Origin of the sequence: Rhodococcus daqingensis (assembly GCF_042665615.1) — a bacterium.
Lineage (GTDB): Bacteria > Actinomycetota > Actinomycetes > Mycobacteriales > Mycobacteriaceae > Rhodococcus_G > Rhodococcus_G daqingensis.
Genome location: NZ_JBHTCS010000016.1, coordinates 1 through 115,343 on the forward strand (window position 1 = coordinate 1; position 115,343 = coordinate 115,343).

98 protein-coding genes, 1 tRNA gene and 1 pseudogene (1 of these 100 running past the window's edge) are annotated in these 115,343 nt (G+C 68.8%); 68 read left to right on the forward strand and 32 right to left on the reverse strand.

Annotation, left to right across the window (positions count from 1 at the left end; genetic code table 11):
- From ACFQS9_RS13355 to glgX, 5 genes are all read right to left on the reverse strand, one after another.
- On the reverse strand, nt 1-222 hold a 222-nt coding region (locus ACFQS9_RS13355), incomplete at its 3' end, for a hypothetical protein (RefSeq protein ID WP_378405384.1).
- A 156-nt stretch (nt 223-378) separates the two neighbouring features.
- On the reverse strand, nt 379-525 hold the full coding sequence (locus ACFQS9_RS13360; RefSeq protein WP_378405386.1) for a mycothiol transferase: 147 nt from the start codon (nt 523-525) through the stop codon (nt 379-381).
- A 286-nt stretch (nt 526-811) separates the two neighbouring features.
- Nucleotides 812-1,621, reverse strand: coding sequence for a mycofactocin-coupled SDR family oxidoreductase (locus ACFQS9_RS13365; protein ID WP_378405387.1), 810 nt, complete (start codon nt 1,619-1,621; stop codon nt 812-814).
- A 102-nt stretch (nt 1,622-1,723) separates the two neighbouring features.
- Nucleotides 1,724-4,033 carry a malto-oligosyltrehalose synthase gene (treY, locus tag ACFQS9_RS13370; RefSeq protein ID WP_378405389.1) on the reverse strand — a complete coding sequence of 770 codons (2,310 nt, stop codon included), beginning with the start codon at nt 4,031-4,033 and terminating at the stop codon, nt 1,724-1,726.
- A gap of 2 nt (nt 4,034-4,035) precedes the next feature.
- Entirely contained in the window at nt 4,036-6,141 is a 2,106-nt protein-coding gene (gene glgX, locus ACFQS9_RS13375) for a glycogen debranching protein GlgX (protein WP_378405391.1), read from the reverse strand.
- Nucleotides 6,142-6,308: 167 nt separating this feature from the next.
- Here glgX and ACFQS9_RS13380 point away from each other — a divergent pair, with 167 nt between their 5' ends.
- From ACFQS9_RS13380 to bioD, 5 genes are all read left to right on the forward strand, one after another.
- Nucleotides 6,309-7,547 carry a PucR family transcriptional regulator gene (locus ACFQS9_RS13380; protein WP_378405393.1) on the forward strand — a complete coding sequence of 413 codons (1,239 nt, stop codon included), beginning with the start codon at nt 6,309-6,311 and terminating at the stop codon, nt 7,545-7,547.
- A gap of 123 nt (nt 7,548-7,670) precedes the next feature.
- A complete protein-coding gene (locus tag ACFQS9_RS13385; RefSeq protein ID WP_378405395.1) occupies nt 7,671-8,921 on the forward strand; it encodes a cytochrome P450 in 1,251 nt (416 codons plus the stop codon).
- 27 nt (nt 8,922-8,948) lie between these two features.
- Nucleotides 8,949-10,256 carry an adenosylmethionine--8-amino-7-oxononanoate transaminase gene (locus ACFQS9_RS13390; RefSeq protein WP_378405397.1) on the forward strand — a complete coding sequence of 436 codons (1,308 nt, stop codon included), beginning with the start codon at nt 8,949-8,951 and terminating at the stop codon, nt 10,254-10,256.
- 71 nt (nt 10,257-10,327) lie between these two features.
- On the forward strand, nt 10,328-11,482 hold the full coding sequence (locus tag ACFQS9_RS13395) for an 8-amino-7-oxononanoate synthase (protein ID WP_378405399.1): 1,155 nt from the start codon (nt 10,328-10,330) through the stop codon (nt 11,480-11,482).
- Nucleotides 11,479-12,180, forward strand: a complete 702-nt coding sequence (gene bioD, locus ACFQS9_RS13400) for a dethiobiotin synthase (protein ID WP_378405401.1) — start codon at nt 11,479-11,481, stop codon at nt 12,178-12,180. Before ACFQS9_RS13395 ends, bioD begins: the two co-directional genes overlap by 4 nt.
- Here the strand turns inward: bioD and ACFQS9_RS13405 are convergent.
- Nucleotides 12,150-13,439, reverse strand: a complete 1,290-nt coding sequence (locus tag ACFQS9_RS13405) for a cytochrome P450 (protein ID WP_378405404.1) — start codon at nt 13,437-13,439, stop codon at nt 12,150-12,152. The two genes, bioD and ACFQS9_RS13405, sit on opposite strands and share 31 nt — an antisense overlap.
- A gap of 140 nt (nt 13,440-13,579) precedes the next feature.
- Here ACFQS9_RS13405 and ACFQS9_RS13410 point away from each other — a divergent pair, with 140 nt between their 5' ends.
- Genes ACFQS9_RS13410 through ACFQS9_RS13425 form a run of 4 tightly spaced genes read left to right on the forward strand, consistent with a single transcriptional unit; the run spans nt 13,580 to nt 17,435 of the window.
- Nucleotides 13,580-13,864, forward strand: coding sequence for a hypothetical protein (locus ACFQS9_RS13410; RefSeq protein WP_378405405.1), 285 nt, complete (start codon nt 13,580-13,582; stop codon nt 13,862-13,864).
- Entirely contained in the window at nt 13,861-14,679 is an 819-nt protein-coding gene (locus ACFQS9_RS13415; protein WP_378405406.1) for a hypothetical protein, read from the forward strand. The genes ACFQS9_RS13410 and ACFQS9_RS13415 overlap by 4 nt, the downstream gene beginning before the upstream one ends.
- A gap of 50 nt (nt 14,680-14,729) precedes the next feature.
- On the forward strand, nt 14,730-16,658 hold the full coding sequence (locus ACFQS9_RS13420) for a fumarate reductase/succinate dehydrogenase flavoprotein subunit (RefSeq protein WP_378405408.1): 1,929 nt from the start codon (nt 14,730-14,732) through the stop codon (nt 16,656-16,658).
- Nucleotides 16,659-16,679: 21 nt separating this feature from the next.
- On the forward strand, nt 16,680-17,435 hold the full coding sequence (locus tag ACFQS9_RS13425) for a succinate dehydrogenase/fumarate reductase iron-sulfur subunit (RefSeq protein ID WP_378405410.1): 756 nt from the start codon (nt 16,680-16,682) through the stop codon (nt 17,433-17,435).
- A gap of 2 nt (nt 17,436-17,437) precedes the next feature.
- Here ACFQS9_RS13425 and ACFQS9_RS13430 read toward each other — a convergent pair whose 3' ends face one another.
- Together ACFQS9_RS13430 and ACFQS9_RS13435 are read right to left on the reverse strand one after the other, a co-directional pair.
- On the reverse strand, nt 17,438-18,568 hold the full coding sequence (locus ACFQS9_RS13430) for a lipase family protein (protein WP_378405411.1): 1,131 nt from the start codon (nt 18,566-18,568) through the stop codon (nt 17,438-17,440).
- A gap of 35 nt (nt 18,569-18,603) precedes the next feature.
- Entirely contained in the window at nt 18,604-19,206 is a 603-nt protein-coding gene (locus tag ACFQS9_RS13435; RefSeq protein WP_378405413.1) for a TetR/AcrR family transcriptional regulator C-terminal domain-containing protein, read from the reverse strand.
- A gap of 156 nt (nt 19,207-19,362) precedes the next feature.
- On the opposite strand from ACFQS9_RS13435, the gene bioB reads away from it, so the two are divergent.
- From bioB to ACFQS9_RS13450, 3 genes are read left to right on the forward strand one after another with little or no spacing between them, the layout of a single operon-like run.
- The gene (gene bioB, locus ACFQS9_RS13440) at nt 19,363-20,376 is read left to right on the forward strand and encodes a biotin synthase BioB (protein WP_378405415.1); all 1,014 of its coding nucleotides are present in this window, start codon (nt 19,363-19,365) and stop codon (nt 20,374-20,376) included.
- An 11-nt stretch (nt 20,377-20,387) separates the two neighbouring features.
- Nucleotides 20,388-20,642, forward strand: a complete 255-nt coding sequence (gene bsaP, locus ACFQS9_RS13445; protein ID WP_378405417.1) for a biotin synthase auxiliary protein BsaP — start codon at nt 20,388-20,390, stop codon at nt 20,640-20,642.
- Nucleotides 20,643-20,644: 2 nt separating this feature from the next.
- Entirely contained in the window at nt 20,645-21,244 is a 600-nt protein-coding gene (locus ACFQS9_RS13450; RefSeq protein WP_378405419.1) for a DUF2567 domain-containing protein, read from the forward strand.
- Here the strand turns inward: ACFQS9_RS13450 and ACFQS9_RS13455 are convergent.
- A complete protein-coding gene (locus ACFQS9_RS13455; protein ID WP_378405421.1) occupies nt 21,241-21,930 on the reverse strand; it encodes an NUDIX hydrolase in 690 nt (229 codons plus the stop codon). The genes ACFQS9_RS13450 and ACFQS9_RS13455 overlap by 4 nt on opposite strands.
- 106 nt (nt 21,931-22,036) lie before the next feature.
- On the opposite strand from ACFQS9_RS13455, the gene nadA reads away from it, so the two are divergent.
- The 4 genes from nadA to ACFQS9_RS13475 are packed head-to-tail and all read left to right on the forward strand — an operon-like array spanning nt 22,037 to nt 26,006.
- Nucleotides 22,037-23,068, forward strand: coding sequence for a quinolinate synthase NadA (nadA, locus tag ACFQS9_RS13460; RefSeq protein ID WP_378405422.1), 1,032 nt, complete (start codon nt 22,037-22,039; stop codon nt 23,066-23,068).
- Complete coding sequence (locus ACFQS9_RS13465) at nt 23,068-24,633, forward strand: L-aspartate oxidase (protein WP_378405424.1); 1,566 nt, start codon at nt 23,068-23,070, stop codon at nt 24,631-24,633. The genes nadA and ACFQS9_RS13465 overlap by 1 nt, the downstream gene beginning before the upstream one ends.
- A gap of 37 nt (nt 24,634-24,670) precedes the next feature.
- Nucleotides 24,671-25,534, forward strand: a complete 864-nt coding sequence (gene nadC, locus ACFQS9_RS13470; RefSeq protein ID WP_378405426.1) for a carboxylating nicotinate-nucleotide diphosphorylase — start codon at nt 24,671-24,673, stop codon at nt 25,532-25,534.
- A gap of 58 nt (nt 25,535-25,592) precedes the next feature.
- The gene (locus ACFQS9_RS13475; protein ID WP_378405428.1) at nt 25,593-26,006 is read left to right on the forward strand and encodes a VOC family protein; all 414 of its coding nucleotides are present in this window, start codon (nt 25,593-25,595) and stop codon (nt 26,004-26,006) included.
- A 184-nt stretch (nt 26,007-26,190) separates the two neighbouring features.
- On the opposite strand, the gene rhtB is transcribed toward ACFQS9_RS13475, so the two are convergent.
- Complete coding sequence (rhtB, locus tag ACFQS9_RS13480) at nt 26,191-26,823, reverse strand: homoserine/homoserine lactone efflux protein (RefSeq protein WP_378405430.1); 633 nt, start codon at nt 26,821-26,823, stop codon at nt 26,191-26,193.
- A gap of 98 nt (nt 26,824-26,921) precedes the next feature.
- Here rhtB and ACFQS9_RS13485 point away from each other — a divergent pair, with 98 nt between their 5' ends.
- Complete coding sequence (locus ACFQS9_RS13485) at nt 26,922-27,401, forward strand: SRPBCC family protein (protein ID WP_378405432.1); 480 nt, start codon at nt 26,922-26,924, stop codon at nt 27,399-27,401.
- 10 nt (nt 27,402-27,411) lie between these two features.
- Here the strand turns inward: ACFQS9_RS13485 and ACFQS9_RS13490 are convergent, their stop codons facing one another.
- The 3 genes from ACFQS9_RS13490 to ACFQS9_RS13500 form a co-directional block, all read right to left on the reverse strand.
- Nucleotides 27,412-28,686 (reverse strand): glycoside hydrolase family 1 protein, encoded by a 1,275-nt coding sequence (locus ACFQS9_RS13490; RefSeq protein WP_378405659.1) that lies wholly within the window; start codon nt 28,684-28,686, stop codon nt 27,412-27,414.
- Nucleotides 28,687-28,790: 104 nt separating this feature from the next.
- Nucleotides 28,791-29,660 (reverse strand): slipin family protein, encoded by an 870-nt coding sequence (locus ACFQS9_RS13495; RefSeq protein WP_378405434.1) that lies wholly within the window; start codon nt 29,658-29,660, stop codon nt 28,791-28,793.
- Nucleotides 29,657-30,130, reverse strand: coding sequence for an NfeD family protein (locus ACFQS9_RS13500; protein WP_378405436.1), 474 nt, complete (start codon nt 30,128-30,130; stop codon nt 29,657-29,659). The genes ACFQS9_RS13495 and ACFQS9_RS13500 overlap by 4 nt, the downstream gene beginning before the upstream one ends.
- 251 nt (nt 30,131-30,381) lie before the next feature.
- Between ACFQS9_RS13500 and ACFQS9_RS13505 the strand changes: the two genes are divergently transcribed.
- Together ACFQS9_RS13505 and lnt are read left to right on the forward strand one after the other, a co-directional pair.
- On the forward strand, nt 30,382-31,416 hold the full coding sequence (locus tag ACFQS9_RS13505) for an alpha/beta hydrolase (protein ID WP_378405438.1): 1,035 nt from the start codon (nt 30,382-30,384) through the stop codon (nt 31,414-31,416).
- A gap of 3 nt (nt 31,417-31,419) precedes the next feature.
- A complete protein-coding gene (gene lnt / locus ACFQS9_RS13510) occupies nt 31,420-32,934 on the forward strand; it encodes an apolipoprotein N-acyltransferase (protein WP_378405440.1) in 1,515 nt (504 codons plus the stop codon).
- Here lnt and ACFQS9_RS13515 read toward each other — a convergent pair.
- Entirely contained in the window at nt 32,907-33,602 is a 696-nt protein-coding gene (locus tag ACFQS9_RS13515) for a hypothetical protein (protein WP_378405442.1), read from the reverse strand. The genes lnt and ACFQS9_RS13515 overlap by 28 nt on opposite strands.
- Nucleotides 33,603-33,852: 250 nt before the next feature.
- Here ACFQS9_RS13515 and hisD point away from each other — a divergent pair, with 250 nt between their 5' ends.
- The 12 genes from hisD to ACFQS9_RS13575 all read left to right on the forward strand — a co-directional run bounded on the left by hisD (nt 33,853) and on the right by ACFQS9_RS13575 (nt 44,961).
- Nucleotides 33,853-35,217, forward strand: coding sequence for a histidinol dehydrogenase (gene hisD, locus ACFQS9_RS13520; protein ID WP_378405444.1), 1,365 nt, complete (start codon nt 33,853-33,855; stop codon nt 35,215-35,217).
- The gene (locus ACFQS9_RS13525) at nt 35,214-36,365 is read left to right on the forward strand and encodes a histidinol-phosphate transaminase (RefSeq protein WP_378405446.1); all 1,152 of its coding nucleotides are present in this window, start codon (nt 35,214-35,216) and stop codon (nt 36,363-36,365) included. Before hisD ends, ACFQS9_RS13525 begins: the two co-directional genes overlap by 4 nt.
- A complete protein-coding gene (gene hisB / locus ACFQS9_RS13530; protein WP_072751568.1) occupies nt 36,362-36,976 on the forward strand; it encodes an imidazoleglycerol-phosphate dehydratase HisB in 615 nt (204 codons plus the stop codon). Before ACFQS9_RS13525 ends, hisB begins: the two co-directional genes overlap by 4 nt.
- Nucleotides 36,977-37,129 carry a hypothetical protein gene (locus ACFQS9_RS13535; RefSeq protein WP_027503044.1) on the forward strand — a complete coding sequence of 51 codons (153 nt, stop codon included), beginning with the start codon at nt 36,977-36,979 and terminating at the stop codon, nt 37,127-37,129.
- Entirely contained in the window at nt 37,129-38,301 is a 1,173-nt protein-coding gene (locus ACFQS9_RS13540) for an MFS transporter (RefSeq protein WP_378405449.1), read from the forward strand. The genes ACFQS9_RS13535 and ACFQS9_RS13540 overlap by 1 nt, the downstream gene beginning before the upstream one ends.
- A complete protein-coding gene (gene hisH / locus ACFQS9_RS13545; protein WP_378405451.1) occupies nt 38,298-38,927 on the forward strand; it encodes an imidazole glycerol phosphate synthase subunit HisH in 630 nt (209 codons plus the stop codon). The genes ACFQS9_RS13540 and hisH overlap by 4 nt, the downstream gene beginning before the upstream one ends.
- A complete protein-coding gene (locus ACFQS9_RS13550; protein ID WP_378405453.1) occupies nt 38,924-39,202 on the forward strand; it encodes a hypothetical protein in 279 nt (92 codons plus the stop codon). The genes hisH and ACFQS9_RS13550 overlap by 4 nt, the downstream gene beginning before the upstream one ends.
- Before the next feature lie 19 nt (nt 39,203-39,221).
- On the forward strand, nt 39,222-39,956 hold the full coding sequence (gene priA, locus ACFQS9_RS13555) for a bifunctional 1-(5-phosphoribosyl)-5-((5-phosphoribosylamino)methylideneamino)imidazole-4-carboxamide isomerase/phosphoribosylanthranilate isomerase PriA (protein WP_378405455.1): 735 nt from the start codon (nt 39,222-39,224) through the stop codon (nt 39,954-39,956).
- A gap of 8 nt (nt 39,957-39,964) precedes the next feature.
- Entirely contained in the window at nt 39,965-40,819 is an 855-nt protein-coding gene (locus ACFQS9_RS13560) for an inositol monophosphatase family protein (RefSeq protein ID WP_378405457.1), read from the forward strand.
- Nucleotides 40,816-41,589, forward strand: a complete 774-nt coding sequence (hisF, locus tag ACFQS9_RS13565; RefSeq protein WP_378405459.1) for an imidazole glycerol phosphate synthase subunit HisF — start codon at nt 40,816-40,818, stop codon at nt 41,587-41,589. Before ACFQS9_RS13560 ends, hisF begins: the two co-directional genes overlap by 4 nt.
- Nucleotides 41,586-41,930 carry a phosphoribosyl-AMP cyclohydrolase gene (gene hisI, locus ACFQS9_RS13570; protein WP_378405461.1) on the forward strand — a complete coding sequence of 115 codons (345 nt, stop codon included), beginning with the start codon at nt 41,586-41,588 and terminating at the stop codon, nt 41,928-41,930. Before hisF ends, hisI begins: the two co-directional genes overlap by 4 nt.
- Before the next feature lie 106 nt (nt 41,931-42,036).
- Nucleotides 42,037-44,961: a UPF0182 family protein gene (locus tag ACFQS9_RS13575; RefSeq protein WP_378405463.1), complete on the forward strand. Its 2,925-nt coding sequence runs from the start codon at nt 42,037-42,039 to the stop codon at nt 44,959-44,961.
- 22 nt (nt 44,962-44,983) lie between these two features.
- Here ACFQS9_RS13575 and ACFQS9_RS13580 read toward each other — a convergent pair whose 3' ends face one another.
- The 6 genes from ACFQS9_RS13580 to ACFQS9_RS13605 all read right to left on the reverse strand — a co-directional run bounded on the left by ACFQS9_RS13580 (nt 44,984) and on the right by ACFQS9_RS13605 (nt 49,366).
- A complete protein-coding gene (locus ACFQS9_RS13580; RefSeq protein WP_378405465.1) occupies nt 44,984-45,403 on the reverse strand; it encodes an arsenate reductase ArsC in 420 nt (139 codons plus the stop codon).
- The gene (gene arsB / locus ACFQS9_RS13585; RefSeq protein WP_378405467.1) at nt 45,400-46,476 is read right to left on the reverse strand and encodes an ACR3 family arsenite efflux transporter; all 1,077 of its coding nucleotides are present in this window, start codon (nt 46,474-46,476) and stop codon (nt 45,400-45,402) included. The genes ACFQS9_RS13580 and arsB overlap by 4 nt, the downstream gene beginning before the upstream one ends.
- Nucleotides 46,473-46,859, reverse strand: coding sequence for an ArsR/SmtB family transcription factor (locus ACFQS9_RS13590; protein WP_378405469.1), 387 nt, complete (start codon nt 46,857-46,859; stop codon nt 46,473-46,475). The genes arsB and ACFQS9_RS13590 overlap by 4 nt, the downstream gene beginning before the upstream one ends.
- Before the next feature lie 69 nt (nt 46,860-46,928).
- Nucleotides 46,929-47,459, reverse strand: coding sequence for a DinB family protein (locus ACFQS9_RS13595; protein ID WP_378405471.1), 531 nt, complete (start codon nt 47,457-47,459; stop codon nt 46,929-46,931).
- 32 nt (nt 47,460-47,491) lie between these two features.
- Nucleotides 47,492-48,319, reverse strand: a complete 828-nt coding sequence (locus ACFQS9_RS13600; protein WP_378405473.1) for a sulfite exporter TauE/SafE family protein — start codon at nt 48,317-48,319, stop codon at nt 47,492-47,494.
- A gap of 174 nt (nt 48,320-48,493) precedes the next feature.
- On the reverse strand, nt 48,494-49,366 hold the full coding sequence (locus tag ACFQS9_RS13605; protein ID WP_378405475.1) for a helix-turn-helix domain-containing GNAT family N-acetyltransferase: 873 nt from the start codon (nt 49,364-49,366) through the stop codon (nt 48,494-48,496).
- A gap of 102 nt (nt 49,367-49,468) precedes the next feature.
- On the opposite strand from ACFQS9_RS13605, the gene ACFQS9_RS13610 reads away from it, so the two are divergent.
- From ACFQS9_RS13610 to ACFQS9_RS13635, 6 genes are all read left to right on the forward strand, one after another.
- Entirely contained in the window at nt 49,469-50,809 is a 1,341-nt protein-coding gene (locus ACFQS9_RS13610; RefSeq protein ID WP_378405477.1) for an NAD(P)-binding domain-containing protein, read from the forward strand.
- Nucleotides 50,810-50,815: 6 nt separating this feature from the next.
- Nucleotides 50,816-52,030 (forward strand): MFS transporter, encoded by a 1,215-nt coding sequence (locus ACFQS9_RS13615; RefSeq protein WP_378405479.1) that lies wholly within the window; start codon nt 50,816-50,818, stop codon nt 52,028-52,030.
- Nucleotides 52,031-52,181: 151 nt separating this feature from the next.
- Nucleotides 52,182-53,108 carry an ATP-binding cassette domain-containing protein gene (locus ACFQS9_RS13620; protein WP_378405481.1) on the forward strand — a complete coding sequence of 309 codons (927 nt, stop codon included), beginning with the start codon at nt 52,182-52,184 and terminating at the stop codon, nt 53,106-53,108.
- The gene (locus tag ACFQS9_RS13625; protein ID WP_378405483.1) at nt 53,105-53,914 is read left to right on the forward strand and encodes an ABC transporter permease; all 810 of its coding nucleotides are present in this window, start codon (nt 53,105-53,107) and stop codon (nt 53,912-53,914) included. Before ACFQS9_RS13620 ends, ACFQS9_RS13625 begins: the two co-directional genes overlap by 4 nt.
- 476 nt (nt 53,915-54,390) lie before the next feature.
- Complete coding sequence (locus ACFQS9_RS13630; protein ID WP_378405485.1) at nt 54,391-55,017, forward strand: sigma-70 family RNA polymerase sigma factor; 627 nt, start codon at nt 54,391-54,393, stop codon at nt 55,015-55,017.
- A gap of 475 nt (nt 55,018-55,492) precedes the next feature.
- Nucleotides 55,493-55,672, forward strand: coding sequence for a tautomerase family protein (locus tag ACFQS9_RS13635; protein WP_378405487.1), 180 nt, complete (start codon nt 55,493-55,495; stop codon nt 55,670-55,672).
- 30 nt (nt 55,673-55,702) lie between these two features.
- Here the strand turns inward: ACFQS9_RS13635 and ACFQS9_RS13640 are convergent, their stop codons facing one another.
- Nucleotides 55,703-56,176 (reverse strand): MarR family winged helix-turn-helix transcriptional regulator, encoded by a 474-nt coding sequence (locus ACFQS9_RS13640; RefSeq protein ID WP_378405489.1) that lies wholly within the window; start codon nt 56,174-56,176, stop codon nt 55,703-55,705.
- A gap of 79 nt (nt 56,177-56,255) precedes the next feature.
- Between ACFQS9_RS13640 and ACFQS9_RS13645 the strand changes: the two genes are divergently transcribed.
- Nucleotides 56,256-57,038: a dioxygenase family protein gene (locus tag ACFQS9_RS13645; RefSeq protein ID WP_378405491.1), complete on the forward strand. Its 783-nt coding sequence runs from the start codon at nt 56,256-56,258 to the stop codon at nt 57,036-57,038.
- A 5-nt stretch (nt 57,039-57,043) separates the two neighbouring features.
- On the opposite strand, the gene ACFQS9_RS13650 is transcribed toward ACFQS9_RS13645, so the two are convergent.
- Nucleotides 57,044-57,517 (reverse strand): peroxiredoxin, encoded by a 474-nt coding sequence (locus ACFQS9_RS13650; protein WP_378405493.1) that lies wholly within the window; start codon nt 57,515-57,517, stop codon nt 57,044-57,046.
- A 123-nt stretch (nt 57,518-57,640) separates the two neighbouring features.
- On the opposite strand from ACFQS9_RS13650, the gene ACFQS9_RS13655 reads away from it, so the two are divergent.
- The 7 genes from ACFQS9_RS13655 (at nt 57,641) to ACFQS9_RS13685 (ending at nt 64,563) form a co-directional block, all read left to right on the forward strand.
- On the forward strand, nt 57,641-59,215 hold the full coding sequence (locus ACFQS9_RS13655; RefSeq protein WP_378405495.1) for an anthranilate synthase component I: 1,575 nt from the start codon (nt 57,641-57,643) through the stop codon (nt 59,213-59,215).
- A complete protein-coding gene (locus ACFQS9_RS13660; RefSeq protein ID WP_378405497.1) occupies nt 59,208-59,918 on the forward strand; it encodes a TIGR02234 family membrane protein in 711 nt (236 codons plus the stop codon). The genes ACFQS9_RS13655 and ACFQS9_RS13660 overlap by 8 nt, the downstream gene beginning before the upstream one ends.
- A gap of 83 nt (nt 59,919-60,001) precedes the next feature.
- A complete protein-coding gene (trpC, locus tag ACFQS9_RS13665; protein ID WP_378405499.1) occupies nt 60,002-60,811 on the forward strand; it encodes an indole-3-glycerol phosphate synthase TrpC in 810 nt (269 codons plus the stop codon).
- A 114-nt stretch (nt 60,812-60,925) separates the two neighbouring features.
- Complete coding sequence (trpB, locus tag ACFQS9_RS13670; protein WP_378405661.1) at nt 60,926-62,185, forward strand: tryptophan synthase subunit beta; 1,260 nt, start codon at nt 60,926-60,928, stop codon at nt 62,183-62,185.
- Nucleotides 62,182-63,003 carry a tryptophan synthase subunit alpha gene (gene trpA, locus ACFQS9_RS13675; RefSeq protein ID WP_378405501.1) on the forward strand — a complete coding sequence of 274 codons (822 nt, stop codon included), beginning with the start codon at nt 62,182-62,184 and terminating at the stop codon, nt 63,001-63,003. Before trpB ends, trpA begins: the two co-directional genes overlap by 4 nt.
- On the forward strand, nt 63,000-63,995 hold the full coding sequence (gene lgt / locus ACFQS9_RS13680) for a prolipoprotein diacylglyceryl transferase (protein ID WP_378405503.1): 996 nt from the start codon (nt 63,000-63,002) through the stop codon (nt 63,993-63,995). Before trpA ends, lgt begins: the two co-directional genes overlap by 4 nt.
- Before the next feature lie 31 nt (nt 63,996-64,026).
- Nucleotides 64,027-64,563 carry a TM2 domain-containing protein gene (locus tag ACFQS9_RS13685; protein ID WP_378405505.1) on the forward strand — a complete coding sequence of 179 codons (537 nt, stop codon included), beginning with the start codon at nt 64,027-64,029 and terminating at the stop codon, nt 64,561-64,563.
- A gap of 2 nt (nt 64,564-64,565) precedes the next feature.
- Here the strand turns inward: ACFQS9_RS13685 and ACFQS9_RS13690 are convergent, their stop codons facing one another.
- Nucleotides 64,566-66,236: an HNH endonuclease signature motif containing protein gene (locus ACFQS9_RS13690; protein WP_378405507.1), complete on the reverse strand. Its 1,671-nt coding sequence runs from the start codon at nt 66,234-66,236 to the stop codon at nt 64,566-64,568.
- A 155-nt stretch (nt 66,237-66,391) separates the two neighbouring features.
- On the opposite strand from ACFQS9_RS13690, the gene ACFQS9_RS13695 reads away from it, so the two are divergent.
- The 6 genes from ACFQS9_RS13695 (at nt 66,392) to ACFQS9_RS13720 (ending at nt 78,030) form a co-directional block, all read left to right on the forward strand.
- The gene (locus ACFQS9_RS13695; protein ID WP_378405509.1) at nt 66,392-67,216 is read left to right on the forward strand and encodes an acyl-CoA thioesterase domain-containing protein; all 825 of its coding nucleotides are present in this window, start codon (nt 66,392-66,394) and stop codon (nt 67,214-67,216) included.
- Nucleotides 67,217-67,507: 291 nt separating this feature from the next.
- Nucleotides 67,508-72,091: a glutamate synthase large subunit gene (gene gltB, locus ACFQS9_RS13700; protein WP_378405511.1), complete on the forward strand. Its 4,584-nt coding sequence runs from the start codon at nt 67,508-67,510 to the stop codon at nt 72,089-72,091.
- Nucleotides 72,084-73,589 (forward strand): glutamate synthase subunit beta, encoded by a 1,506-nt coding sequence (locus ACFQS9_RS13705; RefSeq protein ID WP_378405513.1) that lies wholly within the window; start codon nt 72,084-72,086, stop codon nt 73,587-73,589. The genes gltB and ACFQS9_RS13705 overlap by 8 nt, the downstream gene beginning before the upstream one ends.
- Nucleotides 73,590-73,682: 93 nt before the next feature.
- Nucleotides 73,683-75,101, forward strand: coding sequence for a pyruvate kinase (pyk, locus tag ACFQS9_RS13710; RefSeq protein ID WP_378405515.1), 1,419 nt, complete (start codon nt 73,683-73,685; stop codon nt 75,099-75,101).
- A complete protein-coding gene (locus ACFQS9_RS13715; protein ID WP_378405517.1) occupies nt 75,102-76,004 on the forward strand; it encodes an acyl-CoA thioesterase in 903 nt (300 codons plus the stop codon).
- 166 nt (nt 76,005-76,170) lie between these two features.
- Nucleotides 76,171-78,030 (forward strand): ABC transporter ATP-binding protein/permease, encoded by a 1,860-nt coding sequence (locus tag ACFQS9_RS13720; protein ID WP_378405519.1) that lies wholly within the window; start codon nt 76,171-76,173, stop codon nt 78,028-78,030.
- Nucleotides 78,031-78,039: 9 nt separating this feature from the next.
- On the opposite strand, the gene ACFQS9_RS13725 is transcribed toward ACFQS9_RS13720, so the two are convergent.
- Nucleotides 78,040-78,231 (reverse strand): hypothetical protein, encoded by a 192-nt coding sequence (locus ACFQS9_RS13725; protein WP_378405521.1) that lies wholly within the window; start codon nt 78,229-78,231, stop codon nt 78,040-78,042.
- Nucleotides 78,232-78,532: 301 nt separating this feature from the next.
- Here ACFQS9_RS13725 and ACFQS9_RS13730 point away from each other — a divergent pair, with 301 nt between their 5' ends.
- A complete protein-coding gene (locus ACFQS9_RS13730) occupies nt 78,533-79,516 on the forward strand; it encodes an alpha/beta hydrolase (RefSeq protein WP_378405523.1) in 984 nt (327 codons plus the stop codon).
- Nucleotides 79,517-79,531: 15 nt separating this feature from the next.
- Here ACFQS9_RS13730 and ACFQS9_RS13735 read toward each other — a convergent pair whose 3' ends face one another.
- Nucleotides 79,532-79,993, reverse strand: a complete 462-nt coding sequence (locus ACFQS9_RS13735) for an SRPBCC family protein (RefSeq protein ID WP_378405525.1) — start codon at nt 79,991-79,993, stop codon at nt 79,532-79,534.
- Between the two features lie 118 nt (nt 79,994-80,111).
- On the opposite strand from ACFQS9_RS13735, the gene ACFQS9_RS13740 reads away from it, so the two are divergent.
- Nucleotides 80,112-81,173, forward strand: coding sequence for a phosphatidylinositol-specific phospholipase C domain-containing protein (locus ACFQS9_RS13740; protein ID WP_378405527.1), 1,062 nt, complete (start codon nt 80,112-80,114; stop codon nt 81,171-81,173).
- A 25-nt stretch (nt 81,174-81,198) separates the two neighbouring features.
- On the opposite strand, the gene ACFQS9_RS13745 is transcribed toward ACFQS9_RS13740, so the two are convergent.
- From ACFQS9_RS13745 to ACFQS9_RS13760, 4 genes are all read right to left on the reverse strand, one after another.
- A complete protein-coding gene (locus ACFQS9_RS13745) occupies nt 81,199-81,438 on the reverse strand; it encodes a hypothetical protein (protein WP_378405529.1) in 240 nt (79 codons plus the stop codon).
- Nucleotides 81,439-81,487: 49 nt separating this feature from the next.
- Entirely contained in the window at nt 81,488-81,697 is a 210-nt protein-coding gene (locus ACFQS9_RS13750) for a hypothetical protein (RefSeq protein ID WP_378405531.1), read from the reverse strand.
- Between the two features lie 197 nt (nt 81,698-81,894).
- Entirely contained in the window at nt 81,895-82,182 is a 288-nt protein-coding gene (locus ACFQS9_RS13755; protein ID WP_378405533.1) for a hypothetical protein, read from the reverse strand.
- A 303-nt stretch (nt 82,183-82,485) separates the two neighbouring features.
- A complete protein-coding gene (locus tag ACFQS9_RS13760; protein WP_378405535.1) occupies nt 82,486-82,995 on the reverse strand; it encodes a hypothetical protein in 510 nt (169 codons plus the stop codon).
- Between the two features lie 620 nt (nt 82,996-83,615).
- Between ACFQS9_RS13760 and ACFQS9_RS13765 the strand changes: the two genes are divergently transcribed.
- The 4 genes and pseudogenes from ACFQS9_RS13765 to ACFQS9_RS13780 all read left to right on the forward strand — a co-directional run.
- Nucleotides 83,616-91,073, forward strand: a complete 7,458-nt coding sequence (locus tag ACFQS9_RS13765; protein ID WP_378405539.1) for a SpvB/TcaC N-terminal domain-containing protein — start codon at nt 83,616-83,618, stop codon at nt 91,071-91,073.
- 319 nt (nt 91,074-91,392) lie between these two features.
- Complete coding sequence (locus ACFQS9_RS13770; protein ID WP_378405541.1) at nt 91,393-97,683, forward strand: neuraminidase-like domain-containing protein; 6,291 nt, start codon at nt 91,393-91,395, stop codon at nt 97,681-97,683.
- 6 nt (nt 97,684-97,689) lie between these two features.
- Entirely contained in the window at nt 97,690-100,959 is a 3,270-nt protein-coding gene (locus ACFQS9_RS13775) for a Tc toxin subunit A-related protein (RefSeq protein WP_378405543.1), read from the forward strand.
- 373 nt (nt 100,960-101,332) lie between these two features.
- Nucleotides 101,333-101,809 (forward strand): annotated as a pseudogene (locus tag ACFQS9_RS13780) (tyrosine-type recombinase/integrase); the annotation flags it as partial.
- On the opposite strand, the gene ACFQS9_RS13785 reads toward ACFQS9_RS13780, so the two are convergent.
- Nucleotides 101,795-101,871: transfer RNA gene (locus ACFQS9_RS13785), tRNA-Leu, on the reverse strand. The pseudogene ACFQS9_RS13780 and the gene ACFQS9_RS13785 overlap by 15 nt on opposite strands.
- Before the next feature lie 106 nt (nt 101,872-101,977).
- Here ACFQS9_RS13785 and ACFQS9_RS13790 point away from each other — a divergent pair.
- From ACFQS9_RS13790 to ACFQS9_RS13830, 9 genes are all read left to right on the forward strand, one after another.
- Nucleotides 101,978-102,589 (forward strand): ANTAR domain-containing response regulator, encoded by a 612-nt coding sequence (locus tag ACFQS9_RS13790; protein WP_378405545.1) that lies wholly within the window; start codon nt 101,978-101,980, stop codon nt 102,587-102,589.
- Nucleotides 102,590-102,880: 291 nt separating this feature from the next.
- Nucleotides 102,881-104,107 (forward strand): branched-chain amino acid ABC transporter substrate-binding protein, encoded by a 1,227-nt coding sequence (locus ACFQS9_RS13795; protein ID WP_378405547.1) that lies wholly within the window; start codon nt 102,881-102,883, stop codon nt 104,105-104,107.
- 94 nt (nt 104,108-104,201) lie between these two features.
- Nucleotides 104,202-105,239, forward strand: coding sequence for a branched-chain amino acid ABC transporter permease (locus tag ACFQS9_RS13800; protein ID WP_378405548.1), 1,038 nt, complete (start codon nt 104,202-104,204; stop codon nt 105,237-105,239).
- A complete protein-coding gene (locus ACFQS9_RS13805) occupies nt 105,236-106,474 on the forward strand; it encodes a branched-chain amino acid ABC transporter permease (RefSeq protein WP_378405550.1) in 1,239 nt (412 codons plus the stop codon). Before ACFQS9_RS13800 ends, ACFQS9_RS13805 begins: the two co-directional genes overlap by 4 nt.
- Nucleotides 106,471-107,433, forward strand: coding sequence for an ABC transporter ATP-binding protein (locus ACFQS9_RS13810; protein WP_378405552.1), 963 nt, complete (start codon nt 106,471-106,473; stop codon nt 107,431-107,433). The genes ACFQS9_RS13805 and ACFQS9_RS13810 overlap by 4 nt, the downstream gene beginning before the upstream one ends.
- Entirely contained in the window at nt 107,420-108,199 is a 780-nt protein-coding gene (locus tag ACFQS9_RS13815; protein WP_378405554.1) for an ABC transporter ATP-binding protein, read from the forward strand. The genes ACFQS9_RS13810 and ACFQS9_RS13815 overlap by 14 nt, the downstream gene beginning before the upstream one ends.
- Nucleotides 108,200-108,251: 52 nt before the next feature.
- A complete protein-coding gene (gene polA, locus ACFQS9_RS13820; protein WP_378405556.1) occupies nt 108,252-110,987 on the forward strand; it encodes a DNA polymerase I in 2,736 nt (911 codons plus the stop codon).
- A 19-nt stretch (nt 110,988-111,006) separates the two neighbouring features.
- Nucleotides 111,007-111,807: a hypothetical protein gene (locus ACFQS9_RS13825; protein WP_378405558.1), complete on the forward strand. Its 801-nt coding sequence runs from the start codon at nt 111,007-111,009 to the stop codon at nt 111,805-111,807.
- A gap of 91 nt (nt 111,808-111,898) precedes the next feature.
- Entirely contained in the window at nt 111,899-112,672 is a 774-nt protein-coding gene (locus ACFQS9_RS13830) for a PIG-L family deacetylase (protein ID WP_378405560.1), read from the forward strand.
- Between the two features lie 13 nt (nt 112,673-112,685).
- Here ACFQS9_RS13830 and trxA read toward each other — a convergent pair whose 3' ends face one another.
- Both trxA and ACFQS9_RS13840 read right to left on the reverse strand, forming a co-directional pair.
- Nucleotides 112,686-113,048 carry a thioredoxin gene (trxA, locus tag ACFQS9_RS13835; RefSeq protein WP_378405562.1) on the reverse strand — a complete coding sequence of 121 codons (363 nt, stop codon included), beginning with the start codon at nt 113,046-113,048 and terminating at the stop codon, nt 112,686-112,688.
- Nucleotides 113,049-113,134: 86 nt separating this feature from the next.
- A complete protein-coding gene (locus ACFQS9_RS13840) occupies nt 113,135-113,647 on the reverse strand; it encodes a 2'-5' RNA ligase family protein (protein WP_378405564.1) in 513 nt (170 codons plus the stop codon).
- On the opposite strand from ACFQS9_RS13840, the gene ACFQS9_RS13845 reads away from it, so the two are divergent.
- Together ACFQS9_RS13845 and ACFQS9_RS13850 are read left to right on the forward strand one after the other, a co-directional pair.
- A complete protein-coding gene (locus ACFQS9_RS13845; protein WP_378405566.1) occupies nt 113,646-114,764 on the forward strand; it encodes an isocitrate/isopropylmalate dehydrogenase family protein in 1,119 nt (372 codons plus the stop codon). The two genes, ACFQS9_RS13840 and ACFQS9_RS13845, sit on opposite strands and share 2 nt — an antisense overlap.
- A 182-nt stretch (nt 114,765-114,946) precedes the next feature.
- Nucleotides 114,947-115,343, forward strand: partial view of an ABC transporter substrate-binding protein gene (locus tag ACFQS9_RS13850; RefSeq protein WP_378405662.1) — the start only. Its footprint extends 407 nt past the window's final position; only the first 397 of its 804 coding nucleotides appear in the window; its start codon is at nt 114,947-114,949; the stop codon falls past the right edge of the window.

Below are 115,343 nucleotides of genomic sequence, written 5' to 3' on the forward strand. Positions count from 1 at the left end.
GCAGTCGACGATGTCGCCCGACCCCAACCGGATATCGCGTTCGATCCACGATTCCCAGAACCGACCCGCCGCCAACACCTTCCGCGCCGCACACCGATTCTCGATGCGCCACGACCGACCGACCTCGTCGAGGGCGGCGACATCGGCCAGCAACGCCGAGGCCACCGCCTCGGCGCCGGCCCTCACCTCGCCGACCTGAACCCCACCACCGGACTCGAACATACATTCGATACTACGCCCGGGGTTTGGCGCAAACAATGGGCAGGAATGGGCGAGGATTCGCTGTGGCCTGGACTCGTTCGACATGCGCGCGATGGCGTTCCCGGTCTGTGTAGTGCAGGTTTTCGTTGTGTTTTGACATACCTGCGACGCCGTCAATCATTTCCCGGATGTGTCGGCGTGACCGGCGTGGCGGGCCGTTTCGATGATCATGAGCACGAGGATCTGGTGCAAGGTGGCGTGCTGTTCGGGCCATCCGGGCACGGAGCCCGGTGAGTCTAGATCGAGGGAATGTCTGCCCGGCATGCTCCCAGGATCGCCGATAGATACCGTTCACGATGAGGTCCGTAGATTCGTCGGGCGTCGCACACAGAAGGTTCGTGCCGTCGGTGTCAGGGGGCGTCGAATGTCATACTCCGAGAGCCCGTAGAGCTTCCACAGGATCGATTCGCGGAGCACCCGAAGTCGATTGATCAGGTCGGACTCGTATGCGTCTGGGTGGAGTCATCACGGCAGCCGAGTGCCGGACTCCGTCGCAGACGACGAACCGCCGACCGGGTGATCCCGGCCGGCGGCTCGTTGTGTAGCAGGATCAGCGCGCGGCGTTGCCCAGGTCGATCGGCATGTTGATGCCGGTGATGTGATGCGCCTCGTCCGAGCAGAGGAAGGCCACGACGTTCGCGACGTCCTCGGGCTGGCTGATCCCGTCCGGCAGCGACGGGATGAAGGCGGGGGCGAGCGTCTCGGCGAAGCGCTCCATGAGCGGAACGACGTCCGTCATGATCATGCCGGAGGCGACACCGTACGGGTGCACGCTGTTGACGCGGATCCGATGCATGCCGAGCTCGTTGGCCATGGTCCGCGTCAGGCCGGCGATGCCCGCCTTGCTGGCGACGTAGTGGCCGAAGAACGGCGCGCCCTTGAGGCTCGAGACGGAGCTGGTGACGACGATGGAACCGCCCTCGCCCTGCTCGATCAGCTTCGGGATGGCGGCCTTGCAGGTGAAGAAGACGCCGGTCAGGTTGACGTCGATGGTCTCCTGCCACTGCTCCGGGGTGATCTCCCAGGACAGTGCGGCCGAGCAGATGCCGGCATTGGCGACCACGTAGTCGAGCCGGCCGAAGGCCTCGACCCCGGCGTCGAGCGCGGCGGTGACGGCGGCGAAGTCGCGCACGTCGGCCTTGGTGGCGACGATCTTGCGGCCCTGCTCCTCGACCAGGCGGACGGTCTCGGCGAGATCCTCCTCGGTGGCGCCCTCATAGGGGGTGGAGTCGAACTTCTTGCACGCATCGAGGGCGATGATGTCCGCACCCTCCGAGGCGAACTTGACCGCCTCGGCCCGGCCCTGCCCGCGCGCCGCGCCGGTGATGAATGCGACCTTGCCCTCGAACCGATTCCCCATAGCTGTGAGCCTCCCGCGTGCAGTGTGAACGTGTTGCAGGTCACAGTAGGTTATGTTTCGTCATCGTGTGCCGAATTGTCCCGCCTAGTGGAATGGCGCAGGTCAGGGCCGTGCGAGGAGTGCTACCGGCAACCGGTCGAGCAGATCCGCCGCACGGACTTCGCCGGTGAACACGTTGCCGGTGAGCCGGTCGGTCCAGGTGCCGGGCGGCAGGGTCACCGACGTTCCACGCCACCCGCGTTCGGCCAATCCGAGGCTGTGCCGGGTGGCCACCGCGATCACGTCCTCGCCGCGCAGGAACCCCACCAGGTGGGACGCCGCATCGCCGTGCGCGGAGACCGGCGCGTACGAACCGCCGACGAAACTCGAGGGCCGCTCGCGTCGCAATCGTAGTGCGCTGCGGGTCACCAGCAACTTGGCCACCGCGTCCACGGCCGACACCGGGCGAGGGTCCGCCGCCAGCCGTCGCCGCACGCCGAAGTCCACCAGGCGCCGGTTGTCCGGGTCCACCAGCGAGTCCTCCCACAGTTCGGTGCCCTGATACACATCCGGGATGCCCGGCCCCGCCAGCTGCAGCAGCTTCTGCCCGAGCGAGTCGATCCGACCGTGCGGGGCGAGCCGTCCGACGAGATCGGACATCGATGCCGCGACCGGACCGTCGATCACCTCGTCGATCCACGCGCAGACGCGCGACTCGAAGCCGGCGTCCACGCGCTCCCAGGACGTCCGGACGCCGGATTCGCGCACGGCCTTCTCGGCGTATGCGTGCAGCCGGTCCCGAACCGTGGCGTCCGGGCCGCCGACGACGGGCCACACTCCGAACATCGTCTGCCACAGGAACAGACCGGTCGCGGGGTCCGGACTGGGGGACAGAGCCTCCCACTCCCCGACACGGCGCGCCCACAGCCCAGCGGCCTGCGACAGCACGCCGATCCGGGCCCGCACGTCCTCGCCGCGCTTGGTGTCGTGGGTGGAGAGGGTGGTCATCGCGGCCGGCCAGTCGCGCGCCCGCCGGGCCTGCGCGAGGTGGAACTGCGCCACCGACACCCCGAACCGGCCCGGGTCGCCGCCCACCTCCTGCAACGAGATCAACCGTGCGGTCCGGTAGAACAGGCGGTCCTCGACGGCCTTGGCCATCGCGGCGCCGCACACCTGCTGCAGACGCGCGGCCGCCTCGCCGTTCGAGCGCACCGCCGCGGACAGCGCCGACAGCGCCCCGGCGAGCTCCGGGTGCTCCTCGGACACAACGCCGATCGCCTCGCGGAGCGCACCGGAGGTCGGGCCGTAGTCGGTGCGGTAGTGGGGGATCAGCGCGAGGGTCTCCACGACGGCCGAGGTCAATGCATCCGGGTCGACGTCGGTGGTGGATTCGCGCCGGACCACACCGACCAGGCGGCGGACCTCCGGCGCCAGGCCGCCGCGCAGCACCTCACGCTTGAGTTCGCGTTCGGACCGTCGCAGCGATTCGGTGTCGCCCCGGTCTCCGGTGCGCCGCCGATGCAGCTCCGTCAACTCCTGCGCACCGGCGGGGTCGAGGAACACCCCGGTCAGCTCGCCCAGTGCGTCGTACCCCGTCGTGCCGTCCACGGGCAGCGCGGGGTCGAGCGGCTCACCGGGCGCCAGGATCTTCTCGATCACCAGCCACCGGTCGGGCCCGAGGAGCCGGCGTAGTCGGCGCAGGTAGCCGGCCGGGTCCGCGAGCCCATCGGGGTGATCGATCCGCACCCCGTCGACGAGGCCGTCCGACATCCACGACCGGACCTCCCGGTGGCTCGCCTCGAACACCGCCGGGTCTTCCTGCCGCAGCGCGGCGAGCTCGTTGACAGTGAAGAACCGCCGATAGCCCACGCGGCCGCTGCGCCAGTCGACCAACTTGTACGCCTGCCGCGAGTGCACCGCCGTCGCGTCGCCGCCGTCGGTTCCCGGGGCGATCGGGTAGCGGTGTTCGTGGTAGGCGAGCGCTGGTTCCGGGCCGGTGCGGTCGACGGTGAGCCCGGCGTCGTCGCCGAGAACCGGTATCGCGATTCGCCCCTGGTCCCAGTCGATGTCGAAGTACGACGCGTACTCGGACGTGCGGCCGTGCCGGAGCACGTCCCACCACCAGGGGTTCTGTCGCGGATCGGCCACCCCGACGTGGTTGGGGACGAGGTCGACGATCAGCCCCATCCCGCGTTCGCGTAGCTCGGACGCCAACGCCGCCAAGGACTCCCGGCCACCGAGCTGTAGCGACACCGTCGTCGGGTCGGTGACGTCATAGCCGTGGGTGGATCCGGTGGCCGCGGACAACACGGGGGACAGGTACAGATGCGAGACGCCGAGATCGTCCAGGTAGTCCGCGAGCTCCCTGGCGTCGTCGAGGGTGAACGCGTCGCCGCGCAGTTGCAGCCGGTAGGTCCCGGTGATCGCGGCCATGGTCAGGGAACCGAACGCAGCACGACGACCGAGCGCGGCGCCACCTTCATCGTCCCGCCCCCGCCGACCACCGCGTCCACCAGACCGGTTTCGGTGGCGGTGTCGAGCGCGACCGCCCAGTGTGCGCCGGCGCCGTCATCGGGGACGGTGAACTCGAGCGCCTCGTCATGGGCGTTGAAACACAACAGGAACGAGTCGTCCACCACGCGCCTGCCGCGATGGTCGGGCTCCTGGATCCCGGCGCCGTCGAGGTACACCGCGAGCGACCGGCCGAACCCGCTGCCCCAGTCCTGTGCGGTCATCTCCTCACCCGCCGGGGTCAACCACGCGATGTCGCGGGCCTGTTCGCCGGATCGGATCGGACCGCCCGCGAGGAACCGCCTGCGGCGGAACACCGGATGTGCTGCCCGTAGCGCGATCACGTTGCGGGTGAACTCGACCAGGTCCGCGTTCGTCTCGGCCAGCGACCAATCCATCCAGGCGATTGGTGAATCCTGGCAGTACACATTGTTGTTGCCGTGCTGGGTCCGGCCCATCTCGTCGCCGTGCGCGAGCATCGGCGTGCCCTGGCTGAGCATCAGGGTGGCCAGCAGGTTGCGCCGCTGACGGGCCCGCAGCGAGAGGATCTCGGGGTCGTCGGTCGGACCCTCCACCCCGCAGTTCCAGGATCGGTTGTGACTCTCGCCGTCCCTGTTGTCCTCGCCGTTGGCCTGGTTGTGCTTGTCGTTGTAGGACACCAGGTCCGCGAGGGTGAAGCCGTCGTGTGCGGTGACGAAGTTGATGCTCGCGCTCGGTCTGCGCCCGGTCGCCTCGTACAGGTCCGACGAGCCGGTCAGGCGGGAGGCGAACTCGCCGAGGGTCGACGGTTCGCCCCGCCAGTAGTCGCGGACGGTGTCGCGGTACTTGCCGTTCCACTCCGTCCACAGTCCCGGGAAGTTGCCCACCTGGTAGCCGCCCTCGCCGACGTCCCAGGGCTCGGCGATCAGCTTGACCTGGCTGACGATCGGGTCCTGCTGCACCAGGTCGAAGAACGCGGACAGCCGGTCCACGTCGTGCAGTTCGCGGGCGAGGGTGGATGCCAGGTCGAAGCGGAATCCGTCCACGTGCATCTCGGTCACCCAGTACCGCAACGAATCCATGATCAGCTGCAGGGTGTGCGGATGCCGGGCGTTGAGGCTGTTCCCGGTGCCGGTGTAGTCCATGTAGTGCGCGAGATCGCCCTCGACCAGCCGGTAGTAGGCGGCATTGTCGATGCCGCGGAAGTTGATCGTCGGCCCCAGGTGATTGCCCTCGGCGGTGTGGTTGTAGACGACATCGAGGATCACCTCGATGTCCGCCTCGTGGAACGCTCGGACCATCGCCTTGAACTCGGTGACCGCGCCGCCCGCCTTAGAGGTCGCGGCATAGTCGGCGTGCGGGGCGAGGAAACCGAATGTGTTGTAACCCCAGTAGTTGCGCAGTCCGAGATCGAGCAGGGTTTGGTCGTGCATGAACTGGTGAACGGGCATCAACTCGATCGCGGTGACCCCGAGGCCGCGCAGGTGGTCGATGATCGCGGGATGCGCGAGACCGGCGTAGGTGCCGCGGAGCTCCTCGGGCACCGCGGGGTGGGTCGCCGTCATCCCCTTGACGTGCGCCTCGTAGATCACGGTGTCGTGGTACGGATGTCGGGGCGCGCGATCGGATGCCCAGTCGAAGAACGGGTTGATCACCACGGTGGTCATGGTGTGTCCCAGCGAGTCGGAGCCGAACGTGTGGACCGCGGGATCGGTATCGAATGCGCCGTCGAACGCCTTGCCGTAGGGGTCGAGCAGCAACTTGCTCGGGTCGCAGCGGTGACCCGACTTCGGGTCGTGCGGACCGTGCACGCGAAAGCCGTAGCGCTGACCGGGCGCGACCGCGGGCAGGTAGGCGTGCCAGACGAAGCCGTCGACCTCCTCGAGCGGCACCCGGGTCTCGGTGCCGTCCCTCGCGATCAGGCAGAGCTCCACCGCGTCGGCCACCTCGGAGAACAGCGAGAAGTTGGTGCCCGCACCGTCGTACGTCGCGCCGAGCGGATAGGCGCTGCCCGGCCACACCGCGATGGCCGGGCTCTCCGTGTGTGCCATGTCTCGACCCTAGTCCGCGCTCGGCGAGCCCTCCTGTCGACGTCAGGAGCGGTAGCAGGAGGGTCCTGACCGATCGATGTGTGCGATTCGCACAACTCCTCTGCGTGCGTTTGGGTATTCCTGCCATACGACATCGCGAGATTGTGCAATTCGCACACAATGTCCTGATGGGGTCGATGAACAGTCCGGGGTCCGCGGCTCGGTGGATGCGGGAGCACGTGAGCTCGACGTTCAGCCGCGCCGATTTCGAGGGGTTCATCGACCGGCTCGACTCGTCGATCTGCGCGGACGTCCCCGAGCTGGCGACGGACGCCGAGCTCCAGCGCGATCTCAAGGCCGCGATCCGGAGCCAGTTCCGGGTGTTCCTCGGCACCGAGATCCCGGTCGACGGCGCCCGCGCGACGGTGGCGGTCTCCGGCGAGTGCCACGCGCTCGCTCGGACCATCGCCCGCCGCGGCCTCGACCTCCGGGTGCTGTCCCAGTTCGACCATGCCTGTCATCGCGCCGTGCTCGGGTTCGCCACCGAGTTCGTCGCCCAGCAGGACCTCCCGAACGATTTCACGTTGGCGTTGATGACGATGATGTGGGAGCAGACCAGTGAGTTGATGAACACGCTGCTCGAGGAACTCAACGCGACCTACACCCGTGAGCGGGAGAGTCTGTTGCGCGGGGCGTTCTCGCAGCGCATCGGCACGGTGCGGGAGATCCTGGACGGCGCAGCGGTGGACGTCGCCCAGGCCTCGGCCCGGATGGCGTACCCGCTGCACCGGACGCACACCGCGCTCTCCGTGTGGGCGGAAGGCGCCGCGCCGGGGTTCGATCCGATCGCCGACCTCGAGGCGGTTGTTCTGCGCATGGCGAGGGAAGCCTCCGCCGCGGACCTGCTGTGTGTACCGTCCGGCGCCAGCGGCCTGTGGGCCTGGATGGTCGACGGGGACCCGCTGGGACCCGACCCGCAGCACGCCGCGCTGGTCCCCGCAGGGGTCCGATTCGCCATCGGTGACCCGGGCGCTGGGATCGACGGGTTCCGGCGCAGTCACCGCGAGGCCCGGGCCGCCCGTTCGATCGCCGAGAACGGAAGGCAACGACGGACATTCACTCGGTACCGCGACGTCGAGGTCGCCGCCCTGGCCTCACACGATCCCGCCGCCCGGTCGGCATTGGTCGAACGCGAGCTGGCGGGAATGCTGGGCGACGACGCGGCCTCCGAACGCCTGCGCGACACCGTCCGCGCGGTCCTGGTCAGCGGGGGAAACCAGGAGGCGGCGGCGCGACGGTTGGGTGTGCACAAGAACACCGTCCGATACCGGATCCAGCGGGCGGAGGAGGTCCTCGGCCGGGACCTGGCGACGAATCGCCTGCCGCTGGAGCTGGCGTTGGAGTGCTTCGACACCTTCGGACGGTGACCGGGATCCCGGTGTGCGGGTCCCACAATGATCGCCCTCGAGGTTGGCGAAATCTGCCAAGCGCGAAGCCTTTTCGCCGTGTGACGCTTGTCAGGACACTCACCCGAGGACGAGGAGATCGCAGTGCCCACACCGAATATTCCGGACGGTTTCGACCTCACCGATCCCGCCGTGTACGAAGACCGGTTCCCCGCAGAGGAGTTCGCGGACCTGCGCCGGACCGCGCCGGTCTGGTGGAACCCCCAGTCGCCGGACAAGGGCGGCTTCGGCGACGGCGGGTACTGGGCCGTCACCAAGCACGCTGATGTCAAGGAGGTCTCGCGCAACGGCGCCGTCTACTCCACCTGGCAGAACACGGCGATCCCCAGGTTCGCCGATGACACGCCGCGCGAGACGATCGACCTGCTTCGGACCCTGCTGCTCAACATGGATGCGCCTGAGCACACCAAGCTCAGGAAGCTGATCTCCCGTGCGTTCACCCCGCGGTCGATCGCGGACCTGCGCCCGGCGTTGAAGGCACGCGCCGAATCGATCGTGAAGCAGGCGGCGGCGGGCGGCACCGGCGACTTCGTGTCGCAGGTGGCCGCCGAACTCCCACTGCAGGCGATCGCCGAGCTGATCGGCGTCCCCCAGGATGATCGCGGCAAGATCTTCGACTGGTCGAATCAGATGATGGGCTACGACGACCCGGAGTTCGCCGCGGCGTCGGTCACCGCCTCGACGGAGCTGTTGGGCTACTCGTATCTGATGGCGGAGCAGCGCAAGCAGTGTCCGGCCGGCGACCTGCTGACCACCCTCGTCGAGGCGAATGTCGACGGCGAGGCGCTCACCTCCGAGGAATTCGGCTTCTTCGTGCTGATCCTCGCAGTCGCGGGCAACGAGACGACGCGCAACGCGATCACGCACGGGATCATGGCGTTCCTCGAGCACCCAGATCAGTGGGAGCTGTACAAGCGGGAGCGGCCGGCGACCGCCGTCGACGAGATCATCCGTTGGGCGACACCGGTGATCGGCTTCCAGCGAACCGCACTCAGCGACACCGTGCTCGGCGGCCAGGAGATCGCGGCGGGGGACCGGGTGGTGATGTTCTACGCGTCGGCGAACTTCGACGAGGACGTCTTCGACAACCCGATGGACTTCGACATCACCCGGGCGGACAACCCGCACCTGAGCTTCGGCGGCACCGGCGCCCACTACTGCGTCGGCGCGAACCTTGCTCGCATGGAGGTGGGGATCATGTTCGACGCGATCGCGGACCACATGCCGGACCTGAGCATGATCGGCGATCCGCGCCGGTTGCGGTCCGGGTGGATCAACGGGATCAAGGAACTCCAGGTCGATTACCGGGGCGGCTGCCCGGTCCGGCACGGGTAGCGCGGGGCGGCTCGCTAGGGTCCTGGTGTGTCTCATGCCGGACTGACCCCAGATCAGATCTCCCGTATCGATGCCGAGCACCTCTGGCATCCGTACAGCGCGTTTCCCGCCTCCACCAGCGCTTTGGTGGTCGACAGTGCGAGCGGTGTCCGGCTGACCCTCGCCGACGGCCGGGAGCTGGTCGACGGAATGAGCTCCTGGTGGGCGGCCGTGCACGGGTACCGTCACCCGGTGCTCGACGCGGCCGCGACCGCCCAGCTCGGCCGGATGAGCCACGTCATGTTCGGTGGGCTGACCCACGAGCCCGCCGCCCGGCTGGCCGAGCTGCTGATCGAGATCACCCCGGCCGGCCTGGACAAGGTGTTCTTCGCGGACTCGGGCTCGGTGTCCGTCGAGGTCGCCGTCAAGATGTGCATCCAGTACTGGCGCAGCCTCGGCAGGCCGGACAAGAAGCACCTGCTCACCTGGCGCGGCGGCTACCACGGCGACACCTTCGCCCCGATGAGCGTCTGCGACCCGGAGGGCGGAATGCACACGCTGTGGTCCGACGTGCTGGCGCGGCAGGTGTTCGCGCCGATCCCGCCCGTCGAGTTCGACCCGGCATATGTTGCCGAGTTCGAGCGGATCCTGCTCGAGCACCGCGATGAGCTGGCGGCGATCATCGTCGAGCCGGTGCTGCAGGGCGCGGGCGGCATGCGCTTCCACGATCCGCGCTACCTGGCCGAGCTGCGGCGCCTCGCGGACGAACACGAGCTGCTGTTGGTGTTCGACGAGATCGCCACCGGGTTCGGCCGCACCGGCGAGCTGTTCGCGGCCGACCACGCCGGCGTCGCCCCCGACATCATGTGCATCGGAAAGGCGCTGACCGGGGGGTACATGACCCTCGCCGCGACCATGTGCAGCACCGCCGTCGCCGAGGCGATCAGCGCGGGGGAGGCGGGCGCGCTGATGCACGGTCCGACGTTCATGGCGAACCCGCTCGCCTGCGCGGTCGCTGTCGCAGCGGTCGAACTGTTGCTCTCGCGCGACTGGCGCGCCGAGGTGGCGGCGCTGGGCTCGGGGCTGGCGGCCGGGCTGGCGCCGGCCCGGGACCTGCCCGGCGTGGCCGACGTGCGGGTGCGCGGCGGGGTCGGGGTGATCGAGATGGAGCGGCCGGTCGACATGCGGCTCGCCACGGACGCGGCGGTGGACGCGGGCGTGTGGCTGCGGCCGTTCGGGAAGCTGATCTACGCGATGCCGCCGTACATCTGCACCGGTGCCGAGGTCGCGGCGATCGCGGCGGGGATGGTGGCGGCGGCGCGGGCGACGGCCCCGGCGGCCGCACTGGGGAAGTGAACACCACGGCGGTGCCGTGAATTGAACACCACGGCGGTGCCGTGAATTGAACACCGTTCAAGTCCTCGCGTATGGTGCTTCCCGTGGGAAACGATCGCACCCCTCTGAGCTGGCTGGACGACGTCGCGGAGCAGCGCCGCGCCGCCGGTCTGCGCCGTGAGCTCCGGCCGCGCACGCCGGCCCCGGCGGCGATCGACCTGGCCTCCAACGACTACCTCGGCCTGGTCCGGCACCCCGAGGTGATCGACGGCGCGACGGCGGCCCTTCGCCGCTGGGGCGCGGGCGCGACCGGATCACGCCTGGTCACCGGGACCACCACGGAACACGAACTGCTCGAGCGCGAACTCGCCGAGTTCGTCGGTGCCGAGTCCGGCCTGGTGTTCTCCTCCGGGTACACCGCGAACCTCGGCGTGGTCACCGCGCTGTCCGGCAAGGGCTCGGTGGTCATCTCCGACGCGGGCAGCCACGCGTCCCTGGTCGACGCCTGCCGGCTGTCGCGGGCCAGGGTCGAGGTGGCACCGCACGGCGACCGCGACCGGCTGCGTGAGGCCCTCGCGACCCGGACCGAGGAGCGCGCGCTGGTGCTCACCGATTCGGTGTTCAGTGCCGACGGTGACCTGGCCCCGCTGCGCGAGATGCATCGGCTGTGCCGCGAGCACGGCGCAGTCCTGATCGTGGACGAGGCGCACGGCATCGGGGTGCGCGGGGACGGCGGCCGCGGCCTGGTGCACGAGCTCGGCCTGGCGGGGGAGCCGGACCTGGTGGTGACCGCGACGCTGTCGAAGTCGCTGGCCAGCCAGGGCGGGGTGGTGCTCGGCGCCGAGAAGGTGCGCGCCCATCTCATCGACGCGGCCAGGACCTTCATCTTCGACACCGGGCTCGCGCCCGCCGCGGTCGGTGCCGCGCGGGCCGCGCTCGGGGTGCTGCGCCGGGAGCCCGAACGGGCGACCGCGGTGCTCGAGCGGGCCCGCGACCTGGCCCGGATGACGGGCGTCGACGCGCCCGAGTCCGCGGTGGTCTCGGTCGTGCTCGGCGACGCCCAGCGGGCCTTCGATGCCGCCCAGGCCTGCCGCGAACGTGGCCTGCACGTCGGCTGCTTCCGTCCGCCGTCGGTGCCGGAGGGCACCTCGCGGCTGCGGCTGACCGCGCGTGCGACGATCACGCCCGACGAGCTCGCGACCATCGAGGCCATCCTCGCCGAGATCCTCGCGGGGGCACCCGCGTGAGCGTGCTGCTCATCAGCGGGACCTCGACCGACGTCGGCAAGACGGTGGTCACTGCCGCGCTCGCGTCGGTGGCGTTGTCCGCCGGTCGTACGGTGGCCGTGTGCAAGCCCGCGCAGACCGGGGTCGGCGCCGGCGAACCGGGGGATCTGGCCGAGGTGCAACGACTTTCGGGTGTGGGCGAGGTGGTCGAGCTGGCCCGGTACCCGGAGCCGCTCGCTCCCGACACTGCCGCTCGCCGCGCCGGACTGCCCGCGTTGGAGCTCGACGACGTGCTCGTCGCGGTCCGGGCGCTCGACAGCTCGCACGACCTGACCCTCGTCGAGGGTGCGGGCGGGGTGCTGGTCCGGCTCGGGGCGCGGGGGTTCACAATCGTCGACGTCGCGCGGACGCTCGGCGCCCCGGTCCTGGTGGTGGCCGCCGCCGGGCTCGGCACCCTGAACCACAGCGCGCTGACGGTGCGTGCGCTCGAATCCGCGGGGGTGCCGTGCGCGGGTCTGGTCATCGGCTCCTGGCCGTCGGAGCCCGACCTCGCGTCGCGCTGCAACCTCGAGGAGCTGGCCGAGGTGACGGGTGTGCCGCTGCTGGGATCCGTGCCGGCCGGCTCGGCCGCGTGCGAGCGCGCGACGTTCGCGGCCGCGGCGCCGGGGTGGTTCGATCCGGCGCTGGCTCAGTGCTTGACGGGGCAGCCGCTTCCGTAGTCGACGTCGAATCGCTTGATCCCGTTGAGCCAGCCGGAGCGCAGGTGTTGTGGGTCGCCGAGGCGGGAGATGTCCGGTATCCGGTCGGCCAGTGCGTTGAAGATCAGGTCGATCTCGAGCAGGGCGAGGTTTGCGCCGAGGCAGAAGTGCGCACCCGAGCCGCCGAAGCCCAGGTGTGGGTTGGGATCCCGGGTGATGTCGAACCTCGTCGGATCCTCGAACACGTCCTCGTCGAAGTTCGCGGAGGCGTAGAACATAGCGACCCGGTCGCCCTTTCGGATCTGCTGCCCGCCGAGCACTGTGTCGGCGGTCGCGGTCCGCTGGAACGCCGTCACCGGTGTCGCCCACCGGACGATCTCGTCGGCGGTCGTCGCCGGTCGCTCGCGCTTGAACAACTCCCACTGGTCCGGGTTCTCGAGGAACGCGATCATCCCGTGGGTGATGGCGTTGCGGGTGGTCTCGTTTCCCGCGACCGCGAGCAAGATCACGAAGAACCCGAACTCCTCAGGGGTGAGTTCGTCGCCGTCGATGTCCGCCTGGATCAGGGTCGTCACGATGTCCTCGGCCGGGCACGTGCGGCGGGTGTCGGCCAATTGGTAGGCGTACCCCAGGATCTCCGCAGACGCGGTCAGTGGATCGGTGTCGTAGTCCGGGTCGTCGCCGCCGGTCATCTCGTTGGACCAGTCGAAGAGTTTGCGGCGGTCTTCCTGCGGCACTCCGATCAGTTCAGCGATGGCCTGAAGCGGCAGCTCGCAGGCGACCTGCGAGACGAAGTCGCCGCTGCCCGACGCCGCGGCAGCCGCGACGATCTTCTCGGCGCGTTCCGCGAGGGTTGCGCGCAGATTCGCGATCGCTCTCGGCGTGAACCCGTGGGCGACGAGTTTGCGCAGCGTGGTGTGCTCCGGTGCGTCCTTGTTCAGCATGATGAGCCGCTGCATCTCGAGATTCTCCGGTGTGATGCCGTCGTCGACCCGAACCATGGCGGTCTTCTCCCAGCTCGAATAGAGCTCGGAGTTCCTGGAGATCTCCCGGATGTCGGCGTGCTTGGTCACCACCCAGTAGCCCTCGTCGCGGTAGCCGCCGACACCGGGCGGCTGCGGGTTCCACCACACCGGGCAGTGCGCACGAAGCGCGGCCAGCTCCGTGTGCGGCACACCCGTGACGTACAGGTCGGGATCGGTGAAATCGAAACCCGCGGGCAGGTCGAGTCCCGGGATCGAAGCCTGCGGAGCGTCCCCATGCCCACGCTGCGACACCATGCGTCCGCCCCTTCTCTCGGTCCGGCACGGCGCCCGATTCCGGACCGGATCCGACGAATTGCCCAGCCGGATGCGGGGGTCGTGGTGATGCGCTTACCGTAGTGTGATAGCAATCACATCATCGGGTCTCGGAGGTTCGAATGTCCACCACCGAAATGATGGAGCTGCAACGCACGATCGGGCACCTGCGGCAGTGCGTCGGCACGCTTCGCACGGTTTACGGCGACGCGGCGGCCGTCCGCAGGCTCGCCAACGATGTGGAGCGGCTTGATATCGACGCGGGCGACCTCGACGAGTCGCCACCCCGGATGACGCACGCCGGGCAGCACGAGCGGGTGCCCGTGCCGGACACCCCATACGACCAGGCGCTCTGGCTCGGAGCTGACGACGAGGGTGTAGGCGGTCATCCCCACGAGCGCCGGTGAGCGCGCCTGCCAGGGCGCCGCGCGGCGTCGAGGGGGCGACGCGTGCGCGGATTCCCGCGGGCACCCTGCGGACCGACCGATGGTGGCTACCCCCACTCCTGACCACCCTGGGGCTGGCCACCTTCGTCGTCTACGCGAGCATCCGGTCCTGGGTTCGCACCGCGTACTGGGTCGACGAGTACCACTACCTGACGCCCTTCTACTCGCCGTGCCTGAGTGATTCGTGTGTGCCAGGGGCCAGCCACTTCGGCACGCCCATCGGGGAACTCCCGATGTGGATCCCGCTCGGGTTCCTGGTCCTGCCTTTCCTTCTCGGCTTCCGGCTGACCTGCTACTACTACCGCAAGGCCTACTACCGTTCCATCTGGCTGGCCCCCGCGGCGTGCGCGGTCGCCGAGCCGCACACCCGGTACACGGGCGAGACCCGGCTGCCGCTGATCCTGCAGAACGCACACCGCTACTTCTTCTATGCCGCGCTTATCGTCTCGCTGATCAACACCTACGACGCGATCATCGCCTTTCACGGCAAGAGCGGCGGGTTCGGCTTCGGCCTCGGCAACATCGTCCTGCTCGTCAACGTGATCCTGCTGTGGGCGTACACACTGTCCTGCCACTCCTGCCGGCACATCATCGGCGGCAGGCTCAAGCACTTCTCGGCGCATCCGGTCCGGTACCGGCTCTGGACACTGGTCAGCAAGCTCAACACCCGGCACATGCTGCTCGCCTGGACAACGCTCGGGACGCTGATCATCACCGACTTCTACATCATGCTCGTCGCCAGTGGCACCATCTCCGACCTGCGCTTTTTTGATTGAACGCCAGCATCGATCGAGTTCGAGCACCAACCGAAGAAGGGGGACCGCCTGTGGCCGAGGTCGAACGGCACAGCTATGACGTCGTCGTGATCGGTGCGGGAGGTGCGGGGCTGCGCGCCGTGATCGAGGCCCGCGAACGTGGCCACTCGGTCGCAGTCGTCTGCAAGTCGCTGTTCGGCAAGGCGCACACCGTGATGGCGGAGGGCGGCTGCGCCGCGGCCATGGGGAACGCCAATTCGAAGGACTCCTGGCAGGCCCACTTCCGGGACACCATGCGGGGCGGCAAGTTCCTCAACAACTGGCGGATGGCCGAGCTGCACGCACGCGAGGCGCCCGATCGGGTGTGGGAACTGGAAAGCTATGGCGCGCTGTTCGATCGGACCGAGGACGGCCGGATCAGCCAGCGCAACTTCGGCGGCCACACCTACCCGCGGCTGGCGCACGTCGGTGACCGCACCGGCCTCGAGATCATCCGCACCATGCAGCAGAAGATCGTCGCCCTGCAGCAGGAGGACTTCGCCGAGACCGGCGACTACGAGGCCCGGATCAAGGTGTTCGCCGAGTGCACCATCACCGAGCTCCTGCGGGAGGACGGCCGGATCGCGGGCGCGTTCGGCTACTGGCGCGAATCCGGGCGGTTCATCCTGTTCGACGCGCCCGCGATCGTGATGGCGACCGGCGGGATCGGCAAGTCCTTCAAGGTCACCTCCAACTCGTGGGAGTACACCGGCGACGGGCACGCCCTGGCCCTGCGCGCGGGCGCGAAGCTGATCAACATGGAGTTCGTCCAGTTTCATCCGACGGGGATGGTGTGGCCGCCGAGCGTGAAGGGGATCCTGGTCACCGAGGGGGTCCGCGGTGACGGCGGGGTGCTCAAGAACTCCGAGGGTGAGCGGTTCATGTTCTCCTACATCCCACCGGTGTTCAAAGGCCAGTACGCCGAGACCGAGCAGGAGGCGGACGGCTGGCTCACCGATCCGGACAACAACCGCCGCACTCCCGACCTGCTGCCCCGCGACGAGGTGGCCAGGGCCATCAATTCGGAGGTCAAGGCCGGGCGGTCGACGCCGCACGGGGGCGTCTACCTCGACATCGCCTCCCGGATGCCCGCCGACGAGATCGTGCGCCGGCTGCCGTCCATGCACCACCAGTTCAAGGAACTCGCCGACGTCGACATCACCAGGGAACCGATGGAGGTCGGGCCGACTTGTCACTACGTGATGGGCGGCATCGAGGTGGACCCCGACAGCGGATCATCCAGCCTCCCGGGGCTTTTCGCGGCGGGGGAGTGCTCTGGCGGGATGCACGGATCGAACCGGCTCGGCGGGAACTCGCTGTCGGATCTGCTGGTGTTCGGTCGTCGCGCCGGCCTCGGGGCGTCGGACTACCTGGAGTCGCTCGAACGCAGGCCCACGGTCTCGGAGGCCGACGTGGCCGCGGCCGCGGCCATGGCGCTCGCGCCGTTCGACCCGCCCGGTGAGGGTGAGGTCGCGGAGAACCCGTACACGCTGCACACCGAGCTGCAGCAGGCGATGAACGATCTCGTCGGCATCATCCGGACGGACGGCGAGATCCGGCAGGCGCTGGCGAAACTGGAGGAGATCAGGAGTCGGATACCCGGCGTCATGGTGGAGGGCAACCGGCAGTTCAACCCCGGCTGGCACCTGGCGGTCGACCTCCGGAACATGGTGCTGGTCAGTGAATGCGTCGCCAAGGCGGCCTTGATGCGCACCGAGAGTCGCGGCGGACACACCAGGGACGACCACCCGGCGATGGACGCCGGATGGCGGGGCACGCTGCTGGTGTGCAGCGTGGTGGGCGGCGCCGAAGCCGCCGTGGGCACGGTGGTTCCCGACGTCACGGTCGCACCGGAACCCCAACAAGCGATGCGCGCGGACCTGTTGGAGCTCTTCGACTTCGGCGAACTGGCCAAGTACTACACCGACGCCGAACTCGCCGAACATCCCGGCTCGGCCTGACAACGGAAGCGAGGGCCTGTCATGAGTTACGACGCGAGCTTCAGGGTGTGGCGCGGTGACGTGGACGGCGGTGACCTCCGGGACTACTCGGTACCGGTCAACGAGGGCGAGGTGGTCCTCGACATCATCCACCGGCTGCAGGCCACCCAGGCGCCCGACCTGGCGGTGCGCTGGAACTGCAAGGCGGGCAAGTGCGGATCGTGTTCGGCCGAGGTCAACGGCAAACCCAGACTGCTGTGCATGACCCGGATGTCCACCTTCGCCCACGACGAGGTCATCACCGTGACCCCGATGCGGACCTTCCCGGTGATCCGAGACCTGGTCACCGACGTGTCCTTCAACTATCAGAAGGCCCGGGAGATCCCGTCGTTCACGCCGCCCGCGGGGCTGGCGCCGGGGGAGTACCGGATGCACCAGGTGGACGTGCAGCGCTCGCAGGAGTTCCGCAAGTGCATCGAGTGCTTCCTGTGTCAGAACACCTGCCACGTGGTGCGCGATCACGAGGAGAACAAGCAGGCCTTCGCGGGCCCGCGGTTCCTGATGCGGATCGCCGAACTGGAGATGCATCCACTCGACGTCGCCGACCGCCGCGACGCCGCCCAGGGCGAGCAGGGTCTCGGTCTGTGCAACATCACCAAGTGCTGCACCGAGGTGTGTCCGGAGAACATCCACATCACGGACAACGCGTTGATCCCGATGAAGGAACGCGTCGCCGACCGCCGCTACGACCCGATCGTCTGGCTGGGCAACAAGCTGTTCCGCCGCGGCGAGAGCTGAGCTCAGGGGGTCTTAAAGGCCTCGCGGACGAAGTCCGTCGCGTCGGGTAGCGACAATCGCATGGTGCCGATGTGCCCGGCCGGGTACGGCCGGAAGGTGAAGCGCTGGTCGTTGCCCGTCAGGTCCGCGACCAGCTTCAGGGTCAGCGGCGCGGGAACGACCTCGTCCAGCACCCCCTGCCCGATGAAGAACGGGCGGTCGTATCCCTGGGTGGGGATCTCCAGCATCTCGCGCAGGGCCGTCAGGATCACCGGGTCGTCCAGCTGCCGGGAGAGCAGCTCACCGATCGAGATTCCCGCGAACGCCTCCGCGGCCTCGGTGTAGCAGAGCGACTCCGCCCGATCGAGCACCTCGCGGCCGAGGGGGCTGAGATAGCCGTCGACGTCGATGTCGGGACGGGTGGCCCGCAGCCCGGCCAGCATGTATGAGATGAACACGGTTGTGCCCGTCAGGGGGAGCTCCGGAAAGCCCGGGCCGCCGAGGGGCGCGAGGTTCTCGATGTTCGACGGCACCCCGAGGCCGACGGCGCCCAGGTAGTCGAGTTCGGGGGCGTACCCGGTGGCGAGAGAGGCGGCGACCATCGCGGCCTGGCCGCCCTGGGACTGGCCGAGCGCCACCCACTTCCGGGAAAGGGTAGGTGCCACGGCACGGGCGGCGCGGACCATGTCGACCATGCTGTACGCCTCCGACCGGCCGTCGAGGTACGGGTGGATGCCGGGGGTGCCCAGGCCCACGTAGTCGGTCGCGACCACGGCGTACCCCTGGGTGAGCCAGCGCGTCAGGTACCCGCCGCCGAGGATTCCACTCGCCGTCGGCGCGCACTGGTCGGCGAGCCCGACCGCACCGTGCCCCCAGGACACCACCGGCCAGCCACCGGGCGGGGCCTGGCCCGGCGGGACGAAGACTGCGCCGGTGCTGAGCGCCTGCTTGCCGCCCGGGCCGGTGGACCAGTAGGTGACCAGGTGGGCGTCCGCCGCACCGGGGATCCAGTGCTCCCGCACCAGCGGCCGCGAGGCGGCGATACTGCCGGGCGGTCCCGCGGGTTCGGCGTGTGCGGGCGACTGGGCTCCCGTCGCAGCGATGAGCACCGCGGCCACTACCGTGACCGCGCGCGAGCCGAACCGGCCGACCATTCACCCATTGTGGGCGCACGGGGCGCCGCGCGGGGTCAGTCCCGGGCCGGAGATCGCAGCCGGCTCCGCACGCCGTCCACGAACAGGCTCAATCCGTACTCGAACCGGGTCGTGGCGTCGGGTCCCGCGCTCGTCATCGACTCGACGAGCGGTGACGCGGACTCGGTGAGGGCGCCGTGCGAGTCCATCTGCATGCGGGATTGTTCGTCCATGGTCTGGCCGAGGATGTAGTAGAGCAGCGTGTCGCCGGCGAGCTCGGACTCGTCCGCGGGCAGTCCGGCATCGTGGCAGGCCGCCGTCAGCGTGTCCCTGGCGTCGTTGGTGGTCAGCCGAGCCGCGTACGACGCCGAAGCGAGTTCGGCCCCGTCGCGATGGGCGAGCAGGCAGTCGCGGATGCGGTGCGCGACGGTCCGGAGCCGGGTGTCCCAGTCCGCGGCGTCGATGGGCGCCGAGACGCCGGCGAGCATGGCATCGGTGATGGCGCCGAGCAGGGTCTGCTTGTTGGGGAAGTGCCAGTAGAGCGCGCCCGGCTGGACGCCGAGCGAGGTGGCGAGCCTGCGCATCGTGAGATCCCCGAGGCCGTATTCGTCGAGGATGGCGATCGCCCCGTCGAGGACATCACCGCGTCGCAGCTGCACTGTTGTTCATCCCCTGAATTGTCGTGTGGCGTTTGACACCATTCCACCACGACCCTAACCTGAACGCCGTTCAACTTGCACGGTGTTCAAGTCGCGGCTCGCCGCGGTGTTCAAGTCCAAGTTGCACCCACCATGTCCAGCCCCCGAGGAGTTGCAGTGACCCAGGCCCCCGCCCGTACCGACATTCTCGCCGTCGCCAGGGAACAGGTCCTCGAGCGCGGTGAGGGACTGACCCAGGAGCAGACGCTCGCCGTCCTGCAGCTGCCCGACGATAGCCTCGAGGAACTGCTCGGCCTCGCCCACGACGTGCGCATGAAGTGGTGTGGCCCGGAGGTCGAGGTCGAGGGCATCATCTCGCTCAAGACCGGCGGCTGCCCCGAGGACTGCCACTTCTGCTCGCAGTCCGGGCTGTTCGCCTCCCCGGTCCGCGCCGCGTGGCTCGACATCCCGAGTCTCGTCGAGGCCGCCAAGCAGACCGCTAAGTCCGGCGCCACCGAGTTCTGCATCGTCGCCGCCGTCCGCGGACCGGACGAGAAGCTGCTCGCGCAGGTCGCGGCCGGCATCGAGGCGATCCGCAACGAGGTCGACATCCAGATCGCGTGCTCGCTCGGCATGCTCACCCAGGAGCAGGTCGACCAGCTCGCCGCGATGGGCGTGCACCGCTACAACCACAACCTCGAGACCTCCAAGTCGCACTTCCCGAACGTGGTCACCACGCACACGTGGGAGGAGCGCTGGGGCACTCTGAAGATGGTCCGCGAGGCCGGCATGGAGGTCTGCTGCGGCGGCATCCTCGGCATGGGGGAGTCCCTCGAACAGCGCGCCGAGTTCGCCGCCAACCTGGCCGAGCTCGATCCCGACGAGGTGCCCCTGAACTTCCTGAACCCGCGCCCGGGCACCCCCTTCGGCGACCTCGAGGTGCTGCCCGCCAGCGACGCGCTGCGCGCGGTCGCCGCGTTCCGGCTCGCGCTGCCGCGCACCATCCTGCGGTTCGCCGGCGGGCGGGAGATCACCCTCGGCGACCTCGGTGCCAAGAAGGGCATCCTCGGCGGCATCAACGCTGTCATCGTCGGCAACTACCTGACCACGCTGGGTCGCCCGGCGGAACAGGACCTCGACCTGCTCGGCGAGCTGCAGATGCCGATCAAGGTCCTCAACGACACCATCTAGGGTTGGATCCCGTGACGTTCCCGCAAGAGCTGAGCAGTACCGCGCCCGTCGACGAGATCGTCGAGCGCTACAACCCGTTCACCGGGCGGCGAGTGGTGCCGGGCTTCGAGGACACCGTCCCGGCCGCGGCCCAGCTCGGCCTGGAGCCGCCGCGCTTCTGCGAGGACTGCGGCAGGCGGATGATCGTGCAGGTCAGCCCCGATGGATGGTGGGCCAAGTGCTCCCGGCACGGGGTCATCGACTCCGCCTACCTGGGCCTGCGCTGACCGTGTCGATCGACAGGTCGGAGATCCGAGCCGCCGCGCGCATCGTGGTGGCGGTGGTCGCGGCCAGTGCGATCGCCGGGGTCGGATGGGGGCTGCTCGTGCCCGCGCAGCACTTCCTGGTGGTTGCCGACGGCCGCGGGGCGTCGCTGACCTCCGAGAGCGGGCACCAGTTCGACGCCGTCGCGCTGTTCCTGTGCGCCGGGCTGACGGTGGGCGTGCTCACCGCGTCCGCGGCCTGGCTCTGGCGGTCGGTGCGCGGACCCGTCGTGGTGGCCGGACTGCTGATCGGATCGGTCGCGGGCGCCGCGGCCGCCGCCGTGGTCGGACTCGGGGTCGCGGGGTTGCGGTTCCCGGAGGTGCCCGACGCCGTCGCCGGGCAGATCGTTCCGGTCTCGCCGGGCCTGGGGACCGCGATGGTGCTCATCCTGCAACCGCTGGTGGCCGCGTTCGTATACCTGGTGCTCGCGTCGATGAGCCCGCGCGACGACCTCGGCGTCGGCGGCGCCCCCGCCGAGGGTGCGCCTGCCGTCGGCGAGAGTGCACCTGCCGATGACCTTCCCGGGCCGATGCCCCAGCAGGTGCACAGTCGGCTCGAGGCCTAACTCGGGGGTCGCAGCGCCGCGAACTCGTCGGTGACGCGCAGCCTCGACTCGGCGAACCGGTAGAGCGCGGGCGGCCGCCCGCCCGCCTTGCCCGACGGCGCCGTGGTTCCGGTGGGCGTGAGCACCCCGCGTCGGCCGAGCACCCGCTGCAGGTTGGTGGCGTCCACCTGATATCCGAGTGCGGCGCAATAGATCTCGCGGAGGGTCGACATCGCGAACTCGGCCGGCGCCAGGGCGAAGGCGATGTTGGTGTACGACAGCTTGGCGGCCAGCCGGGCGCGCGCGTGCTCCACCACGACCCCGTGGTCGAACGACATCTCGGGCAGGGCGGAGACCGCGTGCCAGGCGGTGTCCGGGGGCAGGTGCGGGTCCGACGGCAGGGGGATCAGCCCGAGGAAGGTCGACGCGATCCGCCGGTCGCCGGGCACCCGGGCGGGATCGCTGAACACCGAGAGCTGCTCGAGGTGCGCCACCTCGCGCACGTCGACCTTCTCGGCGAGCTGGCGCCGGGCGGAGGTGGTCAGGTCCTCGTCGTCGCCGAGCTGTCCGCCGGGCAGCGACCAGGTGCCCTTCTGCGGGTCCAGGGCCCGCTGCCACAGCAGTACCGCCAGTTCGGGGCGGCCGCCGAAGTCGCGAACCTGGAAGACCGCGGTGAGCACTTCGTGGACGGTGCTAGGATGGGGCATGTTTTCGATCCTAAGTCGAAAACCCCGAGAATCGAAACCCCCACGTGGGGAATCGGATGGCAGATCCGGCGCAGACCGACCGGATCCACGGTGAAGGAGCAAGGCCATGACATCGACGTTGTGGGCAGGTGCGGGTTCGATCACGGACGCACCCGGCGGTTACACAGGTGTGGAGGCCACTCCGGAGTGGGCGGCCGAGGTGCGGCGCCTCGCCAAGGAACGCGGCGCGACCCTGCTCGCGCACAACTACCAGCTGCCCGCCATCCAGGACGTGGCCGATCACGTCGGCGACTCGCTGGCGCTGTCCCGGATCGCCGCCGAGGCGCCGGAGGACACCATCGTGTTCTGCGGCGTGCACTTCATGGCCGAGACCGCGAAGATCCTCAGCCCGAGCAAGACCGTGCTCATCCCGGACGAGCGCGCCGGCTGCTCGCTGGCCGACTCGATCACCGCGGACGACCTGCGGGCCTGGAAGGCCGACTACCCCGACGCGGTGGTGGTGTCCTACGTGAACACCACGGCCGAGGTGAAGGGCCTGACCGACATCTGCTGCACCTCGTCCAACGTCGTCGACGTCGTGAACTCGATCGACCCCGACCGCGAGGTGCTGTTCCTGCCGGACCAGTTCCTCGGCGCGCACGTCAAGCGGGTGACCGGCCGGACGAACATGCAGATCTGGGCGGGCGAGTGCCACGTGCACGCCGGCATCAACGGCGACGAGCTCACCGCGCAGGCCAAGTCGCACCCCGACGCCGAGCTGTACGTGCACCCGGAGTGCGGCTGCGCGACGTCCGCGCTGTACCTCGCGGGCGAGGGCTTCGTCCCGGAGGACAAGGTCAAGATCCTGTCCACCGGCGGCATGCTCGACGCCGCGCGCGCGAGCCACGCGAAGCAGGTGCTGGTCGCGACCGAGGTCGGCATGCTGCACCAGCTGCGCAAGGCCGCGCCGGAGATCGACTTCCAGGCCGTCAACGACCGCGCCTCCTGCCCGTACATGAAGATGATCACCCCGGCCGCGTTGCTGCGCTGCCTGATCGAGGGCAAGGACGAGGTGCACGTCGACCTCGAGACCGCCGAGCGGGCCCGCAAGTCCGTGCAGCGGATGATCGAGATCGGCAACCCGGGCGGCGGCGAGTAATGACGCCTGCCGGCCGGGTGGGCTGGGAGGCGCACGCCGACCTCGTGGTCGTCGGCGGCGGGGTGGCGGGCCTGACCGCCGCCCGCGCCGCCTCGCTGCGGGGCCTGAAGGTGCTCACCGTGAGCAAGGGCGGTCCGACCGACACCGCCACGCAGTACGCGCAGGGCGGGATCGCGGTCGTGGGCGATCTGCGGACGGACTCGGTCGAGTCGCACGTGGTCGACACCTGCGCGGCCGGTGCGGGGCTGTGCGACGAGGACGCCGTGCGCTCGATCGTCTCCGGCGGTCCCGCCGCGGTCGCCGCGCTCACCGACCTCGGTGCGGTCTTCGACCTCGGGCGCGACGGCGTCATCTCGCGCACCCGGGAGGGCGGGCACAGCACCCGCCGGATCATCCACGCAGGCGGCGACGCGACCGGTGCCGAGGTGCAGCGCGCGCTCGGCGCGGCCGGGATGCCGGTGCTGTTCGGGGCGGCCGCGGCTCGCGTCGTCACCGACTCGCGCGGCGTCACCGGCCTGATCGTGCTGTCCGACAAGGGTATCGGCGTGATCCACTCGCCGTCGGTGCTGTTGGCCACCGGCGGGCTCGGGCAGCTGTATTCGTGCAGCACCAATCCGCCCGGCGCGACCGCCGACGGCATCGCGCTGGCGTTGGACGCCGGCGCGGCCGTCGCGGACGTCGAGTTCGTGCAGTTCCACCCGACCGTGCTGTTCACCCCCGGCGGTGTCGGCCGACGGCCGTTGATCAGTGAGGCCGTGCGCGGCGAGGGAGCGATCCTGGTGGACGGCAACGGCGATTCGGTGACCGCCGGTGTGCACCCGATGGGGGACCTGGCGCCGCGCGATGTGGTCTCGCGGGCCATCGCGGACCGGATCCGCCGCCTCGGCACCGACCACGTCTATCTCGACGCGCGCCGGCTGGCCGGGTTCGCGGAGCGGTTTCCGACGGTGACCGCGTCCTGCCTGGCCGCGGGGATCGACCCCGCGCACCAGCTCATCCCCGTTGCGCCTGCGGCACATTACGCGTGCGGCGGCGTCGTGACGGACGTGCACGGGCGCACCGAGGTGCCCGGGCTCTACGCGGCGGGCGAGGTCGCCCGCACCGGCCTGCACGGCGCCAACCGGTTGGCCTCCAACAGCCTGCTCGAGGGCCTGGTGGTCGGGGAGCGGGCAGGCGCGGCCGCCGCCGAGCGGGCCGGGACCTCGGTGGAGATCCGCTCCGCGGAGCTGCGGCCGCTGCCGCACCTCGACCGCGGTCGGGTGCAGGAGCTGATGACCGCGCACGCCTCCGTCGTCCGGGATGGGGCCGGGTTGTCCACGGCGGCACTCGAACTCGCCGAGTCCGTGGACCTCGTCCCGGCCGACGCGACGGCCCTCGAGGACGCGGCGCTCACCGTGACGGCCGCCGCCCTGGTGTTGGCGGCGCGTGCGCGGACGGAGAGCCGCGGCTGTCACACGCGCAGCGATTTCCCCGAGACGTCGGAGTCGTTGCGCCACGGCATCGAGGTGCGGCTGGGTTCCGGCGGCGAACTCGAGCTGCCAGATCTCGTGACGGCCAGGAACTAGCGACAGATCCACTTGTGACGACTTCGACAGGAGCACGATGACCACGCTGGCGGACGGCCTGGACCGCGACGAGATCCTCGCCCTGGTGCGGGTGGCACTGGACGAGGACCTGCGGTACGGCCCCGACATCACCTCGGTCGCGACCGTGCCCGCGGGTGCGGTGGCCAAGGCCTCGGTGGTCTCCAGGGCGGCGGGCACAGTGGCGGGGATCGACGTGGGACTGCTGGTGCTCGACGAGGTGGTCGGCGCGGGCAACTACGAGGTGCTCGGGCGCGTCGAGGACGGCGCGTCCGTGCGGCCCGGGGAGTCGGTGCTGAGTGTGCTGGCCCCGACCAGGGACCTGCTCACCGCGGAGCGCACCATGCTCAACCTGATGTGCCACCTGTCCGGCATCGCGACCGCGACCGCGGCCTGGGTGGAGGAGGTGCGGGGCACCGACTGCCGGATCCGCGACAGTCGCAAGACCCTGCCCGGATTGCGGGCGCTGCAGAAGTACGCGGTCCGGATGGGCGGAGGGGTCAACCACCGGATGGGGCTCGGGGACGCCGCGTTGATCAAGGACAACCATGTCGCCGCGGCCGGCTCCGTGGTCGCCGCGCTCAATGCGGTGCGCGCGGCGGCGCCGGACATCGAGTGCGAGGTCGAGGTGGACAGCCTGACCCAGCTCGACCAGGTGCTCGCGGAGAACGTCGAGCTGGTGTTGCTGGACAACTTCGCGCTCTGGGAGACGCAGACCGCGGTCCAGCGGCGCAATGCGGTGGCGCCGCAGACCAAACTGGAGTCCTCGGGCGGGCTCACCCTCGACGTCGCGGCCGACTACGCCCGCACCGGGGTGGACTACCTCGCGGTCGGCGCCCTGACGCATTCGGTCACCGTGCTCGACCTCGGCCTCGACATGTGACGGGAGATCCGGGTTAGTCTGCTTGGACCGGACACTGGTCGCGGACTAAGGAGCACCGATGAGCTCTCGTCTCAACCCGTACCTCAGCTTCGCCGACAACGCGAGGCAGGCAATGGAGTTCTACCAGGGCGTCTTCGGAGGCACCTTGAACCTGAACACCTTCGGTGAGTTCGGCGCCCCGGACGCCCCGGAGGCCGACCTGATCATGCACGGCATGTTGGAGACCCCCAGCGGATACACGCTGATGGGGGCCGACACCCCGCCAGGCGTGGAGTTCCGGCCCGGGGACACCATGGCGGTGAGTCTCAGCGGCGACGATGCCGACGAGCTGCGCGCCTACTGGGCGAAGCTGTGCGACGGCGGCACCGTGACGGTCCCGCTGGAGAAGCAGATGTGGGGCGACGAGTTCGGCATGTGCACCGACAGGTTCGGCATCGGCTGGATGGTCAACATCGGGGCGACGCAGGCCTGACCACCCGCCCGGCGCCGCGGCTAGGGCGTGTGTCCTAATCCCTCTCGGATGCACCTGGCGAGACAATCGTCGTCCGGCAAGGCGGAGGAGAAGCCGATACCGGGTTTGTATCGGCGCCGACGACAACGCCGCCGGGCGGCGATTGGACGCCAGGTGCGCCGAAATGGGGATTGGGAGACATGCCCTAGGCCGTCGCGCCGCGGCGCACCAGCGACAGGAACGCCGCCGCGGCGAAGAACAGGCCGGAGAACACCCGGCCGGTGACCCGCTGCTGTTTCGGTGAGCGCATCATCCGCAGCACCCGCGCGGCAAGCCCCGTGTAACCGGTCATCACCATGACGTCCACGGCGATCATCGTCGCGGCGATGATCGCGTACTGCGGGATCAGAGGTGCGGCCGGGTCCAGGAACTGCGGCAACACGGCCAGCATGAAGACCACGGCCTTGGGGTTGCTGGCGTTGACGAGGAATCCGCGCGCGACCAGGGCGGCCGCGGAGTGGCGGCCGGAATCGGTGTCCGCGGACACCTCGGCGGGTGCGGCCCGCCACTGCCGGATCCCGAGGTAGACCAGGTAGGCCACGCCGAACCACTTGATGACGGTGAACGCCAGTGCCGAGCTGGCGAGGAGCGCGCCCACGCCGGCCGCGACGATCACCACCTGCAACAACAGGCCGATCTGCAGGCCCAGGATGTTCCAGTAGCCACGGCGCAGACCGTGGCTGAGGCCGGTCGACATCGACGCGATCGCGCCCGCGCCCGGCGACAGGCTGATCACCCAGGCGGCGCCGAGGAACGCGAACCACATCTGCCAGGCCATGAGAACTCCACCTTCCCCGGTGCAACGCGCGGGCGACACGCGCGCCAATGCCCCGCCGCTGAAAGCATAGGTGGGGGAGCCACGCGTATCTTGTGGCCATGCCCGCACTCGCAGTCGAGCCCGTCGACCTGGGACCCCGCAAGGTCGCCCGCCGCGTCCTGGTCAATGCCCCCGCGAACGAACTGTTCGGCCTGGTCGCCGACCCGAGACGACATCACGAGCTGGACGGATCGGGAACCGTGCAGGCCACCGTCATCGGACCGGACCGGCTCGACCGGGGTTCGACGTTCTCGATGTCGATGCGGATGTTCGGCTTCCCCTACCGCGTCACCAGTACCGTCACCGCGTTCGAGGACGGGCGGGTGATCGAGTGGCGGCATCCCTTCGGGCATCGGTGGCGGTGGGAGTTCGCCGAGGTCTCGTCGGCCGATGCGCCGGTGCCGCAGACGCAGGTCACCGAGGTGTTCGACTACTCCAGCTCGAAGCTGGCCAAGTCCCTGGAGCTGGGCAAGTTTCCCCAGAAGAACGCGAAGGGCATCTCGGCGACACTCGAGAACCTGCGGCGACGGTACGCCTGACGCTCACCCGCTAGCGCCCGGCCCCGGTCGAGCCCGACCCGGTTGACCAGGGATCGGGCGGGTTCAGGCAACTCTGCGGCGGGCTGACCAGCGAACAGAACGCGGGCGCCATCACCGGCCGGTACCCGTCGGGCACCCCGCCCGCCGCGATCAGGTCGCGGTACGCGGCGACCCCGTCGGTCGGCCTGCGGGTCAGCGCCGGGTCGGTCAGCGTGTCGACCGTGTAGAGGCCGAACCGCGGCCGGTAGGTGCCCCACTCGTAGTTGTCGGTGATCGACCAGTAGTTGTAGCCGATCACGTCGGCGCCGTCGGTCTTGGCGCGGGTCAGCCAGTAGACGTGGTCGCGCAGATGGTCGGCGCGGGTGTACCCATCGGGCCTGGGCGCGCCGTTGTCGGCGGGCATTCCGTTCTCCACCACGTAGATCGGCAGCTCCGGATACTTGCGCGCGTAGTACAGCGCGGCGTGATAGATCCCGTCCGGCTGCGGCCGGATGTCGTAGAAGGCGTCCGTCACCGCGTTCGCGGCGGTGAGGTTGTCGAGCGAGACGCCGTAGTAGTAGTCGAGACCGAGGAAGTCGAGCTTGTCGCGCACCCGGTTCGCGAACACCGCGTCCACCGCCCCCATCGCGGCCGGGATGTAGGAGACGTTGCTCGAGACGCGGGCGTCGGGGTCGAGCCGGTGGATGGTGTCGTAGATGCTGCGGTGCGCCGCGACCATGCGGTCGAGCATCTGCGGGGCCGTGGCCGGCGAGATGCCGCCGAAGGTCAGCTCCTTCTGTACGAACACCGTCGGCTCGTTGAAGGTGATCCAATCGGCGCCTGCGTCGGCGTACCGGGCGACCACCCGCTCGGCGTTGGCCAGCCAGCGCGCCGGGGTGTCCGCGTCGGCCCAGCCGCCGCGATCGGCGATCCACCCCGGGTACACCCAGTGGTCGAGGGTGATCATCGGTTTCATGCCGTGTCCGCGGATCTCCTCGATCACCTCGTCGTAGTAGGCGAACTCGGCCTCGTCCCAGGCGCCGGGGGTCGGCTGTACCCGCGCCCACTCGACGGAGAAGCGGAACACGTCGACGCCGAGGGCCGCCGCGTTGGCGATGTCCTCGCGGTAGCGGTGCCGGAAGTCCGGCCCGGGACCGTACGGGTCGTGGGTCTTGCCCGACGACAGGTAGCGGGACCAGTTGCTGTCCGGTGGCGTGCCCTCGGACTGGAAACCGGAGGTGGCCACTCCCCACTCGAACCCGGCGCCGAGGCCGGTCGGCTCGGCGTGCGCGGGCTGCCCTCCCAGTGCGGGAGCGGCGGCGAGTACGAAGATCGCGGCCAGGGCGCACAGGGTTCGGGTCACGCCAGCAGGGTAGGGCAGCCGAGTGGGGGAGGGTGGCCGATTCGAACCTAGCGGTGACTGTGCTCGGTGATCGGTATCGGCACCCCGTTGGGTTGATCGAGGGCGGGCGCCTCCGGGGTCGGCGCGGGGGCGTCGGCCGGCGCGCTCTCGGCGGCTCCCACCCGCTGCCCGGCCTCGAGGAACGGGCGGATCAGGTCGACGGGCAGCGGGAAGATGACGGTGGAGTTGTTCTCGCCGCCGATCTCGCGGAGCGTCTGCAGGTACCGCAGCTGAAGGGTGGTCGGGTTCTGGCTGATGATGTCGGCCGCGCGGGCCAGCTTCTCCGCGGCCTGGAACTCGCCCTCGGCGTTGATGATCTTCGCCCGACGCTCTCGCTCGGCCTCCGCCTGCCGGGCGATGGCCCGCTGCATGTTCTCCGGGATCTCGACGTCCTTGATCTCCACCGTGGTGACCTTGACGCCCCACGGTTCGGTCTGCTGGTCGATCACCTTCTGCAGATCCTCGTTCAGCCGTTCCCGCTCGGCCAGCAGCGCGTCGAGTTCGGCTTTGCCCAGGATCGAGCGCAGCGTCGTCTGGGCGATCTGCAGCGTTGCGAGCAGGAAGTCCTCCACCTCGACTATCGCCCGGTCCGCGTCGATCACCCGGAAGTATGCGACGGCGGTGACCTTCGCGGGCACGTTGTCGCGTGTGATGACCTCCTGGACCGGGATCTTGAGCGTCACCGTGCGCAGGCTCACCCGCACCATCCGGTCGACCGCCGGGATCAGCAGGACCAGCCCGGGCCCCTTGGATTCGAGGACCCGGCCCAGGCGGAACACCACACCGCGCTCGTACTCGCGCAGAATCCGAACCGAGGTTCCGGGCACGACCAACGCCAAGAGGAGGAAGACGACGAGAAGGGAAAGCAGGACGGTCACGGCGACCACTCCCACGGTTCGAGGGGACGCACGGTCAGGGTGAGCCCGCGGATCCGTTCGACGACGACGGATTCACCCTCGGATGGCTCCTGGTCCCGCTCGTACCCGAGCTCCATCCTGGCGCGCCACAGTCCGCCCGCCGTCTCCACCTGACCCTGCGAGCCGGTCCAGTTCCGGACGATGGCGTTCGTGCCGATCAGGGACTCGGGACCGCTGTGGACCGGCAGGCGCCTCGCCACCAGGACCTTTCGTCCGGCCAGCGCCGTCACGCCGAGGGCGACAACCAGGACTCCGACCGTCACCGGGACCGCGATCACCTGGCCCGCGCCATCCGAGGTGAACAGCATCCACACACCCGCGGCGGCCAGCAGGGCGCCGAGACCACCGAGAATCCCCGCGGTCGGGGTGTGCGCCTCGACCACGATCAGGAGAACCCCCACCGCCAACGTCAGCAGGGCCCAAGTGGTCATCTCGACTCCGACGATCGTGGGGGGCCCGGCCGCTCGCATAGCCACTTCGCGGCCGGACCCTCGACTCCACGGTAATCCCGTGCGCACGTCGCGGCCACCGACCGAGGTCCCCTTTCCCGGCCGCAGTCGAACGCCCTGACCTGGGGGCTCGATTGTTACGTGCTCGTAAATGTGTTCTGGATCACGTACCATGATTCGACTGCCTTTGAACTTTCGGCAGTGGTTGTTTGGCACACACGCCGGGAGCTCAGATGACTGCGAACACATCGCCGTCGGGGCGGTCCACCCGCCGGGCAAGGTCCACGCGATCCCCACGGATCGCGGTCGCCGCCGAGCCGCATTTCATCGCCGGTGCCAGCCTGCGGTCGCGGATCCTGGCCGAGTCGATTCGGCTCACATGCAAGCCCGCCCTCGAGATATGGGCCCGCTGGCCGAGTCCGTGGTGGCCCGCAGGCGCGCTCGACTTCGCGGCCAGGGTCGTTCCGCCCGGACGAGGGGTGGGCAGACGCCGTGTTCGTCTGGCGAGCTGTGACGCCGAATGGCTCCAGGCCCGCGATGCGATGCGGGACGCGGTGGTGCTGTACCTGCACGGCGGCGGCTTCCTCACGTGTGGGCTCAACACCCACCGTGCGCTGGTCTCCCGGATCTCCGCCGCGGCCGGGGCGCCGGTGCTGTCCGTCGACTACCGCATGCTGCCCAAGTACCCGATCGACGCGGCGATCGAGGACGGCGTCGCCGGGTACCGGTGGCTGCTCGAGCAGGGTTACGAGGGCAAACGGATCGTCATCGCGGGCGACTCGGCCGGGGGCTACCTGACCTTCGCGACGGCGATCGCGATCGCCGAGCTGGGTCTGCCGCGGCCGGCCGGCCTGGTCGCGCTCTCGCCCCTCACCGACATCGACCCGGCGACGAAGCTGGCGCACCCGGGCGCCGACCACTGTCCCTTGATCCCGCGGTCGGTTCTCATCGCGCTGGCCGGGGTGGCCGCGGCGCGCGCGGGCGCGGACTCTCGGTTGTCGCCGGTCAACGGGGTGCTGGCGGGCCTGCCGCCGGTGCTGATCCACGTCGGCTCGACGGAGATCCTCTACCCGGATGCGGAGCTGATGGCCCAGCGGCTGGGTGCCGCGGGGGTGCCGGTCACCCTCGAGGTCTGGGACCGCCAGGTCCACGTCTTCCATGCGGCCGCCGGGATCATCCCGGAGGCCGAGCAGGCGATCGCACGGGTGGGTGAGTTCATCAGGGGCTGCACGCCGGCCGCAGCCGTGCCGGCCCTCACCGCCGTCTGAGCGGTGCGGTCGCGCTGGCCGCCCCGCGGCGCCGCCCTGATCGCCGGGGCGCTGCCGCTGGTCGCCTTCCCCGAGCCGGGCCTCGACCCACTGGCCTGGGTGGCGCTGGTGCCGGTCCTGCTCCTGCTGCGCGCCTCGGACACCCCGGGCGAGGCGGCGCTGCGTGGCTGGCTCGCCGGTGTCGGGTTCCTGGCCGCGACGCAGTACTGGCTGGCGCCGAACCTGGTGTACTTCTTCCCGTTCGCGATCGCTCTGCTCGCGCTGCTGTGGACCGGGTGGGGAGTGCTGGCGCGATCGCTGCTGCGGGGCGCCACGACGCCGGGCCGGGCGGCGCTGGCGGTGGTCGCGATTCCGGCCGGCTGGGTGCTGATCGAGACGGTGCGGTCCTGGCAGTGGCTCGGCGGCCCCTGGTCGCTGCTCGGCGCGACGCAGTGGCGCCGACCGAGCGTGCTCGTGCTCGCCTCGCTCGGCGGGGTGTGGCTGATCGGTTTCGCCGTGATCGCAGCGAACGTCGGGATCGCGATACTGATCATGGGTCGCGGAGCGGCGCGGCCTGTCGGCGCGGCGGCCCTCCTCGTGGCGGTCGCCGCGGGTCCGCTCTGGTCCGCGACACGGCCGGAGCTCCCCGGGACCCCGGTTGTGCCCGTGGCACTCGTGCAACCGGGGATCGGGCACGAGGACCTGCTGACCCGTCAGGAAGTGCTGACCCGCGGACTCGGCCGCCCGGTGCGTCTCGCGGTGTGGGGCGAGAGCAGCGTCGGCGACGACCTCACCGCCCGGCCCGATGTGCTCGATCGGCTCACCGCGCTGTCGGACTCCATCGGGGCGGAGTTACTGGTGAACGTCGACGCCCGGGCCGACGGCGGAGCCATCGCGAAGGCGTCGACACTGATCGGCCGGAACGGAGTCGAGGCCGAGTACCGGAAGACCCGGCTGGTGCCGTTCGGCGAGTACGTGCCGTTCCGTGACCAGCTCGGCTGGCTCACCCGGGTCACCGAGGCGGCCGGGCAGAACCGGCAGGCGGGCGACCGGCTGGTGGTGATGAGCGTCGACGGACTGGCGATCGGTCCGCTGATCTCGTTCGAGTTGACCTTCCCGGATCTGGCCCGTGTGCAGGCGAGCAACGGCGCCGCACTGCTGTTGTACCAGACGTCGACGGCGACCTTCCAGGGCAGCTGGGCGCCCGCGCAGCTCGCGAGCTTCGGCGCGCTGCGGGCCGCCGAGGCCGGACGCCCGGTGGCGGTGGCCGCGCTCACCGGCGTCTCCGCGGCCTTCGACGCGCGGGGCAACCGGCTCGCATGGATGCCGGCCGCCGACAGCGGCGCGCTGATCGTCGACGTGCCGACAGCGGGGGAGGACACCGTGTACGCCCGCGTCGGGAGCTGGGTGCCCGTGGTGTGCGGGGTGATCGTGGCGTCGATCGTCGCGGTGGCGGTCGGACGTGCTGCTCGTGCGGCGAGTGCATCCTCTCGCCGAGCGGAAGCGATCGGTCAATCGGCTGGTGACGGGTCGAAATAGGTCTCGCCGATGGCGAAGATCGCGCGCTGCGGCAGCCAGAAGTCGCCCAGTCGCGCCTGCTCGGCGAGGGGCCCGGGGGGACCGATGTCGACGCCGTCGATCGTTGCCCGGGAGCCCTGGACGGTCCACAACATGCGAGGGGTGGCACGGAACCGGTGGCCGTTCGAGGCGCGGCCGGTCAGCCGGATGCGTCCGACGCCCAGCGCACGGCCGGCGAACCGGGACATGAGTTTCAGGACCGTGTCGCTATTCCACCACGCGGCAGGCATCAGCCCGGCAATGCGTGTCATGGCCGCGGTGGCCGGTGATGTACGCAGCTCGAGATCCCACACGATCTTTTCGTCCACCGCCACGGTGAGCGTGTGCGAGCCGGTCCAAGTCACCGAGATGTGCGCGGACCGGGCCTCCTCGAGCGCCGATCCGAAATACCGGGAGCAGCTGTTCTCGGGTTTGTTGCTGCTGAAGATGGCCCAGCGGCCGGCCGGGTCCCGGTGCCACACCGCGTCGTATCCCTCGCCGATGGAACTGGCGGGGAAGTGCCTCAGGGCCAGACAGTGGCCGCTGGCGAAGGGCGCACCCATGACCCCGTAGCCGGCGAATCGCTCGAGGTCATCGCCGGAGGGGATCGCGGGCGGTCGTTCGGCGAGCGTCCGCGGATTGTCCTTCATGGTCACTCCTGTCCGAAGCTCACGCGAGGTCCACGGGAAAGACCGGCGTGTTCCACTCGGGAAGGCCGTCCGCTGGTCACGCGGCCGGGTGCCGTCACGTCAAGCGCACCGCCTCGTCGGCGTAGGCGCAAGGGGGCCGCGGCACAGGGCATGGATGTACGAAACTCGCGGTCGCGACGGCCAGCGGAAAATCGTGTGGACCTATCCTGGATAATCAGCAGTACACCCCCATTTCTCTGAAGGGACCCTCATGCCTGCCCGCACCGAGCTCGCCCGCGTGGATCTCCGCGGTCGAACACCCACCACGGCCGAACTCCGGGCCGCGCTGCCCCGAGGTGGAGTGGATGTGGACGCGGTGCTCCATCAGGTGCGCCCGATGGTCGAGGCCGTTCGCGACCGGGGCGCCGAGGCGGCCCTCGAGTTCGGGGAGAAGTTCGACGGGGTCCGTCCGGGCCAGGTCAGGGTGCCTCGCGCCGAGCTGACCAAGGCGCTTGCCGAGCTCGATCCGGCGGTGCGCGCCGCCCTCGAGGTGGCCATCGAGCGGACCCGGCTCGTGCACGCCGACCAGCGTCGCACCGACACCACCACGCAGGTGGTGCCCGGCGGCACGGTGACCGAGCGCTGGGTGCCGGTGGACCGGGTCGGGCTCTACGTGCCCGGCGGCAACGCGGTCTACCCGTCCTCCGTGGTGATGAACGTCGTGCCCGCGCAGGCCGCAGGCGTCGAGTCGCTCGTCGTGGCGTCGCCGCCGCAGGCCGCCTTCGGTGGCCTGCCGCACCCGACGATCCTCGCGGCTGCCGAACTGCTCGGCGTGGACGAGGTGTGGGCCGTCGGTGGCGGCCAGGCCGTCGCGCTGCTGGCCTACGGCGGCTCCGACACCGATGGGGCCGAGCTGGCGCCGGTCGACCTGATCACCGGGCCCGGCAACATCTACGTCACCGCGGCCAAGCGGCTGTGCCGCGGGCTGGTCGGGATCGACGCGGAGGCCGGACCGACCGAGATCGCGATCCTCGCCGACCACACCGCCGATCCGGTGCACGTCGCCGCCGACCTGATCAGCCAGGCCGAGCACGACGTGATGGCCGCCAGCGTGCTCGTCACCACCAGCGTGGAGCTCGCGGACGCGGTGGACGACGCGCTCACCGCCCAGCTCGAGCTCACCAAGCACAGCGAGCGGGTCGCGACGGCGCTGGCGGGCAGCCAGTCCGGGACGGTGCTGGTCTCCTCTGTCGAGGACGGCCTGCGCGTGGTCAACGCGTACGCGGCCGAGCACCTCGAGATCCAGACCGAGGACGCCTCGGCGGTGGCGGCCCGGGTCCGCTCCGCAGGCGCGATCTTTGTCGGCCCGTGGTCGCCGGTCAGCCTCGGTGACTACTGCGCGGGCTCGAACCACGTGCTGCCGACCGCGGGCTGCGCGCGGCACTCCTCGGGATTGAGCGTGCAGACCTTCCTGCGTGGCATCCACGTCGTCGACTACTCGGAGGCCGCCCTCAAGGACGTCTCGGGGCACGTGATCGCACTGGCGAACGCCGAGGACCTGCCCGCGCACGGCGAGGCCGTGCGGCTGCGCTTCGAGGCTTTGACGGACGGCACCGCCGCCGAGGCGCTTCGGTGAGCGGCGTCTCGGTACCGGGCGCGGCGGCGAGCATCGACGAGCTACCCATCAGGGACAACCTGCGTGGGAAGTCTCCTTATGGCGCACCGCAGTTGACCGTGCCCGTGCAGCTGAACACCAACGAGAACCCGCACCCGCCGACCCGTGCGCTGATCGACGACGTCGCCGAGTCGGTGCGGGCGGCCGCGGCCGAGCTGCACCGGTACCCGGACCGCGACGCGGTGGCGCTGCGGACCGACCTGGCCGCCTACCTCACCGGACAGACCGGCGTCGCGGTCACCGCCGCCAACGTGTGGGCGGCCAACGGCTCCAACGAGATCCTGCAGCAGCTGCTGCAGGCGTTCGGCGGTCCCGGTCGCAGCGCGATGGGCTTCGTGCCGTCGTACTCGATGCACCCGATCATCTCCGACGGCACCGAGACCCGTTGGGTGCCGGTGTTCCGTCGTTCGGACTTCTCGCTCGACGTGGAGGACGCGGTCTCGGCGATCGCGCAACACCGCCCCGATGTCCTGTTCGTCACCAGCCCGAACAACCCTACGGGACACAGCGTCCCGCTGGCGGACCTGCGCAGGCTGCTGTCCGTGGCGCCCGGCATCGTCATCGTCGACGAGGCGTACGGCGAGTTCTCCTCGGCGCCGAGCGCGATCACGCTGATCGACGAGTTCCCCACCAAGCTGGTCGTCAGTCGGACCATGAGCAAGGCGTTCGCCTTCGCCGGCGGCCGCCTCGGCTACCTGGCGGCGGCGCCCGCGGTGGTGGAAGCGCTTCTGCTGGTACGGCTTCCGTACCACCTGTCGGTGGTCACGCAGGCCGCGGCGCGGGCCGCACTGCGGCACGCGGACGAGACCCTGGCCAGCGTCGCGGAGCTCGCGGCGCAGCGCGACCGGGTGTCGGGGGAGCTCGCGGCGATGGGCTTCCGGGTGATCGAGTCGGACGCGAACTTCCTGCTGTTCGGTGAGTTCACCAACGCTGCCGCCACCTGGCGGCGCTACCTCGACGAGGGCGTGCTGATCCGGGATGTGGGGATCGAGGGCTACCTGCGTGCGACCATTGGCCTGGCCGCGGAGAACGACGAGCTGTTGCGGGTGAGCACGAAGCTGGTCGCAACGGAACTCGTCACAACGGAAATCACTGAGGAGACACGATGACCGGGCGGATCGCGAAGGTCGAGCGCACCACCAAGGAATCGAGTATCGCCGTCGAGCTGAACCTCGACGGCACCGGGATCGTCGACATCTCCACCGGCGTACCGTTTTTCGACCACATGCTGACGGCGCTCGGCAGTCACGCCAGCTTCGACCTGACGGTCAAGGCCGAGGGCGACATCGAGATCGAGGCCCACCACACCGTCGAGGACACCTCGATCGTGCTCGGCCAGGCGCTCGGCCAGGCCCTCGGCGACAAGCGGGGCATCCGGCGTTTCGGCGACGCGTTCATCCCGATGGACGAGACCCTCGCGCACGCCTCCGTCGACGTCTCCGGCCGCCCGTACTGCGTGCACACCGGCGAACCCGAGCACATGTTGCACGCCGTCATCGGCGGCTATCCGGGGGTGCCCTACGCCACGGTGATCAACCGGCACGTGTTCGAGTCGATCGCCTCGAACGCGCGGATCGCGCTGCACGTGCGGGTCCTCTACGGGCGCGATCAGCATCACATCACCGAGGCCGAGTTCAAGGCGGTCGCCCGCGCGCTGCGTGAGGCCGTCGAGCCGGACCCGCGGGTGTCCGGGGTGCCGTCGACCAAGGGTGCGCTGTAGATGAGTGACGCCTTGATCTACGTCCTGTTCATCGCGGCCGGATTCGCGCTCGGCGGCGCGTACTCGATGTGGACCGTCAACAAGTTCGCCTCCGGTGTCCTGCTCGCGCTGGCGATCATCGCGGCCGCCGGTGGGGTCTTGCGGCTGATCTGATGGGCACGGTCTCCGGGGCGGGGGTGCCCGGCGGCCTCTGGCGTACCCGTGGGCTGCCGGTGGCGTTCCTCATGGGCGCGACCACCTTCGGCGGGTGGTCGTTGCTGCTGCCGGTGGTCCCGCTGGCGATCTCGCTCGCGGGCGGCTCTGATGCGCTCGCGGGCGCGAGCACCGCGATCTTCATGGCGACCACCGTCGCCACCCAACTGTGCACGCCGACCCTGCTGCGGACCTGGGGGTACCGGTGGGTGCTCGCCGTCGGCTGCCTGCTGCTCGGTCTGCCCGCGCTCGGCTTCCTGCTGTCCACCGAAGCCGTCCCCGCGCTGATCATCTCGGCGGTGCGCGGAATCGGCTTCGGGCTGGTGACGGTGGCCGGCAGCGCCCTGATCGGGGAGCTGGCGCCGAAGCAGATCCTCGGCCGGGCGACCGGCGCCCAGGGCATTGCCATCTCCCTGGCCCAGATGGTGGCCCTGCCCTTGGGTTTGGCCCTGTTCGGGCGCGGCCAGTCCTCGCTCGTGTTCGTGCTCGGGGCGCTCGTACCGCTGCTGTCCATCGCCTCGATCGCCGCGTTGCCCTCGATCCCTCGGCCGGCGGGTTCCGGTCCGCGGGGACGGTTGCCGCTGGGTCTGCTGCTGGTGCCGTGCCTGGCGATGGTGGCCGTGGCCTCGGCGTACGGCGGGGTCACCAGCTTGCTGCCGATCGCGGTCGAGGACCGGGCGGCGGTCGCGGGTGTGGCGCTGGCGGTGGTCAGCGGGGCAATCCTGGTCGGACGGTACGGCGCCGGTGCGCTGGCCGACCGGATCGGCCACGGTCGGTCGATGGTGCCCGCCCTGGCCTGCGCGACGCTCGGCGCCGCGTTGTTCGCGGCCGGGGTGATCGGCGACGGGCAGGTCGGGTTGCTGATGGCGGCCGCGGTGGCGTTCGGGCTGGGGTTCGGCGCCTGCCAGAACGAGGCCCTGGTCTCGCTGTTCGCCGGCGCCGGGCCGTCGCGACTCGGCGCGGCGAGCGCGGCATGGAACATCAGCTACGACGCGGGCACCGGGATCGGTGCGCTCGCGCTCGGCGTGGTCGCCGGATTCGCCGGGTACGGCTGGGTGTTCGCGGTCGCGGCCGCCGCCATCGCGCTGGTGATTCCGGTGGCGCTCGGCCGGGCCGATAGAGTTGGGTCATGACCTCCGTCGCCCTCCTCGACTACGGCTCCGGCAACCTGCACTCGGCTCAGCGAGCCCTCGCGCGCGTCGGGGCCGATGTCGAGGTGACCTCCGACCCGAAGGCGGCCCTGGCCGCGGACGGCCTCGTCGTGCCCGGCGTCGGCGCTTTCGCGGCCTGCATGGAGGGTCTGCGTGCGGTCCGCGGGGAGCGGATCATCGGCCAGCGGCTCGCCGGCAGCAGGCCGGTGCTGGGTATCTGCGTCGGCATGCAGATCATGTTCGAGCGGGGCGTCGAGCACGGCGTGGAGGCGGACGGCTGCGGTGAGTGGCCGGGCACCGTCGAGATGCTGAAGGCCGACGTGCTTCCCCACATGGGCTGGAACACCCTGCAGGCCCCGGCGGACAGCGTGCTGTTCGCCGGAATCGATGCGGACACCCGCTTCTACTTCGTGCACTCCTACGGCGTGCAGAAGTGGGAGCTCGCGGACTCGGACCTGATCGCGCCCGCCAAGTTGACCTGGGCCGACCACGGCGGGCCCTTCCTCGCCGCGGTGGAGAACGGACCGCTCTCGGCCACCCAGTTCCATCCCGAGAAGTCCGGCGACGCGGGCGCCGCGTTGCTGGAGAACTGGGTCCGCAGCCTGTGACCGGGCAGCGGCGCGGTCTCTCGATGGGGCGGCTCGCGCTGTTCTCGCTCGGTGCCGCCGCCGCGGTTCTCGCGCTCGCCACCGTCGCGTTGGCCGCGCTCGAACCGGGTCCGGGGCTCGGGCTGGTCATCGTTCTCGCCGGGGTCGCAGGCGCGATCGCCGCGATGGGCATGGTCTCCACCCGAATGACGCGACGCGCACTCGACGCCGCCGCGGAGGACGAACGAGCCGCCGGCGACCGCGGTGGCGACCCGGGAACCGGCTCGCCGCGATGACGGACTAGGGTAGGCGCACGTGAGCCTGGTCCTTTTGCCTGCTGTAGATGTTGCCAACGGTGAAGCTGTTCGCCTCGTTCAGGGAGAGGCCGGCAGCGAGACGAGCTACGGATCGCCCCGGGACGCCGCACTCGCCTGGCAGAACGACGGTGCCGACTGGGTGCACCTGGTCGACCTGGACGCCGCCTTCGGTCGCGGCTCGAACCGCGAGATGCTCGCCGGTGTGGTCGGTGAACTCGATGTGAAGGTCGAACTGTCCGGAGGCATCCGCGACGACGAGTCGCTGCGCGCCGCGCTGGCCACCGGCTGCGCGCGGGTCAACCTCGGCACCGCCGCCATCGAGAACCCCGAGTGGTGCGCGCGCGCCATCGGTGAGTACGGCGACCGGATCGCGGTCGGGCTCGATGTCCGCAACGTCGACGGCCGCTACCAGCTGCGTGGACGTGGCTGGGTGACCGAGGGCGGCGACCTGTTCGAGACGCTCGAGCGCCTGGACCGGGACGGCTGCTCGCGCTATGTGGTGACCGACGTCGGCAAGGACGGCACCCTCACCGGTCCGAACCTGGAACTGCTCAGCCAGGTCTGCGCGGCCACGAAGGCGCCGGTCGTGGCGTCCGGCGGCGTGTCCAGCATCGAGGACCTCGTCGCTATCGCCGGACTCGTCGACCTCGGTGTGGAGGGCTCGATCGTCGGAAAGGCGTTGTACGCCGGGCGGTTCACGCTTCCCGAGGCGCTCGCTGCGGTCTCGAGATAGCGCCGGACATGAGCCTGTCCCGCGATCCGAACGAGCTGCTCGCCATCGCGAGCGGCCTGCTGGACGCGGCGCAGGAGCGTTTCCTCGACGGTGTCGGCGCGCCGAGCGCGGTGAGCAAGGGCTCGCGTGACTTCGCCACCGAGCTCGACCTCGAGCTGGAACGGCGGCTCAGCGCGGAGCTCGCCGAGCGGACCGGAATCGGTGTGCACGGTGAGGAATTCGGTGGTCCGGACCTCGGCGAAGGCCTGGTGTGGGTGCTGGACCCGATCGACGGCACCCTGAACTACTCGTCCGGCCTGCCGACCGCGGGGATGCTGCTGGCGCTGCTCGACGACGGCGTCCCGGTGCTCGGCATGACCTGGCTGCCCGCGATGGACCGGCGCTATGCGGCCGCGATCGGCGGCCCGGTGCTGTGCAACGGGGAGGTGCTGCCGCCGTTGGTGAGTGCGTCCCTGTCCGATTCGCTGGTCGGGTTCGGCGCGTTCAACGTCGACGGCCGGGGACCGATCCCCGGGCCCTACCGGGTGCGGGCTCTCGGCGAACTGAGCCGGGTGAGCAGGCGGCTGCGGATACACGGCAGCACCGGCGCAGACCTGGCCTTCACCGCCGGCGGCGCGCTCGGTGCGTCGGTGGTGTTCGGCCACAACCCCTGGGACAACGCGCCCGGCGTCGCCCTGGTGCGTGCGGCGGGCGGTGTGGTCACCGACCTGGCGGGTGCGCCCTGGCACATCGGCTCGACGTCGGTGCTCGCCGCGGCGCCGGGGGTGCACGAAGAGGTGTTGAATATTCTTGTGGCTCTGGGCGATCCGGGTGACTACCTGGATCGGGACCCGGGGCTACCGGCAGGAAGGCGGACGCAATGACGGTGGCGGTTCGGGTCATCCCGTGTCTGGACGTGGACGCGGGCCGCGTCGTGAAGGGCGTGAACTTCGAGAACCTGCGCGACGCGGGCGATCCGGTGGAGTTGGCGGCGCTGTACGACGCGCAGGGCGCCGACGAGCTGACCTTCCTCGACGTCACCGCGTCGACCTCGGACCGCGGCACCATGATCGACGTGGTGACCCGCACGGCCGAGCAGGTCTTCATCCCGCTCACGGTCGGTGGCGGGGTGCGCACGGAGGCGGACGTGGACCGGCTGCTGCGGGCGGGTGCGGACAAGGTCAGCGTCAACACCGCCGCGATCGCGCGCCCGGAGCTGCTGCGCGAGCTCAGCGAGCGGTTCGGGTCGCAGTGCATCGTGTTGTCGGTGGACGCGCGGACCGTGCCCGAGGGCGAGCCGCCGACGCCGTCCGGCTGGGAGGTCACCACGCACGGCGGCAGGCGCGGCACCGGGATCGACGCGATCGAGTGGGCGACGCGCGGGGCCGACCTCGGGGTGGGCGAGATCCTGCTGAACTCGATGGACGCGGACGGTACCAAGGCGGGGTTCGACCTGCGGATGATCCGGGCCGCCCGGGCCGCGGTGCACGTGCCGGTGATCGCGAGTGGCGGTGCGGGCGCGGTCGGCGACTTCGCGCCTGCGGTGCAGGCGGGTGCGGACGCAGTGCTCGCGGCCAGCGTCTTCCACTTCGGCGACCTGGAGATCCCGCAGGTCAAGGACGCCATGCGCGCCGAAGGTATCGTGGTCCGATGAGTCTCGATCCCGCGATTGCCGCGCGGCTGAAGCGCAACGACGCCGGACTGTTCAGTGCGGTCGCCCAGGAGCGGGCCACCGGTGCGGTGCTGATGGTCGCCTGGATGGACGACGAGGCGCTCGCGCGCACCCTGGAGACACGGAAGGGGACCTACTATTCGCGGTCCCGCCAGCAGTACTGGGTCAAGGGCGAGACGTCCGGGCACACCCAGTACGTGCACGAGGTGCGGCTCGACTGTGACGGCGACACCGTGCTGCTCCTCGTCGACCAGGAGGGCGCGGCCTGCCACACCGGCACGCACACCTGCTTCGACGCGGACGTCCTGCTCGTCGACTCCTGATCCGGCTCGCCGCCCGTAGAATGGGGCGAAACGGACACACGTCGGCGGTGACGCTGGTGAGAACAGGCCGGTAGGCCGCGACGCGCTCGGACCTGGAGCGTGGGAAGTGGCTAAACGGCCGGTCGAAGGTCTACCGCAGCTGTCCCGGCGCGGTCGGGTCCTGTTGATTGTGACGGTGGGCCTGCTCGCGTTGCTGATCGTGCTCCCGCCGCTGGTGGGTGCGTACACCAACTGGCTGTGGTTCGGCGAGGTCGGATACCGGAGTGTCTGGGGCACCGTCCTGCTCACCCGGGTGTTGTTGTTCCTCGCCGTGTTCGCTCTGGTGGGTGGTGCCCTTCTCCTCGCCGTCCGTCTGGCCTTCTCGTCGCGTCCGGTGCCGATACCCGGCTCGGGTCGGGACGATCCGCTGCGGCCGTACCGGACATTCATCGCGCAGCGACCGCGGGCGTTCGGGTGGGGAATCCCGGCCTTCATCGGGTTGATGTGCGGACTGATCGCGCAGTCGAACTGGCGGACCGTGCAACTGTTCCTGCACGGCGGCGCGTTCGGCAACACCGATCCGCAGTTCGGCTATGACGTCGGGTTCTTCGCCTTCGACCTGCCGTTCTATCGGTCCGTCCTGAACTGGATGTTCGTCGCGATCGTCTTGGCCTTCCTGGCGAGCCTGACCACCCACTACCTGTTCGGCGGGGTGCGGGTCGCGGGCAGCAAGCCCGGACTGACACGGTCCGCACGGATCCAGCTCGCGGTGCTCGCCGGGACATTCGCCCTGTTGAAGGCGGTCGCGTACTGGCTGGACCGGTACTCGCTGCTCTCCAGCGGCCGGAAGGAACCGACGTTCACCGGCGCCGGCTACACCGACATCAACGCGGTCCTGCCCGCCAAGTTCATCATGTTTGCGATCGCCCTCCTGTGCGCCGGGGCATTCTTCGCCGCGATCGTCCGGCGCGACCTGCGCGTCCCTGCGCTGGCCGCCGCGCTGCTCGTGCTGTCGTCGATCCTGGTCGGCGCGGTGTGGCCGCTGGCGATGGAGCAGTTCTCGGTGCGGCCGAACGCCGCCGACGTCGAGCGGCCCTACATCCAGCGCAACATCGAGGCGACCCGGCAGGCCTACGGGATCGGCGGCGACCGGGTGGAGTACCGGGACTACCCGGGGGTGGGAACCGTGTCGCCGCGCGACGTCCCGGCCGACGTGACGACCATCGCGAACGCGCGGCTGCTCGATCCGAACGTCCTCTCGCGCACGTTCACCCAGCAGCAGCAGCTCAAGAACTTCTACGGCTTCCCGCCGACGCTGGACCTCGACCGGTACGAGATCGACGGGGAGCTGCGTGATTTCGTGGTGGCCGCCAGGGAACTGTCTCCCGGCAGCCTCACCGGAAATCAGACGGACTGGATCAACCGGCACACGGTGTACACCCACGGCAACGGGTTCGTCGCCGCGCCCGCCAACCGGGTGAACGCCGCGGTGCGGGACGCGGCCGTCGAGGCCTCCGACAGCAACAGTGGGTACCCGATCTACACCGTCAGCGACATCGCATCCCAGGGTTCCGGAACCCAGGTGATCCCGGTCGAGCAGCCCCGCATCTACTACGGCGAGGTGATCGGACACGCGGATCCCGACTACGCGATCGTCGGCGGTCCGGGGGAGGGGCCACGCGAGTACGACACCGACACCTCCAAGTACACCTACGCGGGATCCGGCGGGGTCCGGATCGGGAACTGGTTCAACCGCGTGGCGTTCGCCACCCATTACACCGAGCGCAACATCCTCTTCTCGCGTGCGATCGGACCCGATTCCAGGATCATCTTCAACCGCGATCCGCGGGCCCGCGTCGAGCACGTCGCCCCGTGGCTGACCACCGACCACAATCCGTACCCCGCGGTGGTGGGCGGCAAGATCGTCTGGATCGTCGACGCCTACACGACCCTCGCGAACTTCCCGTACGCGCAACACAGTTCGTTGGAGGCGCTCGCCTTCGACACCGACACCGGCCGCCTCAGCCCGCGCGATGAGGTCGCGTACGCGCGGAACTCGGTCAAGGCCACGGTGGACGCCTACGACGGCACCGTGACGCTGTATCAGGTCGACGGCCAGGATCCCGTACTGAAGGCCTGGATGAACGCCTTCCCCGGCACGGTCGAGCCCGAGGCCGCGGTGCCCGCGGACCTGCGCGCACACTTCCGGTACCCCGAGGACCTGTTCCGGATCCAGCGCGAGATGCTCGCGAAGTACCACGTCGACGAGCCGCGGGAGTTCTTCACCACCAACGCTTTCTGGTCGGTGCCGAGCGATCCCACGGTGGAGGCCAACCCGCAGCAGCCGCCGTTCTATGTCCTCGTCGGGGATCAGGAGACCGCGCGACCGTCGTTCCGGCTGGCCAGCGCGATGGTGGGTTTCAACCGTGAGTTCCTGTCCGCGTACATCTCGGCGCACTCGGATCCCGAGGAGTACGGCAGGCTGACCGTGTTGCAACTGCCCACCGACACCCAGACCCAGGGTCCGGTGCAGACCCAGAACTCGATGATCTCCGACACCCGGGTGGCCTCCGAGCGGACGTTGCTCGAGCGGTCGAACCGGATCGAGTACGGGAACCTGCTGATGCTGCCCATCGCCGAAGGCGGTGTGCTGTACGTCGAACCGTTGTTCACCGAGCGGATCTCGTCGGCGCAGAACGGTTCCACGTTCCCACAACTCGCGCGGGTGCTGGTCAGCTACCGGGAGCCGGGCGCGACGGGCGGCGTCCGGGTGGGGTACGGCGCCACCCTGGCGGAGGGGCTGGATCAGCTTTTTGGTCCCGGTACCGGCCGCGCGGCGACCGCCCCCGGTGGGGACGCCGCGACGGCACCCCCGGAGGGGGAGCCGATCGTCCCGGCGCCTGGCCCGCCCGCGCCCGCGCCCGTGCCCGCCCCGGCGGAGGTGAATCCGGCGACCGTGGCGGAACTCAACAGGGCGATTCAGGAAATGCGCGACGCCCTCGAGCGTCTGCAACGGGCGGTCGACACCTATTCGACCGAACCGCCGCGGTGAGCCGCCGGATCGGGGGTCCGTGTCAGCCGGCAGCGGGGACGAGTTCGGCGATCAGGTCCTCGATGCGCGAGCGGATCTCGTCACGGATCGGCCGGACCGCCTCGACGCCCTTGCCCGCCGGATCCTCGAGGGCCCAGTCGCGGTAGCTGACCCCGGGGAACACGGGGCAGGCGTCGCCGCAGCCCATGGTGATGACCACGGTCGAGGACTCGACTGCATCGGGGGTGAGGATCTTCGGCGACTGCGCGGAGATGTCGATGCCGACCTCGGCCATCGCCTCTACTGCGGCGGAGTTGACGGTTTCCGCCGGGGCGCTGCCGGCGGAGCGGACCTCGATCGCGTCGCCGGCGAGGTGGGAGAGGAATCCGGCGGCCATCTGGGATCGGCCGGCGTTGTGCACGCAGACGAACAGGACGCTGGGCTTCGAAGCGGCGGACGTCATGCCGGCACCTTTCGGTCGAATCGGGAACGTAGGGCCAATGAGACGTACACCAGGCCGACGAGAACGGGGACCTCGATCAGTGGACCGACCACCCCGGCGAGCGCCTGGCCGGAGGAGGCGCCGTAGGTGGCGATGGCGACGGCGATGGCGAGTTCGAAGTTGTTGCCCGCGGCCGTGAACGCGAGGGTGGTGGTGCGTTCATAGCCCAATCCCATTGCGGCGCCGAGGGCGTAGCCGCCGCCCCACATCACCGCGAAGTACACCAGCAGCGGGATGGCGATGCGGACGACGTCGAGGGGCCGCGAGGTGATCTGGTCGCCCTGCAGCGCGAAGAGGATGACGATGGTGAACAGCAGCCCGTACAGGGCCCACGGCCCGATCCGCGGGAGGAACGTGCTCTCGTACCACTCACGGCCCCTGGCCTTTTCACCGAAACGGCGGGTGAGGTACCCGGCGAGCAGCGGGATGCCGAGGAAGATCAGCACCGACTTCGCGATCTGCCACGGCGAGGTGTCGATGGTGGTCTGTTCCAGGCCGAGCCAGCCGGGCAGAACCGAGAGGTAGAACCAGCCGAGGACGGCGAACATGATCACCTGGAACACCGAGTTGATCGCCACCAGGACGGCGGCGGCTTCGCGGTCCCCGCAGGCCAGGTCGTTCCAGATGATGACCATCGCGATGCAGCGGGCCAGACCGACGATGATCAGCCCGGTGCGGTACTCAGGGAGGTCGGGCAGGAAGATCCAGGCGAGGGCGAACATCAGCGCCGGGCCGAGCACCCAGTTCAGCACCAGGGACCCGATCAGCAGTTTCCGGTCGCCGGTGACCGTGTCGAGGCGGTCGTAGCGGACCTTCGCCAGCACCGGGTACATCATGATCAGCAGGCCGAGGGCGATCGGTAGCGAGATGCCGTCGATCTGCACCTTCTCGATCGCGGTGTTGAGCCCGGGGATCCAGCGGCCGAGCAGCAGCCCCGCGACCATCGCGGCGCCGATCCAGACGGGCAGATAGCGGTCGAGGGTGGAGAGTTTGCCGACGACGGCGGGGTGCTCGGCGGTCGTGGTCTCGCTCACGCGGGGACCTTCGCGCACGCCTCGGACGGGACGGTCGGTGTGCCCTCGGTGAGCAGGACGGCCGAGAGCTGTTGCAGCGCTGACGGGATCACCCAGTAGTACACCCAGGTGCCGCGGCGCTCGCAGTCCAGCAGGCCCGCCTCGCGCAGCACCTTGAGGTGATGGGAGATGGTCGGCTGCGACAGGTCGAAGGATTCCGAGATGTCGCAGACGCACGCCTCCCCGCCGGCGTGGCTGGCCACCAGGCTCAGCAGCCGCAGACGCACCGGGTCGCCGAGCGCCTTGAACATCCTGGCCAGGTCGCCTGCCCAATCCTCGGTCAGCGGTTCACGCACGAGCGGCGAACAACACGAGCCACTCTCCAACGAATCCTGGTTCGACATGCATCAATATTGACAGATGTCGAATTAGCCTGCAACAAATGCCGGGTTGAATCGCGGGACCGCGGCACCTCAGTCGAGCGTGAGCTGGCTCCGGTGGAAGTCGAAGTGGCGTCCGGGGTATCGGTACACCTGCTCGAGGGTCATGAAGTCGGCGAAGAAGGGGTCCCACCGTATCGGGAAATGCATGCCGCGGCGCAGCGCGGCCTCGGACTCGTTGGCGAGGTTCAGCTCGAGGGTGGCGATGACCCGGTCGCACTTTCGCCCCATGCGCCGGTGATCGAACACTCGCGCCGCAAGACACGACCCGCGGTAGTTGACCTCGTCGAACACCGGGGTTGCAGCATCGAGGGTCCTCGCGAACAGTCGGCTCGCGCGCTTGGGTAGTCGAGAGAACACCCTCACGAGCACACGAAGTCGAACGACGACCATGTATCCGAAGACCATGTGAAACAGCAGCTGTTCGTTCGTCCAGCGGGTGCCGTTCGAGCGCCGAGCAAGGTCGCTGGCACTCGCGCCATCGACGAGCTCGTGCAGTGCAACCCGTGCGCGTTCGAGGTCGGCGGCGATCGCCGCGCGATCCACCGGCTTCTGATCGACCATCTGAGCTCCGTCCTGGGCCGTTCCCGCCCCCGCTACTCGTGCCGCCACACCTTGATCGCTGAGAGCAGTAGCAGCGACACGAGAAGCGGGATCAGTACCAGGTTCGGGAGGATCCCCAGCAGCAGCCCGCCGGCGATGGTGCCGGCGATCGAGCCGATGGACATCGCGACCACGAACCGACCGTTCGCGCGAAGCACGCCGAAACTCCGGTCCTGGCTGTATCGGGCGAACGCCACGAGCATCGTCGGCAGCGATACCGCCAGCGACAGGCTGCCGGCGATCTTGATGTCGACGGCGTACAGCAGCACGATCGTCGGGATCAGCAGCTCGCCGCCCGCAACGCCCATCAGCGCCGCGACGATGCCGATGCCTGCGCCCGCGAGGAGTCCGGCGATGGTGCGGGTGATCGGCTCCAGCTCCAGCGTGCCGAGGTCGCCGAAATGGCTCGCCGCCAGAGCGATCGCGATCAACACCAGCAGGCCGGCCAGCACCTTGTACAGGGTCGCCGAGCGCATCTTCGTTGCCCAGGTGGCACCGACCCAGGCGCCGACGAGGCTTCCGCCGAGCAGGTTGACCACGATCGACCACTGCGGGGCCAGTTCGGCATAGGGGACCGACGCGAGTCTGGCGGGCAGCGCGGTCATGACCACGATCAGGCTCATCGCCTTGTTCAAGATCACGGCTTGGAGGGCGACGAAACCGAACAATCCGATCAGCAGCGGTAGCCGGAACTCGGCGCCGCCGAGCCCGATCAATCCGCCGAGGACGCCGATCGCGGCGCCCGTCGCCACCGCCAACGGCAGGGACCGGGCCAGGCGCCCGGTCATTCCGGGGTCGGCCCGCACAGGCGGGCTCGACATCACCGGATGCCTGCTCGGTGGCGCGTTCTCATCGGGCAAATCTAATGCGGTGGTCGCAACCGTGCTCGGCGGTAGTCGCACGGTGCGGTGCGACGCTTCCTCGATGACACGAGGGGAGCCGCCTCCCCGCTCGGATGGGGAAATCGGGGGAGAGTGCGGAATGTTCTCGTCGGCTCATTCCGCACCGACGGTGCTGCGGCGTTCAAGGAAGACGGTGTCGCGCCATAGGCCGTCGAGTTGGGCGATGCGTTCACGGACACCGACGGTGCGGAAGCCGGCGGAATGGTGCAGGGCAATGCTGGCGCGGTTCTCGGGGAAGATCGAGGTCTGTAACGTCCACAGGCCGTCCTGGTCGGCGGCGATGACCTGGGTGGTCAGGAGTGTTTTTCCGACCCCGCGGCCGCGCATGTCTTCCGCGACGTACACGGAGTTCTCGGCGACCCCGCGGTAGCACTCGCGGCTCGAGGCCGGGCTGAGGGCGGCCCAGCCGACCACGGCGCCGTCGATCTCGGCGACCCAGCGGTGCCCGGGCGGCCACTGTGCGTCGAGCGCCTCGCGGGTGGGGACTTCGGTGGCGAAGGTCGCCGTGCGGGTTGCGATGCCCTCGCCGTAGATCCGGCGGACGGCATCCCAGTCGCAGTCGCGCATCGGGCGGACGGTGACGTCGGCGGGCAGGTCTTCTGGGCAGCACGGGCGCGGGGCGAGCACACCCATCACGACGTCCGCGGCCTGCGGCAGTCCGGTGCAGCAGGAGGGGTTCACCACGACGATGGTGCTGGTGCCGTCCTTGTGGACGCTCACGAATCCGACGTCGGCTAGCTTGCGGACGTGATGCGAGACGGTCGGCTGGCCGACCCCCAACGCTTCGGCTAGCTCGCCCACCGAGATGCCGGCCGGGTGGCTGGCGACCTGATGCAGTAACCGCACCCGCGTCGGGTCGGCCAAGCAGGCGAACCAGCCCGCGTAGGTCGTCGCATCCTCGGGGGCCAGCGCGTCTGCCCCGGCTGGGTTGGCGGGCCGGATGACCGGCATGTCCAGGGGAGTCATACCCACAACTATATCGATCTTCATCGATGGTTGCCTACATCGATGAGCATCGATATAGTTTGCTTGGAATTGATCGATGAGCATCGATGAAAGGAAGTTGTGATGAAGGACCTGCCCGTTGTCGTTGTAGGTGCCGGCCCGATCGGCCTGGCTGCTGCCTCAGAGTTGCGTGAACGCGGCCTCGCGCCGCTCGTGTTCGAGCGCGGCGCGAACGCCGGCTCGGCGGTCGCCGAATGGAATCACGTCCGACTGTTCTCCCAGTGGTCGGAGTTGGTGGACCAGGCGGCGCGGCGACTGCTCGAACAGGCCGGATGGACCGCCCCCGAGGCCGAGACCTACCCAACCGGCCGGCAATGGGCGAGCGACTACCTCGTCCCGCTCGCAGCCGCGCTCGGTGACGCAGTGCAGTTCGACACCGAGGTGATCGGGGTGGCGCGTGCCGGCCGGGATCGGGTGGTCGACGCCGGCCGCGACACCGAGCCCCTGTCCGTGCACATCCGCCGCGCCGACGGATCCGAGGACCGGATCCTTGCCGGCGCGGTGATCGACGCCACCGGCACCTGGGGATCGCCGAATCCGCTCGGCGGTGAGGGCCTGCCCGCCCTTGGCGAGCGCGCGGCCGCCGCCCATATCGATTACCGCGTCCCCGACCTCGAGGACCCACGAGTCCGCAGCGAGTACGCGGGCAAGCACACCGTCATCGCCGGCGCCGGCCACTCGGCTCTGACCGCGATCGTGGCCCTCTCGACGCTCGCCGCCGAGGCGCCGGGCACCCGGATCACGTGGGCGCTGCGTCGCGGCGATGTCGGATCCGCATTCGGAGGCGGAGAGGCCGACCAGCTCCCGGCCCGAGGAGCCCTCGGCCTGCGTGCGAAGAAGGCCGTCGACGACGGGGTGCTCCAGGTGGTGACCGGATTCCGCACCGGCGCCGTCGAATCCGACGGCGCCGGAACTGTGGCGCTGGTCGCCGACTCCGGCCAGCGGATTGAGGGTGTCGACCGCGTGGTCGCGCTGACCGGGTTCCGTCCCGACCTGTCCTGGCTGTCGGAGATCCGCCTCGGGCTCGATCCGGTCCTGCAGGCTCCGGTCGAGTTGGCGCCGCTGATCGACCCGAACGTGCACTCCTGTGGCACGGTCTACCCGCACGGCGTCCGCGAGCTCAGCCACCCCGAACCGGGTGTCTACCTTGTGGGGATGAAGAGCTACGGTCGCGCACCGACGTTCCTCGCGATGACCGGCTACGAGCAGGTCCGCAGCATCGCAGCGCACCTCGCCGGCGACGCGGAGGCCGCACACCGAGTCGAGCTGACCCTGCCCGAGACCGGGGTCTGCGGCGGAGCGGGCGTGTTCGACGAACCCGAAACCGCGACGGCCGAGGGCAGCGGCTGCGGCGCCGCACCCGAGCCGGAGCTGGTGACACTCTCGCCCGTCGCTGGCAGGTAGGGCGACGTGACCGCGACGACGACAGCCCCGCCGCAGACCGAGACCCTCGACAAGGCCGGCCTGCGGCGGGTGCTGGCCACCCTGTGCCTGACCGAGATCACCAGCTGGGGAATCCTCTACTACGCCTTCCCCGTGCTGTCGGTGGCGATCTCACACCAGAGCGGATGGTCGCCGTCAGTGATCGTGGCCGCGTTCTCGATCAGCCAGCTCGTCGCCGCCGTCGTCGGGATCCCTGTCGGACGACTCCTCGATGCCGGCGGACCTCGAACAGTGATGACCGCCGGATCGGTGCTCGCCGTCCCTGCGCTGCTGGTCGTGGCCTGGTCACCGAACCTGCCCGTCTTCTATGCAGGCTGGACCCTGGCCGGGGTGGCAATGGGCGCGGTGCTCTACCCGCCCGCGTTCGCAGCGTTGACCCGCTGGTACGGCGCCGACTACGTCAAGGCGCTGATGATCCTCACCCTCGCCGCGGGACTGGCGAGCACCGTCTTCGCGCCGCTGGCCGCGGCGCTCGTCGAGCGATATGACTGGCGCGCAACCTATGTCGTCCTCGCAGCGATCCTTGCCGCCGTCACCATCCCCGGACACTTTCTCGGTTTGCGCGGCCGGTGGCCGGACCCACCCCGACATCCGGGTACCTCCGCAGTCGATCACCGCGACGCGTCCCGCAGCCGGGTCTTCGCCGCGCTCGTGATCGCGCTGAGTCTGGCCGCGTTCGCCGCGTTCGCCGCCGTGTTCAACCTCGTGCCACTGCTCATCGAACAAGGCTTCAGCCCCGGCCTCGCCGCACTGACCCTCGGCCTCGGCGGAGCCGGTCAGGTCCTCGGACGCATCGGCTACCTCCCGATCGCCGCCCACACGGGCCCCCGTGGCCGGGCAGTCGCGATCATCGCCGCGACCGCGGCGACGACGGCACTGCTCGGTGTCGTCGACGGCGTGACCGCATTGATCTCCGTGGCGATCGGCGCCGGTCTGGTTCGCGGTGTCTTCACGCTCGTCCAGGCCACCGCCATCACCGACCGCTGGGGCGCAACCCATTACGGCCGCCTCAACGGGCTCATGTCCGCACCCATCGTCATCGTGATGGCCCTTGCACCCTGGGCAGGCACCGCACTCTCTTCGTGGACCGGAAGCTACGCCCGCACCTACCTCGTCCTCGGCGGGATCGCCCTCCTCGCCGCAGTGTTCGCCGCCGCCAGCGTGCCGCGCCGGACCACCTGATTCGGCGGCGGGTGCGTCCAATTCGCGGCTGGTTCGTCTGAGGAAGCGAACTCCTATCCACCACCGGGTGGGAGCACATCTTCCGAGAGGAACCTCCGATGACCACCCACCTGTCCAGCCAATCCGCCGGAGACCACCGTGGGGGTGTGCGATGAGCGCCGCGGCCGTCGTGATCGAGGATCTGCATGTCGCCTACGGCAAAACATGGGCCCTCGACGGCGTCGACCTCGAAGCTGCCATCGGGTCGACGCTCGGGGTGCTCGGCCACAACGGAGCAGGCAAGACGACCCTGATCCGCACGTTAACTACGCTGGTGCGCCCCACCATCGGCCGCGTGCAGATCGAGGGCCTCGACGTGGTGGGTGACGCCACCGCGGTGCGCCGCCGGATCGGGGTGACCGGCCAATACGCCGGACTCGACGAATTTCTCACCGCCCGGGAGAACCTGGAGCTGATCGGCCGCCTGACCGGGCTGCGGCGCACTGCCCGCGCCCGGGCCGACGCGCTGATCGACCGACTCGGGCTGCACGAATACGCGACCAGGCGGGTGGGGGAGCTCTCCGGGGGATCGCGCCGCCGGATCGATCTTGCCGCCAGCCTCGTCGGATCCCCGTCAGTGCTGTTCCTGGACGAGCCGACCACGGGCCTGGACCCCCTCGCCCGCGCGGGACTGTGGGATGTCGTGGACGAGCTCACGGCCGCGGGCACCACGGTCGTGCTCACCACGCAGTACCTGGAGGAAGCCGACCGGCTCGCCGACCACATCGTGGTCCTGAGCGGCGGCAGGGTCGCCGCCCGCGGCACCCCTACCGAGCTGAAACGAATCGTCGGCGGCAAGGTCCTCAGCGCCACCATCCCCGCCCGCCAGATCACCAATCTGCCGTTCATCCCGGATACCGACCGGGTCGACGGCGACCGGGCTCGGGTGTCGGTCACCGTCGACGACGCTCGCGCCGCGACCGCGCTGGTCGCAGACCTGCACCGCGGCGGCATCGAGATCACCGACCTCGATGTGACCTCGCCGAGCCTCGACGACGTCTTCACCCACCTCGCCCACACCGCAGGAGCAAACCGATGACCACCACCACGCCCTCGATCGAGCGTTCCCCGATCGGGAACCAGCTCGCCGCCCTCACCGTCCGCAACCTGCGCACCAGCGCCCGCGTCCCGCAGCTGCTGATGTTTTCGCTGACCATGCCGATGGCGATGCTGATCTTGTTCAGCCAGGTGTTCCGCAGCGTCGCTGCCGGACCCGGTTTCCCGGCCGGGGTCAGCTACATCGTCTTCCTCACCCCGGCGATGCTCGCCGTCTCCACCGTGATGGCCGGCACCAACGCCGGAGTCTCCGCTGCGATCGATCACACCAACGGCCTCCACGACCGCTTCGCGGCCCTGCCCATGCGTGCGGCGCTGCCGGGCGTTGCTCGCACCATCAACGAGGCCGTCTTCACCCTCGCTCGGGCTGCGCTGCTCGGGATCGCTGCCGTGGCATTGGGTTTCGAGTTCTTCGGCACCGCACTCGATGCCGTCGCCGCGGTCGTGGTGCTGGTGACGCTAGCCGGGGCGATGAGCGCCCTGTTCGGGTTGATCGGGGACCGGCTGCGCCGCCCGGACGTGGTCCAGTTCGCCGGGATGATGGTGATGATGCCGCTGATGTTCATCTCGAGTGCATTCGCGCCGCTCGAGACCATGCCTGGCTGGATGCAGGCCATGGCGACCGTGAATCCGGTCGCGCATGCCACCGACGCCCTGCGTGCGCACGTGCTCGGCACCGCCACCGTCGGGGACACCGTCTCTGCCCTGGTCGCGGCGATCGCGTTGTGGGCCGTGGTCACCGTGGTCCCGGCTCTCACCCGACTGGTTCGGTCGGTTCGCGCCCGCTGAACAACCACACACCCGCCCCGTCCTTCCACCTCCGTAGGAAAGGACGGGGCGGGTTCTTCATGTGCGCTGTCCGTCCGGAGCCGATCAGAGTTCTGGCCCCTACCCCGGTGAACGGGATAAGGGCCAGGAGTCGCTGCGGTCAGTGGATGCGCCCGGCGCGGGCGTCGGCGCTCATACGGCGGTGTCGAGCAGATGCAGTTCCTCCGCCACGATCAGATCGACCTCTTCGCTGGTCAGATCCGACAACAGGTGTGTGGTGAGCATCGCTCTCACCTCCTCATCACGCTTCTGCTGGTTCGTCGAACCGGAGAATCCGGAATCGACATCGACACCCATACAGACGAGGCACCCCGGATTCGGACGCAGCGTGCGTCCGATCGCGGCCACGTCGTCGGTACCTCTGAGAGAAACCTGAAACTAGGGGTCGCTACCGCGCCACCGGGCGGGGATGCTGGAAGCGGAGAGGAACCGGAATCATGAACGAGGACACGGCCACCACGACGACATCCCAACCGGAGTCGGCCGATCTCGACCAGCTCTGGCGCCGCTTCTCGAGCGACTTGCGGGCCTTCATCGCCCGCCGGGTCTCGAGTCCCGAGGACGCCGACGACATTCTGTCGATCGTGTTCCTGCGGATGGCCAAGAGCCTCGACAACCTGCGCGAGCAGGACCGCATCCTGGGCTGGATGTATGCGATCACCCGGAACGCGATCACCGACTACTACCGGTCCGCGCCCCATCGACGTGAGCTGGCCGTCGACACCGTCCCCGACAATCCTCCCGACGACGAGCCGAACGTCGACGAGGCGGCGGAGAAAGAACTCGCCTCGTGCCTGGTGCCGATGCTCTCAGGGCTGCCCGCGGAGCAGGCCGCGGCGGTGAAGATGGTCGACCTCGACGCGCGAACCCACGCCGCGGCCGCCGGTGAGGCGGGAATCTCGGTGTCCGGGATGAAGTCTCGAGTCCAACGCGGTCGCGCCGCCCTCCAGGCCCAATTGCACGCCTGCTGTCAGATCAGCCAGGACCGGACCGGACACGTGCACGACTACCAGCCCCGCAGCGGATCGTGCGCCTGCGGAGCCACCTCACCCGCGGACCGGTAATCAGTACGCGCGCTCTGGAGCGGCGGACGGACAGCCACGAGGTCACCCGAGAAAGCGGTGGCGCGGTGCGAGCCGTTCGCTCGCACCGCGCCGCCGTCTTGCCTGAGGGTTACTGGCAGCCGCATCCGCCGCCGGCGGTCGCCGCCGGACCACAGCACGTCGACTTCTCACTGTGGTCGCAGCAGGTGGCCTGTCGTTCGGTGCTGCAACACGTGGGCGCCGCAGCCCGGGATGTCGCGTCCGTTCGATCCGTCGCCGAGGACTGGAACTCGTTGGGCATGGTCATGGTGACTCCTTGATCCGTGGGGATGGACACCAGATCAGACGGAGGAAATCGAGAATGGACGCACCAGTGGAGACTCATCGAGGACATTCACGGACGAAGCCTGCGCGGGGTAGTCGACGTCGCCTCGCGAAATCGAACGTGAGTCCCGAGGTGTGAAGCGCTGAATACGACTGTGGCACAGTTCTTCTTATGCCGATGATTCAGATCAGTCAGACTCCGGGTCTCACTCCCGAACAAAAGCGCGCGGTTATTGAAGCCGTCACCCGGGCGTACGCCGAGGCCGCCGGGAAGAACCCGGACAAGGTGTGGGTGACCATAACCGAGGTGCCCGGTGAGAATTGGGGAGTCGGCGGCGTGCCGTTGGGTTGACGGCACCCGCCCACAGAGCTTCGTGGGGCGCTAGGCCTTGCCGTTGCCCGCGGCGAGGCCACGGTCGAGCTGCGCGACCATCGCCGTGCCCAGGGTGAGGAGCTCGCGCACCTGCCCCTCGTCCAGTCCGTCGAACAGCAGCGCCTGCACCGTCTGCACATGGCCGGGCGCCGCCTCGACGACCTTCTGATAGCCGGTGTCGGTGAGGACGGCCAGCGATCCGCGCGCGCCGACGATGCTCTCCCGGCGCACCCAGCCGACCTTCTCCAGCTTGGTCACCACATGCGACAGTCGCGAGAGCGAGGCGTTCGCGGCGTTGGCCAATGCGCTCAGCTGCAGGCTCCGCTTCGGTTCCTCGGAGAGCGCCGAGAGCACGAAGTACTCGAAGTGGGTCAGCCCGGAGTCGCGCTGCAGCTGAGTGTCCAGCGCCGCGGGCATGCGGGTCATCACGTTGACCAGCTCCCGCCACGCCCGCTGCTGGTCCTCGCTCAACCATCGCGTCATCGCGACCTCCGATCGGAATATCTGTCGTGCTGGTACGTTGACTCCAAGGATACTTGAAGCTTCAATAAAAGGAGTCGTAATGAGCGATCACGCGATGCCGGCGCTCTACCTCAGCCACGGTGCCCCTCCGCTGGTCGACGACGACCTCTGGGTCTCCCAGCTCGGCTCCTGGTCGAGCCGGCTGCCGCGGCCGACCGCGATCCTGGTGGTGTCGGCGCACTGGGAATCGGCCCCGCTCACCATCGGGTCGACCACCACCGGCACACCGCTCACCTACGACTTCGGCGGTTTCGCGCGCAAGTACTACGAGGTGACCTACCGCTCGCCCGGCGCCCCCGAGCTGGCGCGGCAGGTCGCCGCGCTGATGCCGGACAGCGAGCCGGTCGCCCACCAGGAGAGCCGCGGCCTCGATCACGGCGCCTACGTGCCGCTCACCGTCATGTACCCGGACGCCGACATCCCCGTGTTGCAGATCTCGATGCCCACCCTCGATCCGCAGCGCCTCCTGACTCTCGGCGAGCGACTGCGGCCGCTCCGCGAGCAGGGTGTGCTGATCGTCGGGTCCGGCTTCACCACCCACGGCCTGCCGTTCCTGCGCGACCCGTCCCCGACCGCGCAGGCACCCGGCTGGTCCGCCGAGTTCGACGCCTGGGCCGGCGAGCGGTTCGCCGCCGCCGACCTGGACGCGCTGATCGACTTCCGCGCGAAGGCGCCGGGCATGCCCTACGCGCACCCCACCATCGAGCACTTCGCCCCGCTGTTCGTCACTCTCGGCGCGTCGAGCGACCCGGAGCAGGTGCCGCAACAGGTGATCGACGGGTTCTGGATGGGCCTGGCCAAGCGCTCCATCCAGGTCGCGTAGGCGGTTCAGCTCTCCAGCGCGGTGTCGCGGCTGCGCAGGAACTCCAGTGCCTGGTCGCCGTGGGTGTTCGCACGGAGCTCGCTGGCGATCACCTTGAGCACGGTTCGATCCGAGCCGATCACGAAGGTGGTGCGCTTGACCGGCGACAGCTTCGCGAGCAGCCCGCGCCGCACCCCGAACTGCTCGGCCACGACGCCGCCGACGTCGGCGAGCAGCGGGTAGTCGAACGACTGCGCCGCCGCGAACGAGGCCTGCTTGTCGACGGTGTCGGTGCTGATCCCGGCCCGCGTCGCGCCGACGGCCGCGAACTCGCCCGCGAGATCGCGGAAGTGGCAGGCCTCGGCCGTGCACACCGGCGTCGAGGCGGCGGGGTAGAAGAAGAGCACGAGGGGTCCGCCCGAGACCAGCTCGCTCAGGGTCCGGATGGTGCCGTCCTGATCGGGGAGTGAGAAGTCGGGGGCCTGCTGTCCGGTCTGCATTCGGGTGAGGCTACAGCGACCTGGTCGCTCCGCCGGCTCCGCTACAGCGACCTGGTCGCTCCGCCGGCTCCGCTACAGCGACCTGGTCGCTCCGCCGGCTCCGCTCCTGCGATGATGGACGGCATGTCCGGCGAGTCAACCACCGTCCAGCCCGCAGTCGCCGTCGCCGATGCGGCCGACCACACCACCACCAGGGCGCAGTTCCGTGCCCTCGCGGCCGACCATCGCGTGGTCCCGGTGACGCGAAAGGTGTTGGCGGATTCGGAAACCCCACTGTCCGCGTATCGCAAGCTCGCGGGTGACCGGCCCGGCACCTTCCTGCTCGAATCCGCGGAGAACGGTCGCTCCTGGTCGCGCTGGTCGTTCATCGGCGCGGGCAGCCCCGCCGCGCTGACCGTGGTGGACGGGCAGGCCGGCTGGCTCGGCAGCGTGCCTGCGGGCGCGCCGTCCGGCGGCGACCCGATCGTCGCGCTCGGCCAGACCCTGGAGTTGCTGCGCACCGAACGGCTGCCGGGCCTGCCGCCGCTCACCGGCGGCATGGTCGGTTTCCTCGGCTACGACATCATCCGCCGCCTGGAGCGGCTGCCCAGCCACGCGGTGGATGACCTGCAGATCCCCGAGATGGTGATGCTGCTGGCCACCGATCTGGCCGCCGTCGACCACCACGAGGGCGCCATCACACTCATCGCCAACGCCGTCAACTGGAACGGCACCGACGAGCGGGTCGACGAGGCATACGACGACGCCGTCGCCCGGCTCGATGCGATGACGCACGCGCTCACGGCGCCGTCGCCGTCCACCGTGTCCACCTACGCCAAGACCGACCCCGACTATCGCCGCCAGCGCACCACCGAGGACTTCGGTGCCGACGTGAAGCGCCTGATCTCAGAGATCGAGGCGGGCGAGGCGTTCCAGGTGGTGCTCTCGCAGCGCTTCGAGATGGACACCGACGCCGAGCCCTTCGACGTGTACCGGATGCTGCGGGCGTCGAACCCGAGTCCGTACATGTACCTGGTGCACGTCCCGGACGGCGACGGCGGGACCGCGTTCTCGATCGTCGGTTCGAGCCCGGAGGCCCTGGTCACGGTCGCCGAGGGCGTGGCGACCACCCACCCGATCGCCGGCACCCGCTGGCGAGGCGCCAGCGAGGAGGACGACATCCTCCTCGAGAAGGACCTGCTGGCGGACGAGAAGGAGAACTCCGAGCACCTGATGCTCGTGGACCTGGGCCGCAACGACCTGGGCCGGGTGTGCGAGCCGGGCACCGTCACGGTGCACGACTACCGGCACATCGAGCGCTACAGCCACGTCATGCACCTGGTGTCGACGGTCACCGGCCGATTGGCCGAGGGCATGCACGCGCTCGACGCGGTCACCGCGTGTTTCCCGGCGGGCACCCTGTCCGGGGCGCCGAAGGTGCGCGCCATGGAACTGATCGACGAACTCGAACCCACGCGCCGCGGCATCTACGGGGGCATTGTCGGCTACCTGGACTTCGCGGGCGACGCCGACACCGCGATCGCGATCCGCACCGCGCTGATCAAGAACGGCACGGCCTACGTGCAGGCCGGTGCGGGTGTCGTGACCGATTCCGATCCGGTCTACGAGGACACCGAGGCGAAGAACAAGGCGATGGCGGTGCTCAGCGCGATCGCGGCGGCGGGCACGCTCAGGGCGGTCGGCGGCACCCATGACTGAGCAGACGCCGGATCGGGACCCGTCCGCCGCGCCGGCGAGAGGTCGGGCCTCCGCGGCCGCCGTGCCGGTCGTGCTGCTCGCGGTCGCGGCGCTGTGCCTGTGGGCGTCCTCGCGGTTGACGTGGGTGAGCGTCGAGTCGTTCGACGGTCTCGGCGGCGCCCGCACGAGCGAGTTGATCGGCGGCGCCTGGGCGGCCGCGACGACCCCGCTGGCGCTGACCCTGGTCGCGGCCATCGCCGCCTCCTTCGCGGTACGCGGTTGGGCCCTGCGGGTGGTGGGGCTGCTGGTCGCGCTGGTGGCGATCGCGGCGATCGTGCCCGCCGCAACACTGCTGATCGGCGGCGTCGACGACGACAAGGCCGGACGGCTGGCCGAGCTGCCCGACCGGGCCGAGGTCACCGCCACCGAGGCCTTCGCGGGCCCCGCGATCCTCGTCCTGCTCGGCGGGGTCACCGCCCTGATCGCTGCGGCCGCGCTGATCCGGAAGGCGGGAGCGAGTGCCGGGCTGTCGTCGAAGTACGCGACGCCCGCCGCGCGGCGGGCCGCCGCGGGCAACCACGCGGCGACGCCGGAGGAACCGCTCAGCGAGCGGATGCTCTGGGATGCACTGGACGCGGGGGAGGATCCGACCGCAGGCGACGTGGCCGGGCCAAACGGTGGGGACGAGCCCGGGTCGACCGGAGGCACAGACACCCGCCGTTAGTCAATAAGCGAGCGCCCTCTAGGCTTGCCCAATCCGGATGAGGTTGCTCACACGGCAACGGCCCAGAAAGGACTCGGGACACGATGACCGTTCTCGATTCGATTCTCGACGGGGTGCGTGCAGACGTCGCTGCCCGTGAATCCGTTCTGGACTTCGGAGCCGTGAAGGCGGCCGCCGCGGCCGCGCCCCCGGCCCTCGACGCCGCCACCGCGCTGCGCGCGCCGGGGATCGGGGTCATCGCCGAGGTCAAGCGCGCCAGCCCGTCCAAGGGTGCGTTGTCGGACATCGCGGACCCCGCCGAGCTCGCCCTGGCGTACCAGCAGGGCGGCGCCCGGGTGATCAGCGTGCTGACCGAGGAGCGTCGCTTCCACGGATCCCTCGCCGACCTCGACGCGGTCCGTGCGGCCGTGACGATCCCGGTGCTGCGCAAGGACTTCATCGTCGGCCCGTACCAGATCCACGAGGCCAGGGCGCACGGCGCCGACGTGATCCTGCTGATCGTCGCGGCCCTCGAGCAGCAGGTGCTCGCCTCGCTGCTCGACCGCACCGAGTCCCTCGGCATGACCGCCCTCGTGGAGGTGCACACCGAGGAGGAGGCCGACCGGGCCCTCGAGGCGGGGGCGAGCGTCATCGGCATCAACGCGCGGAACCTCAAGACCCTCGAGGTCGACCGCGACACCTTCGCCCGGATCGCCCCCGGCCTGCCGACCGAGGTCGTCAAGATCGCCGAGTCCGGGGTCCGAGGGACCGCGGACCTGCTGGCCTACGCCGGCGCGGGCGCGGATGCCGTCCTCGTGGGCGAGGGCTTGGTCACCAGCGGTGATCCGCGCACGGCCGTCAAGGATCTGGTGGCCGCTGGGGCGCACCCGTCCTGCCCCAAGCCCGCCCGCTGACGAACCCCGGGACGGTCGGACCCGAGGTGGGTTCGACCGCACCGGCTAAGGCAGACTGGACGGGTGAGCACAGACGATCCCGTACTTTCCGCCAAGGGCCGCGGCCTTCCCCGCATGAGTGCCGGTATCACCGAGCGCAGCACCCATGAACCCGATCAGGGCGGCCATTTCGGTGTCTTCGGCGGACGGTACGTCCCCGAGGCCCTGATGGCGGTGATCGAGGAGGTCACCGCCGAGTACGACAAGGCCCGTGGGGACGATTCGTTCCTCGCCGAGCTGGACCGGCTGCAGCGTGACTACACCGGCCGTCCGTCCCCGGTGTACGAGGCGACCCGCCTGAGCGAGCACGCGGGAGGCGCGCGGCTGCTCCTCAAGCGGGAAGACCTGAACCACACGGGTTCTCACAAGATCAACAACGTTCTCGGCCAGGTGTTGCTGGCGAAGCGGATGGGCAAGACCCGCGTCATCGCGGAGACCGGCGCGGGCCAGCACGGCGTCGCCACGGCGACCGCGTGCGCGCTGCTCGGCCTCGAGTGCGTGGTGTACATGGGCGAGGTCGACACCAAGCGTCAGGCGCTCAACGTCGCCCGGATGCGGCTGCTCGGCGGTGAGGTGATCCCGGCGATGACCGGTTCCCGGACCCTCAAGGACGCCATCAACGAGGCGTTGCGCGACTGGGTCACCAACGCGCACAACACGTATTACTGCTTCGGAACGGCGGCGGGACCGCACCCGTTCCCGGTCATGGTGCGCGACTTCCAGCGCATCATCGGGCTCGAGGCGCGGGCACAGGTGCAGGCGCACACGGGTCGGCTGCCCGACGCGGTCGCCGCCTGCGTCGGCGGCGGCTCCAACGCCATCGGCATCTTCCACGCGTTCATCGACGACCCGTCGGTCCGGCTCGTCGGGCTCGAGGCCGCGGGTGACGGCGTCGAGACCGGCAGGCACGCGGCGACCATCACCGGCGGCTCGCCGGGCGCGCTGCACGGCGCCTACTCGTACCTGTTGCAGGACGAGGACGGTCAGACCATCGACTCGCATTCCATCTCCGCGGGGCTCGACTACCCGGGCGTCGGACCGGAGCACTCGTTCCTCAACGACATCGGCCGTGCCGAGTACCGGCCGATCACCGACACCCAGGCGATGGACGCGTTCGCGTTGCTCAGCCGCACCGAGGGCATCATTCCCGCCATCGAGTCGGCGCACGCCGTGGCCGGTGCGCTCGAGCTCGGCCGCGAGCTCGGTGAGGGCGCGATCGTGTTGGTCAACATCTCCGGGCGCGGCGACAAGGACGTCGACACCGCCGCGAAGTGGTTCGGCTTGATGCCGGACGCCGACACCGAACACCCCAACGAGGAAGGCCAGGCGAAGTGACCGCACCGCAGCCGCATCCCGCAGCACCGTCGCGCCTGGGCGAGCTCTTCGCGCAGTGCCGAGCGGAGAACAGGGCCGCGCTGGTCGGCTACCTGCCCGCCGGCTATCCCGACCTGCCCGGCTCGATCGAGGCGGTCGAGACGCTGGTCGCGTCCGGCTGTGACCTCGTCGAGGTCGGCATCCCGTACAGCGACCCGGTGATGGACGGACCCACGATTCAGGCCGCTGCCGATGCCGCGCTGGTCGCGGGCTTCCGGGTCCGGGACGTGTTCACCGTCGTCGAGGCGATCAGCAAGGCCGGCGGCAAGGCGGTCGTGATGACCTACTGGAACCTGGTCCTCAAGTACGGCGTCGACGAGTTCGCCCGCGACCTCGCCGCGGCGGGCGGTCTCGGCATCATCACCCCGGACCTGATCCCGGATGAGGCCGCCGACTGGCTGGCCGCGGCCGACCGGCACGGACTGGACCGGATCTTCCTGGTCGCGCCCTCCTCGACGAACGAGCGTCTCGCCAAGACCGTCGACCTGTGCCGTGGCTTCGTGTACGCGACCTCGACGATGGGCGTCACCGGCGCCCGCGACGCGGTGTCGAACATGGCGCCGGAGCTGGTGGCGCGCGTGCGCGCGCACTCCGACATCCCCGTCGGCGTCGGGCTCGGTGTCCGGTCCGGGGCGCAGGCCGCCGAGATCGCCGCCTATGCGGACGCGGTCATCGTCGGCTCGGCCCTGGTGACGGCGGTGGCCGAGGGGCCGGACGCGTTGCGCGCCATCACCACCGAGCTCGCCGCGGGGGTCCGCTCGGCTACCGTGGCGTCGTGACCTCGACTGCCGACATCCTGGCCTACATTCCGAGCCCGCCCCAGGGCGTGTGGACGATCGGCCCCGTGCCGCTACGCGCGTACGCGCTGTTCATCATCGCCGGCATCGTCGTCGCGGCGGTGTGGGGCGACCGCCGGTGGGTCGCGCGCGGCGGCGAGAAGGGCACCGTCCTCGACGTCGCGATATGGGCGGTCCCGTTCGGCCTGATCGGTGGCCGGCTCTACCACGTGCTCACCGACTGGAGCACCTACTTCGGGGAGGGGGGACACCCGGCCGACGCGCTCAAGATCTGGCAGGGTGGCCTCGGGATCTGGGGTGCGGTGCTGCTCGGTGGCGTCGGTGCCTGGATCGGTTGCCGGCAGAAGGGGGTTCCGCTGCCCGCGCTCGGCGACGCGGTGGCTCCGGCGATCCTGCTCGCGCAGGCCATCGGACGGATCGGCAACTACTTCAACCAGGAGCTCTACGGCCGGGAGACGACCGTGCCGTGGGGGCTGGAGATCTTCGAGCGGGTCGACTCGGCGGGTCGCCTCGACCAACTGGCCGGCACCTCGACCGGCGTGGTCGAGAAGGTCGTGCACCCCACCTTCCTGTACGAGCTCGTCTGGAATCTGCTGATCGTGGTGCTCCTCGTCTGGGTGGATCGCCGCTACCGGATCGGCCACGGACGGCTGTTCGCGCTCTACGTCGCCGGGTACTGCGCCGGCCGGTTCTTCGTCGAGCTCCTGCGCGACGACTACGCGACGCACATCGCCGGGATCCGGATCAACGTGTTCACGTCGGTCATCGTGTTCATCGGCGCGGTGATCTACTTCCTCGCGGCGAAGAAGGGCCGGGAGGATCCGGCGGAGCTGCAGCCGAAGCACCCTCGCGAGGCCCCGGCCGTCGCGGGATCGCGGGCCGGGGGATCGACCGAGGCCGGGGGATCGGCGACCGAAACCGGTTCAGACACCGCTGAATCCGGCGGTACCGACGCCGGCAAGACCGACAACTAGTTCAGAGAATGACCAGGGGGGATGGATAAGCATGTCTGAGGTACCTGAGGGTGGATCGACGCCGGGTCCCGTGTACGGACCCGAGGGAACCGGCCCGGGATGGCCCGTCGACGCCGGCTCGACGGCAGCTGGGCAGGAGGTGTACGGGCAGCAGCCCTACCCGCCGCAGCCGACGGGGCAGCAGCCCTTCGGACAGCAGACCGGACCGCAGCAGCCGTTCGGGCAGCCCGCCTACGGGCAGCAGCAGTACAGCCAGCAGCAGTACGGCCAGCAGCCCTACGGGCAGCCGGCCTTCTTCGGCGCTGATGCGGCGGCGCCCTACGGCCGGGATCCGTTCTCCGGCGAGCCGCTCTCGGACAAGTCCAAGCTCGTCGCGGGCCTGCTGCAGATCTTCCTCGGCGCGTTCGGCGTCGGGCGCTTCTACACGGGTCATATCGGAATGGCGATCGCGCAGATCGCAGTGACCTGGGTGCTGTGCGGGCTGGGCGCGATCTGGCCGCTGATCGACGGGATCGTCATGCTCGCCGGCAACCCCCGCGATGCCCAGGGCCGCAAGCTCCGGAGCTGACGTCACCGACGGTCGGTGCTGCGTCGGCGCGTGGGCACGCTGAGGCCGTGCTGGCCGAGGGCGTTGTGTATGTGCATGATTGCGCCGGCCAGCATTTCGTGTCGCCACAGGCCTGCGGTCTTCAGTTGGTGGTGTAGCACGCAGAGGCATTGCAGGTTCGCCAGGATGGTCCAGCCACCGAGGGTCGGGTTGCTCTTGAGGAACGCGACGATGTGGTCGAGTTGGCAGTCGTCGGCGGGCACACTGCAGCCTGGGTGACGGCACGTGCCGTCGCGGAGCCGGACGGCGGCGGCGAGCAGGTCGCTGGGCCGGTAGGTGAGGGCGCCCGGTGGCGGTTCGGTGAAGCCGCCGTGGCCGTCGGGGTGTGCGGCGACGATCTGTCCCGGGTCGGTCAGGATCGCGCGATAGAGGCGGTCGATCGTGGTGGCAGGTGAAATGAGGCCGGGTTGCGGGAATTTGCGGCCGGGTAGTGCGAGGGCCCCGGCGGGCACCACCGCGCTCGTGAAGGTGCGCAGACTCGAATCGGGCGTCGCGGCACACCCCGGTTGTGGTGTGGGGTCGGGTGTTTCGGGTTTCGGATCCGGTGGCGGCCGCCCCGACGAGGGAGAAGTACCGGCATCGGCACCGCCTTCGGTCACGTCGTCGGTGTGAGAGTTCGTGCAGTCTTCGCTTTCGGCATCGCACGCGGCGGTGTCGGCTGTGGGGTCGGTGTCGCATTCACACCCGGCTTGCTTCCGTAGGCGTTCGAGTGTGGCTGCGGCGCAGTCCATCAGTGCCTGCCAGCTGGCGTCCTCGGCGAGGGCGCGGGTCTGCTGCGGATCCAAGTATCCGTAGCCGGCGAGGTGGCCGGGGTTGTCGGCGAGACCGAGGAGGGTCTCGAGCCCGCACATGATGTTCACCCGAACTTCCGGGGTCGCGGGTTCCGGGTAGGTCCGCGCGCGGCACTGCTCGTCGGTGCAGTGACAGGCCAGGGCGCGGTGACCCTGGGTGATCGCGAGGAACGCGGCGACGCACACCTCGTCGGTGGTCCGCGGGTCGGCGTAGCAGACGGTCTTGGCGACCTCGGCGATCAGGGTGGTGACGGCGGTCATTTGTACCGCCGTCAGCGTCACCGTCAACACGCCCATGCCGTGCGGACGCCGGTGCGTGCGGACCTTCGCGGTCGCCTCGGCTTCGCGGCGGGCCCGCTGCGCCCACGTCGCGTCGTCCTCGATGAGCAGGCGGTCGATCTCCACGCCGAGGGGTCCCTCGGCCAGCCGGCGGGCGGCGTCGGCGATGGCTGTGTCGAGGCGCGTGAGTGCGGCGAGGGCGGCGCCGCGGGTGTGATCGGCGATCACCCGGACCTTCCGCAGTGAGATGTCCCCGGCGGCGAAGGCGGTGGACACTGCGGGTACCCGTTCGAGGGCGTATCCGAGGCGCATCAGGCCGGCGACCGCTTTGAACGAGGTGGACAGTTCGAGGGCGAGTTCGGCGATCGCGGACCGTTCCGCGGTGACGCCGTCGAACCGGGCGCCGGGTGCCGCGGCCGCGAAGGCGCAGCGGGAGTCGATGTAGCCCATGATCTGGCCGATCAGTTGGGCGTCGGCGGCGTTCGAAACGCGGGCGGTCGTACCGACCGCGTCGAGCAGGCCCCGTTCGCGGTCGGTGACAGTCATCTCCGCCGTGGCCCCCATCGCCGTCACCCCCTATTCGCTCGTATGTTCGAGTGTATCGGAATAGGTGGTCCACAGCAGCGGTTTCGGTGGGTCGCTCCCGAGAGTTCGATGCCAAGCTGTTCGCTTCCGTTCTAGAACGTGTTCTAATTCGAGAAACGGGAGGGGTAGGCTCGGTGGTTGCATTCTTCACAGTGGTCGACGGTCGCTATCTCGCGACCGAATGGTCTGTCAGCCCCTGGGCTCCTACACAGGTGGGCGGGACTGCGGTGTGCGGACTGTTGGCCCGCCAGCTGGAAACCCATTGTCCTGGCGTGGGGTTCATTCCGGCACGATTCACCGTCGATCTGTTTCGGCCGGTGCTCAACGAGCCAATCGCGTTGCACAGCGAGGTGGTCCGGGACGGTAAACGAGTCCGCGTGGTCGATGCCTCGATTGTGCAGCACGACCAGGTGCGGGCACGCGCGACGGTGATGTACCTGGCCGGCGCCCAGCCGCCTCCCGGACAGGTGTGGCAGGCAGAGCAGCAGTTGCCGGTGCCCGCGCAGAAGCTGGAAGGAGCCGACGGCGACCCGCCACTGTTCAAGTCCGGCGAGTTCGAATGGACTGGTGACTTCGCCTCAGGCCAGAACAGTGAAAGAAAGTGCGCGTGGCACAACCTGGCCTTCTTGGTCGAAGGTGAGCCGATGTCGCCGTTCCAGAGGGCCGCATTTGTCGGCGACGCAACAAACCTGGTGTGCAACTGGGGGACCGAGGGCGTCGGGTACATCAACTGCGACATGACAGTGACACTGTCGCGCCTTCCCGAGGGGCGTGAGCTGGGATTGCAGGCTCAAGATCATCTCGCGGCGGGCGGGATCGCCATAGCAACGGCCACCATGTACGACCGGATCGGCGCGCTGGGCACGTGCGTCGTCACGGGTGTCTCGAATGCTCGCCGACAAGTCGATATGGCAGCCTTCGCCGATGCGCAGTCCTTCCGGGAGTCGCGCCTCGTCTGAACCCTCGGCCGCTTGACGGTGATGTCGTGCATGTCGGGAAGCCGAGACCCGGCGGCTCGTCCGCGACCAGCGGAAAAGGCCTCATTGTCATCTATTGGAGCGTGGTACCCACTGCTAAACTGAGCACGCCCGAGTGTGACGCTCGGAGTTTTCTTTTCGGGCCAGAGTTGTCCCGGAACCCCGACCTGGCGAGCTCCGTCTCCGACACGGTGGAACCCGCCAGCCGAGGCTCCGTGCGATGGCCCCGTGCGCCACACCCGGCAGCCTTCCCTGCCGATGTGGAGGTGCCCGTTGCTCTTCTCTCACACGCCCGCGCCGCAGGGTCTGTACGACCCGGCCCAGGAGGCCGACTCCTGCGGTGTCGCGATGGTCGCCGACGTCTTCGGCAGGCGCTCACACTCGATCGTCGCGGACGGACTCCTCGCCCTGGCGAACCTCGAGCACCGCGGCGCCGCGGGCGCGGAGCCGAACAGCGGTGACGGCGCGGGCATCCTGCTGCAGCTGCCGACCGCCCTGCTCGGGGAGGTCGCCGGGTTCGCGCTGCCCGAAGCGGACCCGGACCGCGGCAACACCTATGCCGCCGGGATCTGCTTCCTCCCGCAGGACCCGGGCCGCCGGGCCGCCGCCGTCCAGCGGATCCAGGCCATCGCAGGCGACGAGGGACTCGAGGTGCTCGGCTGGCGCGAGGTGCCGGTCGATCCGGACGGCGCCGACATCGGCATGGCCGCGCGCGACTGCATGCCGCACATGAGCCAGCTGTTCGTCGCAGCGCCGCCGGGGCCGGACGGGAGACCCGCAGGCCTGGACCTCGACCGCCGGGTCTACAGGTTGCGCAAGCGCGCCGAGCAGGTCGACCCGCAGGTCGAGGCGGACGGCACCGGCGTGTACTTCCCGTCGCTGTCGAGCCGGACGATGGTCTACAAGGGCATGTTGACCACAACGCAGCTGCCCGCGTTCTTCCCGGACCTGCGCGACGACCGCTGTCACAGCGCGATCGCGATCGTGCACAGCCGGTTCTCCACCAACACCTTCCCGTCCTGGCCCCTGGCACATCCGTTCCGGTTCGTCGCGCACAACGGCGAGATCAACACCGTGCGAGGGAACCGGAACCGGATGCACGCCAGGGAGGCGCTGCTCGCCAGCGCGCTGATCCCGGGTGATCTCGAGCGGCTCTTCCCGATCTGTACCCCCGAGGCATCGGATTCCGCGTCGTTCGACGAGGTGCTCGAGCTGCTGCACCTCGGCGGCCGCAGCGTGGCGCACGCGGTGATGATGATGGTGCCCGAGGCGTGGGAGAACGATGCCCAGATGAACGCCGAGCGGCGCGACTTCTACCGCTTTCACGCCTCGCTGATGGAGCCGTGGGACGGCCCCGCCTGCGTGACCTTCACCGACGGCACCGAGGTCGGGGCGGTGCTCGACCGCAACGGCCTGCGTCCTGGTCGGTGGTGGCAGACGGCGGACGGGCGGGTGATCCTCGCCAGCGAGACCGGCGTCCTCGACGTGCCGCCGTCTGAGGTGGTGGCCAAGGGCAGGCTCGAGCCCGGCCAGATGTTCCTCGTCGACACCGCGGCCGGCCGGATCGTGCCGGACGAGGAGGCCAAGCTGCGCCTGGCTCGGGAGCTGCCGTACTCGGAGTGGCTGCACAGCGGGCTGCTCGAGCTCAAGGAGCTGCCGGAACGCGCGCATATGCAGCATCCGCACGAGTCGGTGGTGCTCAGGCAGGTGGTCTTCGGATACACGGAGGAGGACCTCCGGATCCTGCTCGCCCCGATGGCCTCCGCGCCCGGTGAGCCGCTGGGCTCGATGGGCACCGACACCCCGGTGGCGGTCATGTCACAGCGTTCGCGGTTGCTCTACGACTATTTCATCGAATTGTTCGCGCAGGTGACCAACCCGCCGCTGGACGCGATCCGGGAGGAAGTGGTCACCTCGCTGTCGCGGGTGATGGGACCGGAGCAGAACCTGCTCGACCCGACCGCCGCCTCGTGTAGGCAGATCGTGCTGCCGTGGCCGGTGCTCGACAACGACGAGCTCGGCAAGATCATCCATATCAACGACGACGGCGACAACCAGGGCCTGGCCGCCACCGTGCTGCGCGCGCTCTACGACGTCGAGCGGGGCGGCGCGGGCATGGCCGAGGCGATCGAGGAGTTGCGGTCCGCCGCGAGCGAGGCCATCGCCGCCGGGTACCGGACGCTGATCATCTCCGACCGCGACTCCGACCACGCCCGCGCACCGATCCCGTCGCTGCTCGCGGTCTCGGCCGTGCACCACCACCTGGTGCGGACCAAGGAGCGCACCAAGGTGGCGCTGGTGGTCGAGACCGGCGACGCGCGCGAGGTGCACCACCTGGCCCTGCTGATCGGTTTCGGTGCCGCCGCGGTGAACCCGTACCTGGCGATGGAGTCCATCGAGGACCTCGTCAGCGAGGGCGAACTGGTCGGCGTCGAGCCGCAGATCGCGGTCCGCAACTACCTGACCGGGCTGGGCAAGGGCGTGCTGAAGGTGATGTCCAAGATGGGCATCTCGACCGTCGGGTCCTACACGGCGGCACAGGTTTTCGAGGCCATCGGACTCGACCGTGAACTGGTCGACGAGTACTTCACCGGCACCGTCAGCAAGCTCGGCGGGGTCGGACTCGACGTGCTCGCGGAGGAGGTCCGGATCCGGCAGCGGATCGCGTACCCCGACAACCCGACCGACCGGGCGCACCGTCGCCTGGAGGTGGGCGGCGAGTACCAGTTCCGCCGCGAGGGCGAGCTGCACCTGTTCACCCCGGAGACGGTGTTCCTGCTCCAGCACGCGACCCGGTCGCGCCAGCGCGAGGTGTTCGCCCGGTACAGCGAGGAGGTCAACCGGCTGGCCGCGGCGGGAGGCGCGCTGCGCGGGCTGTTTCGGTTCCGCGAGGGACTTCGCGAGCCGGTCCCGCTCGACGAGGTGGAGTCGGTGCAGTCCATCGTCACACGCTTCAACACGGGCGCGATGAGCTATGGTTCGATCTCGGCCGAGGCGCACGAGACGATGGCGATCGCGATGAACAACCTAGGCGGGCGATCGAATTCGGGGGAGGGCGGCGAGGACACCGACCGGCTCTACGATCTGAGCAGGCGCAGCGCGGTCAAGCAGGTCGCCAGCGGCCGATTCGGTGTCACCAGTGACTATCTGGTCAACGGCACCGACATCCAGATCAAGATGGCGCAGGGCGCCAAGCCGGGGGAGGGCGGCCAACTGCCCGCCTACAAGGTGTACCCCTGGGTGGCCAAGACCAGGCACTCGACCCCCGGTGTCGGGTTGATCTCCCCGCCGCCGCACCACGACATCTACTCGATCGAGGACCTCGCCCAGCTGATCCACGATCTGAAGAACGCCAACGAGCAGGCCCGCGTGCACGTGAAGCTGGTCAGCTCGGTCGGTGTCGGCACCGTCGCGGCCGGGGTGTCCAAGGCGCACGCCGACGTGGTGCTCATCTCCGGGCACGACGGTGGCACCGGTGCGTCCCCGCTGACCTCGCTCAAGCACGCGGGCGCGCCCTGGGAGATCGGGCTCGCGGACGCCCAGCAGACGTTGGTGCTCAACGGCCTCCGTGACCGGATCACCGTCCAGTGCGACGGCGGGATGCGCACCGGCCGCGACGTCATGGTGGCGGCGCTGCTCGGCGCGGAGGAGTTCGGGTTCTCCACGGCGCCGCTGATCGTGGCCGGCTGCATCATGATGCGGGTCTGCCACCTCGACACCTGCCCGGTCGGGGTGGCCACCCAGAACCCGGAGCTGCGCAAGCGGTACAACGGCAAGCCGGAGTTCGTCGAGGAGTTCTTCCGGTTCATCGCGCAGGACGTCCGGGAGTACCTGGCGCGACTCGGGTTCCGCAGTGTCGACGAGGCCGTGGGCCGCGCCGACGTGCTCGAGACCGCGGAGGGGGTGGCGCACTGGAAGAGCCGCGGGCTCGACCTGTCGGCGATCTTCGAGATCCCGACCGACCGCGACGGCGCTCCGTTGACCCAGCGCCGCAGGCAGCGCGATCAGGACCACGGCCTGGAACTGGCGCTGGACCGCACCCTGATCCAGCTCGCCGAGGGCGCGCTGGAGGACGCGCACCCGGTGCGGCTGGAGCTGCCGGTGCGCAACGTCAACCGCACGGTCGGCACCCTGCTGGGGTCGGAGGTGACCCGCCGCTACGGTGCGGAGGGGCTGCCGGACGACACGATCCGGGTGGAACTGACCGGCTCGGCCGGCCAGTCGCTGGGCGCCTTCCTGCCGCCCGGTGTCACGATCGACATGATCGGCGACGCGAACGACTATGTCGGGAAGGGGCTTTCGGGCGGCCGGATCGTCGTTCGGCCGTCCCCGGAGGCAACGTTCGCGGCCCAGGGACAGGTGATCGCCGGCAACACCATCCTGTACGGCGCCACCTCCGGTGAGGTGTACCTGCGGGGCCTGGTGGGCGAGCGATTCTCGGTCCGCAACTCCGGTGCCACCGCAGTGGTCGAGGGCGTCGGCGATCACGCCTGCGAGTACATGACCGGTGGCCGGGTGGTGGTGCTCGGGCGCACGGGACGCAACTTCGCGGCGGGCATGTCCGGTGGTATCGCCTACGTTCTCGACCTGGATCCGACGATGGTGAACCCGGCGATGGTGACCCTGCAACGCCTCGATGGCGACGACCTGGCCTGGTTGTCGGAGGCCGTCGCGGCGCACCGGCACTGGACCGGCTCGCCGTTGGCGGCCTCGGTGCTGGCGGACTGGCCGCGCCGCAGCGCCCTGTTCACCAAGGTGCTACCCGTCGACTACCAGCGGGTCCTCGACGCGACCCGACTCGCGCGCGCCGAGGGCCGCGACGTGGATACCGCGATCATGGAGGCGGCTCGTGGCTGATCCACAGGGCTTCATGAAGGTGGTGAAGAAGGACGCCCCCAAGCGCCCGGTCACCGAGCGGATCGGTGACTGGCGGGAGGTCTACGCGCCGCAGCCCGCCGCGGAGCGGGCCAGGGAGGTCGCCGAGCAGGCGACCCGCTGCATGGACTGCGGGGTTCCGTTCTGTCACTCCGGTTCCGCGGGCTGCCCGCTGGGCAACCTGATCCCGGATTGGAACGACCTGGTGCGCCGCGACCGGTGGGGTGCGGCGAGCGAACGCCTGCACGCCACCAACAATTTCCCGGAGTTCACCGGCCGGGTCTGCCCGGCACCCTGCGAGGCGGCGTGCGTGTTGTCGATCGCCGAGAACGACACCGGCGGCTCGGTGACCATCAAGCGGATCGAGCAGGCGATCGCGGACGCGGCGTGGGAGGGTGGCACCGTCGTGCCGCAGCACCCGGCGATCAGCACCGGCAAGAAGGTCGCGGTGGTCGGCTCCGGACCCGGTGGCCTCGCCGCGGCGCAGCAGCTCACCCGTGCCGGGCACGACGTGACGGTGTTCGAGCGCGACGACCGCCTGGGCGGACTGCTGCGGTACGGCATCCCCGCCTTCAAGATGGACAAGTCGATCCTGGAGCGGCGGCTGACTCAGATGCGAGCGGAGGGAACACATTTCGTCACCGACTGCGAGGTCGGTGTCGACCTGACCGTCGAGCAGCTGCGCGCCCAGTTCGACGCCGTGGTCCTGGCCGTCGGCGCACTGCGGGCGCGGGACAACACGACGGTGGAGGGTCGTGAGCTCAAGGGCATCCACCTGGCGATGGACCACCTGGTTCTCTCGAACCGGGAGTGCGAGGGCGACGGCGCGAGTCCGATCACCGCGAGGGGCAAGCACGTGGTGATCATCGGGGGCGGCGACACCGGGGCCGACTGCCTCGGCACCGCGCACCGTCAGGGTGCGGCCTCGGTGACGCAGCTCGACTACAACCCGGAGCTGCCCACCGAACGCGACGACGAGCGGTCCCCGTGGCCGTCCTGGCCCATGGTGTTGCGCACCTCGCCGGCACACGCGGAGGGCGGGGTCCGGCGCTACGAGGTCGCGGTGCAGCGTTTCCTCGGTGACGAGCACGGCAACGTGCGGTCGATGGTGTTGGCCGAGGTCAAGGTCAGCCGCGACGCGGAGGGGCGTAGGCACGTCAGGCCGGTCGGCGAGGAGGTCGAACTGCCCTGTGACATGGCGCTTTTCGCGATCGGATTCGAGGGTGTCGAGTACAGCCGGCTGCTCGACGATTACGGTCTGTCACTGACCAGGCGTGGGGTGCTGTCCTGCGGTCCGGACTGGCAGACGACCGCACCGGGGGTCTTCGTCTGCGGCGACGCGCACCGCGGGGCCTCGTTGGTGGTGTGGGCGATCGCCGAGGGCAGATCGGCCGCACGTGGCGTCGACATGTACCTCTCGGGGCACTCGGATCTACCCGCCCCGGTACACCCGACGGCGCTGCCGCTCGCCGTCGTGTGAACCGCAGGCGATCAATGAGTTCAATTGTCTGTATGTATGCACAATTCACCGCCTCCGATGGAGATGCGTGAGGGCACCGACTAGGCTCGACGCGTGACCCGACGGACGAAAATTGTGTGCACACTCGGCCCAGCGACCGCGACCGGGGATCGCATTCGTGAGCTCGTCGAGAGCGGCATGGACGTGGCCCGGCTGAACTTCAGTCACGGCGAGCATGCCGACCACGAGGAGAACTATCGCCGGGTCCGCGAGGCCTCGGACGCGACCGGCAAGGCCGTCGGCATCCTCGCCGACCTGCAGGGCCCGAAGATCCGGCTCGGCCGCTTCGCCACCGGTAGCACGGTGTGGGAGAACGGCGAGGAGGTGCGGATCACCGTCGAGGACTGTGAGGGCACCCACGACCGCGTCTCCACCACCTACCGGGAGTTGGCCAAGGACGCCAAGCCTGGCGACCGGCTGCTGGTCGACGACGGCAAGGTCGGACTGACCGTCACCGCCGTCGACGGCAACGACGTCGTCTGCGAGGTGACCGAGGGCGGTCCGGTCAGCAACAACAAGGGTGTCTCGCTTCCCGGCATGGATGTCTCGGTGCCGGCCATGTCCGAAAAGGACATCGAGGACCTCGAATTCGCGCTGCGCCTCGGCGTGGACTTCATCGCGCTGTCCTTCGTGCGGTCGCCCGCGGACGTCGAGCTCGTGCACGCGGTCATGGACCGGCTCGACCGCCGGGTACCGGTGATCGCGAAGCTGGAGAAGCCCGAGGCGATCGAGAACCTCGAGGCCGTGGTGCTGGCCTTCGACGCGGTGATGGTGGCCCGCGGTGACCTCGGGGTGGAGTTGCCGCTCGAGCAGGTGCCGCTCGTGCAGAAGCGCGCCATCCAGATCGCGCGGGAGAACGCCAAGCCCGTGATCGTCGCGACGCAGATGCTCGAGTCGATGATCGAGAACTCCCGGCCGACCCGGGCGGAGGCCTCGGACGTCGCGAACGCCGTCCTCGACGGTGCGGACGCGGTGATGCTGTCGGGGGAGACCTCGGTCGGCAAGTTCGTCATGGAGACCGTGCAGACGATGGCCCGGATCGTGGAAGCGGTCGAGGCCGAGTCGACCAGGGTGCCGCCGCTGACCCACGTCCCGCGGACCAAGCGCGGCGTGATCTCCTATGCCGCACGCGATATCGGCGAGCGGCTGGACGCGAAGGCGCTGGTCGCGTTCACCCAGTCCGGCGACACGGTCCGCCGGCTGGCACGGCTGCACACCCCGCTGCCGCTGCTCGCGTTCACGCCGTTGCCGGACGTGCGCAGTCAGCTGGCGCTGACCTGGGGTACCGAGACCTTCCTGGTGTCGCCGGTCTCGACGACCGACCAGATGATCGGGCAGGTCGACACGGCGTTGCTGTCCCTCGGCCGGTACAACAGGGGCGACCTCGTCGTGATCGTGGCGGGTTCGCCTCCCGGCACAGTAGGCTCGACCAACCTGATTCACGTGCATCGCATTGGAGAAGAGGACCACTAGGTGAGTGACGTGGGGGCGCAGCCCCGTCCGGTACGGGCGGGGGACCTGGACATCCTCCTCGACGTGCTCGACCTCGAGCAGCTCGAAGACGACGTGTTCCTCGGGCAGCACCCGCCCCAGGCCCAGCTCGGCAGCCGGACGTTCGGTGGCCAGCTGGTGTCCCAGGCGATCATCGCGGCCGGACGCACCGTGTCCGGGGACCGGCCGGTCCACGCGATCAACGCCCACTTCATCCGCGGCGGCGATGTGAAGCGGCCGATCGAGTACCGGGTGCAGCGGCACCGCGACGGCCGGGCCTTCGCGAACCGCCAGGTCATCGCCTACCAGGACGACCAGGAGCTGTTCGTGATGCTCGTGGCCTTCCAGGACTGGGGTAAGGGCCTCGAGCACGCGGTCGAGGTCCCGGACGTTCCCTATCCGGACACCCTGCCGCCGCTGGGCGATCACTTCGCCGGGTTCGAGGACCGACTGCAGATGTTCGTCAACGCCCTCAAGCCCATCGACATGCGCTACGCGAACGACCCGAGCTGGATCCTCAAGGGCACCGGGGAGAAGCTCAACCACAACCGGGTCTGGATGAAGGCGGACGGCGACCTGCCCGACGACCCGCTGCTCCACGTCGCGACGATGGGCTACTCCTCGGACACCACGGTGCTCGATTCGATCATCACCACGCACGGGCTCTCTTGGGGTCTGGACAGGATCGTCGCGGCCACCGTCAACCACTCGATCTGGTTCCACCGGCCGTTCCGCTTCGACGAGTGGGTGCTGTACGCAACCGAATCCCCGGTGGCGGCGGGCTCGCGTGGACTGGCGACCGGTCGGTTCTTCTCGCTCGAGGGTCAGCTCCTGGCGACCGTGGTGCAGGAGGGCCTGATCCGGCACTTCCCGAACCGGAAGTAGTCGGGCCGCCCTCGCTGCTGCGACGAAAGTCGTTGACGGCGTACGGGAACGGCACGGCGATGCCGTCGTTCCCGGTGCCGGGGCGTCATCGGGGTTAGACTTCGCCATCTCTACGGCGTGGGCGTGCTGGTCGCTCGCGCCCGTGATCGCGTGAATGAGGTGGCGTATGTCGGAAGACACCGGGCTCGACTGGGACCACGAGGTCGTCACCAGCCTGATATGGACATTCCGGGCATTCGCCATCGCGGCGGTGTGTTTTGTCCTGATCGCGTACGTGCTCTTCCGGACCACCCGGTGGGGCAGGCAGTTCTGGCGGATCAGCGGCGGCTACTTCAAGGGCCGCGAGAGCGTGCCGGTGTACGCGCTGCTGGCCGTGGTGCTGTTCATGACGGTCTTCGCGGTCCGCATGACCGTGCTGTTCTCGTACCAGGGCAACGAGATGTACACCGCGCTGCAGATGGCCGCGCAGTCCTACGCCCAGGGCGATGCCGGGGCGTTGGACGAGGCGAAGTCGGCATTCTGGCGGAGCCTGTGGATCTTCGGGGTGCTGGCCACGATCCACGTGGCGCGGTCGCTGCTGATCTTCTACATCGGCCAGGCCTTCGACATCCGCTGGCGGGTGTGGTTGACCGAGCACGTGACCACGGACTGGCTACACGGGCGCGCGTTCTATCGCGACCGGTTCGTCGACGAGACCATCGACAACCCCGATCAGCGGATCCAGCAGGACATCACCGACTTCGTCACCATCTCGCGCTCGCTGTCCATGGGTGCGGTCGGCGCGATCGTCTCCCTGGTGTCGTTCACGGCCATCCTCTGGGACCTGTCCGGGCCGATGACGGTGTTCGGCACCGAGATCCCCCGCGCGATGGTCTTTCTCGTGTTCGTGTACGTGCTGATCTCGACGATCGTGGCGTTCTGGATCGGCAGACCGCTGATCCAGCTGAACTTCTGGAACGAGCGGCTCACCGCGAACTTCCGCTATGCGCTGGTCCGGGTCCGCGACAGCGCCGAGAACGTCGCCTTCTACCGGGGTGAGGGCGTCGAGCGGCACGGGCTGCTCTTCCGCTTCGCCGCCGTCATCCGTAACTACTGGCGAATCGTCTTCCGTACCTTGAAGTTCAACGGCTGGAACCTGGTGGTCAACCAGATCGCGGAGGTGTTCGCCTTCATCATCCAGGCCCCGCGGTTCTTCAACGGAACGATCACCCTCGGCGACATGACACAGTCCGCGACCGCCTTCGGGCAGGTGCACGACTCGCTCTCGTTCTTCCGCGAGTCCTACGATGTCTTCGCGGGGTACCGGGCCAGCCTGATCCGTCTCAACGGCCTGATGGACGCCAACTCCGATTCTCGGGAACTGCCGGCGATCTCGGTCTCGGAGCTCGAGGGCGCGCTGCGGGTCGAGGGCGTGCAGGTACGCAGGCCGGACGGGTTCTCGCTGATCGCGGACCTCAACCTGTCGATGGCGCCGGGCGACGCCCTCGTCGTCAAGGGTCGATCGGGCAGCGGCAAGACCACCCTGCTGCGCAGCCTCGCCGAGATGTGGCCCTACACCGAGGGACAGGTCCGGCGACCCGCCGGGACCAAGACCCTGTTCCTGTCCCAGATGCCGTACCTGCCGCTCGGTGACCTCCGGACCGCCGCCGCGTATCCGGGGACGCCGGCCGAGCTCGACGACGAGTCGATCCGGGCGGCCCTGCGGAAGGTGCAACTCGCGAACCTGGTCGATCGACTCGACGAGGAGGCCGACTGGGCGAAGATCCTCTCCCCGGGAGAGCAGCAGCGGATCGCGTTCGCCCGCATCCTGCTGATCCGGCCGGAGGTGGTGTTCCTGGACGAGGCCACCTCCGCCGTCGACGAGGGGCTCGAGTACTCGCTGTACAGCCTCATCCGTGCGGAGGTGCCCGACACCATTCTCGTCAGCGTCAGCCACCGCAGCACGGTCGATCAGCACCACACCCAGCAGCTGCAGCTCGCCGGCGACGGGCCCTGGGACCTGTCCCCGGTGCCGGTGCCGGTGTAGCTCGGGCGGTCAGACCGGGCGCCAGCCGCTCGGCATGTGCTCGTCGGCGAAGGCCAACTTGATCCGGATCAGTTCCGATCGGTTGGGCTTGCCGGACTTCATCAGCAGGCCCTCCTGCTGGGCCTGCGCGTCGTACTCCTCGATCCGGACGGCATCCATCTTGATCCCGACGAGCGGCCGGACCGGGCCGGGCCTAGGCATGTGTGCCCGCTCCCGCGCGTTCCCGAAACCAGGTTCCCCTCATGATGACGCCCCTCCCCAAGGATCCTCGTGGCCGTGCCACGTTCGCCGGTCAATGTATCTAAACCGGACAAACCTATCGGTTGGTTTGATGGTATTCCTTCCGTCCTTCTCGTCGAGCGGACGGGGAGTTCCGGCGGAGGCGGAGTCACGGGACCCGACCACACGCAGGTAACGATTGCGTAGATGACCCGGCCCAACCTCGGCCACGGGGAATAGCGTGGTGCCAATGTGACTCAAGTCACGACGGAGGTCGATGGCGATGCGTGGATCAACGAGGGGTGTCCGGGACGCCGCACGGTCGGCGGTGCTGTTGGTGATCGCCGCACTCGTGTTGCCGCTCGGATTGGCGCTCGGCGCCGCCGCGCCCGCCTCGGCCAATCCGTACGACCGGTTGCGCGAGGACTGGGTGCCCGCGCCCGGCGGCGTCGGGCACATCAAGGTCCGGCTGTGGCTGGCGAACAACGGCAGCAACAAGGCCGTCTATCTCCTCGACGGGATCCGGGCGACCAACGACGTGAGTGGCTGGGAGCACGAAACCAACGCGGCCTGGCTGTCGGATCACGGCGTCAACGTGATCGAGCCGGTCGGCGGCGAGTCCAGCTTCTACGCGGACTGGTACGCGCCGAACAACTTCACCAATCAGCCGTACAAGTACATGTGGGAGTCGTTCCTCACCCAGAACCTGCCCGATCACCTCGCGGCCAGGTACGGCATCAGCCGCACCAGCAATGCCGTGGTCGGGTTGTCGATGGGCGGCAACGCGGCACTGATCCTCGCGGCCCATCACCGCAACCAGTTCACCTTCGCCGGCGCGATGTCCGGCTATCTCAACCTGTCGGCCCCCGGCATGCGGGAGGCAATTCGCCTCGCGATGCTCGACGCGGGCCTGTACAACTCGGACTGCATGTGGGGCCCGCCGTGGGACCCGGCATGGCTGCGGCACGACCCGTTCGTGCAGGCCGAGGGGTTGCGTGGGCTGCCGATGTGGATCTCGGCCGCCAGCGGGCTGCCGGGCCAGCACAACCGCCCGGTGTACCCGATCGACTACATCAACACCGCGACGGGAATGGGCCTCGAGGCGCTCTCGCTGGCCCAGACCAGGGCCTTCCAGGTGCGGTTGGCGACGATGGGCATCGACTCCGCCCACTTCGACTTCCCGGCTGCGGGTACCCACGCGTGGCCCTACTGGCAGGACCAGCTGTGGGCGATGCTGCCGATGCTCAAGAACTCGATCGGCGCCTGAACCGGGCGACCGGTGTCAGGCCGCCTCGGCGGCGGCCGCGATGTCGCGCAGGTCCTGCGTCATCATCTTCGCGGTGGCCTTCGCGCCGAGCCCGCCGAGGACCTTCATCATCAGCTTCGCGAGAAAGCTCGACTTGTCGGCGTCTGCGGTGAAGGTCATCGAGAGGTCGGTGCCGTCGCCGCTCGGGGTGAGCGTGAAGGACGTCGTGTAGTCGGCGCCGCGGGAATTCGCCCTCACCACCGTCCGGCGCTCCGGCTCGACCTCGGCGACCCACATCTCCTCGGTCGCCTCCTTGCCCAGCATCTTCCGTGTCTCGCGCCAGCGGGTACCGACCGCGTAGCCCTCGCCCGAGACCCGCTCGACGCTGATGATGCCGGTCAGCGTCGTCGGGGCCGCATCGAGGTCGGTGAGCACCGACCAGACCTTCGCGGGCGGCGCGGCCACGTGCTGGGTGAGCTGAATCTCGTTGTTCGGCAAGGTCGGTACCCTTCGTCGGGAGGTGTCCAGCTCTGCTCGACAGGCAGCACCGGACCACGGCAGGTGCCCGTACGCTGCTGCATGCTCGCAGTTCGTTCATCGTAAAGGCAGGACCGAAGTGAAACCTTCCCGACAGGCCGTGGCCGTGGCCGCCACCGCCTTGGCCCTTGCCCTCTGCGGCGTGCCCGCCCACGCGGGTCCGATGGCCGATCCTGGAACCCCGTACTCGGCGGTCACCTCGGTCGGCGTGCACAACGCGTACGAGAAGGGCACCTACGAGTACCTCGCGGACGCACTGGACTCCGGGGCGGGGCTGCTCGAACTCGACGTCTGGACCAATGGCTTCGACGTGGCGAGCGCCGTCAGCGATTGGCGGGTGGCGCACGAGAATCCGCTGGCGAACGTGAACAACTGCGCGAATGCGACCACGCCCGCGCAACTGCGGTCCGGGCCCCGCGATCAGGATCTCGCCGGTTGCCTCTCCGATCTCCGGGTCTGGCACGAGGCGAACCCCGGTCATCGGCCGGTGATGATCAAGATCGAGATGAAGGACGGCTTCAACGCTCCCGCGGGACTCGGTCCGCGGGAGTTCGACGCACTCCTCGACGAGCGGCTCGGCTCCGCCCTCCTGCGCCCCTCCGATCTGACCGGGGGCGGGTACGCCACCCTCGACGAGGCGGTGCGCACCCAGGGTTGGCCCGCGAGGAGCGAACTGGCGGGCCGGTTCATCGTCGAGCTGATCCCCGGGACGGTCGAGGAGAGGAACCCGGCCGACCCGCTGTGGACGGACGTCGAATACGCCACCCACCTACGGGATCTGGCCGCGGCAGGGGCGCTGACCGAGGCCGCCGCCTTCCCCGCCGTGCACCGCGCGGAGGCGGGTGACCCCCGGCAGGCCCGTTATCGGGACGCGACGATCCGGCCCTGGTTCGTGATCTTCGACGGGGACGCCTCGGCATATGCGGGCGGCGGTATCGACACCGCCTGGTACCGCGATCGCGGCTACCTGCTGGTGATGACCGACGCGCACAAGGTCGCCCCCCAGATGGAAGGCACCAATCCGGGGGAGGAGGCGGCGCGGTCGCGCGTCGACGAACTCTCGGCCGCCCATGCGAGCGTCGTGACCGCGGACTGGCACCCGCTGCCGGAGGTGCTCTCGCGGGTCGTGCCGCGGGGCTGAGGCGAAGCCGGGCACCCGGGCGCGGTCACTGGGGAAGGCGGGCCTCGAGGGTTCGGGTGAGGATCTCGAGCGCCAGGTTCCAGCCCCTCGCCACGTCTTGCGTGAGCGTGACCCCGTGCAACGACAGCGCGGGCCCGGCGAGGTCGGTGACCTCGTCGGGGCCCACACGGGTCTGCGCGAGCTCGACGATGTCGAGGAGCAGGCGGACCCGGTCGCCGTCGCTCATCGGGAGGCAGGCCCGGTCGGCCAGGCCGGTGGTCGTCATGGTCCAACCGTATCGGTGCGGCCGCGCCGCAACCGAATTGCGATCGAGGTCAGGCCAGGCAGATGGGGAAGACGATGCTCGGCCCGAACACCGGGATGAGCCCCGTCGGTGCGCACTCGAGGAAGGCGGCCAGCGGGTCGGTCTGACCCAGGCGGACGACGGGCTGGACCAACTCGGCGGCGGGCCCCGGGGCCGCCGCCGCCGCGATGCCTGGTCCGAGGACGGTCATGGATGCGGCAGCCGTTGCTGCCAATGCCACGCGAAGGACGGTCGTGTTCATGGCGGTCACTCACCTAGTGTTCGATTGTGATCGTGTAGCCCATCCCGACCTGGGCAGACGTTGACGCGAGCGCTCGGCCGCCGGGTTCGGCGGAACCGTGCGCTGACACTGCGCTGCTCGTTGGCGATTGCGCTGTGATCAACAGTGCGCCCTCGGGGCAGCAGATGGCAACCAGGTCAGGCGAGGCAGATCGGGAATGCGACGTTCGGCCCGATCAGAGGGATGAGTCCCCAGGGTGCGCAGGCGAGGACGGAGCCCAGGGCGCCCTGCCACGTCGTCTGCCCGGGCAGGAGTACGACCGGAGTGATCAGTTCGGGGGCGATGGGTGTCGTTTCGACGACGGCAGGGGCGGTGGGGGGAAGATCCGGAGCGGTGGCCCCGGCCACCGCGGCCCCGGCCCCGAGCGCGAGTACGGGCGCGATCACGGCCGCAGCCGTCACCGTGCGCAGCGTGATGGTGTTCATGAGGTCCTCCTAGAGCAGCAGGCTCGGGCCTCGCGCGGGCACACGGTTGCGGTCGCGGTCCGCTGTCGGCAGTCCGAGTCCTTCACTCATCGTGCGCCTCCTGAGGGCCTATTGCGAGGGTCAGTTGGCGCGTGCCCGGGCGTGAACCGGCTGCGCGCAGGCGCCGGCCGCGTCGCGCAGGAGATCGGGTTCGCGGCGGCCGCCAGGTACTGAGTCGATCGGGCGAAATCGTCTAGTAGACGGCCGATTTCACCTCCGGCGTATATCGGCGGGCCCCGCGCGATTCAGTTCCGGGCATCCGGTTCATGAGGCAGCGGGATTGGTGATCGTCGATCGAACGGGGCGCCATTCTGCCTCAACTTCAGCTTGGCGCGGCGGCAGGCCTTGGTCTGCGTGCCGGAGCAGGTCGCGGAGTCTGGTCGTGAGTCGTGTGGATTCGGTCGATGAGGTCGGGTTGGGTGTCGATCCAGGATGGGCGAGCCGGGCGGTGCTGGCGAGTCTGGCGACGGTGACCAGTTCGCCTGGTGATCGCAGTTCGGTGAGCGCGGCGCCGGCGCGTCGGCTGCGGTCCTGCGCGGCCCGGACGAGGTGGGCGGTGCTGTCGGACCTCATGACGGGCCAGCCGGGATGTGTGGGGTGGTGTGTTGTTCGAGGCTGGTGATGATGGCGATGAGGTTGTCGGCGGTGCGGGTGTTCATTCTCCACGATTCGGAGCTGCCCGCGTTGGCGGGCGCGCTCGATGATGTCGTGGGTCATCTCGAGCTGCTCGCGTTGCTGGAGCAGGAACTCGGGGGTGGTGATGAACACCGCCATCGGCCTACTTTTCGTCCCTCCCCAGCAGGCCCATGTTCGGAGGTTCACTGACTGTCCGGCACTCCAAGCCGGCCGCCGCCGCGTCCCGGCGGAGCCGAGATCGGGACAGTCGCGCATGCGAAATCGAGTAGTCGGGTACTCGCGCCATCGAGGTAAACCACAGGAACACTGGAGCGTGAGTTCTCGTGAGGGCGACGACGATATGAGTTCCAACTTTCTGGTCCGCGCTGGCACAGCTGACCTCGGCTTGAGAAGGCGGTGGCGCCGGTCGAGCTGCGGTAGCGATGGACGAGGCACATTCGACGCCTGTTACTCACATTGCAGAGACGGCGCTTTGAAAAGGTCCGCTGAGCTACTCGCACGACGGCATCACCGCATACAACAACGAGCACAGCGCGAAAAGCTGTGGTTCTGCAGGCAATCACGAAAGACCGGCAATGGAAAACGCGCATAACGATCCTCGACCAAGCCTTTCGTCGTCTGGTGCCGCGTCACCCTACATAGACGGCGTTGGGCCGAATCCAGGAGTTGTATCGGGGGAGGACGGGGTCGATGGTTTTGCCTGCCCCAGTGCGCGTGGGGCTGACGGTGCACCCAGCGGTCGTGGCGGGGACGATCACGTGGCGTTTGCTTTGGAGGCGCCGTCGATCGGGCTGCCGAAGGGTGGCGGGGCGCTGAGGAGCATCGATGAGCAGTTCTCGGTCAACCCCAGTAATGGGACAGTTTCGCTGACCTTGCCGTTGCCGTTCACTCCGGGTCGGGCAGGGCTGGCACCGCCCATTCGACTGCAATACGACGGGGGGGCGGGCAACAGCGTCGTGGGACTGGGCTGGGCATTGGATTTTCCGACCGTGCAACGGCGGACGGATCGGCATGTTCCAACCTACAGCCCCCACGACAGCTTTTCGCTCGCAGGAGGCGATGAGCTTGTCCCGGTTCTGGAATGGGACGGCGCCGACTGGGTCGAGCCGCCACCACCGCCGAGCCCTCATCATGTGCGGCGCTTCCGACCGCGGGTGGAGCGAGAGTTCGCCCGCATCGAGCAAATCGGTTCACGAGGACTGGGCACGTGGTGGCGGGTCACCTCGCGGGACAACGTAACGACTATCTACGGGCACGACGACCAGCACCGAATTGCGGACCCAGAGAACGCGAACCACGTCCTGGAGTGGCTGCCAAGCTTCAGCTTTGACGACCGGGGCAACGTAATCGTCTACGATTTCGCTCGGGAAGATCTCGAAGGGGTCGCTCCGAGTCTGGCCGAAGTGAACCGGAGCAGAGGCCTCGCGCAGTTCGTCAACCGCCATTTGAAGCGGGTGCACTACGGCAACCGCACGCCGTATGCCCCCGGCGAGCATGACCCGTATCGTCCGGCGCCGCCCGCGGGAGACTTCCTCTTCGAGGCGGTCTTCGACTATGGCGAGCACGACCCGGACCGGCCCGCGCCCGATCCGACGCCGGGCCTCGTGTGGCCTGCACGGGACGATCCGTTCTCGTCGCGGCGAGGCGGCTTCGACGTTCGGACGTACCGGCTGCTGCGCCGCGTCCTGATGTTCCACCGGGTGGCGGAGCTGAATCACGGCGCCGCCACGCTCGTGCGGTCGCTGGACCTCACATACGAGTCGATGGGGGAGTGCAGCCACCTGGCCGCGGCCGCCCAGCACGGCTATCTCACAAAACCCGACGGGACTCTGGCCGTGCAGTCGCTGCCGACGCTGGACCTGTTCTACGAGCCGATGGCGTGGGACGACCTGGTGCGGCTCGTGGACCCGGAGTCCACAGTCGGGATGCCGTCTGGCGTCGGTGTCGGCTTCCAGTGGATGGATTTGTACGGCGAGGGTATCTCCGGTGTTTTCACCGAGCAGGCTGGCGCCTGGTGGTACAAGCGCAATTTGGGGGCGCAGGACGACAGCACCCAAATTCGCTTCGACACGGCGCGACTGGTGGCGCCCCGTCCCTCGCCGAGCGGGATGACCACTGGCATCCTGCGATTGCAAGACCTCGACTCCGATGGCTACCGACAGGTCGTCATCGGTTCGCCCGAGCTGCAGGGCTGGTACGAGCGTGACAACGACGACGGCTGGGGGCCGTTCACTCCGTTCGAGGCCGCCCTGCACATCGACCTGCAGGACCGGCACATGCGGCTGCTCGACGTGGTCGGCGACGGCCACGGTCATCTGGTGGTCACTGAGCACGACGCGCTGGTCTGGTACCGCTCGGTCGGCCGTCGCGGTCATGAGTACGGCGGACGCGTGGCGGTCGGGACGGACGAGGAGCGCGGGCCCGCGGTTGTGTTCGCGGACACGACGCAGAGCGTGTTTCTCGCCGACATGACCGGTGACGGGCTCACTGACATCGTTCGTATCCGCAACGGCGACATCTGCTACTGGCCCAACCTCGGCTACGGGCGGTTCGGCGCCCGGGTCGCGATGGACGGCGCGCCGCGATTCGACCACGACGACCTGTTCGACACCGACCAGCTGCGTCTGGCTGACATCACGGGCACGGGTGCCGCTGACCTTGTGCATATCGGGCGAACCGGCTGCCACATCTTCTTGAATCTGGCGGGCAATCGGTGGGATCCGGGCCACGCGATCGCGGCACCATTTCCGTCGTGCAAGGGCATCGAGGCAACGACGGCGGATCTGTTGGGAACCGGCACCACTTCTATCGTGTGGTCGTCCAGCCTGCCCGACCACGCCGATGCTCCGCTGCGGTACGTCGATCCGTCCGGTGGGCGCAAGCCACATCTGCTCCGAGGCTATGTCACCAACCTAGGCAAGGAAGTGGTACTGACCCATCGCAGTTCCACCTGGCATTACCTGCAGTCCGAGCGCGAGGGCCGACCGTGGCGCACCCGTTTACCGTTCCCGGTGCACTGCGTGAGCCGGGTGGAGACGCACGACCGGGTGCGGGGCTCGCACCTGGTGACCGTCTACCGCTACCACCACGGCCGCTTCGACGCAGCCGAGCGGGAGCTGCGGGGGTTCGGGCTGGTCGAGCAGACCGACGCCGAGCAGTTCGAGCACTGGGCGATCGGCCCCGACGCGACGCCGGAGGACCGCGCCCTGCATCCGCCGCCCACCCTCACCCGCACCTGGTTCCACACCGGGGAGCTCATACCGGAGCACGGCGACGCGGCGCCGTATCGGGACGAACGGTGGGACGCGGTGATGCGGCGCAACGGCTTCGCAGTCACTGCGGACGAGGCGCCGCTGCCCGACACCCGCGTCCTCGACGCGCCCGGCGGCGACGCGGTGGGCCGGCGGGAGCTGCTGCGGGCTTGCAAGGGCGCCGTGCTGCGCACCGAATTGTTCGCATTGGATGCGCCTGTCGATCCCAGCGACGACGAGCGCCGCCGCCAACTCTCGCCGTATTCGGTGACTGAGCGCAACAGTGTCATCCGGGTCCTGCAGCCGCGACACGGTGGGCACCCGGCAGCGCTGGCGGTGTTCGAGAGCGAGTCGATCGGCCGGTACTACGAGCGCACGCTGGAAGACCCCCGTGTCGAGCACACGTTGCATGTGCGCCTGGACGAGCTGGGCAACGTGGTCGAATCCGCGGTCGTGTCCTATCGCCGCTGGTCGGCCGATCCGGTCCTGCCCGCCGCGGTGCAGGAACTCCAGGCCGCGACCCGCGTGCTGTATACCAGTCAGGAGTACACCGGCGACATCGTTACGACGCGGGATTATCGGCTTCGCGTGCCGTCACGGCGGACCAGCTACGAGCTGCGCGGGATCGCGCTGGCCGGGGCGATATTTGCGATCGCCGACTTCGACCGCGAAGGTTTCCACGCGTTGACAGCATCGATCGATGAGCCTGACCCTGATGCGGCTGTCCCGCCCGGAACGGTTCTGCGGCGCCGGTTGTCCGTATCCGAGACCGCGTACTACAACGCCGCCTTGACCGGGCCTTTGCCGCTGCATCAACTCGACGTCCGCGCCCTGCGCTACGAGAGCTACGAGCTGGCAATCACCGCCGACATGGCCGCGGACGTGTACGAAGATCGGGTCACCGACGCAGTGCTAACCGAAGGCGGCTATGTGCACAGGGGCGATGTCGACTGGTGGGTTCCGTCGGGACGCCTGGAGTACCTGCTACCCGGCGACCTCAACGACGACGTCGACGGTGCCCGTGCCCGCTTCTTCGTGCCGGTCGCCCATGCCGACGCCCTGGGTACCGTCAGCCGCATCCGTCATCACGGCGATACCTGGCTGGTGGTCGGCGAGGTCGAGGATGCCGCCGGCAACCGCACGACGGCAACTGCGTTCGACTGGCGGGCGCTGGTCCCCACACGGATCGTGGACCCCAACGGCAACTCGGCCGAGGTGCTGCTGGATGAGCTGGGCCGGGTCAAGGCCGCGGCCAACGTCGGCAAGGGCGAGGGCGATTCGCTCGCGGGCCATACAGGCGAAACGACGCCCGTGGAGTCGGCGGATATCGCAGCATTCCTCGAGGCCGAGACATCCACCGAGCTCGCCGCGCGGGCGGTGGCGCTGCTGCGCCGGGCATCGGTGCGCTTCGTGTACGACACCGCCGCCTACGCCGACTCCGGCGGCACGGCTCCTGCGGCGGTCGCCACCATCACCCGCGAGCAGTTCGCCGCGGTGGCGCCCGACTCGCCGGTGCAGGTCAGCTTTCAGTACTCCAACGGCAACGGCGGTGTGGAGCTGCATAAGGTGCAGGCCGAGCCCGGTGTCGCGCGCCGCGCCCGGACGCAGCCCGACGGCACGGTCATCATCGACGAAGTGGACACCGGCGCGCTCGATCAGCTGCGCTGGGTCGGCAATGGGCGCAAGGTGCTCAACGACAAGGGCCAGACCGTCAAGGAGTACGAGCCGTACTTTTCGGTGACGCACCGTTTCGAGTCGGCCCAGCAGCTGGTGGCGTCCGGCGTGGCCATTTTGCGCATGCACGACCCGCTGGGACGCCCCGTCCGGGCCGACCACCCCGACGGCACCCACACCCGCATCGAGCCGGGTGCTTGGTGCACGGTCGAACACGACCGCAACGACACGGTCACCTCCTCGGAATGGCATCGCTGGCGGGTCGACAGGCTTATCGACGCCGATCTGATCGCGTCCGGACGCGATCCCGTCCGTGAGGAGGAGGCGGCGAATATGGCTGCCGCGCACGCGGACACGCCGTTCCGTCGCCATCTCGATTCGCAGGGGCGGCCGGTGCTAGAAGCGCAGCACAACGGGTTCGACGCCCAGGGCGACCCATTGTTGCTGCACACCCTCTACCTGCGCGACATCCAGGGGCGGGCCCGCGCCGTGGTGGACGCGCGCGGCATCGAGACGATCACCTACCGGTATGACCTGCGCGGGGCTCTGCTCGCGTTCGGCAGTGCGGACGACGGACCCCGTTGGATGCTCGCAGATGTCCGCGGTGAGCCGCTGCGCAGTTGGGACGGGCGTGCCCACGAGTTCGCGTGTGAGTATGACGAACCGCTGCGCCGCCTGACCCGCAAGCGAGTGCGCGGCGGGGACGGGCCCGCGCCGCTGGATCGCGTGGTCGAGCGGCGAGTGTACGGCGAGGAATTGTCCGACCCGGCCGGCGCCAATCTGCGGACCCGAACCGCCATCGTTTACGACACCGCGGGCAAGGTCGAAAACCATTCCTATGACCTGGCGGGCAACCTGATGTCCAGCGCCAGGCGATTCCTCGCGAACTATCGGGACGTGCCCGACTGGTCGGGTCCGCTGGCCGGCCTCGACGGCGCGTTGGAGCCGGTCGAGTACCGCTCCGTCGGGGTGTACGACGCCCTGGGTCGAGTGCTGGAGCGGACCACCGCCGACGGCAGTGTCTACCGGCCCGGTTTCAACGCCGCCAACCTGCTGGAGACGGTCACGGTGGTCCAACACGCCGGACCCGAGGTGCACGTCAAGAACATCGACTACGACGAGCGCGGCCGCCGCCGGCGCATCACCTACGGCAACGACGTCGTAGCCTCCTACGACTACGATCGCGACACAGGTCGGCTGCGGCGGCTGACCACCCGCGACGGCGACGGTGTCGCATTGCAAGACCTGCGCTACACCTACGATCCGGTCGGCAACGTGACGCACTTGGTGGACGGCTGCGTGCCAACAGTGTGGTTCAACAACCACATGGTGGACGCCCTGTCGCGCTACACCTACGACCCTGTGTACCGCCTGACCGAGGCAACAGGCCGCGAGCACATCGCGCAGGTCGATTTCGGCGCTGCCGACAACTGGGCCGACACGGCGTTCCGCCGGCGCCTGAACCCGAATGACACCCTGGCCTGGCGCGGATATACCCAGTCCTACAGCTACGACCCGGTCGGCAATATCGATCGGGTAGTTCATAGCGCCGGGACGGGAAGCTGGACCCGGAGATACTCCTACGCCGCGACGAGCAACCGACTCGAGTCCACACAGATCGGCGCCACGACCTTCACCTACCAGCACCAGCCATCGCATGGGCAGATGACCGCCATGCCGCACCTCAGCGTCATGCGCTGGGACTTTCGCGACGAGCTGCACGCCGTTGCTACGCAGGTCGTCGCCGAAGGCAACCCGGAGACCACCTGGTACGTCTACGACGGAGAAGGACGGCGAGTCCGCAAGGTTACCGACCGGGCGGCACCGACGGGCGCCGAGCCCGTCAAAAGGGCGGACCGCAACTACCTCGACGGCGTCGAGATCGCCTTCGAGTACAACGGTGTCGGCGCTGCGACGACCGAGCGACACACCTTCCACGTCATGGACGATCACACTCGCGTAGCGCTGATCGAAACGGAAAGCGAACCAGGCGCGCCCGCACCCGACAGCCGGCGTATCCGTTATCAGGCACCGGACCACCTCGGCTCGGCACATCTCGAAACCGACGAGACCGGCACGGTCGTGGCCTACGAGGTCTTCCACCCTTTCGGCACCACCGCCTACCAAGCCACCGAGACCAACCTCGGCCCCGGTGCCCGCCGCTACCGCTACACCGGCATGGAGCGCGACGACGAGAGCGGCCTCGCCTATCACGGCGCCCGGTACTACGCCCCCTGGCTCGGACGCTGGACGGCACCCGACAAGCACCCGGACCAGCTCGACGGCAATCGGTATGCCTACGTGAAGAACAACCCGCTCGCCTACCGTGACCCCAACGGCCTATTTGAAGAACCGGTGCACGGCGCATTGACGTACCGCCTGGCAATCGCCGCCGGGTTCACTCCAACCGAAGCCGCGGAGATCGCGATCGCCACCGCAGGTATGGACCACGACGCCGCATTGCGACCCGGCGACACGATCTGGGAAATGCAGGCGCAAATCCTGACCGGCACTACGCAGCGGTACCACTATCCCAGCCAGGAGCGCGCGCTGGAACTGGTGCAGGAGGACATCAGCCTCGGAGTGCCCGACCTGCGCGAGTTCGGGCGGCATCTCCACAGCCTGCAGGACGTCGGATTCAAGGACGCGCCCGGCCCGCACAACCGCTCGTCGGTGCGGCTACTCGGCCCGACCGTCGCAGCCGTGGGCGTTCTCGCAGTCGGGGTCGGCGTGGCCGCTGCATTCACCGCAGATGCGGCCTTCTCTGCAGGCGGCGCGTGGGCGGTGCTGGGTGCTCTCGCGGTGGTGGTCGCGGTGGCCGCGTTCGCATTCGCGTTGTACGCCCTAGTCTTCGCGCTTGTCGGTGCCGGCACCGGCCATCCCACCTATCTCACCGAGGACCGAACCATTGACGGCCTACCCAAGACCAGGCTGCTCAGCGCGTTCTGGTCACACGCCGCCGACCGGGCCTTCGAGGATCCGATCAGGAACACCCAGGAAATGCGCCGCGTCTACGAGCAAATGAAACGGGGAGCCCGCGCCAGGAACCCCAACGCGATCAGCGACGACGCCGCCGCCGAGGCAGCGATCCGCGAAACGGTCGGCGCGGACACCTCGAAGGAGGTAAACGATCTGTTCAACGCGCCCGTGCCCATACCTGGCGGCGGCATCGCGCCGTCCTACACCGACATCCGTCGCGCGGCTCCGTGGAGCGCCCGCCCCCCCGACGTGTCACTCAGCCGCGGCACGTTCGTCTACGACCCCAACCGACAACTACAGCTCGTTCCCTGACGCAGCGCGCCGGAACCCGATCAGCGAGGCCAACATGGCGAACGAACCGATCCAGGGCTTGCTCCGAGACGACGCCACGGGCGCGTCCGCCGGGCGGTTGCTGGTGGAGGCATGGGACACCGGCGGGATCGGCGCCGGAACGCTCGGCCGCACGCGCAGCGGCCCGGGGGGCAGCTTCGCCATCCCTCTCGACGCCCAGCAGCACGAGACGCTGATCAAACAGCGGCTGCAGGTGTTCTTCCGGGTGTACCGCGACGAGCAGAAGAGGTGCTGGTTCAAACGGTGGCTGCGAGCGCTGTTCGGGCAGCGCCGCGGTCGCGTGCTGATCGCCGACACGCGCGGCCGGGTGCAATGGGACCCGACGGACCCCAAGCGTGTGGTCGTGCTCGTAAATGTCGACAGCGAACGGCCCGGCCCCGCTGAGGGCGCGGTGGTACGTGGCCACGTCGTCACCGACCGCGGCACCGCGGTGGCCGGGCTGTATGTCGTCGCCGTCGATACGGGACTGCGGGGCGACACCGCACTGGGCGACGGAATCACCGACGCACGCGGCGGATTCACGATCGAGTACCCCATCGACAAGCTGGAAGGAAAACGGCTCGGTGATATCCAGGTGCGGGTACTCGATGCCGGCCAGGCCGAGTTGGTCCGTTCGGAGGTCTACTACGAGGCTCCGACCCCGCTGGATATCGACCTGGAGATTCCCTATTCCAAGGCGCCGCGGCCGGTCGAGCACACAGCGATCCTGGAGTCTCTGAATGCGCTGCTCGACAATGAACCCCTGGCCGACGTCAACGCCGACGGCGTGCGGTATCTCGCCAACCGCGGGAGCTGGGATCCCCGTTCCGTGGCGATGGCCGTGCAGTCCGAGCGGGCCGCAGCGGTGACGGGTATCCCGGCAGAACACTATTACGCGCTGTTCCGCACCGGCGCTGCGAGCGACCGCACGGCGGCGCACCGCCTGACCGACGAACGCCTGGTACAGGCGATCGAGGCGGCGACCAGCGCCGGCCTGATCGGTGGCGAGTACCCGATCGAACCGACCCTGCAGGCACATCGGGCCGCTGCACGCACCGCAATGCGCAGCTTCGTGCCCGACGGCGCGGTCTCGTCGCTGAACGACCTACTCGACATCCGCCTCGACGAGGACCAGAAGGACACTTTCATCGACACCCTGCGCGCCACCGAAGGCCAGGCCAGCGCGCTGTGGAGCAACCTGCACGACTCGGGCATGGACGAGCGGCTGATACGGCGGTTACAGACCGACGGCAAACTCGGCAACCTGACCCGCTACAACGCGCCGGTGATGAAGCGGCTCGTCGAGACTGCCGATGTGGAGACCACCGCGGACCTGGTGACCGCAGGGTTGTACGAGGCCACGGCGTGGCGGCCGATCATCGGCACCGACACCCCGGCGGGTGTTACGCCGGAGTCCTACGCCATCGGACTGGCCGCCCAGGTGCGGCAAGCCCATCCCACCCTCGTGGTGGCCGACCTGCTCCGCATGGGCACGGTTTCGGCCGGTCCGGCGCAGGCCAACCGCGCGGTGGCGGACTTTCTCGCCCGCGCAGACGGGGTGCAGCGGCTCGGTGCCACGCCGATCAGCAGCTGGGACGGCTTCGACGTGCTTGCGCCCGATACGAAACGCAGCGCCCTGCTGGTCGAACGGCTGTATCAGATCACCCCGTCGGACGGATCCATGGCAGCGCTGTCCCGGATCGGCGTCGGCGCGGCACACGACATCGCCGTCACCTGGAGCGAACCGGAGTTCCTCCGAGCGCACGGCCAGGATTTCCCGTCCCCACAGGAAGCCCGCCTGACCTACCGCAAGGCCCAGGAGGTACACAGCACCGCGTTCGCGATGGCGACCGGCTACCTCACCCAGCGAAGCCTGCCGCCGGTGCATGTGCTCGGCGGCCCCGATCTGCCCGACCCACCGCTGGCCGACGATGTCCCCGTCAAGGCAACGCTGGAGGGCCTCTTCGGGAGCTTCGACTTTTGCGCCTGTACGCATTGCCGCTCGGTGCTGAGCCCCGCCGCCTACTACGTCGAGTTGCTCGAGATGCCCGAGATGACCGATGTCGCACACGAGGGCGCCAACCCGATCACGAAGCTGTTCGCACGCAGACCCGACCTACGACACATCGTGTTGAGCTGTGAAAACACCAACGTGGTTCTGCCCTATGTCGATCTGGTGAACGAGGTGCTGGAGCACTATGTCGTCAACGGCGATCTGGATGAGTTCACTGGACACGAGACCGCACCGGGGGTCGACAGCGCCGACTTGCTGGTCGACCCGCAGTTCGTGCAGGCCGCGGCCTACCCTCCGCTGGCAGCAGCGGTTTTCCCGGCACCACTTCCTTTCGACATGCCGTTGCAGGCGCTGCGGCTGCTGTTCGAGGCCTGGGGGTCGACGCTGGCCGAGGCCCTCATCTTGTTCGGCCGTCCCGCCGACGCGCGAAGCCAGCGCCTGGTGCTGAACGCCGCGGAGCTGTCGCTGCTGACTGACAAGACCTTCCGGAAGCTACCTGAACTTTTCGGCGAACCCGCGACCGCATCCGTCGGCGACCTGAACGACGCGGTCGCCAACGCCAAGGTGTTCTGTCAACGGATCGCCGTGACGCACCTGGAACTGGACCGCATCCTCAAGGCCAGGTTCGTCAACCCCGGAGTCGAGCTGATCCCGCTGCTGAGGGCTCTGAAGGTTAGCCTGGACAGCATCCAGTCCTGGTTCGACGGAGACACCACCGATCAACAGCTGCTTGGCATGCTGCCTGACGATCTCGACCTCGCGCCCTACGGCGGCGACGTCCTCGGATGGCTTACCGAAAAACGCTCAATGCTGATGAGTCTGATCGTGCTTGCACCCGTCGCCGGAGCCGATCCCAGGGCGGAGGAGTGTGACTTCGAGGTACTGCAGCTGCGGCTATCATTGCCCGATCCCGACACCAACACATTGCGTGCAGTCGACTACCACCGAATGTATCGGTTCGTTCGGCTCTGGCGGAGACTCGACACCACGATCGAGGACGCCGACGACCTGATCGTGACGCTGCTACCCGTGGCGCCCCAGGACATCACCAGCGGCAACCTCGATGAGGTATTCACGACATTGATCGCCCGGCTGGCCAACTTCAAGCACGTGCTGGCCGAGCGCAAGGTCCCTCGCCCGAAACAGCGCGACTGGCTCGCACTGGTCGATCCAACACTCGACACTGCAGCCCGCGCCGAGCGTCTGGCGCCGCTTCTGAGGCTCGGGGCGACCGACTTCGCCAACCTGATCGCGATCACCGGCATCGACCCCTTTGCGGCGGACCTGGAGCACGAACTGCCGTCGTTGCTGCAGTACCTGCGCGCAGCGGCCGACATCGCCGCCTCCCCAATAAAAGTGGACGATGTCGAATTCCTGCTCCGAGATGGCGACCCCACGCAATCCCGTGTTCCGACCCCGGCGCAGCGCCGCGCGGATCTGCGCACGCTACGGGCCGCGCTCGCGGCCGTGGACGCATCGCTCGGCGATCCCGCGGCCGCCGCAGACCTCGGCGCCGCACAGGCCCGCATGGGGTTGGTGTACGACCCCGTGCTGGTGGCGCGGTTCTTCGGCGTTCTCACGGCGACCACAACCTACCGCGCCGTACTACCGACGATCGAGGAGACGATGCCGGCCAAGATCACCGAAGCGGCACCCGCTCTCGGCTTCGACCCTTTCAGCGACGAGCTGTCCTTCCCCGGCGCTATGCGCGATGCGGTCCGTGACGCATTGCACGCAGCGGCCGACACATTGGTCCTGGCTGACATGGATGTGATCGACGCCCAGGCCGACCTCGATGACTTCGTCACGGCGCTGAAGGCGGCTGTCACCACACTGCGCGACGCGGCCGCCGACGACGTGGCGGACCTGCACGCCGAGCATCCCGCCCTCGGGGCAGCTCTGGATGCCGCACTGGACGCGCCCAACCCTGCCGCGCAGGCCGCCGCGATCATCGACACCCTGCTGCCCGAGCTGCGCGCGCGGCTGAAGGCCACCGCGGCGCGTTCCTCGCTGGCAACTCTGCTGCGCACCGGAGAACCCCTCGTGGCCGCGTTGACCTCCGGTCCCGAGGTGCTCCGGGCGAACAGCGATCCGGCGAGGGGAATCCTCGACGACCTGCTCGCGTTGGACATCCCGGTTGCGCTCGACCAGGACGCCACGGTTGAGATGCTGGTCGATCCACCCGCCAGCGACGACTATCTCCTCTATGTCCAGGCCCCGCCGGGCACGCAGGTGACACTGCAGGTCGAAGGCGACACGGTGATTCCTGCCGGGCCGGTCGGTGGCGACGGCGAGATCGTGGGTGCGAACGCGGTGGCCCTGCTCGCCACGGTTCCTGTCCTTGTTTCCGTGACGTTAGCGGGTCTGCCCGCCGATGCCGCGGCGATCCTGCTGTGGCGTACGGTCGGCATGGCCAAGGAGCCGATTCCTGCGGCTCGCCTCGTCGCAAAGTCCGCAGCTAACGTCGCCGAGACATCAGTGCTGCGGCTGCGAAAATCGGCGCTGCTCGCGTCCGGCCTCGGACTGACACCGCGCGAACTGACCTTCGCGGCGTCCATCGCCCCCGACACCCGGGGAATCCTCAACGATCTACCGGTCGGCGGACCACCGGCCGCCGAGGATGTCGCGCCCCTGTGGCACAAGCTGGCGCCGCTGCTGTGGTTCGCGACGTGGAAGACCAGCACCGAGCCCGACGTGGACACCTGGGTCGACGTGCTGGAAACGAACGCGATGAGCGATGCCGACGGCCGGACCAGGGTCGCGACGATCGGCTCGTGGCGCCCCTCGGATGTCGCCGCCGCGATAACGTTGCTCGGCGCCGCCGGCGACGACACGACCCGCTTTACTACGCTACTGTCGGTTGCCCGTTTGGCCGAATACGCCGTCACGACCGGTCAAACGGTCGCGCACCTGACGAAATGGTCGGTTGCCAACCCTGATGCTGCGTTGATCGCCGAGATCCGCGACTCGGTGCGAGAAGTGCTCGACGGCGATGCTTGGCGTGAATCGATGCGCAGCATCAACGACCCGCTGCGCAACCAACGGCGCGATGCGCTGGTCGCCTACATCTTGGCGCACCGCCCGCCCACTCCGGAGGTCCGGACCGCGGACGAGCTGTACGAGCATTTCCTCATCGACGTACAAATGGACGCCTGCCAGCAGACTTCTCGCATTCGGTTGGCGTTGTCGACCGTGCAACTATTCGTCACCCGCTGCCTGCTGGGGCTGGAAGACGACGTGTCACCCGGCTCGATCCGCAAAGACCACTGGGCCTGGATGAGCCGCTACCGGGTATGGGAGGCGAACCGAAAGATCTTCCTCTGGCCCGAGAACTGGCTCGAACCCGAGCTGCGCGACAGCAAGTCGCCGTTCTTCCGGGAACTCGAGTCCGACCTGCTCAAGGCAGACATCACCATCGAACTCGCCGAGGACGCGTACCTGTCATATTTGAAGAAGCTCGACGACGTCGCCCGCTTGGAGATCGTCGGATGTCATCTGCAGCAAGGGATCCCAGACAAGACCGATGACGACATCCTGCATCTGATTGCCCGCACCAACGGCAAGACACGCCAGTACTGGTATCGCCGGTTCGAATACGGATACTGGACGCCATGGGAGAAGATCAACCTCAGCATCGAGGGCGATCTCGTGATCCCCACGATGTGGCGCAGTCAGCTGTTCGTGTTCTGGGTTACCGCAGTCGAGAAACCCCGCCCGGGCACCCAGGACACCACCGACGTGCCGTTCGCCCAGCAGCGCTGGACCCAGCCCACCAGCCGCGTCGACGTCGAGCTCACGCTCAACTGGGGCGAACTGTACCGAGGCAAGTGGTCCTCACCCAAGTCGACCAACATGGCCAAGCCACTCGTCCTCAAGGGTTTGCACGCCTTCGACCGGAAGAAGCTGCTGCTGTTCGCCCGCACGGACAAGCCCACAGGGTCCGCCGAGCGCCTCGTCTTCTACGTGAACTACTTCGACGGCGCTGCCACGAAGACCCACAAGGCGGTGTTCACCTCGAAGAACGCGGCACCGATCGTGTTCGCCAATGACACCGACACCGCGTTGCGCGACAACGTGGCGTTGTTCTACGGGGTGCTCGCCTGGGACCCCCAACTGGAATCGACGTTGGACGCCAACAGCCTCGATGTACCCCGGACGAACCTGACGCTGCGAATCAAGCAGCCCACCGACGCCTGGACGTCCAACGTGGACGAGACCCTGCTCACGAAGACGTCAGGGCTCCCTGGCTGGAACCTGCGCTCGGTAATGCATCCCGTCGAAAACCAGTGGGAAGCACCGATCTTCGCCTCCGACGAGCGCAGTGTGTTCCAGGTGCAGGGCGACGAGCAGACGGGAGGCTTCAGCTTGATCGACATCTACGTCCCGATCAAGGTCGGCAAGACCAAGTTCACGATCCCCGACATCTACCAGGAGATCGTCGTGCGTGATCCGCGAGATCCGATCTGGAACCCGCCGTTGAAAGCGTTCGTCAACCCGAGAATCACCAACATTCTGGGGAGCGACGTGGCATTCGCGCTGGACGGCGTGACATTCGACGCGACCGGATTGATGAGGTGAGGGGCGATGGCGAAGGAGGCTCAGTTCCATCTCTACTCGACACGGGTTGCGCTCGCAAAGGACGCGGTATGGGCGAGGTTCAACCGACCGAACCGGCAGGTGCGCTACCGCTTCCAGGCGCACTACCATCCGTTCACCGACGAGCTGATCGAAAGACTCAACGTCCACGGACTCGATGCCCTGCTGGATGCCGAGTGGCAGGAGAATCTTGCACGCGAGCTCACTCCGCAGACATACACGCTGGACGAATACACCCTCACACCCTTCCCGGCCGAGGCCATCGACGTCTCCGACACCGGCCCGTACTCGATCTACAACTGGGAGTTGTTCTTCCACGCGCCTGTGCTCATCGCCACCCACCTGTCGAAGAATCAGCGGTTCGCCGAGGCGCAGCACTGGTTTCACTGCGTGTTCGACCCGACCACGGAGGACGATTCGATCCCTGCGCCGCAACGCTTCTGGAAGTTCCTGCGGTTCCGCAACGAAACCACTCCTGACCTGATCGGTGAGCTACTTACCAAATTGGCCGAGGGCAAGGACAGCGACCTCAAGACCCGGATGGAGACGGCAATCCGAGCATGGCGCGACAATCCGTTCCAGCCGCATGTCATCGCCCGCGGCCGGGCACTCGCGTACCAACTCAACGTGCTCATGAAGTATCTCGACAATCTCATCTTGTGGGGCGACAGCCTGTTCCGGCAGCACACGATCGAATCGATGAACGAGGCCACCCAAATCTACGTGCTGGCTGCGAGCCTGCTGGGACGTAAGCCGCAGCCCAACCCGCCCCGCGGCGAACCACCGCGCCTGAGCTACGCGCAGCTCAAGGCCCGCGGCATCGATGCGTTCGGCAACGCGCTGGTTGCGATGGAGAACGCTTTTCCGGCGGACTCTTCGGGCGTGCCCAGCGCGGGGACTGCCGAGTCCAACGCGGCGTTCGGTATCGGCCGCAGCCTGTACTTCTGCATTCCGCCCAACGACATGCTGTTGTCGTACTGGGACCGGGTGGCCGACCGGTTGTTCAAGCTGCGCCATTGCATGGACATCGAGGGTGTGGTGCGCCTGCCCGCGTTGTTCGAACCGGAGATTGACCCAGGAGTGATGGTGCGCGCCGCCGCCGCTGGCCTCGACATCGCCGGCGTGGTCAACAACGTGACCCAGCCGGTGTCGGTGCAACGCGGACCGCTGCTGCTGTTGAAGGCGCAGGAGTTGTGCAACGAGGTCAAGGCGTTGGGCGCAGCCCTGCTGTCCGCGGTGGAGAAGGGTGAGGCCGAGCAGCTCGCTGCGCTGCGTCAGTCGCACGAGCTACGGACCCTGCGGCTGGCTCGTGATGTGCGCTTCCTGCAATGGAAGGACGCCGAATCGGCCACCCACGCGCTGCTGGCCAGCCGCGCCACGGTGTGGGAGCGCTACCGCCATTACAAACGCATCCTGGGGGTCGAGGCGGCGACGATCGACGCCGTCAAGACGGTGAACCTGGCGCGTCAAGAACTGACCGAGGACACCTTCGACACCGCGTACGCGGAACTGGTGACCGCCCACACGAAGGCCCTGGGACGCGAGGACTACCGCAAGGAAACCTCGGTGGGTGGCCTCATGGAGTTCGCAGGGAACGCCGTGGTGAGCGTGGTCGGCGGCGAATTGGGCAAGACCCTGCCGCTGAACAAGAACGAGAACGCCGAGCTGAACATCTTCCTGCCCACCGCAGACGCGTTCGCCCTGGTATCCACGGTCATGGGCATCGCGGCGCCGGTGCTCTCGCTCATCCCGCAGTTCGGCGCCGCAGCCAAGCCGATGGGCGTCGGTGCCGAGGTGGGCTTCGGCGGCATCCAACTCTCGAAGGCCGCGAGCTACAGCAGTCGGATCGCCGAGCAGGTCGCCACCGCGTACCGGAGCAGCGCCGAGCGGGCCGCGAAGATGGCCGGCTATTACCGCCGGGCCGAAGACTACGTGCTGCAAGCCAATCTGGCGGCCAGCGAACTGGAGCAGTACGGGCGGCAGATCGTGTCGTCGTTGCTGCGCGAACAGGTACTCAAACGCGAGTACGAGAACCATCAGCGTCAGATCGAGAACGCGGAAGCAGTAGACGCCTTCATGCATGAAAAGTTCACCAACGCCGAGCTGTACGGCTGGATGCAGGGACAGCTCGCCCAGGCTCACTACGAGGCCTACAAGTTCGCATTCGATGTAGCCAAGCGGGCCGAGCAGACATTGGCCTACGAGCTGATGCGCCCGGAATTCGATGAGGCGCGGATCATCCAGTTCGGCTACTGGGACGCCGGGCGCAAAGGGCTGCTGGCTGGGGAGCGATTGAGCCTGGATCTGCGTCGACTGGAGCTGGCCTATCTTGAGCACAATCGACGGGAGTACGAGTTAACCAAGCATGTGTCACTCGCCCGGCTGGACCCACGAGCGCTGCTGCGGCTACGCGCTACCGGCGTGTGCGAGTTCACCGTGCCGGAATGGGTGTTCGACCTGGACAGCCCTGGCCAATACCTACGACGGATCAAGACCGCAGCCTTGTCGATCCCTGCCGTCACCGGACCGTTCACCACTATCCACGCGAAACTGTCGCTGCTGCGCAGCAGCATACGAACCTCCCCGCTGCTGGGAGATCAGTACGCCCGGGCGACCGACGGCGAGGACAACCGGTTCCGGGACTACGCGGGCGCGATCCAGTCGGTGGTGACAAGCAGTGCACAAAACGACAGCGGGCTTTTCGAACTGAACCTGCGTGACGAGCGGAGGCTGCCGTTCGAGGGCGCGGGGGCGATCAGCGTGTGGCGCTTGGAGGTTCCTGGCGACATCGCACAGTTCGACCTGGAGAGCATCTCCGATATCGTCTTGCATTTGCGTTACACCGCCCGGGAGGCCGGCAACCTGAGGACTCCTGCCGTGGCATACATCACCGAGGAGGTGCTGGCCGGACCCGAGGCACTGGCGCGGTTGTTCTCGCTGCCGTACGACTTCGCTGAGCCGTGGCGAGCCTTCTCCGTCGCGGACAACGATGCGGACCGCGCGCTGAGTGTGTCCGTCACTCAGGATCACTTCCCGTACTGGGTGCGTCGTCTTGGGATGGAGGACCAGATCGTCGCGACCTTCGCGGTTACCGATCGGGCGAAACGCAAGCTGGTGCTCGCCCCCGCGGCGGTTCCGCTCACCGGCGACGCCGCCGAAGGTTGGAATCTCACAATCGACAACACATCGCCGGTGTTTCTGTTCCTGAAGAAACACAGGACAGAGAAAGTCAACATGACAGTCAGTTACACGGCGTGACCCACCGTTTGGTAGGGAACGATGCGCGTGTCGACCCCATCCGTCCGGCGGTATGAGATAGGCCCGACACCCCTACGAGGCCAAAGGGCTGGGAGGTGTGAGATGTCCAAATATCCTGCTCCACACCAGAATCGACTGTAGGTCCGTGATCGAGACACGATTCTGCTTTCACTCCGGTAGCGATCGGCGCGCTCGGTGCGCTCGGTGCGATCAAACTCGGCTACGGCCGATGGCGAAGCGCGGTCTCCAGACAGACCACGACCAAGCTCGCGGTGGGCGAGCTGGCCGGCCTGCACGTCGCGGACCTTGATCTGCGCGGCGTGTCCATGTTCGGCGCAACGCTGTCAACGCTGGCGGCCAGGTCGAAGTCGGTACACCCAAGACTCACGAGCAGCGTTCGATCCCGTTCCCCACGTTCCTCGTGGAGCCGCTGACGGCGGCGTGTGCGGGCAAGGGGCGCGATTACGGCGTGCTCCCCATGCGTCAGGGGCGGGTACGCGAAGTCTCCGGTGCGAACACGTGGTTCAGCGGTGCGGTGGGCCGCTGCATCGCCGAGGCCGACGGGTTCCCGAGGCTGACACTGCACGATCGGCGCCACACCGCGGCTTCGTTGGCGGTTTCGGCCGGCGTGAACGTCAAGGCGGTGCGGAAGGTGCGCGGACATGCTGCGGCGGCGATGACGTTGGATACCTACGTGGACCCTTTCGACAAGGACGCCGAGGCGGTCGCGGATGCGCACAATGAGCGGGTTTCGAGCGCCGATGTTGTCAGGCGCGGTGGGTTAGCCGCACTCCTCGGTTCAGAAAATGCGCTGACTAGCGTTTGCCGCTGGTCGTGGTGCCCTCGGTGAGACTCGAACTCACACTGCACGGGTTTTGAATCCGTTTCCTCTGCCAATTGGGATACGAGGGCTGGCGGTTGTCCACTGTAGAAGATCGTGTCGTCGCGTCAAGCACCGGTACCCTTCAAGGGTGCGGAGCCTGACTCGGGCGAGGCTGACGACCGAGGGGGACTGGTGATGACAAACGCTCCTGCCGCGCAGGGTGAGGCTGCCGCTGCCCGCCGCGTGGTGGTCGCCGAGGACGAGACACTCATCCGGATGGACCTGGTCGAGATGCTCCGCGAGGAGGGTTACGACGTGGTCGGCGAGGCCGGCGACGGCCAGCGCGCGGTCGAGCTGGCGGAGGAGCTCAAGCCGGACCTGGTGATCATGGACGTCAAGATGCCGCGCCGCGACGGGATCGACGCCGCGTCGGAGATCGCGTCCAAGCGCATTGCGCCGGTGGTGATCCTGACCGCCTTCAGTCAACGCGAGCTCGTCGAGCGGGCCCGCGACGCCGGCGCGATGGCATATCTGGTCAAGCCGTTCTCGAAGGCTGACCTGGTACCGGCCGTCGAACTGGCCGCGAGCCGGTTCGCCGAGATCTCGGCCCTCGAACGGGAGGTCGCGACGCTCGCCGATCGGCTGGAGTCACGCAAGCTGATCGAGCGGGCCAAGGGCGTGTTGATGCGGTCGCAGTCATTGACCGAGCCGGAGGCGTTCTCCTGGATCCAGCGCGCGGCAATGGACGGCCGGACGTCGATGAAAGCCGTCGCCCAGGTCGTGATCGAGACGCTCGACTCGAAATAGTCGGAGGCGCGCCGTAACCATTGCGCTAACGACGTGTTTCGGAATGCTGTTACGCAGTTTCTGCATTCGGTGACGAAATTGTGTGAACCTCATCAGTACGGCCTTCACCTGCGCTTTCCGTGTCTTACGTCCATTCCAGGACGTGCGACTAGTTAGCGTTACAAAATTACGGCTGGGTGGCGAACTACTTCAATGTGATGCACGGGCATTGCCGCGCGGTTATGTTTTGGTCCGGGCTGGCGGTCGGCCCCTCCGGAATTGTCCGGGGAGCACAGATTTCGGAGGTGGGACGTGCACCGTCGTACAGCGAGAGGCGCGTTGATCGTTGGAGTCGCCGCAGCGCTAGCCGTCGCGGGCTGTAGCAGCAAGTCCACTGAGAACGGATCGTCCGACAGTGGCGGAACGGGTGACTCCTCGGGCCTGAGCATCCAGCCGCAGGTCCTGCTCGACCCCCAAGGTGCGGAGGTGGCGAGTGTGGATGTCACCGACGCGGCCGATCCCGCCGGCGACGGCAACGCCACCTGCTCGGGCGTCACCCTCGCGATGGCGGGCGCGCTCACCGGCCCCAACGCCGCCCTCGGACAGAACATCCTCTATGGGGCGAAGCTCGCGCTCGACAAGCACAACAAGGCCAACCCGAACTGCCAGGTCGAGATAACTCAGTTCGACACCGAGGGCGACCCGCAGAAGGCCACCCAGGTCGCGCCGAACATCGTCACCGACCAGTCCATCATCGGGCTCCTCGGACCGGCGTTCTCCGGCGAGACGAAGGCGACCGGCCCGATCTTCAACCAGAGCGGACTGCCGTTCCTCACCGCATCGGCCACGAACCCCACGCTGACCGAGAACGGCTGGACCAACTTCTTCCGTGGCCTCGGCAATGACAACAGTCAGGGCTCCGTCGTCGCCAAGTACCTCACCGGCACGCTCGGCGCCGACAAGGTCTGCGTGGTGCAAGACGACTCCGACTATGGTGTCGGCCTGGCCAAGGTCGTCACCGAAACCCTTGGCGCCGCTGCGGATCCCGCGTGTTCGGCCAGTGTGAAGACCGGCCAGAAGGACTTCTCGGCCGCCGTGTCGCAGATCAAGGGCGAGTCTCCCGATGCGGTCTGGTACTCGGGTTACTACGCCGAGGCGGCCCCCTTCGTGACCCAGCTGCGCGAGGGCGGCGTCACCGCGACCTTCACCTCCGGTGACGGGACCAACGATCAGCAGTTCGTCGATCAGGCCGGTTCGTCCGCGCAGGACGCCATCCTCACCTGCCCGTGCGTCCCGGCTCCCGAGGCGCTGGCCGACGAGTACGAGGCCCTCAACGGTCAGGCGCCGGGCATCTACTCGGTCGAGGGCTACGACCTCACCACGATCATGCTCAAGGCGATCGACTCCGGCGTGAAGGACCGCGCCGGGATGCTCGAGTTCGTCAAGGGCTACGACGGTCAGGGTGTGGGCAAGAAGTACCAGTGGAACGACAAGGGCGAACTGTCCAATGCCCTGATCCAGATCTACAAGGTCAACTGAGAGAACGGATCCCGCAGCCGGGTGCCTGCTCGAGTGCAGGTCCCGGCTGCGTTGTCCGGGCGCCAGTAGCCTCCCGACCTTCGAAAGTGACCGGATGATCGCGACCTCCCTCGCAGCCTCGGCAACCCTCTACGCAGGCAACATCGACTTCAACATCGAGGGCCTCTACAAGAGCTTCTGGCAGCTGACCATCGACGGCCTGAGCTATGGAGCCATCTACGCGCTGGTCGCGATCGGCTACACCCTCGTCTACGGCGTGCTGCGGCTGATCAACTTCGCGCACTCCGAGATCTTCATGCTCGGCATGTTCGGGCAGTACGTGGCGCTCGAACTGATGGGCTTCACGCCGAGCGGAAACGTGTACAACGAGGGCGTCGTCATGACCGTCGTGTTTCTCGGTCTGGCGATGCTGTTCGGCATGGCGGTCTCCGGCGGCGCGGCCGTCGGGCTCGAAAGGGTGGCATACCGGCCACTGCGCAGACGCGGGGCCAAACCGCTCGTCTTCCTCATCACCGCGATCGGAATGTCGTTCGTGCTACAGGAATTCGTGCACTACGTGCTGCCGAAGATCTGGCCCGGGCTCGGTGGCACCAATGCGCAGCAGCCCATCAAGCTGGTCCAGCCGGTCGAGGTTTTCAGCATCTTCGGCGCCTCGGTGAGCAATGTGACGATCGTGATCATCGTGGCCGCACTGCTGCTGACCGTGCTCACGGACATCGTCATCAACCGCACCAAGTTCGGTCGCGGAATCCGGGCGGTCGCCCAGGACCCCGATACCGCGACGCTGATGGGCATCTCACGCGAACGGGTGATCATGCTGACATTCCTGCTCGGCGGCATCCTGGCGGGCGCGGCGGCGCTGCTGTACACGCTGAAGATCCCGTCGGGGATCATCTTCAACGGCGGGTTCATCCTCGGGATCAAGGCGTTCTCCGCGGCCGTGCTCGGCGGCATCGGCAATCTGCGCGGGGCGCTGCTCGGCGGTCTGCTCCTCGGCGTGATGGAGAACTACGGTCAGGTGGTGTTCGGCACCGAGTGGCGGGACGTGGTCGCGTTCGTGCTGCTGGTCGTCGTGCTGATGTTCAGGCCCACCGGGATCCTCGGTGAGAGCCTGGGGAGGGCGCGGGTATGAGTACCGAGAATCCGGCTGCGGCGCAGCCCGACCCGACCGATCTGCTCAAGGGGCCTCCACGCGACAAACACGGTGTCGGTGACGCGATCCGGAGCTGGTGGAACGGGCTGGCCCGGCCGATGCAGTGGCTGGTCGGGGTGCCGTTCATCGCGCTGATCGCGATCCTGCCGGTGTGGCGGCCCCCGTTCCTGGACACCCCCGGCACCGATTTCGGTGGCGTGATGGCCCAGTTCGCCATGTACGCGCTGATCGCCGTCGGCCTCAACGTGGTGGTCGGCCAGGCCGGGCTGCTCGACCTCGGCTATGTCGGCTTCTACGCCGTCGGCGCCTACACGGTCGCCCTGCTCACCAGCCCGAACAGCCCGTGGAACAAGATGACGGCCAGCGGCTTCTTCTCCGAGGACTGGGCCTGGCTGTCCTGTCTGCCCATCGCCGTGGCCATCACGGCGTTCAGCGGCCTGATACTGGGCACCCCGACGCTGCGGCTGCGCGGGGACTACCTGGCCATCGTCACCCTCGGCTTCGGCGAGATCGTCCGGCTGCTCGCCGACAACCTCAGCGATGTCACCAGGGGCGGCCAGGGCCTCTCACAGATCGCGTACCCGCACCTCGGCGAGTCGGAGGACAAGCCCTTCGGCGTCTTCTCGGTGGGTAACTCCGGCGGCAACATCAACTCCGGCGTGTGGTGGTTCTGGGTCGGTATGGCGATGGTGATCGCCGTGCTGCTGCTCGTCGGCAACCTCGAGCGCAGTCGGGTCGGCCGCGCCTGGGTCGCGATCCGCGAGGACGAGGACGCCGCCGAGATCATGGGTGTGCCCACCTTCAAGTTCAAGCTGTGGGCGTTCATGATCGGCGCCTCGATCGGCGGCCTGTCCGGTGCGCTCTACGCCGGCCAGGTCCAGTTCATCAACCCGACCGGGTTCAACGTCATCAACTCGATGCTGTTCCTGTGCGCCGTGGTCATCGGCGGGCAGGGCAACAAGCTCGGCGTCATCGTCGGCGCGTTCATCATCGTCTACCTGCCGAACCGCGCGATGTCGATCGAGGTCGGCGGTCAGTCGCTCGGCGACTACAAGTACCTGTTCTTCGGCCTCGCGTTGGTGGTGTTGATGATCTTCCGCCCGCAGGGCCTGTTCCCGGCGCGGGCGAAGCTACTGGCGTACAGCAGACAGATCTACCAGGCTGTACGTAGACCCAATGAGGCGACCGCAGCGACGACGGAGGTCGGCAGATGACGGCGGGACCGGGAGCAGGCGATGCCCTGTTCGACAACGAGGACATGGCCGCGGACCTTGCCCCTGAGGTGGACGTGCCGACTGCGGGCGTGGTCGACGTGGCCGCGATCGACCCCGCGCTCGGCAACCCGGAGGCGGTCGCCGAAGCCGTTGCCCCGCAACGCGAGATCCAGACCGCCGAGGGCGAGGCGCTGCTGAGGACTGAGGGCCTGACCGTGCGGTTCGGTGGCCTGGTCGCGCTCGACGACGTGTCGTTCGAGATCCGGCGCGGCGAGATCCTCGGCATGATCGGCCCCAACGGGGCCGGCAAGACGACCTGCTTCAACGCCATCACCGGCGTCTACAAGCCGTCCTCGGGGCGGGTGATGTTCGACGGCAAACCGCTCGCCAAGACCAAGCGCAACGAGATCACCAGGCTGGGTATCGCGCGCACCTTCCAGAACATCCGGTTGTTCGGCGAGATGACCGCGCTCGAGAACGTGGTCGTCGGTACCGACGCCCGGCACCGGACCTCGGTACCGGGCGCGATCTTCCGGACGGCGCGCCATCGCCGGGAGGAACACGACGCGGTGGAGCGGGGGATGGCCCTGCTGGAGTTCGTCGGGATCGCGCCGCGGGCGGTGGAGAAGGCGAAGAACCTGTCCTATGGCGACCAGCGCCGGCTGGAGATCGCGCGGGCGCTGGCCACCGAGCCGAAGCTGCTGTGCCTCGACGAGCCGGCCGCCGGGTTCAACCCGAGCGAGAAGTCCGCACTGATGGACCTGATCCGCAAGATCCGCGAGGACGGGTTCACGGTGCTGCTGATCGAGCACGACATGCGCGTGGTGATGGGTGTCACCGACCGCATCGTGGTGCTCGAGTTCGGCAAGAAGATCGCCGATGACCTGCCGGCCGCGATCCGCGAGAACCCGGCCGTGATCGCCGCCTACCTGGGGGTACCCGACGATGCCATCGCATAGGAAGCCGGAACCGGGCGAGTCGACCGGTACGGTCGCGACCGCCGAGGGACCGCTGCTCGAGGTGACCGACGTCGCGGTGAACTACGGACGTATCCAGGCGCTGCACGGGGTCTCGCTGCGCGTCGAGCGCGGTGAGCTGGTGACGCTGCTCGGCGCGAACGGGGCGGGCAAGTCCACCACGATGCGAGCGCTGTCCGGGCTGCTTCCGCTGACCCGCGGCAAGATCGTGTTCGACGGAGAGGACATCACGCACCTGAAGGCGCACGAACGGGTCAAACGCGGCATGGTGCAGGCGCCGGAGGGTCGCGGCGTGTTTCCCGGCATGACCGTGCAGGAGAACCTCGACATGGGTTGTTATGCACGCAAATTCGATACCAAGGCGGCGTACCAGGAGCGCCTGGGCTGGGTGTTCGAGCTGTTTCCGCGGCTCGAGGAGCGCCGCACCCAGGTCGGCGGCACCATGTCCGGTGGCGAGCAGCAGATGCTGGCCATCGGCCGCTCCCTCATGTCGAGGCCGCGCCTGCTGATGCTCGACGAGCCGTCGATGGGGTTGGCGCCCATGGTGATCCAGCAGATCTTCCGGATCATCGCGGAGATCAACGCGCAGGGCACCACGATCCTGCTGGTCGAGCAGAACGCGCAGCAGGCGCTCACCCGGACCGATCGGGCCTACATCCTGGAGACCGGCGAGGTGACCAAGACCGGGACCGGCAAGGCGCTGCTCGCCGATCCCGCGATCAAGCACGCCTACCTCGGGGTGGGGTAGCGGTGGTCGGGTTGGTTCCCGGGTGTCGGTCCACGTCCCTAGACTCAGTGCGGTGAGCCCAGCAACCGATCAACGGTCCTCCGCCCGCCCCGACGGCGCCGCAACCGCCGACAAGCCGACGCTGTTGCTGCTCGACGGCCATTCCCTGGCCTATCGGGCGTTCTTCGCGCTGCCCGCCGAGAACTTCAAGACCCACAGCGGTCAGACCACCAACGCGGTGTACGGGTTCACCTCGATGCTGATCAACCTGCTGCGTGACGAGCAGCCGACACACGTGGCGGCCGCCTTCGACGTCTCCCGGCAGACGTTCCGGGCGGAGGCCTTCCCGGAGTACAAGGCGAACCGCAGCAAGACCCCGGACGAGTTCAAGGGGCAGGTGGAGATCACCAAGGACGTGCTCGGCGCGCTGGGCATCCCGGTGATGGCCGAGGCCGGTTTCGAGGCCGACGACATCATCGCCACCCTCACCACCCAGGCCACCGAGCTGGGCTATCGGGTGCTGGTGTGCACCGGCGACCGGGACGCCCTGCAGTTGGTGACCCCGGACGTCACCGTCCTGTACCCGAAGAAGGGCGTCTCCGAGCTCACCCGGTTCACGCCGGAAGAGGTCGAGTCCAAGTACGGCCTGACCCCGAGCCAGTACCCGGACTACGCCGCCCTGCGCGGCGACCCGAGCGACAACCTGCCCGGTATCCCCGGCGTCGGGGAGAAGACCGCGGCGAAGTGGATCCGGGAGTACGGCTCGTTCGACGAGCTGGTGCTGCACGTCGACAAGGTCCGCGGCAAGGTGGGCGACGCGCTGCGCGAGAACCTGGGCAGCGTGATCCTCAACCGCCGGCTCACCGAGATGGTCCGCGACGTGCCGCTGCCGTACACGCCGGATCAGCTGGTGCTGGCGCCGTGGGACCGGGACCGGATCCACATGCTCTTCGACGACCTCGAGTTCCGCGTCCTGCGGGACCGGCTGTTCGACACCCTCTCCTCCGCCGAGCCGGAGGCCGAGGAGGGCTTCGAGGTTCGCGGGGGTGCGCTGGCGCCGGGCGAGGTGGCGGACTGGCTGGCCGAGCACGCCCGCACCGGGCAGCGGCACGGGCTGTCGGTGGTCGGTTCGAAGCACCCGTACGGCGGCGACGCCAGCGCGGTCGCGATCGCGGCCTCGGACGGGGAGGGTGCGTACATCGTCACGGCCACCGCGAGCCCCGAGGACGAGAAGGCGCTCGCCGCCTGGCTTTCCGACGCGAGCGAGCCGAAGGCCCTGCACGAGGCCAAGGTGGCGATGCATGCACTCCGCGGCCGCGGCTGGGTGCTCGCCGGGCTGACCAGCGACACCGCCCTCGCGGCGTACCTGGTCCGGCCGGGGCAGCGAAGCTTCAACCTCGACGATCTGTCGCTGCGGTACCTCAAGCGCGAGTTGCGGGTCGAGGACTCGGGCGAGGCGCAGCTCTCGCTGCTCGACGAGGAGGACCAGGCGGACGCCGCCGTCGCCGAGGGCGAGATCCTGCGGGCCAGGGCGGTGGTGGATCTGGCCGCGGCGCTGGACGAGGAGCTCGCCGACATCGAGTCCGCCCGCCTGCTCACCGAGATGGAACTCCCGCTGCTCGGCGTGCTCGCGGACATCGAGCACACCGGCATCGCCGTCGACACAACGCACCTGCACGACCTGCAGACTCGGTTCGCCGAGGCGATCAACCTGGCCGCCGACTCGGCGTACGAGGTGATCGGCAAGCAGATCAACCTGGGCTCGCCGAAGCAGCTGCAGGTGGTGCTGTTCGAGGACCTCGACATGCCGAAGACGAAGAAGACCAAGACCGGGTACACCACCGACGCGGCCGCGCTCGAGGCGCTGTTCGAGAAGACCGAGCATCCCTTCCTCGAACACCTGCTCGCGCACCGCGACGCGACCCGGCTCAAGGTGACGGTGGACGGCCTGCTCAAGTCCGTCGCCGACGACGGCCGGATCCACACCACGTTCAACCAGACGGTGGCGGCCACCGGCCGGCTCTCCTCCACCGAACCGAACCTGCAGAACATCCCGGTCCGCACCGACGCGGGTCGCGAGATCCGCGACGGCTTCGTCGTCGGCGAGGGCTACGACTACCTGCTGACCGCCGACTACAGCCAGATCGAGATGCGGATCATGGCGCACCTGTCCGGGGACGAGGGCCTGATCGAGGCGTTCAACACCGGCGAGGACCTGCACAGCTTCGTGGGCTCGCGTGCGTTCGGCGTGCCGATCGAGGAGGTCACCGCCGAGTTGCGTCGCCGAGTGAAGGCGATGTCGTACGGCTTGGCCTACGGCCTGAGCGCCTTCGGCCTCGCGTCGCAGCTGAAGATCTCCACCGAGGAGGCGAAGGGGCAGATGGACGCCTACTTCGCCCGCTTCGGCGGGGTCCGCGACTACCTCCGCGAGGTGGTCGAGCAGGCCCGCAAGGACGGCTACACCTCCACCCTGTTCGGCAGGCGCCGCTACCTGCCGGACCTGAACAGCGACAACCGTCAGCGCCGTGAGGTGGCCGAACGCGCCGCGCTCAACGCCCCGATCCAGGGCACCGCTGCCGATATCATCAAGGTCGCGATGATCGACGTGCAGGGGGCACTGGCCGACTCGGGGCTGCGGTCCCGGATGCTGCTCCAGGTCCACGACGAGCTGGTGCTCGAGGTGGTCGAGTCCGAGCGTGACCGGGTCGAGGCGCTGGTCCGGGAGAAGATGGCGGGCGCGATCGAATTGTCTGTGCCGCTGGAGGTTTCGGTCGGAACGGGACGGAGCTGGGACGCGGCGGCGCACTGATCGGAGTTCGGAGGTCACCATGAGCCTGACCAGGACCACTCGGGAGGAGCTGGCCGACCGCTGCGGTGTCGCCTTCAGTCGCTTCCTGGACCTCTCCTCGGCGACCCCCGCGGACATTCGGGTGGGCGATGGAGCGTGGTCGGCGGCCGACGTCGCCACCCACGTGCTGACGGTGTTTCGTCGCTACAACGACCGCGACCTGACCAGTCGCCAGGGGCTCAGCTCGAGTGTGGCGGGCCTGCACGAGCAGAACGATGCCGAGCTTCGCGCCCTCGCCGCGGTCTCGCACGGGCAGGTGCTCGAGGAGTTGCGCACGGAATGGGGGAGGTTCGCCCTCCAGGACATGGACATGGACGGGGTGTACCCGTTTCATTGCGGCGGCACCATCGACGGTTACGGCGGCTGGGGCAACATGCTGGGGGAGCTGCTGATCCACGGGTACGACATCGCCATGGCTGCGGGGAGGCCGTGGCCTCTCGACGACCGCGACGCGGTGCTGATCCTCAACGGGGTCTTCCAGGTCGCCCCGGGGTTTGTCGATCCGGCGCGCACCGCAGGCGTCGTCGCGAGGGTCGAATTCCGGGTGCCGGGCGGTGACCCCCAGGTGCTGGCGATCGATCACGGCCGATGCGGTGTCGAGGAGGCTCGGCGCGCGGGTGTCCGCCCCGACGTCGTCATCGGGGGGCCGGCTCCGGGTTTGCTGCTCAGCCTCTACCAGCGGATCGGTGTGTTGGCCGCAGCACGCAGGGGCGTCTTGATCCGCGGCGGTCGGCGTCCCTGGCTGGCGCTGCGGCTGACCCAGTGGTTCCCGGCCTTCTGATTCCGGGATCCGGCCGCCGGGTGGACCCGACTCCGCGCTTCCCGGCACCGCCGTCGCGTCCGGAGGTGCGAGCTGTGGCAGCATTCGTCGCATGAGTGTGCTCGTCTGCTTCCACGCCCACCCTGACGACGAGGTGTTCACCACCGGCGGCGTGATGCGGCAGGCGGCCGACGCCGGCCACCGCGTCGTCGTCGTGACCGCGACCGACGGCGCCCTCGGGGAGGTCCCGGAGGGACTGCTCGCGGAGGGCGAATCACTCGCCGACCGCAGGCGCCGCGAGCTGGAGGAGTCCACCAGCGTGCTCGGCGCACACCGCGTGGTGCTGCTGCACTACGCCGACTCCGGGATGGCGGGGAGCGCCGAGAACGCGAACCCGGCGGCATTCTGCAACGCGGATGTGGAGGAGGCCGCGGCGCGCCTCGCCGCGGTCCTCGTCGAGGAGTCCGCGGACGTGGTCACCGTGTACGACCCGAACGGCGGCTACGGGCATCCGGACCACGTCCAGGTGCACCACGTGGGTGTGCGCGCCGCGGAGATCGCCGGTGTGCCGCACGTCTACGAGGCGGCGGTCAGCCGTGATCACATCCGTCGGCTGATGGCGGCGAACCCGGAATGGTCGGAGGATGCCCAGCCCCCGGATCTCGACACCTTCGGCCTGCCGGACGAGGACATCACCACCGTCGTGGACGTCAGTGCCGCAATGAGCGCGAAGCGTGCCGCGATGCACGCCCACGCGACGCAGGTCGGCGATTTCGGGCCGTTCCTGCAGATGCCGGAGGAGCAGCTGCGGGCCGCGTTCGGTCAGGAGTGGTTCAGGCGCCGGGGTGCCCCCGCCGGATTGGCGGAGACGACGCTGCCGCTCTGACACGGCCCGACGCTCAGTCCTGCGCAGCCGCGACCTGCTCGCGGACCTTGTCCATGTCCAGCGCCTTGACCTGGGTCACCAGATCCTCGAGCGCGGCGGGGGGCAGCGCGCCGGGCTGGGAAAAGACCAGGATGCCCTCGCGGAACGCCATGATGGTCGGGATCGAGCGGATGTTGGCCGCGGCCGCGAGTCCCTGCTCGGCCTCGGTGTCGACCTTCGCGTGCACCACGTCGGGATGCTGGTCGGAGGAGGCCTCGAAGGTCGGGGCGAAGCTGCGGCACGGTCCGCACCAGGAAGCCCAGAAGTCGACGAGGACGACGTCGTTCCCGCCGATGACTTCGTCGAAATTCTGCTGGGTCAGGGTCTGCGTGGGCATCCGAATCCTCTCGTAAAGGCGTGTCGACCGGGTTCAACGCGGCCAGGTGTCCGATTCTTCCCGGCGGCGCGCCGCCGGGGCGGCACTCAGGCTATCCGCCACTCCCGCTTTGCATCGCCGTCCCACCGCCGGATCCCGGCCGCGCGCCCGGCTCGTTGGCTCGGGGACAGGGCCCGCATCGCCTCGCCGATCTGTTCCGGGACCATCCGCCGGGCCAGGGTGATGTGCGGGGTCCAGTCACCCGGCCGGGTGTGGCCCGGGATGCCCGCGCTCGTATGCATGAGGCGAAAGACGGTGCGCTGCAAGGAGAGCAGGCCCGAAGTGGGAACCACCAGGTGCGCCAGGACCATCCGCCGCCCGCCGAAGACGACCAACCCTCCCAGCGATAGGTGCAGGTCGGGGGCGACCAGCCCCTCCTGCAGCTCGAGCTCCACCTCGGGGTCGAGGTGCTGGGCGACCGCGAGGGTGATGTGCGGGCGGATCGCATCGGCGCGGTGCGCGTTCACGCAGGGCAGCCCGGCGACCGACAGTTGCTCCCACTCCCGGCGGATCGCGTCGTCGAGCGCGTCGTCGAGTAACAACTCCACGGACTGCACCATGGTGAGCAATGATGGTCCGGTGAACCCGACTCGCGCAACGACACCGGAGTCAACCCCCATCGGACTGCTGGTGGGCGACGGGATCGGACACGAGATCGTGCCCGCGGCGCAGCGGATCGCGGACGCCGCCGTCTCCGCCGTCGGCGGGACACCGGTGACGTGGGTGCCGCTCGACGTGGGCCTCGACGCCATCGGCACGCACGGCACGCCGATGCCGGAATCGACCCTGGTGGCGCTCGCCGAGCTCGACGGTTGGGTGCTCGGCCCACACGACAGTGCCTCCTACCCGGAACCCTTTCGCGGGCAGCTGACGCCCGGTGGAACCATCCGCAAGCGATTCGACCTGTTCGCCAACATCAGGCCCGCGCGCGCGTTTGCCGGGGTACGCGCGGTGTCGCCCGAGATGGACCTCGTGATCGTCCGTGAGAACACCGAGGGTTTCTACGCGGACCGCAACATGTTCACGGGCAGTGGCGAGTTCATGCCGACGCCGGACGTGGCGATGGCCGTCGGTGTGGTCACCAGACGGGCCAGCGAGCGGATCGCACACGCTGCGTTCGAGCTCGCCTCTCGGCGCCGCGGACGGGTCACGGTGGTGCACAAGGCGAACGTGCTGGCCCTGACGACGGGGCTGTTCCGCGACGTGTGCCACGAGGTCGGGGAGCAGTACCCGGGTGTCGAGGTGCGCAGCGAGCACGTCGACGCGATGGCCGCACACCTGGTGCGGCGGGGTGAGGAGTTCGACGTCGTGGTCACCGAGAACATGTTCGGAGACATCCTCTCGGACCTGGCGGGGGAGCTGTCCGGTTCACTCGGCACCGCGCCGTCGCTCAACGCGTCCGAGACAAAGGCGATGGCGCAGGCGGCGCACGGCGCCGCCCCCGACATCGCGGGCCGCAACCGGGCCAATCCGACGGCGATGATTCTCTCGACCGCGATGCTGTTCGAGTGGTTGAGTGGCCGCGGCGGGGATCCGGCGCTCGGGCAGGCCGCGGAGCGGATCCAGCTGGCGGTGGCGAACACCCTCGAGGCCGGCGTCGCGACCGCGGACCTGGGCGGGCTGGCGTCGACCGCGGAGTTCGCCGAAACGGTGACGGCCCGGGTACTTCGGCGATGATCGGGCCAGGGGACGCCGCCGCCCAGTAGTCTTTCCTGGTGGCAACTCGATGGGAGTCGAGCTCCGCGGCGCCTGCCAGGGACCGCCGCCGATCACCCAGGCGAGCCAGGGGTATCGGTGCGGCCGTCGGGGTGCTGCTCCTCGCGCTGTCCCTGTCCTCGTGCGTGACCAACACCGAGGGCATGGTTCCGGTCACAGAGGAAGTGCACGTCGATCGGGTCGACGAGATCGCGGCGGCCCTGCCGCCGGAAGTCGCCTCGTCCGGTCGGCTGATCGTCGGGACGAATGTCCCCTATGCGCCCAACGAGTTCAAGGACGAGGACGGCAACATCGTCGGCTTCGACGTGGACCTGCTCAACGCCGTCGGCAAGGTCCTCGGGCTGACCGTCGACTACAAGCAGGCGGACTTCGACAAGATCATCCCGGCCGTGCAGGCGGGCACCTACAACATCGGCATGTCCTCCTTCACCGACACGAAGGAGCGCGAGGAGGCGGTCGACTTCGTCACCTACTACCGCGCGGGCATCCAATGGGCGCAGCGGGCCGGTGAGCCGGTGGACCCGAACAACGCCTGCGGGC

Bases quoted from the DNA above. Each gene is read 5' to 3' on its own strand.
- ACFQS9_RS13360 (WP_378405386.1), bottom strand. From the start codon at position 525: ATGCCGGGCAGACATTCCCTCGATCTAGACTCACCGGGCTCCGTGCCC.
- ACFQS9_RS13365 (WP_378405387.1), bottom strand. From the start codon at position 1,621: ATGGGGAATCGGTTCGAGGGCAAGGTCGCATTCATCACCGGCGCGGCG.
- treY (WP_378405389.1), bottom strand. From the start codon at position 4,033: ATGGCCGCGATCACCGGGACCTACCGGCTGCAACTGCGCGGCGACGCG.
- glgX (WP_378405391.1), bottom strand. From the start codon at position 6,141: ATGGCACACACGGAGAGCCCGGCCATCGCGGTGTGGCCGGGCAGCGCC.
- ACFQS9_RS13380 (WP_378405393.1), top strand. From the start codon at position 6,309: ATGGGGTCGATGAACAGTCCGGGGTCCGCGGCTCGGTGGATGCGGGAG.
- ACFQS9_RS13395 (WP_378405399.1), top strand. From the start codon at position 10,328: ATGGTGCTTCCCGTGGGAAACGATCGCACCCCTCTGAGCTGGCTGGAC.
- ACFQS9_RS13405 (WP_378405404.1), bottom strand. From the start codon at position 13,439: ATGGTGTCGCAGCGTGGGCATGGGGACGCTCCGCAGGCTTCGATCCCG.
- ACFQS9_RS13410 (WP_378405405.1), top strand. From the start codon at position 13,580: ATGTCCACCACCGAAATGATGGAGCTGCAACGCACGATCGGGCACCTG.
- ACFQS9_RS13425 (WP_378405410.1), top strand. From the start codon at position 16,680: ATGAGTTACGACGCGAGCTTCAGGGTGTGGCGCGGTGACGTGGACGGC.
- ACFQS9_RS13430 (WP_378405411.1), bottom strand. From the start codon at position 18,568: ATGGTCGGCCGGTTCGGCTCGCGCGCGGTCACGGTAGTGGCCGCGGTG.
- ACFQS9_RS13455 (WP_378405421.1), bottom strand. From the start codon at position 21,930: ATGCCCCATCCTAGCACCGTCCACGAAGTGCTCACCGCGGTCTTCCAG.
- nadA (WP_378405422.1), top strand. From the start codon at position 22,037: ATGACATCGACGTTGTGGGCAGGTGCGGGTTCGATCACGGACGCACCC.
- ACFQS9_RS13465 (WP_378405424.1), top strand. From the start codon at position 23,068: ATGACGCCTGCCGGCCGGGTGGGCTGGGAGGCGCACGCCGACCTCGTG.
- nadC (WP_378405426.1), top strand. From the start codon at position 24,671: ATGACCACGCTGGCGGACGGCCTGGACCGCGACGAGATCCTCGCCCTG.
- ACFQS9_RS13475 (WP_378405428.1), top strand. From the start codon at position 25,593: ATGAGCTCTCGTCTCAACCCGTACCTCAGCTTCGCCGACAACGCGAGG.
- rhtB (WP_378405430.1), bottom strand. From the start codon at position 26,823: ATGGCCTGGCAGATGTGGTTCGCGTTCCTCGGCGCCGCCTGGGTGATC.
- ACFQS9_RS13485 (WP_378405432.1), top strand. From the start codon at position 26,922: ATGCCCGCACTCGCAGTCGAGCCCGTCGACCTGGGACCCCGCAAGGTC.
- ACFQS9_RS13500 (WP_378405436.1), bottom strand. From the start codon at position 30,130: ATGACCACTTGGGCCCTGCTGACGTTGGCGGTGGGGGTTCTCCTGATC.
- ACFQS9_RS13505 (WP_378405438.1), top strand. From the start codon at position 30,382: ATGACTGCGAACACATCGCCGTCGGGGCGGTCCACCCGCCGGGCAAGG.
- ACFQS9_RS13515 (WP_378405442.1), bottom strand. From the start codon at position 33,602: ATGAAGGACAATCCGCGGACGCTCGCCGAACGACCGCCCGCGATCCCC.
- hisD (WP_378405444.1), top strand. From the start codon at position 33,853: ATGCCTGCCCGCACCGAGCTCGCCCGCGTGGATCTCCGCGGTCGAACA.
- hisB (WP_072751568.1), top strand. From the start codon at position 36,362: ATGACCGGGCGGATCGCGAAGGTCGAGCGCACCACCAAGGAATCGAGT.
- ACFQS9_RS13535 (WP_027503044.1), top strand. From the start codon at position 36,977: ATGAGTGACGCCTTGATCTACGTCCTGTTCATCGCGGCCGGATTCGCG.
- ACFQS9_RS13540 (WP_378405449.1), top strand. From the start codon at position 37,129: ATGGGCACGGTCTCCGGGGCGGGGGTGCCCGGCGGCCTCTGGCGTACC.
- hisH (WP_378405451.1), top strand. From the start codon at position 38,298: ATGACCTCCGTCGCCCTCCTCGACTACGGCTCCGGCAACCTGCACTCG.
- ACFQS9_RS13560 (WP_378405457.1), top strand. From the start codon at position 39,965: ATGAGCCTGTCCCGCGATCCGAACGAGCTGCTCGCCATCGCGAGCGGC.
- hisF (WP_378405459.1), top strand. From the start codon at position 40,816: ATGACGGTGGCGGTTCGGGTCATCCCGTGTCTGGACGTGGACGCGGGC.
- hisI (WP_378405461.1), top strand. From the start codon at position 41,586: ATGAGTCTCGATCCCGCGATTGCCGCGCGGCTGAAGCGCAACGACGCC.
- ACFQS9_RS13580 (WP_378405465.1), bottom strand. From the start codon at position 45,403: ATGACGTCCGCCGCTTCGAAGCCCAGCGTCCTGTTCGTCTGCGTGCAC.
- ACFQS9_RS13590 (WP_378405469.1), bottom strand. From the start codon at position 46,859: ATGTCGAACCAGGATTCGTTGGAGAGTGGCTCGTGTTGTTCGCCGCTC.
- ACFQS9_RS13595 (WP_378405471.1), bottom strand. From the start codon at position 47,459: ATGGTCGATCAGAAGCCGGTGGATCGCGCGGCGATCGCCGCCGACCTC.
- ACFQS9_RS13600 (WP_378405473.1), bottom strand. From the start codon at position 48,319: ATGTCGAGCCCGCCTGTGCGGGCCGACCCCGGAATGACCGGGCGCCTG.
- ACFQS9_RS13605 (WP_378405475.1), bottom strand. From the start codon at position 49,366: ATGACTCCCCTGGACATGCCGGTCATCCGGCCCGCCAACCCAGCCGGG.
- ACFQS9_RS13610 (WP_378405477.1), top strand. From the start codon at position 49,469: ATGAAGGACCTGCCCGTTGTCGTTGTAGGTGCCGGCCCGATCGGCCTG.
- ACFQS9_RS13620 (WP_378405481.1), top strand. From the start codon at position 52,182: ATGAGCGCCGCGGCCGTCGTGATCGAGGATCTGCATGTCGCCTACGGC.
- ACFQS9_RS13625 (WP_378405483.1), top strand. From the start codon at position 53,105: ATGACCACCACCACGCCCTCGATCGAGCGTTCCCCGATCGGGAACCAG.
- ACFQS9_RS13630 (WP_378405485.1), top strand. From the start codon at position 54,391: ATGAACGAGGACACGGCCACCACGACGACATCCCAACCGGAGTCGGCC.
- ACFQS9_RS13635 (WP_378405487.1), top strand. From the start codon at position 55,493: ATGCCGATGATTCAGATCAGTCAGACTCCGGGTCTCACTCCCGAACAA.
- ACFQS9_RS13640 (WP_378405489.1), bottom strand. From the start codon at position 56,176: ATGACGCGATGGTTGAGCGAGGACCAGCAGCGGGCGTGGCGGGAGCTG.
- ACFQS9_RS13645 (WP_378405491.1), top strand. From the start codon at position 56,256: ATGAGCGATCACGCGATGCCGGCGCTCTACCTCAGCCACGGTGCCCCT.
- ACFQS9_RS13650 (WP_378405493.1), bottom strand. From the start codon at position 57,517: ATGCAGACCGGACAGCAGGCCCCCGACTTCTCACTCCCCGATCAGGAC.
- ACFQS9_RS13655 (WP_378405495.1), top strand. From the start codon at position 57,641: ATGTCCGGCGAGTCAACCACCGTCCAGCCCGCAGTCGCCGTCGCCGAT.
- ACFQS9_RS13660 (WP_378405497.1), top strand. From the start codon at position 59,208: ATGACTGAGCAGACGCCGGATCGGGACCCGTCCGCCGCGCCGGCGAGA.
- trpC (WP_378405499.1), top strand. From the start codon at position 60,002: ATGACCGTTCTCGATTCGATTCTCGACGGGGTGCGTGCAGACGTCGCT.
- trpB (WP_378405661.1), top strand. From the start codon at position 60,926: ATGAGTGCCGGTATCACCGAGCGCAGCACCCATGAACCCGATCAGGGC.
- ACFQS9_RS13685 (WP_378405505.1), top strand. From the start codon at position 64,027: ATGTCTGAGGTACCTGAGGGTGGATCGACGCCGGGTCCCGTGTACGGA.
- ACFQS9_RS13690 (WP_378405507.1), bottom strand. From the start codon at position 66,236: ATGGGGGCCACGGCGGAGATGACTGTCACCGACCGCGAACGGGGCCTG.
- ACFQS9_RS13720 (WP_378405519.1), top strand. From the start codon at position 76,171: ATGTCGGAAGACACCGGGCTCGACTGGGACCACGAGGTCGTCACCAGC.
- ACFQS9_RS13725 (WP_378405521.1), bottom strand. From the start codon at position 78,231: ATGCCTAGGCCCGGCCCGGTCCGGCCGCTCGTCGGGATCAAGATGGAT.
- ACFQS9_RS13730 (WP_378405523.1), top strand. From the start codon at position 78,533: ATGCGTGGATCAACGAGGGGTGTCCGGGACGCCGCACGGTCGGCGGTG.
- ACFQS9_RS13745 (WP_378405529.1), bottom strand. From the start codon at position 81,438: ATGACGACCACCGGCCTGGCCGACCGGGCCTGCCTCCCGATGAGCGAC.
- ACFQS9_RS13755 (WP_378405533.1), bottom strand. From the start codon at position 82,182: ATGAACACCATCACGCTGCGCACGGTGACGGCTGCGGCCGTGATCGCG.
- ACFQS9_RS13760 (WP_378405535.1), bottom strand. From the start codon at position 82,995: ATGGCGGTGTTCATCACCACCCCCGAGTTCCTGCTCCAGCAACGCGAG.
- ACFQS9_RS13775 (WP_378405543.1), top strand. From the start codon at position 97,690: ATGGCGAAGGAGGCTCAGTTCCATCTCTACTCGACACGGGTTGCGCTC.
- ACFQS9_RS13790 (WP_378405545.1), top strand. From the start codon at position 101,978: ATGACAAACGCTCCTGCCGCGCAGGGTGAGGCTGCCGCTGCCCGCCGC.
- ACFQS9_RS13800 (WP_378405548.1), top strand. From the start codon at position 104,202: ATGATCGCGACCTCCCTCGCAGCCTCGGCAACCCTCTACGCAGGCAAC.
- ACFQS9_RS13805 (WP_378405550.1), top strand. From the start codon at position 105,236: ATGAGTACCGAGAATCCGGCTGCGGCGCAGCCCGACCCGACCGATCTG.
- ACFQS9_RS13810 (WP_378405552.1), top strand. From the start codon at position 106,471: ATGACGGCGGGACCGGGAGCAGGCGATGCCCTGTTCGACAACGAGGAC.
- ACFQS9_RS13815 (WP_378405554.1), top strand. From the start codon at position 107,420: ATGCCATCGCATAGGAAGCCGGAACCGGGCGAGTCGACCGGTACGGTC.
- ACFQS9_RS13825 (WP_378405558.1), top strand. From the start codon at position 111,007: ATGAGCCTGACCAGGACCACTCGGGAGGAGCTGGCCGACCGCTGCGGT.
- ACFQS9_RS13830 (WP_378405560.1), top strand. From the start codon at position 111,899: ATGAGTGTGCTCGTCTGCTTCCACGCCCACCCTGACGACGAGGTGTTC.
- trxA (WP_378405562.1), bottom strand. From the start codon at position 113,048: ATGCCCACGCAGACCCTGACCCAGCAGAATTTCGACGAAGTCATCGGC.
- ACFQS9_RS13845 (WP_378405566.1), top strand. From the start codon at position 113,646: ATGGTGAGCAATGATGGTCCGGTGAACCCGACTCGCGCAACGACACCG.
- ACFQS9_RS13840 (WP_378405564.1), bottom strand. From the start codon at position 113,647: ATGGTGCAGTCCGTGGAGTTGTTACTCGACGACGCGCTCGACGACGCG.